Origin of the sequence: Nocardia panacis (assembly GCF_003598715.1) — a bacterium.
GTDB lineage: Bacteria > Actinomycetota > Actinomycetes > Mycobacteriales > Mycobacteriaceae > Nocardia > Nocardia panacis.
On record NZ_QZFU01000036.1, the window covers coordinates 230687 to 346029 of the forward strand.

General features: G+C 67.6%; 90 protein-coding genes and 1 pseudogene (2 of these 91 running past the window's edge). 39 read left to right on the forward strand and 52 right to left on the reverse strand.

What is annotated here, in order from left to right:
• Both D5S18_RS26670 and D5S18_RS26675 read right to left on the reverse strand, forming a co-directional pair.
• Nucleotides 1-287 carry the start of a dienelactone hydrolase family protein gene (locus tag D5S18_RS26670; RefSeq protein ID WP_120043839.1) on the reverse strand. Its footprint begins 475 nt before the window's first position, so the window shows 287 of its 762 coding nt (coding positions 1-287); the start codon lies at nucleotides 285-287; its stop codon lies beyond the left edge, outside the window.
• A 446-nt stretch (nucleotides 288-733) separates the two neighbouring features.
• Nucleotides 734-1300, reverse strand: a complete 567-nt coding sequence (locus D5S18_RS26675; RefSeq protein WP_120043840.1) for a TetR/AcrR family transcriptional regulator — start codon at nucleotides 1298-1300, stop codon at nucleotides 734-736.
• Between the two features lie 91 nt (nucleotides 1301-1391).
• On the opposite strand from D5S18_RS26675, the gene D5S18_RS26680 reads away from it, so the two are divergent.
• On the forward strand, nucleotides 1392-1850 hold the full coding sequence (locus D5S18_RS26680) for a nuclear transport factor 2 family protein (RefSeq protein WP_120044082.1): 459 nt from the start codon (nucleotides 1392-1394) through the stop codon (nucleotides 1848-1850).
• 258 nt (nucleotides 1851-2108) lie between these two features.
• On the opposite strand, the gene D5S18_RS36740 is transcribed toward D5S18_RS26680, so the two are convergent.
• The gene (locus D5S18_RS36740; protein ID WP_282434889.1) at nucleotides 2109-2549 is read right to left on the reverse strand and encodes an Lrp/AsnC family transcriptional regulator; all 441 of its coding nucleotides are present in this window, start codon (nucleotides 2547-2549) and stop codon (nucleotides 2109-2111) included.
• Between the two features lie 174 nt (nucleotides 2550-2723).
• Between D5S18_RS36740 and D5S18_RS26690 the strand changes: the two genes are divergently transcribed.
• Nucleotides 2724-3569, forward strand: coding sequence for an EamA family transporter (locus tag D5S18_RS26690; protein ID WP_239004019.1), 846 nt, complete (start codon nucleotides 2724-2726; stop codon nucleotides 3567-3569).
• A gap of 11 nt (nucleotides 3570-3580) precedes the next feature.
• Here the strand turns inward: D5S18_RS26690 and D5S18_RS26695 are convergent, their stop codons facing one another.
• On the reverse strand, nucleotides 3581-3793 hold the full coding sequence (locus D5S18_RS26695; protein WP_120043842.1) for a hypothetical protein: 213 nt from the start codon (nucleotides 3791-3793) through the stop codon (nucleotides 3581-3583).
• Between the two features lie 92 nt (nucleotides 3794-3885).
• Nucleotides 3886-4464: a TetR/AcrR family transcriptional regulator gene (locus D5S18_RS26700; protein WP_120043843.1), complete on the reverse strand. Its 579-nt coding sequence runs from the start codon at nucleotides 4462-4464 to the stop codon at nucleotides 3886-3888.
• Between the two features lie 61 nt (nucleotides 4465-4525).
• Between D5S18_RS26700 and D5S18_RS26705 the strand changes: the two genes are divergently transcribed.
• Nucleotides 4526-5023 carry an SRPBCC family protein gene (locus D5S18_RS26705; protein WP_120043844.1) on the forward strand — a complete coding sequence of 166 codons (498 nt, stop codon included), beginning with the start codon at nucleotides 4526-4528 and terminating at the stop codon, nucleotides 5021-5023.
• A gap of 41 nt (nucleotides 5024-5064) precedes the next feature.
• Here D5S18_RS26705 and D5S18_RS26710 read toward each other — a convergent pair whose 3' ends face one another.
• The 12 genes from D5S18_RS26710 to D5S18_RS26765 form a co-directional block, all read right to left on the reverse strand.
• Nucleotides 5065-5658, reverse strand: a complete 594-nt coding sequence (locus D5S18_RS26710; RefSeq protein WP_158607984.1) for a TetR/AcrR family transcriptional regulator — start codon at nucleotides 5656-5658, stop codon at nucleotides 5065-5067.
• A gap of 85 nt (nucleotides 5659-5743) precedes the next feature.
• Nucleotides 5744-7240 carry a class I adenylate-forming enzyme family protein gene (locus tag D5S18_RS26715; protein ID WP_158607985.1) on the reverse strand — a complete coding sequence of 499 codons (1497 nt, stop codon included), beginning with the start codon at nucleotides 7238-7240 and terminating at the stop codon, nucleotides 5744-5746.
• Between the two features lie 46 nt (nucleotides 7241-7286).
• Nucleotides 7287-8213 carry an NAD(P)H-dependent flavin oxidoreductase gene (locus D5S18_RS26720; RefSeq protein ID WP_120043847.1) on the reverse strand — a complete coding sequence of 309 codons (927 nt, stop codon included), beginning with the start codon at nucleotides 8211-8213 and terminating at the stop codon, nucleotides 7287-7289.
• Nucleotides 8210-9346, reverse strand: a complete 1137-nt coding sequence (locus D5S18_RS26725) for an NAD(P)/FAD-dependent oxidoreductase (RefSeq protein WP_120043848.1) — start codon at nucleotides 9344-9346, stop codon at nucleotides 8210-8212. The genes D5S18_RS26720 and D5S18_RS26725 overlap by 4 nt, the downstream gene beginning before the upstream one ends.
• Nucleotides 9343-10221, reverse strand: coding sequence for an SDR family NAD(P)-dependent oxidoreductase (locus D5S18_RS26730; RefSeq protein WP_203236925.1), 879 nt, complete (start codon nucleotides 10219-10221; stop codon nucleotides 9343-9345). Before D5S18_RS26730 ends, D5S18_RS26725 begins: the two co-directional genes overlap by 4 nt.
• A complete protein-coding gene (locus D5S18_RS26735) occupies nucleotides 10221-10742 on the reverse strand; it encodes a 3-phenylpropionate/cinnamic acid dioxygenase subunit beta (protein ID WP_120043849.1) in 522 nt (173 codons plus the stop codon). Before D5S18_RS26735 ends, D5S18_RS26730 begins: the two co-directional genes overlap by 1 nt.
• The gene (locus tag D5S18_RS26740; protein WP_120043850.1) at nucleotides 10739-12046 is read right to left on the reverse strand and encodes an aromatic ring-hydroxylating oxygenase subunit alpha; all 1308 of its coding nucleotides are present in this window, start codon (nucleotides 12044-12046) and stop codon (nucleotides 10739-10741) included. The genes D5S18_RS26735 and D5S18_RS26740 overlap by 4 nt, the downstream gene beginning before the upstream one ends.
• A complete protein-coding gene (locus tag D5S18_RS26745; protein ID WP_203236926.1) occupies nucleotides 12043-12393 on the reverse strand; it encodes a non-heme iron oxygenase ferredoxin subunit in 351 nt (116 codons plus the stop codon). Before D5S18_RS26745 ends, D5S18_RS26740 begins: the two co-directional genes overlap by 4 nt.
• Nucleotides 12390-13229 carry a DODA-type extradiol aromatic ring-opening family dioxygenase gene (locus D5S18_RS26750; RefSeq protein WP_120043851.1) on the reverse strand — a complete coding sequence of 280 codons (840 nt, stop codon included), beginning with the start codon at nucleotides 13227-13229 and terminating at the stop codon, nucleotides 12390-12392. The genes D5S18_RS26745 and D5S18_RS26750 overlap by 4 nt, the downstream gene beginning before the upstream one ends.
• Nucleotides 13222-13512: a hypothetical protein gene (locus tag D5S18_RS26755; RefSeq protein WP_120043852.1), complete on the reverse strand. Its 291-nt coding sequence runs from the start codon at nucleotides 13510-13512 to the stop codon at nucleotides 13222-13224. Before D5S18_RS26755 ends, D5S18_RS26750 begins: the two co-directional genes overlap by 8 nt.
• Nucleotides 13509-14351: an alpha/beta fold hydrolase gene (locus D5S18_RS26760; protein WP_120043853.1), complete on the reverse strand. Its 843-nt coding sequence runs from the start codon at nucleotides 14349-14351 to the stop codon at nucleotides 13509-13511. Before D5S18_RS26760 ends, D5S18_RS26755 begins: the two co-directional genes overlap by 4 nt.
• An 88-nt stretch (nucleotides 14352-14439) precedes the next feature.
• Complete coding sequence (locus D5S18_RS26765; protein ID WP_120043854.1) at nucleotides 14440-15195, reverse strand: IclR family transcriptional regulator; 756 nt, start codon at nucleotides 15193-15195, stop codon at nucleotides 14440-14442.
• A gap of 118 nt (nucleotides 15196-15313) precedes the next feature.
• On the opposite strand from D5S18_RS26765, the gene D5S18_RS26770 reads away from it, so the two are divergent.
• From D5S18_RS26770 to dmpG, 3 genes are read left to right on the forward strand one after another with little or no spacing between them, the layout of a single operon-like run.
• Nucleotides 15314-16123, forward strand: coding sequence for a 2-keto-4-pentenoate hydratase (locus D5S18_RS26770; RefSeq protein ID WP_239004020.1), 810 nt, complete (start codon nucleotides 15314-15316; stop codon nucleotides 16121-16123).
• Between the two features lie 14 nt (nucleotides 16124-16137).
• The gene (locus D5S18_RS26775; RefSeq protein ID WP_282434891.1) at nucleotides 16138-17127 is read left to right on the forward strand and encodes an acetaldehyde dehydrogenase (acetylating); all 990 of its coding nucleotides are present in this window, start codon (nucleotides 16138-16140) and stop codon (nucleotides 17125-17127) included.
• Nucleotides 17124-18146, forward strand: a complete 1023-nt coding sequence (gene dmpG, locus D5S18_RS26780; protein ID WP_120043856.1) for a 4-hydroxy-2-oxovalerate aldolase — start codon at nucleotides 17124-17126, stop codon at nucleotides 18144-18146. The genes D5S18_RS26775 and dmpG overlap by 4 nt, the downstream gene beginning before the upstream one ends.
• Nucleotides 18147-18150: 4 nt before the next feature.
• On the opposite strand, the gene D5S18_RS26785 is transcribed toward dmpG, so the two are convergent.
• The gene (locus D5S18_RS26785; protein ID WP_120043857.1) at nucleotides 18151-18711 is read right to left on the reverse strand and encodes a hemerythrin domain-containing protein; all 561 of its coding nucleotides are present in this window, start codon (nucleotides 18709-18711) and stop codon (nucleotides 18151-18153) included.
• 353 nt (nucleotides 18712-19064) lie between these two features.
• On the opposite strand from D5S18_RS26785, the gene D5S18_RS26790 reads away from it, so the two are divergent.
• The 4 genes from D5S18_RS26790 (at nucleotide 19065) to D5S18_RS26805 (ending at nucleotide 23213) form a co-directional block, all read left to right on the forward strand.
• Nucleotides 19065-20372: an APC family permease gene (locus tag D5S18_RS26790; protein ID WP_203236927.1), complete on the forward strand. Its 1308-nt coding sequence runs from the start codon at nucleotides 19065-19067 to the stop codon at nucleotides 20370-20372.
• Nucleotides 20369-21181: a molybdenum cofactor biosynthesis F family protein gene (locus tag D5S18_RS26795; protein ID WP_120043858.1), complete on the forward strand. Its 813-nt coding sequence runs from the start codon at nucleotides 20369-20371 to the stop codon at nucleotides 21179-21181. The genes D5S18_RS26790 and D5S18_RS26795 overlap by 4 nt, the downstream gene beginning before the upstream one ends.
• Nucleotides 21178-21942: an SDR family NAD(P)-dependent oxidoreductase gene (locus tag D5S18_RS26800; RefSeq protein WP_203236928.1), complete on the forward strand. Its 765-nt coding sequence runs from the start codon at nucleotides 21178-21180 to the stop codon at nucleotides 21940-21942. The genes D5S18_RS26795 and D5S18_RS26800 overlap by 4 nt, the downstream gene beginning before the upstream one ends.
• Nucleotides 21943-22037: 95 nt before the next feature.
• Nucleotides 22038-23213, forward strand: coding sequence for an erythromycin esterase family protein (locus D5S18_RS26805; protein ID WP_120043860.1), 1176 nt, complete (start codon nucleotides 22038-22040; stop codon nucleotides 23211-23213).
• Between the two features lie 21 nt (nucleotides 23214-23234).
• Here D5S18_RS26805 and D5S18_RS26810 read toward each other — a convergent pair whose 3' ends face one another.
• The 3 genes from D5S18_RS26810 to D5S18_RS26820 form a co-directional block, all read right to left on the reverse strand.
• Entirely contained in the window at nucleotides 23235-23657 is a 423-nt protein-coding gene (locus tag D5S18_RS26810) for a pyridoxamine 5'-phosphate oxidase family protein (protein ID WP_120043861.1), read from the reverse strand.
• Between the two features lie 107 nt (nucleotides 23658-23764).
• Nucleotides 23765-24334 carry a carboxymuconolactone decarboxylase family protein gene (locus tag D5S18_RS26815; RefSeq protein WP_120043862.1) on the reverse strand — a complete coding sequence of 190 codons (570 nt, stop codon included), beginning with the start codon at nucleotides 24332-24334 and terminating at the stop codon, nucleotides 23765-23767.
• A gap of 5 nt (nucleotides 24335-24339) precedes the next feature.
• The gene (locus tag D5S18_RS26820; protein WP_120043863.1) at nucleotides 24340-25287 is read right to left on the reverse strand and encodes an MBL fold metallo-hydrolase; all 948 of its coding nucleotides are present in this window, start codon (nucleotides 25285-25287) and stop codon (nucleotides 24340-24342) included.
• 104 nt (nucleotides 25288-25391) lie between these two features.
• On the opposite strand from D5S18_RS26820, the gene D5S18_RS26825 reads away from it, so the two are divergent.
• A complete protein-coding gene (locus D5S18_RS26825) occupies nucleotides 25392-26009 on the forward strand; it encodes a TetR/AcrR family transcriptional regulator (RefSeq protein WP_147404197.1) in 618 nt (205 codons plus the stop codon).
• A gap of 27 nt (nucleotides 26010-26036) precedes the next feature.
• Here the strand turns inward: D5S18_RS26825 and D5S18_RS26830 are convergent, their stop codons facing one another.
• Nucleotides 26037-26324, reverse strand: coding sequence for a carbohydrate-binding module family 14 protein (locus D5S18_RS26830; protein ID WP_158607986.1), 288 nt, complete (start codon nucleotides 26322-26324; stop codon nucleotides 26037-26039).
• Nucleotides 26325-26529: 205 nt separating this feature from the next.
• Between D5S18_RS26830 and D5S18_RS26835 the strand changes: the two genes are divergently transcribed.
• The 6 genes from D5S18_RS26835 (at nucleotide 26530) to D5S18_RS26860 (ending at nucleotide 32855) form a co-directional block, all read left to right on the forward strand.
• On the forward strand, nucleotides 26530-28140 hold the full coding sequence (locus D5S18_RS26835) for an FAD-dependent oxidoreductase (RefSeq protein ID WP_203236929.1): 1611 nt from the start codon (nucleotides 26530-26532) through the stop codon (nucleotides 28138-28140).
• 48 nt (nucleotides 28141-28188) lie between these two features.
• A complete protein-coding gene (locus tag D5S18_RS26840) occupies nucleotides 28189-29235 on the forward strand; it encodes an ABC transporter substrate-binding protein (protein ID WP_120043866.1) in 1047 nt (348 codons plus the stop codon).
• Between the two features lie 7 nt (nucleotides 29236-29242).
• The gene (locus D5S18_RS26845; RefSeq protein WP_120043867.1) at nucleotides 29243-30040 is read left to right on the forward strand and encodes an ABC transporter ATP-binding protein; all 798 of its coding nucleotides are present in this window, start codon (nucleotides 29243-29245) and stop codon (nucleotides 30038-30040) included.
• Nucleotides 30037-30810, forward strand: a complete 774-nt coding sequence (locus D5S18_RS26850; protein WP_120043868.1) for an ABC transporter permease — start codon at nucleotides 30037-30039, stop codon at nucleotides 30808-30810. Before D5S18_RS26845 ends, D5S18_RS26850 begins: the two co-directional genes overlap by 4 nt.
• Nucleotides 30807-31577: an ABC transporter permease gene (locus D5S18_RS26855; protein ID WP_120043869.1), complete on the forward strand. Its 771-nt coding sequence runs from the start codon at nucleotides 30807-30809 to the stop codon at nucleotides 31575-31577. Before D5S18_RS26850 ends, D5S18_RS26855 begins: the two co-directional genes overlap by 4 nt.
• Before the next feature lie 99 nt (nucleotides 31578-31676).
• Nucleotides 31677-32855: an alpha-hydroxy-acid oxidizing protein gene (locus D5S18_RS26860; RefSeq protein WP_120044088.1), complete on the forward strand. Its 1179-nt coding sequence runs from the start codon at nucleotides 31677-31679 to the stop codon at nucleotides 32853-32855.
• A gap of 7 nt (nucleotides 32856-32862) precedes the next feature.
• On the opposite strand, the gene budC is transcribed toward D5S18_RS26860, so the two are convergent.
• Both budC and D5S18_RS26870 read right to left on the reverse strand, forming a co-directional pair.
• Nucleotides 32863-33633 (reverse strand): meso-2,3-butanediol dehydrogenase, encoded by a 771-nt coding sequence (budC, locus tag D5S18_RS26865; protein WP_203236930.1) that lies wholly within the window; start codon nucleotides 33631-33633, stop codon nucleotides 32863-32865.
• 177 nt (nucleotides 33634-33810) lie between these two features.
• The gene (locus tag D5S18_RS26870) at nucleotides 33811-40683 is read right to left on the reverse strand and encodes a type I polyketide synthase (RefSeq protein WP_158607987.1); all 6873 of its coding nucleotides are present in this window, start codon (nucleotides 40681-40683) and stop codon (nucleotides 33811-33813) included.
• A gap of 213 nt (nucleotides 40684-40896) precedes the next feature.
• Here D5S18_RS26870 and D5S18_RS26875 point away from each other — a divergent pair, with 213 nt between their 5' ends.
• A complete protein-coding gene (locus D5S18_RS26875; RefSeq protein WP_120043872.1) occupies nucleotides 40897-41472 on the forward strand; it encodes a carboxymuconolactone decarboxylase family protein in 576 nt (191 codons plus the stop codon).
• A 331-nt stretch (nucleotides 41473-41803) separates the two neighbouring features.
• On the forward strand, nucleotides 41804-44059 hold the full coding sequence (locus tag D5S18_RS26880) for a serine/threonine-protein kinase (protein WP_239004021.1): 2256 nt from the start codon (nucleotides 41804-41806) through the stop codon (nucleotides 44057-44059).
• 5 nt (nucleotides 44060-44064) lie between these two features.
• On the opposite strand, the gene D5S18_RS26885 is transcribed toward D5S18_RS26880, so the two are convergent.
• The 4 genes from D5S18_RS26885 to D5S18_RS26895 form a co-directional block, all read right to left on the reverse strand.
• Nucleotides 44065-45351 (reverse strand): M20 metallopeptidase family protein, encoded by a 1287-nt coding sequence (locus D5S18_RS26885; RefSeq protein WP_120043873.1) that lies wholly within the window; start codon nucleotides 45349-45351, stop codon nucleotides 44065-44067.
• A gap of 38 nt (nucleotides 45352-45389) precedes the next feature.
• The gene (locus tag D5S18_RS26890; protein ID WP_120043874.1) at nucleotides 45390-47975 is read right to left on the reverse strand and encodes a class III lanthionine synthetase LanKC N-terminal domain-containing protein; all 2586 of its coding nucleotides are present in this window, start codon (nucleotides 47973-47975) and stop codon (nucleotides 45390-45392) included.
• Nucleotides 47976-48002: 27 nt separating this feature from the next.
• The gene (locus D5S18_RS35060) at nucleotides 48003-48179 is read right to left on the reverse strand and encodes a hypothetical protein (RefSeq protein ID WP_158607988.1); all 177 of its coding nucleotides are present in this window, start codon (nucleotides 48177-48179) and stop codon (nucleotides 48003-48005) included.
• Nucleotides 48180-48590: 411 nt separating this feature from the next.
• Nucleotides 48591-49442, reverse strand: coding sequence for a maleylpyruvate isomerase family mycothiol-dependent enzyme (locus tag D5S18_RS26895; protein ID WP_120043875.1), 852 nt, complete (start codon nucleotides 49440-49442; stop codon nucleotides 48591-48593).
• Nucleotides 49443-49572: 130 nt separating this feature from the next.
• Between D5S18_RS26895 and D5S18_RS26900 the strand changes: the two genes are divergently transcribed.
• The 10 genes from D5S18_RS26900 (at nucleotide 49573) to D5S18_RS26945 (ending at nucleotide 59632) form a co-directional block, all read left to right on the forward strand.
• Nucleotides 49573-50793: a carboxymuconolactone decarboxylase family protein gene (locus tag D5S18_RS26900; protein WP_158607989.1), complete on the forward strand. Its 1221-nt coding sequence runs from the start codon at nucleotides 49573-49575 to the stop codon at nucleotides 50791-50793.
• 169 nt (nucleotides 50794-50962) lie between these two features.
• A complete protein-coding gene (locus D5S18_RS26905) occupies nucleotides 50963-51478 on the forward strand; it encodes a cupin domain-containing protein (protein ID WP_120043877.1) in 516 nt (171 codons plus the stop codon).
• 52 nt (nucleotides 51479-51530) lie between these two features.
• Nucleotides 51531-52940 (forward strand): amidase, encoded by a 1410-nt coding sequence (locus D5S18_RS26910; protein ID WP_120043878.1) that lies wholly within the window; start codon nucleotides 51531-51533, stop codon nucleotides 52938-52940.
• Between the two features lie 213 nt (nucleotides 52941-53153).
• On the forward strand, nucleotides 53154-54095 hold the full coding sequence (locus D5S18_RS26915; protein ID WP_158607990.1) for an extracellular solute-binding protein: 942 nt from the start codon (nucleotides 53154-53156) through the stop codon (nucleotides 54093-54095).
• Entirely contained in the window at nucleotides 54092-54943 is an 852-nt protein-coding gene (locus D5S18_RS36195) for an ABC transporter permease (RefSeq protein ID WP_158607991.1), read from the forward strand. The genes D5S18_RS26915 and D5S18_RS36195 overlap by 4 nt, the downstream gene beginning before the upstream one ends.
• Nucleotides 54940-55725: an ABC transporter permease gene (locus D5S18_RS26925; protein WP_120043881.1), complete on the forward strand. Its 786-nt coding sequence runs from the start codon at nucleotides 54940-54942 to the stop codon at nucleotides 55723-55725. Before D5S18_RS36195 ends, D5S18_RS26925 begins: the two co-directional genes overlap by 4 nt.
• Complete coding sequence (locus D5S18_RS26930) at nucleotides 55722-56774, forward strand: ABC transporter ATP-binding protein (protein ID WP_120043882.1); 1053 nt, start codon at nucleotides 55722-55724, stop codon at nucleotides 56772-56774. The genes D5S18_RS26925 and D5S18_RS26930 overlap by 4 nt, the downstream gene beginning before the upstream one ends.
• On the forward strand, nucleotides 56771-57502 hold the full coding sequence (locus D5S18_RS26935) for a hotdog family protein (protein ID WP_120043883.1): 732 nt from the start codon (nucleotides 56771-56773) through the stop codon (nucleotides 57500-57502). The genes D5S18_RS26930 and D5S18_RS26935 overlap by 4 nt, the downstream gene beginning before the upstream one ends.
• A complete protein-coding gene (locus D5S18_RS26940; RefSeq protein WP_120043884.1) occupies nucleotides 57493-59028 on the forward strand; it encodes a class I adenylate-forming enzyme family protein in 1536 nt (511 codons plus the stop codon). The genes D5S18_RS26935 and D5S18_RS26940 overlap by 10 nt, the downstream gene beginning before the upstream one ends.
• Nucleotides 59021-59632, forward strand: coding sequence for a TetR/AcrR family transcriptional regulator (locus tag D5S18_RS26945; protein WP_158607992.1), 612 nt, complete (start codon nucleotides 59021-59023; stop codon nucleotides 59630-59632). The genes D5S18_RS26940 and D5S18_RS26945 overlap by 8 nt, the downstream gene beginning before the upstream one ends.
• A 22-nt stretch (nucleotides 59633-59654) precedes the next feature.
• Here D5S18_RS26945 and D5S18_RS26950 read toward each other — a convergent pair whose 3' ends face one another.
• The 4 genes from D5S18_RS26950 to D5S18_RS26965 all read right to left on the reverse strand — a co-directional run bounded on the left by D5S18_RS26950 (nucleotide 59655) and on the right by D5S18_RS26965 (nucleotide 63978).
• Entirely contained in the window at nucleotides 59655-60137 is a 483-nt protein-coding gene (locus D5S18_RS26950; protein WP_120043886.1) for an NADPH-dependent FMN reductase, read from the reverse strand.
• Nucleotides 60134-62641, reverse strand: coding sequence for an ATP-dependent Clp protease ATP-binding subunit (locus tag D5S18_RS26955; RefSeq protein WP_120044090.1), 2508 nt, complete (start codon nucleotides 62639-62641; stop codon nucleotides 60134-60136). Before D5S18_RS26955 ends, D5S18_RS26950 begins: the two co-directional genes overlap by 4 nt.
• A 201-nt stretch (nucleotides 62642-62842) precedes the next feature.
• On the reverse strand, nucleotides 62843-63253 hold the full coding sequence (locus D5S18_RS26960) for a hypothetical protein (protein WP_120043887.1): 411 nt from the start codon (nucleotides 63251-63253) through the stop codon (nucleotides 62843-62845).
• An 11-nt stretch (nucleotides 63254-63264) separates the two neighbouring features.
• On the reverse strand, nucleotides 63265-63978 hold the full coding sequence (locus D5S18_RS26965; protein WP_120043888.1) for a hypothetical protein: 714 nt from the start codon (nucleotides 63976-63978) through the stop codon (nucleotides 63265-63267).
• Between the two features lie 139 nt (nucleotides 63979-64117).
• Between D5S18_RS26965 and D5S18_RS26970 the strand changes: the two genes are divergently transcribed.
• The 3 genes from D5S18_RS26970 to D5S18_RS26980 all read left to right on the forward strand — a co-directional run bounded on the left by D5S18_RS26970 (nucleotide 64118) and on the right by D5S18_RS26980 (nucleotide 67785).
• On the forward strand, nucleotides 64118-64864 hold the full coding sequence (locus tag D5S18_RS26970; protein ID WP_239004022.1) for a Crp/Fnr family transcriptional regulator: 747 nt from the start codon (nucleotides 64118-64120) through the stop codon (nucleotides 64862-64864).
• 92 nt (nucleotides 64865-64956) lie between these two features.
• On the forward strand, nucleotides 64957-67548 hold the full coding sequence (locus tag D5S18_RS26975; RefSeq protein ID WP_120043889.1) for an ATP-binding protein: 2592 nt from the start codon (nucleotides 64957-64959) through the stop codon (nucleotides 67546-67548).
• An 18-nt stretch (nucleotides 67549-67566) separates the two neighbouring features.
• Nucleotides 67567-67785, forward strand: a complete 219-nt coding sequence (locus tag D5S18_RS26980) for a hypothetical protein (protein ID WP_120043890.1) — start codon at nucleotides 67567-67569, stop codon at nucleotides 67783-67785.
• Here the strand turns inward: D5S18_RS26980 and queD are convergent, their stop codons facing one another.
• The 13 genes from queD to D5S18_RS27045 form a co-directional block, all read right to left on the reverse strand.
• Nucleotides 67786-68139 (reverse strand): 6-carboxytetrahydropterin synthase QueD, encoded by a 354-nt coding sequence (gene queD, locus D5S18_RS26985; RefSeq protein ID WP_120043891.1) that lies wholly within the window; start codon nucleotides 68137-68139, stop codon nucleotides 67786-67788. It abuts the gene before it with no gap.
• The gene (queE, locus tag D5S18_RS26990; protein WP_120043892.1) at nucleotides 68139-68780 is read right to left on the reverse strand and encodes a 7-carboxy-7-deazaguanine synthase; all 642 of its coding nucleotides are present in this window, start codon (nucleotides 68778-68780) and stop codon (nucleotides 68139-68141) included. Before queE ends, queD begins: the two co-directional genes overlap by 1 nt.
• A complete protein-coding gene (gene queC / locus D5S18_RS26995) occupies nucleotides 68777-69472 on the reverse strand; it encodes a 7-cyano-7-deazaguanine synthase QueC (RefSeq protein WP_120043893.1) in 696 nt (231 codons plus the stop codon). Before queC ends, queE begins: the two co-directional genes overlap by 4 nt.
• A gap of 150 nt (nucleotides 69473-69622) precedes the next feature.
• The gene (locus tag D5S18_RS27000; protein ID WP_158607993.1) at nucleotides 69623-71071 is read right to left on the reverse strand and encodes an amidase; all 1449 of its coding nucleotides are present in this window, start codon (nucleotides 71069-71071) and stop codon (nucleotides 69623-69625) included.
• 13 nt (nucleotides 71072-71084) lie between these two features.
• Nucleotides 71085-71534 (reverse strand): hypothetical protein, encoded by a 450-nt coding sequence (locus tag D5S18_RS27005; protein WP_120043895.1) that lies wholly within the window; start codon nucleotides 71532-71534, stop codon nucleotides 71085-71087.
• Between the two features lie 20 nt (nucleotides 71535-71554).
• On the reverse strand, nucleotides 71555-73321 hold the full coding sequence (locus D5S18_RS27010; RefSeq protein ID WP_158607994.1) for a carbamoyltransferase family protein: 1767 nt from the start codon (nucleotides 73319-73321) through the stop codon (nucleotides 71555-71557).
• On the reverse strand, nucleotides 73290-74429 hold the full coding sequence (locus tag D5S18_RS27015) for an arginine deiminase family protein (RefSeq protein ID WP_120043897.1): 1140 nt from the start codon (nucleotides 74427-74429) through the stop codon (nucleotides 73290-73292). The genes D5S18_RS27010 and D5S18_RS27015 overlap by 32 nt, the downstream gene beginning before the upstream one ends.
• A 44-nt stretch (nucleotides 74430-74473) precedes the next feature.
• Nucleotides 74474-75478 (reverse strand): isopenicillin N synthase family dioxygenase, encoded by a 1005-nt coding sequence (locus tag D5S18_RS27020; protein ID WP_120043898.1) that lies wholly within the window; start codon nucleotides 75476-75478, stop codon nucleotides 74474-74476.
• A complete protein-coding gene (locus D5S18_RS27025; RefSeq protein ID WP_120043899.1) occupies nucleotides 75475-76488 on the reverse strand; it encodes a 2-oxoglutarate and iron-dependent oxygenase domain-containing protein in 1014 nt (337 codons plus the stop codon). Before D5S18_RS27025 ends, D5S18_RS27020 begins: the two co-directional genes overlap by 4 nt.
• Nucleotides 76489-76498: 10 nt before the next feature.
• On the reverse strand, nucleotides 76499-82576 hold the full coding sequence (locus D5S18_RS27030) for a type I polyketide synthase (RefSeq protein ID WP_120043900.1): 6078 nt from the start codon (nucleotides 82574-82576) through the stop codon (nucleotides 76499-76501).
• Complete coding sequence (locus tag D5S18_RS27035) at nucleotides 82573-88746, reverse strand: type I polyketide synthase (protein ID WP_239004023.1); 6174 nt, start codon at nucleotides 88744-88746, stop codon at nucleotides 82573-82575. Before D5S18_RS27035 ends, D5S18_RS27030 begins: the two co-directional genes overlap by 4 nt.
• Before the next feature lie 14 nt (nucleotides 88747-88760).
• On the reverse strand, nucleotides 88761-93197 hold the full coding sequence (locus D5S18_RS27040) for a type I polyketide synthase (RefSeq protein ID WP_120043902.1): 4437 nt from the start codon (nucleotides 93195-93197) through the stop codon (nucleotides 88761-88763).
• 6 nt (nucleotides 93198-93203) lie between these two features.
• Nucleotides 93204-100289 carry a type I polyketide synthase gene (locus D5S18_RS27045; protein ID WP_120043903.1) on the reverse strand — a complete coding sequence of 2362 codons (7086 nt, stop codon included), beginning with the start codon at nucleotides 100287-100289 and terminating at the stop codon, nucleotides 93204-93206.
• 650 nt (nucleotides 100290-100939) lie between these two features.
• Here D5S18_RS27045 and D5S18_RS27050 point away from each other — a divergent pair.
• The 6 genes from D5S18_RS27050 (at nucleotide 100940) to D5S18_RS27075 (ending at nucleotide 106454) form a co-directional block, all read left to right on the forward strand.
• Entirely contained in the window at nucleotides 100940-101809 is an 870-nt protein-coding gene (locus tag D5S18_RS27050; RefSeq protein ID WP_282434894.1) for a 3-hydroxyacyl-CoA dehydrogenase family protein, read from the forward strand.
• 16 nt (nucleotides 101810-101825) lie between these two features.
• Nucleotides 101826-102065 carry a phosphopantetheine-binding protein gene (locus tag D5S18_RS27055; RefSeq protein WP_120043904.1) on the forward strand — a complete coding sequence of 80 codons (240 nt, stop codon included), beginning with the start codon at nucleotides 101826-101828 and terminating at the stop codon, nucleotides 102063-102065.
• 9 nt (nucleotides 102066-102074) lie between these two features.
• Nucleotides 102075-103280 (forward strand): class-II aminoacyl-tRNA synthetase family protein, encoded by a 1206-nt coding sequence (locus tag D5S18_RS27060; protein ID WP_147404199.1) that lies wholly within the window; start codon nucleotides 102075-102077, stop codon nucleotides 103278-103280.
• A 6-nt stretch (nucleotides 103281-103286) separates the two neighbouring features.
• Nucleotides 103287-104420, forward strand: coding sequence for an acyl-CoA dehydrogenase family protein (locus tag D5S18_RS27065; RefSeq protein WP_120043906.1), 1134 nt, complete (start codon nucleotides 103287-103289; stop codon nucleotides 104418-104420).
• 104 nt (nucleotides 104421-104524) lie between these two features.
• Entirely contained in the window at nucleotides 104525-105559 is a 1035-nt protein-coding gene (locus D5S18_RS27070) for a tRNA-guanine transglycosylase (RefSeq protein WP_120043907.1), read from the forward strand.
• Nucleotides 105560-105731: 172 nt separating this feature from the next.
• Nucleotides 105732-106454, forward strand: a complete 723-nt coding sequence (locus D5S18_RS27075) for a class I SAM-dependent methyltransferase (RefSeq protein WP_120043908.1) — start codon at nucleotides 105732-105734, stop codon at nucleotides 106452-106454.
• A 28-nt stretch (nucleotides 106455-106482) separates the two neighbouring features.
• On the opposite strand, the gene D5S18_RS27080 is transcribed toward D5S18_RS27075, so the two are convergent.
• From D5S18_RS27080 to D5S18_RS27105, 6 genes are all read right to left on the reverse strand, one after another.
• Nucleotides 106483-108327, reverse strand: coding sequence for an ABC transporter ATP-binding protein (locus D5S18_RS27080; protein ID WP_203236931.1), 1845 nt, complete (start codon nucleotides 108325-108327; stop codon nucleotides 106483-106485).
• On the reverse strand, nucleotides 108324-110051 hold the full coding sequence (locus D5S18_RS27085) for an ABC transporter ATP-binding protein (RefSeq protein ID WP_203236932.1): 1728 nt from the start codon (nucleotides 110049-110051) through the stop codon (nucleotides 108324-108326). The genes D5S18_RS27080 and D5S18_RS27085 overlap by 4 nt, the downstream gene beginning before the upstream one ends.
• Before the next feature lie 85 nt (nucleotides 110052-110136).
• Nucleotides 110137-110532, reverse strand: coding sequence for an adenosylmethionine decarboxylase (gene speD / locus D5S18_RS27090; protein WP_120043909.1), 396 nt, complete (start codon nucleotides 110530-110532; stop codon nucleotides 110137-110139).
• Nucleotides 110533-111245: 713 nt separating this feature from the next.
• A complete protein-coding gene (locus D5S18_RS27095) occupies nucleotides 111246-111515 on the reverse strand; it encodes a hypothetical protein (RefSeq protein WP_120043910.1) in 270 nt (89 codons plus the stop codon).
• Between the two features lie 199 nt (nucleotides 111516-111714).
• The gene (locus tag D5S18_RS27100) at nucleotides 111715-112275 is read right to left on the reverse strand and encodes a VUT family protein (protein ID WP_203236933.1); all 561 of its coding nucleotides are present in this window, start codon (nucleotides 112273-112275) and stop codon (nucleotides 111715-111717) included.
• Nucleotides 112276-112400: 125 nt separating this feature from the next.
• The gene (locus D5S18_RS27105) at nucleotides 112401-113108 is read right to left on the reverse strand and encodes a DUF8020 domain-containing protein (RefSeq protein WP_120043911.1); all 708 of its coding nucleotides are present in this window, start codon (nucleotides 113106-113108) and stop codon (nucleotides 112401-112403) included.
• Nucleotides 113109-113438: 330 nt separating this feature from the next.
• Between D5S18_RS27105 and D5S18_RS27110 the strand changes: the two are divergent.
• A pseudogene (locus tag D5S18_RS27110) lies at nucleotides 113439-113874 on the forward strand (isochorismatase family protein); the annotation flags it as partial.
• 28 nt (nucleotides 113875-113902) lie between these two features.
• Here the strand turns inward: D5S18_RS27110 and D5S18_RS27115 are convergent.
• A protein-coding gene (locus D5S18_RS27115) for a DUF6519 domain-containing protein (protein ID WP_120043912.1) crosses the window boundary here: on the reverse strand, nucleotides 113903-115343 show its 3' portion. It continues 83 nt past the right edge of the window; the window shows 1441 of its 1524 coding nt (coding positions 84-1524); the start codon falls outside the window, past its right edge; it ends in the stop codon at nucleotides 113903-113905.

Below are 115343 nucleotides of genomic sequence, written 5' to 3' on the forward strand. Positions count from 1 at the left end.
GGAATGATCTGCTGGAAGATCTCGGGTCGCGCCGCCGGGTCGATGTAGTCCGGCAATTCGACCACCGGCGCCCGCCCGCTTCGGTAGAAGGCGTTCGGAAGCAGCACGGTATAGCCGTGGGCGGCAATACGATCGGCGAGTTTCTTCAGGCTCGGCCGCAGCCCGAAACCGTCCTGGACCACCAGGACGCCCGGATGGGCGGCGCCGTCGTCCGGGTGGGTGACATATGCGTCGGCCACGCCGTCGGGTGTTTGAATGTCGACCGAGATACCTTGCGTCGCAGTCATCTTTGAAGTCCTTCAGTCGTAGTTGCTGTCCTGTGATCAACACGACGAAGGCGGAGACCGTGCGCAATCGCAGGATCCTCGATCGAGAAGGGGACCGACACCGGCCCGCACGGCGCTCAGGAGAGCACCGGGTAACCAATCTGTGTGTGGCGCAAGGCCGACCCGGTAGTCATCGCCTCATACGCTAGCCCACCGGACCGGTTTGATGTCAACCCCGAGCTACCTGCTCGGCGTCGCCGACAAGGCTTTGTTCCTACGCCGCACTCTCGCGGCGATGGTCGCGCCGAGCAGTGATGCCAGGCCGGAGATCGAAAATCGCATTCGGCGGCGACGCGGGACCGGAATCCGGTCGCGTCGTTGCTGGAAACCGGCCCGGGCCAGGGGCTTTCGCTGTTGGCACGGCGGCATCCCGCCGTGCGGACAGGTCGAAGCAAGGTGGTCTCGCTTTAGGGTCGGCGTCTCGCGGCATCGAGCAGAGTCTTCGCCGCGTCTCGCGCATTTCGCGCGGCGTTCGGATCGCCGTTGATGGCCGCGGCGGTGATCGCGCCGTCGATGAGCAGTTGTAGCTGTGCGGTCAGTGTTCTCCGATCACCGAGGTTCGCTTCCTCGACCAGCGCCGCGAGGTATCGGGTGAGCTCGTGTCTGTGGTGCCGAACGGTGTCGGCCACGGCCGGTGCGTTGTCGCCGAATTCGCCGAAGGAGTTGATGAACGCGCACCCTCGGAAATCGGGTTCGGCGAACCAGCCCCCCAGCCAGTCGAATACCGCGAGCAGGCGATCCGGTGGGTCGCAGCGGGTGACCGACTCGACCAGCGCCGCGCGCCATCGGTCGTCGCGATGACGCAGATAGGCGACGACGAGTTCTTCTTTCGAGGGGAAGCACTGGTAGAGGCGTTTGAGTGAAACTCCTGAGCGGCTGCGGATCTCGTCCATGCCGACGGCCTGGATCCCCCGGCGATAGAACAGCTCCTCGGCGGCTACCAGTAGCCGGTCAGCGGCCTCCGTTCGATCCACTGCGCACCTCTCGACTAGCGCGGAAAACGATCGTTCTCTACGCTAGCAGTCGATGCGAGAACGCACGTTCTCCCCCGAGGAGGTTGCGAATATGTCGGCACGACCACCGTTTCCACCGTTCGACATGGACACCGCCGCGCAGAAGGTGCAGGCGGCCGAGGATGCCTGGAATACCCGCGATCCGGAGCGGGTCGCGCTCGCCTATACCGAGGATTCGGTGTGGCGCAACCGCGACCGGTTCGTCACCGGTCGCGCGGAGATCGTCGAATTCCTGCGGCAGAAGTGGGAGCGCGAATTCGAATACGCGTTGCGCAAGGAACTTTGGGGATTCCGGGGCAATCGCATGGCGGTGCGATTCCAGTACGAAAGCCATGACGCGACGGGTCAGTGGTGGCGCAGCTACGGCAACGAACTGTGGGAGTTCACGGCGGAAGGATTGATGTGCAGGCGCGAGGCGAGTATCAACGACATCGCGATCACCGCCGCGGACCGGCGCATCTTCGGGCCGCGATCGGCCGAGGATCGGGGTCTGCCCATCCCATTGCAATAGGTAGTCGGGGCGCGTTTCCGCGCGGCAGGTCGTCCCGGCAGACCCGGCGGCGGACCTGGAATCGGTCGCCGACCCTGGCAAGGTCGTCATCGCAGGTGTAGCTGAGGGTCAACTGCGGTGATCCGCCCCTGGCCGTGTTGTAAACCAGAGCGGAGGTCCTAACGCTAATCAACCCGAACCACCCGACCGCCGAAGGGCCGACGCTCCGGATCGAGCCGGCAGGCCGACCTTCGTGGGCACGGCTCGGCTGAGCGCGCGCTATCGCTTGTTCAGAAGGGAGATGGGCAGTGGCCGCCGCGGCACCGGCTCGGACACGACGATCGAGGTGGTTGTCTGCCCGAACATGAGGAACCCGTCGAGCACCTCCTCGAGCTGACCGATCGACGGCCCGTGCACCTTCAGTAGGAAGCAGTCCTCGCCGGTGATCCGGAAGCACTCGACCACCTGCGGCGTGTCCTGTGCCGCTGCCACGATCTTGGGGAGTTGGCCGGGTCCGGGCCGGATGCGCACGAACGCGGTCACAGGCATATCGAGGGCAGCCGGGTCGACCTCCATCCGGAAACCGGTGATCACGCCGAGTCGTTCCAGGCGCTGCACCCGCTCGGTGACCGCGGGCGCCGACATGCCGATACGGCGGGCGAGTTCGGACATGGACAGCCGCGGATCGTCGTGTAACTCGTTGAGCAGCCGCATGTTCACCTCGTCCAGCAGCCGCGATCGCTCAGTGAAGGATTCTTGACCATTTGGCCTTGATTTTCCAGACAACTCACGCCATCTTCCTGGATAGTGCCATTCCGGCTGTGGATATTTCCTTGGAAGATACCCTGCATGACAACACCGTCCGGGATCGCTGCGCAGCGAACGGCGCCGCGGGTGCCTGCACCGGCTTACTTCGGCATCAGCGCGATCTTCCACTACCTCGGGCCGGCTTTTGCCGTGCTGCTGTTCACCCACCTAGACGTACTCGGGGTGGCTTGGCTGCGGATCGCTAGCGCCGCGGTCGTGTTCGCGGTGTGGCGCAGGCCGTGGCGGCTGCTCCGGCGCCTCACACCGGAGCAGCGGCGGGTGCTGCTCGGGCTCGGTGTGGTGCTCGCGGCCATGAACATGATGTTCTACCTGGCTATCGCGCGGCTGCCGCTGGCGACCGTCGGGGCGATCGAGTTCCTCGGCACGATCGTGGTCGCCGCGGTCGGTATGCGCAACGTCCGCAACGTGATCGCCCTCGCACTCGCCGTGGGCGGGGTGGTCGCGTTGACCGATATCCGGCTCGCCGGTGAGCCGTTCGGGTTCGTCTTCGCATTCGTCAACTGCGCACTGTTCATGCTCTACGTGGTCCTGGGCCACCGCATCGCCAACAGCGGTGCCGGGTTGTCGGGAATCGATCAACTCGGTGCCGCGATGCTGATCGCCGCGGTGGTCGCGGCGCCGTTCTGCCTCACTGCCGCAGCCCCGGCCTTCACCAGCCCGGTGGCGCTGCCGGCCGGAGTAGGCGTGGGCATCTGCTCTTCGGTCATCCCCTATGTGACCGACCAACTTGCCATGGCCCGGCTACGCCGGAGCACCTTCGCGCTGATGCTGAGCATCCTGCCTGCGGTCGCCACGGTGATCGGGATCGTGGTGCTCACCCAGATCCCCACCATCGGGGAGTTGATCGGCATCGCGCTCATCGCCTGGGGTGTCTCGATCCACCAGGAACCACGGGAAGGCCAGGAGAAGTGAGGGACTACACCTCACCATCCGCGGCGAACACCTCGGTCCTCTCCTGACACACATGACCTCACCACGAAGGCCACACCCGCGCCGTCGAGCACCCGCTGTGGCAGGTAGGCGGCGGCATTCCAGCCGTCGAGTCTGCTGTGGCCCGCGACGGCGACCGACAGTTGGCCGACGCTGTCCTGCTCCTGCTGGTCATAAAGTCCCTGCGCGATGCATATCCAGTTCATCGGGCGGCATCCGATTCTCCGCACCGATCTGCGCGGCGACCTCCGCGTACACCCTGGTGCGACGTTCCTCGGGATCCAGCGAGTGCGGTGTACTAGCCGATCGCGTCGCGCACGATGCGGGCCACGGCCTCGGTGGTCCCGGCCGGGTCGGCTCCGGGGTTGCGGGCGTGGCGGCGCACCGCCGCGTACGGCAGCTCGATGATCAGCAGGGCCAGTCGCTCGCGGTCGGCGGGGTCGCGGTAGCCCAGCCGGTCGCCGAGTTCCCGGACCGCCTCGTCGAGTCGGGTCTGTTGCGCCGCGGCAACCTGTTTCGACTCGGCACTCCACTGCGCGGCACCGAAAGCCGCAGGCCCCGCGAGCAATACGGCCGCGTCGGTGGGATGGCGCGCGGACCAGTCCGTGACGTGGTGGGCGGCGCGGACGGCGGCCTGCCGCGGTGGGTCGACCCGCAGCGCGGCCAGGAATCCTTCCTGGAATCGCTCGACGGTGCGCAACCACAGACCCGCCAGCAGTGTGGACCGGTCCGGGAAGCGGTAGTAGACCGAACCGCTCGGCGCGCCCGCGGCGGCGGCGACGGCGCTCATGGTGACGGCGGCGGCCCCCTCGGCGGCGGCGAGGTCGGCGGCGGCGTCCAGCAGTGAGTCCGCGGTGTGCGCGGGTTTCCTTGACACGACCTAGAGAATAGCCTCTAATTACAATTAGAGAACAATCGCTAAATGAGAGGTCCTGGTCATGGTGCTCAATATCCACTCACGGGTGATCGCGGCCGACGTCGAGGCGGTCGGTCGACTGCTCGATACGCTGGCCACCGACGACGATCGGCTCTGGCCGGTCCGGAACTGGCCCGCCATGCGCTTCGATCGACCGCTCGCCGTCGGCGCCGACGGCGGCCACGGGTTGATCCGCTACACCTGCATCGCCTTCGACAGGGGACGCGAGGTCGTCTTCCGCTTCAACAGTCCCCGCGGCTTCGACGGCACCCACCGCTGGCTCGCGGAGAAAGTGGACGACCAGCACACCCGCCTGACCCACGAGATCCTCATGGACCCGCACGGCTGGGATCGACTCGCCTTCCCGCTGGCGTGGCGCTGGCTGCACGACGCCCTGATCGAGGATGGACTCGATCTCGCCGAGGCCGAACTGGTTCCGGGCACCCCGCCCCGCAGCAGGCACAGCGCCTACGTGCGGTTCCTGCGCGGCCTCGTGCACAGTGACAAGGTGCGCGAGTAATCACGATGCGGGCGGCGAGCAATCGCCGCCCGCGTGAAATATCAGGGCAATCCGATGAGTTTGCAGTACGCGTCGGCGACGGCCGCGGGGTCGAGCGAACCCTCCTGGTGATACCAGCGATGACTTTCGCTCACCATGTTCAGAATGGCGAAAGTCAGCACCGACGACGGCGCGTCCGGCAATTGGCCCCGCGCCTGAATCCTTTCCACCACGGCGCGCACCGCCGCGACGAATTCGCTCTCGTGCCGCTGCACCTCCTCGGCCACCACGGGCTCCAACCAGCGCTGCTCGCTGCGGTAGACGGCGAAGGTGAGGTTGTTGGCGATCACCGCGTAGGTGAATCGGGTGATGACGGCCCGCAACTGCGCCACCGGATCCGCGCTCGCCGCCAGACCGTCGCGCAGCGCCGTCGTCATATCCCGATCCACCTGTAAGGCGATCTCGCGCAACAGATCCGCCTTGGAACCCACGTAGTGGTAGATCGAGGGCTGGCTCAGATCGAGCTGCGCGGCGATCTCCCTGGTGGTGCCTTTGCTGTAGCCGCGGGAGGAGAACACCGCCGCCGCACCGTCCAGGATGCGTCGCCGTTTGTCCTCCCAGGCCGATTCCCCCTCGACCGGCGTCGACGCAGCCACGCGTTGGCCTCCCACAGTAGTTCCTCCGAAATTCGAACAAGCGTCAGCATAGCCGGAGATACGGCGGGCGGGCGGCACCGAGAGCTCACCCGTCGGTCGCCATCCGGCGCAGCGTCAGCCGATCCACCTTGTTGGCAGGCGTTTTCGGCAGTTGCGCCAGCACTCGGATTTCCCGTGGCTGCTTATAGTGCGCCAGGTTCTGCGTGCAGTAGTCGGCCAGCGCCGAGGAGTCCACCTCGGGTTCGGTGACGATGAAGGAGACCGGTCGCTCCCCGCGCCGGTCGTCGGGCACGCCGACCGTCGCGGCCTCGGTGATACCCGGGTATTTGCACAGGGTCTCGTCGATCTCGCGGGGATAGACATTGAATCCGCCGACGATGATCATGTCCTTTTTACGGTCGACGATGAACAGGTAGCCGTCCGCGTCGAGATAGCCGATATCACCGGTATTGAGCCAGCCGTCGACGAACGCGCCGTCGCCGGGTTCGGGATGGTGGTATCCGATGGTCATATGCGCCGCGCGCACCTGGATCTCACCGGATTCGCCCACCGCGGCGCGGCGCGCGTGCTCCTCCGGATCCACCACGCGGATCTCGACCCCGACGGCGGGCAGCCCCACCGAACCGGCACGGGTCGGCAGATCCCAGCGATTGCAGGCGATGGGCGCGAGTTCGGTCATGCCGTACGCCTCGCGGATCTCCACCCCGGTGCGCGCCAACCAGCGCTCGTGCAGCGCGGCGGAGAATCGGGATCCGCCACCCGGACAGACCCGCAGCGTGGACATGGCCGCGCGGGTGGTGTGCGGGCTCGACAGCAGCCCGGCGTAGATCTCGGCGGGACCACCGCCGAAGACCGTGACCCCGTGGTCGCGGATCGCGGCGGCCACGGCATCCGGTTTGAATCCCTGACTGAGCACTACCGTCGCCTGACCGAAGACCGGATTGAGGATGCCCATGAGCAGACCCCAGATATGGAAGGACGGCGCGACATTCAGCCACACCTCGCGGCCGGGCCGGGTCGGCCAGCTCGACTCCATACCCAGGACCGTGCCCATCAGCGTGCGGTGGGTGTGATCGACGCCCTTGGGCACGCCGGTGGTGCCGCCGGTGAACATCATGGTCGCGAGTCGGTCCGGCGCGGGCACTTGGTCCGCGCAGATGGTGAGGGTCTCATCGTGGCGCCAGGATTCGAGCGCGGACTCGCCCACCTGGATCACCTCGAGGCCGAGCGCCTCGGCCGCCTGCCCGGCGCCTGCGGACGAGGTGAGCACGACCGTGGCCTCGGACCGTTGCAGCAGCAGCCGTGACTCGCGGTCGGTGAACAGCGGATTGATCAGCGCGACCTGCGCACCCGCCAGCCACGCGGCGAAGATCGCCACCGACAGCTCCGGACCGTTCGGCATGACGACCGCGACCACGCGCCCCTCGATACCGGATCCGGCCAGTCGGCGCGCCAGACCCGCCGCCGACCGGCCCAGTTCCGCATAGGTCAGCGTTCGGTCACCGCAGATGATCGCGACCCGGTCCGGGACTTCGAGCATGCCCCGGCGCAGGTATTCGACCACGGTGGTCTCAGCGGCCATCACAAACCTCCATTGGATTGGATGTAGATCTTGTCGAACTCGTCGTTTATTCGGATGTGGACAGCGGTTGCGAAATCCGCAGGTCGGCCAGGGCGGCCTCGTATTCGGCGCTGAGGGCGGCGACGACCTCGGCGACCGATTCCGCGGCGCGCACCGCGCCGACGCCCTCGCCCGCCGACCACACATCGCGCCACGCCTTGGATTCGGCGATGGCACCGGAGAAGTCGATGCCGGTCGGCTGCCCGCTGTGGCGGCTGAGGCTGGCGGTGAGCCAGTTGGCCGGAACGCCCGTCACCGTATCGGAGGTGGTGATATCGGCGATCGTCGACTCGATCACCATCCGACGATGGCCCTCGGGAGCGCGGCTCTCCGCGGTCGCGAGCAGTCGCGTGCCGACATTGACCAGGTCCGCGCCCAGCACCCGCATGGCGAGGATACCCGCACCCGAGGACACCGCACCGCCCGCGATCAGCGGTCCGTCCCAGAATTCCCGAATCGCGGCGATCAGCGCGAAGGGACTGTATCGCCCGGTGTGCCCGCCCGCACCCGAGCAGACGGCCGAGAGTCCGTCGGCGCCCGCGGCAATGGCGCGGCGGGCCTGCTCCGGGGTGCTGATATCGGCGAAAACCAAACCGCCCCAGTCGTGTACTGCCGCGAGCGCGCGTCGCGGCGTCCCCAGCGCGGTGATCACCAGTGCGGGCGCGGCCGAACGCAGCAGGGCCAGTTCGGCGTCGAGTCGATCGTAGGTGCGGTGCACGATGAGGTTGACGCCCCACGCTCCCCCGTCGACATCGCGCGCGATGTCATCGATCATCGCGCCCAGATCGTCGATGGTGCGCGCGTTGGCGGCGGGAAAGGCGCCGATCACACCGGAACGGGCCGCGGCGGTGACCATTTCGGTGCCCGAGACCAGGAACATCGGGGCCGCCATGACCGGGATTCGCAGCGATCCCACCAATTCGGCGAAACTCATCGCGCCACACTCGCTTTCGTATCAATGGCAGTTCGGGCGCGGCGCACCAGATGCGCGGCATCGATGGCGAGCACGGCGGTGGGGCGGCCGTCGCGGGTCCAGGTCACCGCGCGGCCCGAGCGGGGATCCGGTTCGATCGCGCAGTGGTCGTCCGGGTCGTGGCGGCCGACGTAGTGCAGGCTGTGGCCGAGCTGATGCGACCAGAAGTACGGCAGCGGATCGTAGATCTCGTTGTCGCCGAGGATATTTCGAGCCGCCGCCTGGCCGGATTCGGCAGCGTGCTGCCAGTGTTCGAGATGGGTCTCGCCGCCGTAGCGCTTGGAACGCCAGGAGACCGCGTCGCCCACCGCGTAGACGCCGGGCAGGGTGGTGCGCAGATATTCGTCCGCGACGATGAATCCGCGCCGATCGACCTCGACCGCGTCGGTCAGCCACGAGGTCGCCGGGACGCCACCGATGGCGGCGATCACCAGGTCGGCGGCGCGCACGCTGGAATCGCTGAAAAGTACGCCGGCGGCGCTGGTTTCCATCGCCCGCACGCCCGTGACCAGCTCGATGCCGCACTCGTCGTACCAGCCGCGGATCTGCGCCAGCACCTCGTTCGGGATTCCCGGCATGGCCGGTCCGAATTCGGGACTGACCACGGTGACACAGCAGCCGAGGGCAGCGGCGGCCGTGGCGACCTCCGAGCCGATCAGTCCCGCGCCCGCGATCAGCACCGAACGATCCGGCCGCAATTCGGCACGCAACCGGATCGCGTCCTCGATATCGCGCAGCACCATGGCCTGCGGTGCGCCCGGCAGGTTCCGCGCGCGCAGGCCGGGTGCCAGCACGGCGGCGTCGAACGGGAAAGTCGCACTCGCGGTATGGATTTCACCCGCCCGGATCGCGACCGCCGCGGTTTCGGTATGCACCCGGATATCGAGGTCGGCCAGGTCCGGACCAAGCATCGGCTGAAACTTGCTGTCCAGCAATAGTTCTTTGGACAGCGGCGGCCGATCGTAGGGGTGGGCGGACTCCTGTGTGAGCAGCGTGACGGCCCCATGAAACCCTTGGGAACGCAAGGTCGCGGCCGCCGTATGGCCCGCGAGTCCGCCGCCGACGATGACCACGCGGTCCGGAGGTGCTGTCATCGCCTGTCTCCTTTTGGCCTGAACGGGGACGCTCCATGGTCACGCTTCGCTACCGCCTCCGCGCCTGACCCGTTCAGGCCGGCTCCTTGTGGCCGCCCGCGCACCTCGAGTCCGCCGTCGCTCGGGAAGATCGCACCGGTCACGAAGCCGGACTCCTCCCGACTGGCCAGCGAGACATACAGTCCGGCATGGTGTTCGGGCTCGCTGACGAAGCCCAGCGGGATGGCCCTGGCGATCCCGTCGAGCAGTCGCGATTCCTCGCGCAGCGCGCGTCCGCCGCCGAGGTCGCCGACACCGGTCAGTCCGGTGCGGGTGGCGCCCGGCGCGATCCCGTTGACCCGCACCTCCGGCGCGAATTCGTAGGCCAGTTGCCGAACCAGGCCCACCACCGCGTGTTTCGACGCGACGTACAGCGCGCCACCGCCACCCGCGTAGGACCCGCTCGAGGAACCGGTGAGGATGATCGACCCGCGACTGGCACGCAGCGCGGTGAGCGCCATCCGCACGCCGAGCAGATAGCCGAGCACATTGATGGTGAAGACCTGGTGGAAATGCTCCGGCAACTCGAGCACGTCCAGATCCGCCAGCTTGGCGCCGAAGTCGTAGACGCCGACATTGCCGACATAGATATCCAGCTGCCCGAAAGTCTCCAGGCACCGCTCGGTGGCCGTGAGATGGGCCTCGGGATCGCGCACATCGCCGACCACGGCCGCGACCCGATCCGGATGCGCCGACTCGACCGCCTGCGCGAGCTTCCGGTCACGTTCCAGCACAACGACTTTTGCGCCCTCGCGCACATACCGGTCCACCACGGCCCTGCCGATGCCGTCGCCGCCGCCGGTGACCAGGGCGATCAGCCCTTCCAGCCGCCCCATCAGAAGAAGGTGTTGATGTTCTTGGCGGGCAGGGTCGCGTGGCTCAGCACGACCTTTCGCGCCGCGATGCGCAACTCGCCGTCCACCCGGCGCAACCGGTCGACCCGCCGCCCGTACAGGACGGCCGAATCGGCGCTGCCCTGACCGCGATAGTTCACGAACACCGAGCGCACGGTCAATTCGCCTGGCACAGCGCAGGTCTCGATCTCGATATTGGAGATGACGTGCAGGTGCCTGGTCGCCGGATCCTCCGCCCATGCCGTCGGCGCGGTGAACCGGTCCACTCGGTGGCGCAGGTCCGCGACGGTGTCGTCGAAGTAGGCCATGCGCTCGGCGGCGTAGGTGCCGCTGCGATCGTGGCGGCCGCGGTTCTCGATGCCGGGCACCCAGTAGGTCCCATCCTCGGTGAACAGCGCCAACCATTCCGGATAGCGCTCCTCGTCGAGCAGCCGCGCCTCGCGTGCGAGGAAGGTCCGCACCTCGAAATATAGCTCCGCACCGGGTGTTTCCACTGTCGTCATCGCGCGGCCCTCGGATCCAGGAGTTCGGACCAGTCGGTCGAGGTCATCATCTTCGACCACTGGCGGTAGAACGCTCGCTGATTGGCGTCGTTGATCTGCCCGCGGTGTACATTGCCGGGCAATTCCGGATGCGCCACCCGACTTTCCAGTCCGAGTCCGTAGTGCAGCGGCTGCTGTCGGGTCACGAAGCCCCGATTGCTGTGGGTGGAGCCCTCCCAGTTCTCGCCGTCGTCCATCTCGAAGACACCGGAGGGCGAGAAGGTCAGCATCGCGCCCTTCTTCCATGCCTGTTTGACCTCTTCGGGGGCATTGCGGTTGACCAGGACCCAGGTCCGCAGCTCGGTCTTGTGCGGGCCGAGCGGCTGCCAGGTGCGGAAGGTGTTCTGCCCCGGCAGGAACGAGAAGTTGGGGAAGACATTGGCCGAGGCGACCGAACCCACCATCTTGGCGCGGGTCTCCCCCAGCCGCTGCGCGAAATTCCGCTCGTTCTCGCGCAGATAGCGAACAATGCCCTTGTCGCCGAGCGTGGCGGCATTGCCGACACCGTCGAGGTTGAATTCCCAGCAGTGCCCGTTGACATTGACGTGGTAGCTCTCATTGGCCGGATCACCCAGCGGGGCAACGGGTCCGCCGAGCATGGCCTCGGCCCCGGAGGCGTGCGTCCAGCCCGCGTGCAGCGCGTCGCCCGCGAAATTCTCGGCGGCGATCTTCCAATTGCAGCCGAGGATCGAGGAGATACAGCCGCCGAAGAATTCGGTGCCACCCGGATCGTTGTCGAGCATGACGTCCAGGTAATAGGTGAAATCGCCGAGGAATTCGGGGAGCGAGGGCGCGTCCGCGTCGAAAGTGGCGAACAGCAGACCCTTGTAGCTCTCGATCTGCGCCACCTTCTTCAGGCCGAGCCTGGATCGATCGAAGGTGGGTTCGCGGTCGTAGGAATCGGATTCGTGCATGCCGCGCAGCGATCCGTCCAACCCGAACGACCAACCGTGGTAGTTGCACACGAAGCCGCGCGCCACCCCGACCTCCGCCGAGCAGACGCGATTGCCGCGATGCGGGCAACTGTTCAGGAAGGCCGAGACCTTGCCGTCGCGACCGCGGACCACGATCACCTCGTCCTCGCCGATCCTGGTGGTGAGGAAGGATCCGGCCTTCGGGAGTTGACTGTCGTGTGCGAGGAATACCCAGGCCCTGGCGAAGATTCGTTCGAGTTCGAGCTGATAGATCTCCTCGGACCAGAAGATCTCGCGCGGCAGCCAACCCTCGTTCAGGAGTTGGGGGTCGAGGGATACCGAGTTACTCATTGTTCGTCACTTCCAATACTGCTTTTCCGGCGCACATACAATTGGCCGTCGGCAACCGAAACCGCATACGTGTCCAAGGCGCGTGTCGCCGGGAAGCACAGCGGTTTTCCGGTGCGGATATCGAATTCGGCCCAGTGCACCGGACAGACGATCGTGTGCCCCTCCAGTTCGCCCTCCGCCAGCGAGGCGGTGGCGTGGGTGCAGGTGTCGGCGGTGGCGAAATATTCGCCCTCGACGCGGTAGATCAGCAGCGGTGGCCAACCCTGCGGCGTCATCCGCACCATATCCCGGCCGTCGAGCGCGTCGACCGGTCCGAGATGGCAGGCCGCGGCGGTGTCGGCGGTCATGATCCGGTCCGCTCGGCGGGCACGAGTTCGGCGAAACCGAGTCCGGTGATCCATTCCGGAACAGGCTCGTAGGCAATGATATTGCCGGTGCACGGTCCCAGCGCGGTCATCGCGGCGAGGAAGTTCCTGATCTCCAGGCCGCCATTGCCGCCGTGTTCGAGGATGTACTCGTCGGTGAACGCGGCCAGGGTCTCGGTGTCGCCGCGCACCACGAGATCCAGGATCATGCGGTCGAATTCCTCATTGACCCGGCCCATTTCGTCGGTGCCGACCCAGTGGCTGATGCCGCCGCTGCCGATGATCACGACCCGCTCGTCCGAATCCCAGCTCTGGACGGCCGCTTTCAGGTTCTGCCCGATCTGCGCGGCGCGACGCAGCGGCAGCAGCGGTTCGACGCCGCAGGCCAGATAGATCGGGATGACCGCGAGATCGGCCTGCGCGCCGATCCGGAAGTACGGGATCGCGACCGAATGGTCGACGGTGAGCGTATCGGCGACCGCCCAGTCGATCCCGCTCCGATGTCCGTGCCGCACCAAATGCCGTGCCAGCGCCTTGTTGTCGGGCAGCGGCCGCCTGCGCATGCCGGGCAGCCGTTCCAGCGGTCCGTCGATATCCCCGCTGCCGATCAGCGCCTGCGGCAGGCAGCCGGGGCCGAACAGCATGTAGTGATCGGTGCCGATGATGATCAAGGTGGTGGCGTCCAACTCCGCGACCCGCCGCGCCACCTCGTCGTAGGCCCGCGCGATGCGCTCGCGGACCGCTTCGGCGGGCGCGTCCGGATCGGTGAGGACCATCGGATCGTGCGGCACCAGGAAGCCGCCTACCAGTTCAGCCATTGTCGCGATCCTTCCGAATCGAGAGTGTGCGGCCGCCGCGCAGTTCGGACAGATAGCCGGACATGGTGCGATCGCCGAAGGTCATCCACATCCCCCACAGCAGCATCGGATTGGCGCCGCGCTCCCGCAGCGCGGGCAGGTCCACCTCGCCCAGGTCCGCCCGCTCCTGCGGATCGAGTCGGTACCTGTCCAGGAATCCGGAACTGTCTGCGAGGAAGCTCTCGCGCGCCTGCTTGCCCGCGATGATGTCGTAGAGCGCCTTCTCCAGGCCGGATCGGCTCATTTCAACCTGCCCAGGAAGTCGCGGACCTCGGTGCGGAATTCGGCGGGACGCTCCAACTGCACCCAGTGGCCGCAATTACCGAATACCTTCAGATCGGCGTTCGGGATATTGCGCGCCGCACGGTATGCCAACTCGAGCGGGATCACGGTGTCCTCGCGGCCGTGCAGGATCAGTGTCGGCTGCTCGATGGTGCGCAGCGATTCCTCCGGGACGCCCTTGACCGGTGTGCCCGCAGGCCCCGGTTCGGGAATCAGTTTCCGGAAGGCCGCCTGCGCGCCGGGACGGGCGCTGGCCTCGTACCGCTGCCGAACCATCTCGTCGGTGACCAGGGCCGGATCGTGCGAGAAGATCTCCAGGATCCGCCGCATCTCGGCTTCGTCGGGTTCGTAGTGCCAGCCCGAGCGCAGGCCCTCGGTCATGGTGAAGGTCCCGACCGGGGTGCCGAGCAGGACGAGCCCGTCGACCCGCCCCGGATGCCGCAGCGTCGCGGCGAGCGCGAGTCCGCCGCCGAAGCTGTTGCCCAGCAGGGTGGCCGAGGGCAGTTCGAGCGCGTCGAGCAGTTCGATGAGCTGACGCACCCACAGTTTGATCCCGTAGGCCGTGCCCTCGGGTCCGAGGGATGCGCCGAAGCCCGCGATATCGGGCGCGATCACCTGGAAGTCCTCGGCCAGGTCGGGGATCACGTCCGACCAGTTGGCCTCGGCCGAGACGCCCGGCCCGGAGCCGTGCAGCAGCACGATCGGTCGGCCCGATCCGGCGGTGACGACCTTGGTCGGGATTCCACCCGCCTCGACGATGCGCGTTCGCGGAATGAGATGGTCGGCAACGCTCTGCGGCATGTCCGCGACCCCTTCCAGTCATTCGATTGATTGATTGATCGAACGATAGGACCGAGTATGGGCCGACGTCAAGAGGGGCTTTGTCGGGTCAGCGCGGACGGCGGGCCAGGATCGAGGCCACGCCCGCCGCGGCGGCACGGACCGGATTCACCTGATCGGCCGGACGGAACCGCGAGGTTGGACCGGTCACCGAGAGGGCGGCGACGGGGTGGCCCTCGGCACTCAGAATGGGGGCGGCGACGCAGGCGACGCCGACCGAGGACTCCTCGTACTCGTAGGCGACACCGTCCTCGAGCACCCGCGCCAACTGGGCGCGCAGCAGACCGGGTGCGACGATCGTGCGCGGCGTGCGCCGAACCAGGCGGCCCGACAGGATCCGCTCCACGGTCGCCGGATCGCTGTGCGCCAGCAGCGCTTTGCCGATCGCGGTGCAGTACAGCGGCATTCGACCGCCGACCCGCGACGGCGCGCTCACCTGACGGTGGCCGCCGATCTTGGACACGTAGACGACCTCATCGCCCTCGAGCACGCCGAGGTGCACCGTCTCCCTGGTTCGCGCGTACAGGTCCTGCAGGAACGGCACCGCCACCTCGAGCAGGGTGCGCTCCACGGCCGCGCGCAGACCCAACTCGAACAAGCCAAGCCCCAGTCGATAACCGGCGGGCGAGAGGCTGAGCAGCCGCGCCGCGACCAGGTCCTGACACATCCGGTGCACGGTGGCCTTGGGCAGTCCGGTGCGTCGCGCGAGCTCCGACAGCCCGACCGCGTGGTCCTGCACCGCGAACGCGTCCAGGATCAGCATGATCCGACCCAGCACCGAACGCGGGTCCAGGTTCGATTCCATCGCCCAAGCCTCATTTCTTGCGAGCGGTCCACTGACTGGACCGAATGTACTGCGCGCGCCCCTGCGACCGAGGTCAACTGGTCGCCGCCCGCACCGTACGACACGAGAGGAGGTCGCTGTGTCAGCAGTTGTCGACCCCGTCCAGGTGGACGCCGCCATAGTCGATAGCGCCGCCCGCCGCCTAGCCGAGGCGGCCGCCGAACGCCGCCCCTGCGCACCAGTGCGCGACCTGATCGACCCGCAGGACGTACACACCGCCTACCGAATCCAGGAGCGCTTCAACGCCTTCCGGGTTCGGGCAGGCATCGAGGTGGTGGGACGCAAGATCGGCGCGACCTCCGAGGCCGTCCAGCGGCAACTCGGAGTGGACCAGCCCGATTTCGGGGTGCTGTTCGCCGATATGGCCTACGGTCACGGTGACACCATCGCGACCGAACTGCTGCTCCAGCCCAAGGCGGAGGCCGAGATCGCCTTCATCCTCGCCGAGGATCTCGCCGAAGGCCCGCTCGACCCGGCCCGGTGCCGTCGGGCCGTCGCCGAGGCGGTCGCCGCGCTGGAGATCGTCGACAGTCGAATCACCAACTGGGACATCACCTTTGCCGACACCGTCGCCGACAATGCCTCCAGCGGCGTGTACGTCCTCGGCACGGAGCGCAAAACCCTCGACGAATTCGAACCCATCGAGGCGTCGATGAGCATGCTCATCGACGGCGCGGAGGTGTCCACCGGCACCGGGGCCGCCTGCCTGGGCGACCCGCTCAACGCGCTGTCCTGGTTGGCGCGGCAGGCGCGAACCTTCGGGAACCCGCTGCGCGCCGGACAGGTGATCCTCTCGGGCGCGCTGGGACCCATGCGACCCGTATCCCCCGGCGCGGTGGTCGAGGCGCGCATCCACGGACTCGGCCACGTGACGGCCACCTTCGAGTGAAAGGCAATAGCCCCATGAGCGAACGAAGAGAGCGAATCATGTCGCAGAGCGACAACACTATTCGCACCAAAGTCGCGATCATCGGATCCGGCAATATCGGCACCGACCTGATGATCAAGGTCCTGCGCTCCCCCCTGCTCGAGGCCGCGGCCATGGTCGGCATCGATCCGCAGTCCGACGGACTGGCCCGCGCCGCCGCCCTCGGCGTCCCGACGACACACGAGGGCGTCGAAGGGCTGGTGCGACTGCCCGGATTCGCCGACATCGAGATCATTTTCGACGCGACCTCGGCGAAAGCCCACGAGCACAACAACTCTCGACTCGCCCCCTTCGGCAAGCGGATGATCGACCTGACCCCGGCCGCGATCGGTCCCTTCGTCGTGCCCGCCGTCAACTTCGCCGATCATCTCGACGCCCCGAACGTGAACATGGTGACCTGCGGCGGTCAGGCCACCATTCCGATCGTCGCCGCCGTCTCGCGGGTGGTGCGGGTCGCCTACGCCGAGATCGTGGCCTCCATCTCCTCCCGCTCCGCCGGACCCGGCACCCGCGCCAATATCGACGAGTTCACCGAGACCACCTCGCACGCCATCCAGGTCGTCGGCGGGGCCGAACGCGGCAAGGCGGTGATCATCCTCAACCCGGCCGAACCGCCACTGATCATGCGCGACACCGTCTTCTGCCTCGTCGATGCCGCCAATCCCGGCAGCCACGACGAGATCCGCGCCTCGATCATGAAGATGGTCGACGATGTGGCGGCCTACGTGCCCGGCTACCGCCTCAAACAGGAAATCCAGATCGACCCGATTCCGGCCGATCAGCCCGCGCACACCCTGCTCGCCGACGGCGCGCGCATGCCAACGCACCGGGTCTCGGTCTTCCTGGAAGTGGAAGGCGCGGCCGACTACCTGCCCGCCTACGCGGGCAACCTCGACATCATGACCTCCGCGGCCCTTCAGGTCGCGCAGCGAATCGCGCAGTCGCAGAAGGAGAACGCCCGATGAGCCCCACCACCCTGTTCGTCCAGGACGTCACCCTGCGCGACGGTATGCACGCCCTCCGCCACCGCATCTCCCCCGAGAACGTGGGCCGGATCGTGGCCGCGCTCGACGCCGCGGGCGTGGACGCCATCGAGGTCGCGCACGGCGACGGACTCGCGGGCGGTTCGGTCAACTACGGTCCCGGCTCGCACAGCGACTGGGCCTGGCTCGAGGCCGCCGCCGCCAATGTGCGGCGGGCGCGCCTGACCACCCTGCTGCTGCCCGGCGTGGGTACTGTTGAGGATCTGCGCCGCGCCTACGATCTCGGCGTCCGGTCGGTGCGGGTGGCCACCCACTGCACCGAGGCCGATGTCTCGGCCCAGCACATCACCACCGCCCGCGAGATGGGCATGGATGTCGCGGGCTTCCTGATGATGAGCCACATGGCACCGGCCGACAAGTTGGCCGAACAGGCGAAATTGATGGAAAGCTATGGCGCGCACTGCGTCTACGTCACCGACTCCGGCGGCAGGCTCACCATGGACGGTGTTCGCGAGCGCATTCGCGCCTACCGCGACCTCCTCGACGCGGGCACCGAGATCGGCATCCACGCGCACGAGAATCTGTCCCTGTCGGTCGCCAACTCCGTCATCGCCGTCGAGAACGGGGCCTGGCGGGTGGACGCCTCCCTCGCCGGGCACGGCGCCGGTGCGGGCAATACGCCGATCGAGGCGTTCATCGCGGTCGCGAACCTGCTCGAATGGCAGCACGGCTGCGATGTCTTCGCCCTGCAGGACGCGGCCGACGACCTGGTGCGCCCCCTGCAGGACCGCCCCGTCCGCGTCGACCGCGAAACCCTGACCCTCGGCTACGCGGGCGTCTACTCCAGCTTCCTGCGGCACGCCGAGGCCGCGAGCGAACGCTACGGCGTCGACGCCCGCACCTTGCTCATGGAGGCGGGCCGCCGCAGACTCGTCGGCGGCCAGGAGGACATGATCGTCGATATCGCGCTCACCTTGGCCGCGCAGCGAAAGGCGAGCTGAGCTCTCACAGGTCCTGGGTGCGCAACCAATCCCGCAGTGCGTCGCGGGCCTTGTCGAACAGCGCCAGGGGCGGACCGGCGAACAGATTGGCCACCGCCGTCTCGCCCGCGTGCGGATGCGGGCGGGTCGGCATCACCGCCTCGACCCAGCGCATGGAGCCGGTCATCCGCTCGAGTTTGCTGGTGGAGATCTGGGTGCGCAGCACCGTGAACTCCCCGGCCTCCTCGCGCGCCATGTGCTCGCGCATCGACTCGGCGAAATCGGCCAGCTTGATATCGAACTCGGAATGGTCGACGCCGAGGTCGTAGAGTTCGGCGAGCGCCAACTTGGCCGCCTTCTCCTCGGCGATGCGCGGTTTCACATGGTCCTCGACGCCGAAGAGCCCGCGCCGGACCACCGGGTGCACCACGATCTCCTCGGCGCTCTCGTGCACCACCAGCAGGCGCACCAACTCCGCGAACAGCGTCCGCCTGTCCGCTGTCTCGTCCTGGGATTGCAGCCGATCGAGCAGGGTGCGGATCTGCTCGTGCTGCTCTGTCAGCAATTCGACTACGTCCCGGTGCATGGTCGACTCCTCGCTACTCGGGTTTGCCGGTGACGAACGCTGCCCTGACCCTAATACCCGCGACCCCCACAGGTCGCGGATTGAAAAGGGGTGTGCACTGATCGGCTACTGGAGCGGGGTCGAGAATCCGTAACTTCTGGGCCAACCCGGATACCGGGCGCGGTCTTGAAGGAGTCGACCATGAGCCGTAGCGACAGACCAGTGCGGGCGGATGCGCCGCCGAACGGTATTGCCTTGGCGCGCAATGCCCTTGGCGTTGCGGGCGTGGTATTCCTGGTGCTCGCGGCCGTGGCCCCGCTGACCGGGATGGTGGTGATCGCCGCGCTCGGGATCGCGGTCGGCAATGGCGGGGGATGGTCGCGGCCTTCGTCATCGCGACCGCCGTACTCCTGCTCTTCGCCGTCGGATACGGGCAGATGTCGCGCCTGCTCACCAACGCGGGCGGGTTCTACGCCTTCGTGGTCAAAGGGTTGGGGCCGACGCTCGGTCTGGTCGCCGGATTCCTCGCCCTGCTCGGCTACAACTGCTTCGTCGCGGGCGCGGTCGGCACCAGCGGGTTCTTCACCGCGAGCGTGCTCGGCGATGTCGTGGGCCTGCGCTGGAATTGGGGCATCTGGAGCGCGATCTCGGTGGTGCTCGTGTTCCTGTTCAGCAGGCGCGGGATCGCGGTGAGCGCCAAGGTGCTCGGCGCGTCGCTGATCCTCGAGGTGTCGATCCTGCTGGTGCTCGATTTCAGTGTGCTGTTCCGGCACGGCTTCTCGCTGTCGGTCTTCGATCCCGGCGTCGCCTTCACAGGCGGGATCGGGCTGGCGCTGCTGTTCGCCGCCAACGCCTTCATCGGATTCGAGGCGACCGCGCTGTTCGGTGAGGAGGCGAAGAATCCGCTGCGCACCGTGCCGCGCGCGACCTATACCGCGATCGGGTTCATCGGCGCGTTCGCCGCGTTCACCAGCTGGGCGGTGATCAGCGCGATCGGCGTCGAACAGGCCAAGGATGTCGCGCAGGCGCATTTGAGCACGGGCGATCTGGTATTCTCCATCTCGCGGGAGTACCTGGGCGACACGCTGACCAAAGTCATGCAGTTGCTGCTGGTGGTGAGCCTGTTCGCGGCGCTACTCGCCCTGCACAATTCCGCGACCCGCTACCTCTACGCGCTCGGTCGGGTCGGAGTGCTGCCCGCGATCCTGGGACGGACCCGCGGCAATGGCGCACCGCAGAACGCGGCCATCGCCCAGTTGAGTTTCGCCTCCGTGGTGGCCGCGATCTTCTGGCTGGCGCATCTGGATCCGGTCGCCCAGTTGACCGCGAGTATGACCGGTTTCGGCACCTTGGCGGTCCTGGCGCTGCAACTGCTCGCGGCGCTCGCGATCATCGCCCACTTCCGTCGGGCCGGGGACGCCCGCATCGTGCGGACCCTGGTCGCGCCCGGTATCGGCGCGCTGGGCCTGGCGAGCATCGTGGCCCTCGCCCTCGCGAATTTCCCCACGCTGGCTGGCTCCGATGATCCGGTGGTCGCCAGGCTGCCGTGGGTGCTGCCCGCCGTCGCGCTGGCCGCCCTCGGCTACGCCTTCCTGCTGCGCAAGCGACGACCGACGGTCTACGCCGCGCTGCGCACCGATCTCGAACGCAATCCGACCAACGAATTGGAGGAAACCGCATGACCACACTGTCCGATACCTCGACCTGGCTGCCACTGGATGGGTTGCAGCGCGGATTCGACGCCAATAAGGCCCAGCTTTCCTCGGCGCTCGCCGGTCGCACCGTCACCGTGGTCGACGAGCGCGGCACCCGCATTACCCACCGGTTCGCCGCGAACAATGTGCAATGGGACTATGTGCCCGCTGCGGGCGAAAGCCAAAACGGCACCGATGAATACGAAGCATTCGACGTGGCCGACGGGCTGATCTACGCCCAGTTCCACCACACCGACGAACCCGCCACCGCCGTGAGCCTCATGCTGGATCTCAGCAACGGGCACGCCCTGTCGATCGTGACCACCATCGCCGATCCGAAACCCGGACACACCAGGGTTCGACAGGAATTCGTGCCCTCCCGGATCGAGGGGATCGAGCCGACCGGACCGGCCCCCGCACCGACCACGGTGCTGATCGGCCGCCGCGCGCTGTGGGTCTACAGCGAAGACCACGCCTACGAGCACATCTACCTCAGCCAGCACTGGTACACCTGGCAGTGCCTGGCAGGTCCGGAACGCGGTCTCGCCGACACCGACGAGAACACCGTGTACGAACTTCGGCCGGGAATCTACGTCTTCACCTGGCGGGAGAAAGTGATCCCCTGCGCCGCCGTCACCGTCGCCGACCACCGCGATCAGCGGAATCTGCGCTCGCACGGCGCGCTGTTCGGTCTGGACGAGACCGGGAAGACGCCGACGCACTTCACCTTCGGCGCCGTCGGCCGACTGCTCAGCAATACCGCGCACCCGGCCGAACTCGATCCGGCGGGGTCATGATGGACCTGCGCCTGCGGGGCCGGACGGTACTGATCACCGGGGCGTCCTCCGGAATCGGCCGTGCCTGCGCCGAGGCCTTCGCGGCGGAGGGCGCTCGGCTCGGTCTGCTCGACCGCGACGTGCGCGGCGCGGAGTTGGCCGCTGAACTCAGCGAGATACACGGTGTGGCAGCGACTTTCGTGCACACCGACGTGACGAACGAGACCGAGGTCGCGGCGGCGGTGGCTACCGTCGCCGCCCCGGCGGGCCTCGACGCGGTGGTCGCCTGCGCGGGCGTCTCCGGCCCCTTCGGCAAGCCGCTGGCGCAGATCACTGTGCCCGAGTGGGACGCCGTCATGGCGGTCAATGTGCGCGGCCCATTTCTGCTCGTCAAACACGCACGGCGACATCTGATCTCGGCGAACTCCCCGACGGTGGTGCTGCTCGGATCGGACTCCGGATTCGTGGCCGCGCCAGGGATGCTGCCCTACAACGCATCCAAAGGCGCTGTGCTGCAACTGACTCGGGCGCTATCGGTCGAACTCGCCGAGTACGGCGTCCGCGTCAACTGCGTCTGCCCGTCGGTGGTCGACACGCCCATGGCCAGAAGGGATCTCGGCATCGAACCGGGCGGCTTCGCCGACGCGCCGTACCCGGTGCAGGATCCGGCTCAGGTCGCCTCCCACGTGCTGTACCTGACCTCGCCGGTATCGGCCGCCGTCAATGGCGTCGGTCTGGTCTCCGACTTCGGCTATCTCTGCCGATCGTCCTTTCCGGCTTGAGGGTTCTACCGGCTGGCACACGGTAATTGCCATGGAAGCTTCTACCGTTTGTTCAACGATAGCATCGAGGGCAGTTCCTACTCGAAGGAGTGCTCATGTCAACTGTCCCGGCATTGGGTGGGATCGGCCGTGAATTCGATGATTTCGCCCTGGACGAACTGCTGGCCACCGAGCCGACAGTGTTCGCGCTCGGTGAGCCGGTGCACGGTGTCACGGCATTTCCGTTGCTGCGCAATGACATCCTGCGGCATCTCGTGGGGCGCGGCTACCGGTCGATCATGCTGGAGATCGATCTGTTCGCCGCGTTCCGGGTCGACGACTATGTCAACGGGGCCGAATCCGATCCGGACGAGGTCATGGAGACCGGCTTCAGCCACGGATGGGGTGCGTTCCCGGCCAATCGCGCGCTGGTCGAATGGCTGCGCGCGCACAATGCGGGACGCCCGCCGCAGGACCGTGTGCGTTTCTACGGTTTCGACGCGCCGATCGAGATACCGGGTGTTCCGAGTCCGCGCCGCGCGCTGACCTCGGTCATCGAGTATCTACCTGCCGCGCTGCGGCCCGAATCGGCGCGCGCCGTCGCGGAACTGCTCGGCGAGGATGCGCAGTGGACGGACCCGGCGGCCGTTTTCGATCCGGCCGTCGCCCTCGGCGAGTCCGCACGCACCCACGCCCTGCGCACCATTGCCGACGATCTCGCGAGCGCCCTGCGCCGCGCCGCCCCCGACCTGGCGGCCGCCGACCCGACCGGCTACTTCGAGGCCGCCGCGCATGCGCGAACCGCCTTGGGCCTGTTGCGTTTTCACGCGACCATGGCGAATCGATCGGAGGATCGGGTCGACCAGCTGTTCAGTCTGCGCACCGAGATGATGGCCGACAACCTGCTCTCGATCCGCGCACGGGAACGGGGGCGCGGGCCGAGCCTGGTCTTCGCGCACAATCTTCATCTGCGCCGCCGGTCCGGTGCCGAAATAGGTTGGGGCAGTGCCGGATCGCTGGTCGCTAGGCATCTCGGCGACCACTATCTGTTCGTGGCCACCGATGCCGAACCCGACAGCGATCCGAACACCCTGCAGGGAATGTTGGCCGCGGCGACTACGCGCCGCGCGCTATTCCCCACCCGCGAACTTCTTGCCGCGCTCCCCACGTCGATCGGCGTCGACAAACCGATGGCGCGCGGCCATCTCCCGTTGAACCCCACCGAATTGGACCGCGCCGACGCGGTGATCTTCCTCGCCGATACCGACGGGAAGCAGCAGCAGTACTGGTAGCGGCCGGGGCCTGTGTCGACCCTAGGAGAAGTCGGCCGAGATCCAGCGATCGGGTCGAATCGTGAACAGTACGGACTCGACCCCATCCTTTCCGCGAGCGAATTCGCGCCCACCCTCCTCGCCGAGGTAGCGGATGGCGATGGCCTCGCGGACAGGTGCAGGCGTGGGCGTGGTCACCTCGATCACGGTGCCCTCGACAACCACGTACTGGTAGGGCCACTCCTCGCGCTGCACGACCACCGTCACCGAGCCCGCTTCGCGAATGAGCCGGACCTTGCGGGTCCCGGCCCCGGTGTTGATCAGAATATTCCCACCGGGGCTGTAGTCGTACCAGATCGGCACGCTCACCGGTGGCCTGCCCGCCTCGGCGGCCACGGACAACACCGCGACATGTTGCGCCGCAAGGAATTCCTGCCGCTCGACTTCATTGAACGCTCTCGGCATATCGCCGAACCCTCCTCTGTCGGTCAATAACTACCCGGGCCAACAGATGTGACGGCCGATACATTCCCGCATCAGCGGCCGGGACTCGAAATCGACCGGCGCCCAACCTAACTAGGGATCGGGACCCACGAGTCCAGTTGCACGCCGCAGGAATTCAGGATGTAGGCGACCATGGTGTAGGTGCCGATCAGGGTCAACAGTTCCAAGAGTTGTTCTTGGTTGTACGTGGTCGCGAGTTGGCGCCAGGTTTCCTCGGAGAGGATGCGGTCCGCGGACAATTCGTCCACCGCGCGCAGCAGGGCGGACTCGTGCGGGGTCCAGTCCGGTGCGTCCGGGCCGAGTGGGATGCGGTCGATATCCGCTGCGGTGAGGCCTGCTTGGGTGCCGATGAGAACGTGGTGCGCCCACTCGTATGCGGCGTGGGTGCGGTGGGCGACGCTCAGGACGACCAGTTCGCGGTCGCGGACGGGCAGTTTCCCGAGAACGAGGGCGCCGAACAGCGGGGCCAGCACCGTGAGCAGGGCAGGGTTGTTTCCGATCGTGGCGAGCGCGTTCGGCACCGGCATGGTGGCCAGATGCGCGCCGGGAAGCTCCGGGTCGACTTCCTGATCGAACAGCGGGGCCAGGATCGGACGGATCAGATCGGCGGGGGCAGGTGCGATGCGTGGAATGGTCATGGGGTTCACCGGGTTTCGTAGTGGCGGGTCAGTTCGTGCATGATCGGCATGAGTTCTCGTTCGTCGGGGGTGCCGTCGCCATTGAGTTCGCGATACACCGCACCGATATTCAGCAGCAGGCGACCGTTGTCGTCGAGGTCGGCGAAGCCGTCGAGGTCGAATTCGCGCGTGGCCTCGATGACGGTGCTGCCCCGCCCGTGCGCGGCGACGGCGTGGTCGCGCACCCGCGTCAAATAGTCGCGGAAGTGCGCGACCTCCGCCTTGCCGACCACCGGACCGTGGCCGGGGACAATGGTTTTCACGTCGAGGTCGAGGATGAGGTCACAGGCTTCGATCCACCGGTCGACCGGTCCGGAATGCACGACCGGATGGCCGCCGATGAACAGGATGTCCCCGGTGAACAGCACCCGCTGATCGGGTACGTGCACCAGGACGTCGCCCTCGGTGTGCGCCGGGCCGACCTCGATCAGGCGCACGGTGCGCGCGCCCACGCTCACCTCGAGTTCGCCGGCGAAGGCGATGGCGGGATAGGTCGGGGCGATGTCGCGAAAGTCGAAGTCCGCGAATAGTTTCGCGAGTTCGGCGAATCTCGGGTCCGCCTTGCCCGCCTCCAGGGCGGAGGTGAATCCCGCCGGACCCGCATGGCGCATCTCCCGCACCGCCGCGGCGGAGGCGATGATGGTGGACCCGGAGACGAGCTGATTGCCCCACCAGTGATCGCCGTCGCCGTGGGTATTGACCACCAGCCGGATATCGAGCGCGGGCAGCGCGCGCTCGATGGTCGCGAGCATCCGACGGGTCAGCTCGACGGTGAACAGGGTGTCCACGAGCAGGGCTTCCTCGCCGTCGCGGATCAATCCGGCGTTGCTCCAGCCCCAGGAGCCATTGGGTTGCAGGTAGGCGTAGGTCGAAGGTGCGATCTCGTGCAGACCGCCGATGTACTCAGCACACATGCAGTTCCTCTATTCGATTCTCCAGTACTGGACTACAGTACACAATTAGATTGAAGTACACTCACCTCGGAAAGGGCAACCCGGTGACCGGTAATGTTCGGCAGGTGAGCGCGACAACCACGCCGGATGGCCCGGCCGCCCCCGGCAGGCTCGAACGCCGCAAACAGCAGACCCGACAGCGCCTGATGACGGCCGCGCAGGAACTGTTCGTCCGGCGCGGCTACGAGGCCACCACCTACGACGAGATCGCCCAGCGCGCCGATGTCGCGCGCCAGACCGCGTTCAACCACTTCCCCCGCAAAGAGGACTTTCTGCGCGCGTGGACCGAGCAGCGGCGCGCGAACCTGCGAGACCTACTGTCCCAGAGCGCATTCCAACAGATCTCGGCACCCGACCAACTCACCGCCTACCTGCGTGTCCTGGCCGAATTCAATCGCACGGACCGTGAGGTCGGTTCCTTGCTGGCCAAGATATTCGCCTCCGGAGCAGGCTTCGCGCTCGCCGAGACCGCCCCCGACGCCTTCGCCGCGAGCATCCGGCACGGCATCCGCCACGGCGATTTCGCTCCCGATATCGATCCGGACCTGGTGGCCGAGGTCGTTTTCGACAGCTACCTGTGCACACTGGGCCGCTGGCTGCGCCAAGACCCGCCCTTCGACCTCGCCGACGCGCTGATCCGCAAGCTCGAAGTGATCCTCGACGGAATCCGGCCCGCCCGCTGAGCGATTCAGCGGGCGGGTCCGCGCCGATCACTCCCGACGTGCCACCCCGCCCGCGTTGGCAGGCCAGTCGCAGTAGCCGGCGTTGCGATTCCACACCAACCCCTGCGGACACGACTGCAGAGTCCCGACATTATTCTTGCACTGGATATATTTGGTTTGGTCCGCCGGATATCCGAAGTTCCCATCCGGTTTCGGGCAGGCATAGGCCGCGATCTCGCGCACTTCGGCACGAGCGGGTGACGCGGCGGCGAACAACATCCCGGAACCGGCAAGCAGTGCGGCGACGGGCAGAGCGAGGACACGCACGAATTCCACGATCGTCTCCTTCGATTGTTGGTGCAGCCTCCGCATCATCGCATGTGGCAGGTGATCCCGAGGTCGGCTCCGCGGAGTCGATTCGGATCGTTGTCGCACCGTTCGACCGGCGTTGATCCACCCCTGCGGATTCGTAATCGCCTGAATCGCAGGCTAATACGAGTTGTACAGTGGGAAGAGTCGCCGATTCAGGGAAGGTGTCATCGTGGGGGAACGCGTACTGGTGGTGGGCGCCGGACTGGCCGGGCTGGCGAGTGCGGCATTTCTGGCGCGGCGCGGAGTCGAGGTGCTGCTGGTCGAGCGGCGCTCGGGGACTTCGCTACTGCCCAGGGCGGTCGGCCAGAATCAGCGGACCATGGAATTGCTCGGCTTCGCCGGGATCGCCGACGATGTGCCCGGCGTGCGTCCCTCGCAGACCGCGTTCCCGGTCCGGGTCGCGGCCACCGCGACCGGCCCGACCCTCCGCGAGATCCTTCCCGAAGCCGTTGATCCGCGCGTGGATTCACTGTCCCCCGCTCTCATCGGAACCCTGGGACAGGAGAAGTTGGAGCCCGTGCTGCGCGCGCACGCCGAGAAGTACGGTGCGGAACTGTGTTTCGATACCGAACTGGTGTCCTTCGATCAGGACTCGGACGGCGTCACCGCCGTACTGCGTTGGGGAGCCGATACCACGACGGTTCGGGCCGCCTATCTCGTTGCCGCCGACGGCAATCGCAGCGGTATCCGCTCGGCGCTGGGCATCGACCGGCACGGCCCCGGCGGCCTGGCCCACAATGTGAGCATTATCTTCGACGCCGATTTGCGAGAGGCGCTCGCCGCGCATCCATTCGGGCTCACGGTGCTCCACAATGACTATGCCCCCGGCATTTTCATCACTCTCGACCATGCGATCGATCGCCACCTGCTGAGCGTCGGCTACGACCCCGCCGCCGGGCAGTCACTCGAGAGCTTCACTCCGGAACGCTGTGTCGAGCTGATTCGCCTGGTCACCGAATCCCCTGTGCTGCAACCGCGAATCCAGTTGATCCAACCGTGGGAGACCGCGGCCGCGGTTGCCGACCGCTTTCGCGACGGCCGGATCCTCCTCGCGGGTGACGCGGCGAAGGTCACCCCGCCCAGTGGAGGTCTCGGCGGCAATACCGCCATCGGCGACGCCTACGACCTGTCCTGGAAGCTCGCCGCGGTTCTGAAAACAACCGCGGGTCCTGGCCTGCTCGATACCTATGACGCCGAACGGCGTCCCATCGCCGACCGTGTCATTACCGAGGCGCTGCGCCTGCTGTCGGCGCGCACCCCGGCTCTCGCCGATCCGTCCGTTGTCGCCGAGGCGAGCACGACGGTCACCGAGGATTCCTCCGCCACCGACCGCAGGCGCCTGACGGAGCTGGTTCTCGGTTTTCGCTACCGCTCCTCGGCGATACTCGCCGCGGATCCCGCCGACAGCGAAGATCCCTACAACCCCACCGGCCGCCCCGGTTTCCGCGCACCCCACATCCGACTCCGGCGCGACGATGAGACCTTCTCCACCGTAGACCTTTTCGGCGATACCTTCGCACTGCTCACCGGTCCGGACGGCCACCTCTGGACCGATGCGGCAGCGCAGGCCGCCGAGCGTCTTCGGATCATGCTTCCCACTCATCCGATCGGCGATCAACTGACCGATATCGACGGCGACTTCCTCCGCCGATACGGCATCGGCCCCTCCGGTGCGACCCTGATCCGCCCCGACGGTGTCATCGCCTGGCGCAGCCCCGAGACACCCGAGCATCCCACCGATGTCCTGATCGAAGTTCTCACCGCGATTCTGGCGCGATAGTCGCGGATTCTGCCCCGTCCCGGAACTCCTTGGTGCACAAGGTATTAGGTGTCGCGCATTTCGGTGCCGGATCAGGCCCGCAATGAGATGCTGGTCGAGCGAGTGTCGCGACGAGTCGACCGGGGTGAGGTCATGAGGACGTTCTGGTTTCGGAGTCGAGCGCTGGCGGCCCTCGCCTTCGCCTGCGCACTGCTGCTCACCGCGTGCGGCGGCGCTACCGAGCAGAGCGGGCCGAAAACGCACCTCACCATCGGCGCGCTACCGATCCTGGACGACGCGCCCCTGTTCATCGCGGTGCAGGAGGGGTTCTTCAAACAGGAGGGCCTGACGGTGAGCACCAAGATCGTCGCCCAGAGCACCCAGGCGCTGCCCAGCCTGCTGCACGGTGATATCGATATCATCAGCGGCGGCAACTATGTCTCCTATTTTCAGGGAAACGCCCGCGGCGCCTTCGACGTTCAGGTTCTCGCCGCCGCCTCCACCTGCGCGTCCGACGCGTTCGGCGTTCTGACGCTGCCGGATTCGGGTGTGCGCACGCCTGCGGATCTGGCGGGCAAGAAGATCGCGGTCAATCTCGTCAACAATGTGCAGACCCTGCTCGGTGACACGCTCTTGAAATCGTCCGGGATCGATACCGGCGGCATCCACTACGTGCAGATCCCTTTCGCCGAGATGGATCGCGCGCTCAGCGCGCACCAGGTCGACGCGATCAGCGTGGTCGAGCCGTTCCTCAGCGGCGCGCAGCACAGCGGCGCGGTCCAGGTGATGTCCCTGTGCACCGGCCCCACCGAGAAATTCCCGCTCTCCGGGTATTTCGCGACGCGGGACTGGGTCGGCAAGAATCCGCTGGCCGCGCGGGCCTTCCAGCGCGCCATGGCCCGCGCCCAACAGGTGGCCACCGACAATCGTGCCGCCGTGGAGCGGATCATTCCCACCTACACCGCCATCGGCGCGCAGGACGCCCAGCGCATTCGGCTCGGCGGCTATCCGGTCGGCACCGACGCCGAGCAGTTGCAGCGCGTCGCGGATCTGATGAAGCAGGGCGGCATGCTCGACGCGCCCCTGGATGTGCGCCCCCTCATCTACCACCCGTAGGAGCCGCATGCTCGAGGTAAGCGAACTGACCCACGCCTACGGGGCGAAAGGCAAGTCCCATCAGGCACTCTCGGGCCTGAGCCTGACGGTGGCGCGCGGCGAGTTGGCGAGTGTGGTCGGGCCGTCCGGATGCGGGAAGTCGACGCTGCTGCGCTGCGTCTGCGGGCTGACGCGTCCCGATGGCGGGCGGATCACCGTGGACGGCACCCTCGTCACGCAGGTGCCCGAAGGGCTGGCGATCGTCTTCCAGGACTACAGCCGCTCCCTGTTTCCATGGCTCGACGTGCGGGATAATGTCGCACTTCCCTTGCGCCGCAGCGTGCATGGCCGCCGCAGCCGTCGGGAGGCGGCGCAGGCCGCGCTCGACGCGGTGGGGCTCGCGGAGGCGGCGCGGCGCTATCCCTGGCAGCTCTCGGGGGGTATGCAGCAGCGGGTCGCCATCGCGCGCGCCCTGGCCTACGAGCCGCGGCTGCTGCTGATGGATGAGCCCTTCGGCTCGGTGGACGCGCAGACCAGGGAGGATCTGGAGGATCTGCTGCTGCGGGTGCGCGCGGAGCGCGCGATCACCATCGTGCTGGTCACCCACGATATCGACGAGAGCGTCTACGTGGGCGATCGGGTGCTGGTGCTCAGTCGCGCACCGGGCCGGGTGATCGCGGACCTGCCCGTCGACCTGCCCCGCGAACGGGACCAGATCGGCACCCGAGAACTGCCCGAATTCGTTCGGCTGCGCGCCGAGGTGGGGCGTTTGATTCGCGGCCGCCCAGCCGAAATCGCCCGCACCGCGACGGATGAGCGCCGATGAGCATGGTGGGCCTGCGGCGCGGCGCGACCGGCGTGGTGGTGCTGCTCGTCCTCGCGGAAGTCCTCGCCCGCACCGGAACAGTGCACCTACCACCGGCATCGACCGTGCTGGACAGGGCGTTTCGACTGCTGGGCGACGCGGGATTCCGCGCCGATCTCGTCGCTACCGTAAGGGCCTGGGCCATCGGGACTTTCCTCGCGGTGCTGGTCGCGGTGCCCGTCGGGCTGGTCCTCGGCAGTCTGCCCGTGGTGCGGACGGCCACCCGCGCGATCGTGGAACTGCTGCGGCCGATTCCGTCGGTGGCGCTGATTCCGTTGGCCGGGTTGGTCATCGGGTCCGGATTGCCGATGACGGTCGCGCTGATCGTCTACGGCGCGGTCTGGCCGGTGCTGTTCAACACGATCTACGGACTCGACAGCGTGGATCCGCTGGCCAAGCAGACGCTGCGTTCCTTCGGATTCTCGCCCGCGAGCGTGCTGCTGCGGGTCTCGCTGCCCAGCGCGGCGCCGTTCATCGCCACCGGAATTCGACTCGCCTCATCGATCGCGATCATCCTCGCCGTCGGCACCGGCATTGTGGCGGGCCGAATGAACGGTTCCGGTCTGGGCGCGTTCATCGCCGACGCCGATTCCGGTGCGGGCAATACCGCGTTGGTCTTGGCCGCCACGCTGTGGGCGGGGATTCTCGGTGTGGTGCTCGATATCCTCGCCGTGGCGGCGGAGCGCCGAATCTTCCACTGGCACAGCGCCTATGCCGGAGCCGTCGAATGAGAGCGGCGCTGTGGCGGTGGGTGGTTCTGGTGGCCGGTCTCGGAGTGTGGCAGGTATGGGCGCTCGCGGCGCGCAGCCCGTTCTTCCCGCCGCCCGACCGGATCGCGGCGCGCATGTACCGAATGTGGTTCTCCGGACCGGTTTCCCACCTGTTCCTCACCTCCGGCGCGCTCGGCAATATCGTGCCGAGTCTGCTGCGGATCGGCCTCGGCTTCGGGTTGGCCGCCGTCGTCGGGATCGCGGCGGGCATCGCGGTGGGCCGCTCCCCCGTCGCGGCCGGGTATCTCGAGCCGATCCTGCGGTTCTGTCGGGCACTGCCGGTGGTGGCGCTGGTGCCCGTATTCCTGGTCCTGTTCCGCATCGGCACCCAAATGGAGGTGGCGGCCATCGCATTCGGCTCGGTGTGGCCGGTGCTGATCAACACCGCCGCCGGGGCCGCAGCGGTGGATCCGGTCCAGGTCCAGACCGCGCGGGTTTTTCGGCTCTCCCGGCGAGAACGGTTGACCGCGTTGGTCATTCCGGCCTCGCTGCCGAAGATCTTCGCCGGTCTGCGCATCGGGATGTCCATCGCGCTGATCATGATGGTGATCTCCGAACTCGTCGGCGCCACCGACGGGATCGGCTATCAGCTCAATGACGCGTCCACCTCGTTCGATCTGCCGAGTCTGTGGGCGGCGATCGCACTGCTCGGCATACTGGGTTATCTGCTCAACGGTCTGTTGCTGGTGCTCGAACGGCGATTGCTGGTTTGGGAAGCGTCCCGTTGATCAGGTGTACGACACGGGGCGGGCACCCGGTCGACGGTCAGGTAGGCGGCACCCTTCAGAATGGGGCACGACCCGGTGACCGAAAGGGCGATGATTCACATGGACGCGAAATCCCAGGGACAGTACGCGGATTACCAGAACGAGATCTACTTCGGTGGACTCCTCGGCGTGCAACCCACCCTGCCGATGGACTACGCCGAACTGGAAGCGCGGGCGAGGGCGGCATTGCCGCCCTCGGTGCTGTCCTACGTGGCGGGCGGCGCGGGCGAGGAGACCACCCAGCGGGCCAATGTGACGGCCTTCGAGCGCTGGGGGCTGATACCTCGGATGCTGGTCGGCGCCAAGCACCGCGATCTGTCCGTCGACCTGTTCGGACAGCGCCTGCCCTCGCCGCTGTTCATGGCTCCCGTCGGTGTGCTCGGCATCTGCGCGCAGGACGGTCACGGCGACCTGGCCACCGCCCGCGCCGCCGCCAAGAGCGGCGTTCCGATGATCGCCTCCACCCTCACCAACGACCCGATGGAACAGGTGGCCGCCGAATTCGGTGACACCCCCGGATTTTTCCAGCTCTACACCCCGACCGACCGCGCGCTGGCCGAAAGTCTGGTGCGGCGCGCCGAGGCCGCCGGATACAAAGGCATCGTCGTCACCCTCGACACCTGGATTCCGGGTTGGCGTCCCCGCGACCTCGCGACAAGCAACTTCCCGCAGTTGCGCGGCCACGCCCTGGCCAACTACACCTCCGATCCGGTCTTCCGCGCCCGTCTCGCCAAAACCCCGCAGGAGGATCCGCGCGCCGCCATCCTCGAATGGATCCAACTCTTCGGCAATCCCCTCACCTGGGACGACCTGCCCTGGCTGCGTTCGCTCACGGACCTGCCGCTGATCCTCAAAGGACTGTGCCACCCGGACGATGTCCGCCGCGCCAAAGACGGTGGCGTGGACGGCATCTACTGCTCCACCCACGGTGGCCGCCAAGCCAATGGCGGCCTGCCCGCCCTTGAAGCACTGCCCGGTGTGGTCGAGGCCGCAGGCGACCTCCCCGTTCTGTTCGACTCCGGCATCCGCTCCGGCGCCGACATCATCAAAGCGCTGGCGCTCGGCGCGACCGCTGTCGGCGTCGGCCGCCCCTACACCTACGGCCTGGCCATCGGCGGCACCGACGGCATCGTCCACGTCCTGCGTTCCCTGCTGGCCGAAACCGACCTCATCATGGCCGTGGACGGCTACCCGACCCTCGATTCCCTCCGCGTCCCCGGAGCGCTCCGACGGTTGTGACCAACGCTCAGAACATGCGGGGTTGCCCATTGGAGGCGGTGAGCCCACCGTCCACCGGAATGTGCACTCCGGTCAGGTAACCCGCGTCCGGACTCGCGAGAAATGCGATCACCGCCGCCACCTCCTCCGGTTCGGCGATGCGCCGCATGGGAATTCGCTGTGTGAACGCCGACACGGCGGGCTCGCTGTCGAGTATCGGCCCGGCGAGCGGGGTTCGGGTCAGACTCGGATGCACCGCGTTGACCCGAACCCCCTCGGCGGCATGATCGAGCGCCATCGCGTTGGTCAGATTGACCAACGCCCCTTTGGCGGCGTTGTAGGCGGCCAAACCCCAGTTGCCGCCCAACCCGGACAGCGACCCGACATTCACGATGCACCCGCCGACCTCCCGCAGCCACGGCAGCGCGGCGCGCGAGGCATGGAAGACGCCGTCGACATCGATGGCGAAGGTGCGCCGCCAATCCGCCGGGTCGATCTGCTCGACGGTGCCGCCCAGACCGATGGCCGCGTTGTTGACCAGCACATCGATCCGACCGAATTCTCCTGCCACCGCATCGATCAGCGCGGCGACCGAGGATTGATCGGCGACATCGGCGGTGCGCGCCACGATGGTGGCTCCGTCGGCCGCTTCGGCCGCGGTCTGCTTCAACTTGCCCTCGGTCCGTCCGACAACGACCACCGTCGCCCCCTCGCCCGCGAAGCGGTGCGCGGTGGCCGCGCCGATCCCGGAACCTCCCCCGGTGACCAGGACGACCTTGTTCGCGAATCGTCGACTCACGCCGACTCCTCTCACGCAGCTGTTTGTGCACCAACGACTTCGCCGGCGTCCGCGATCCTAGCCATCGAATGGGCTTCGCGCGGAACAGCTCTCGCTCAGCGGACCCTCGCGCTATTTCCCGGTCGCCGTCGGCCGCGACACCAGCGCTTTCACGAATCCGAGGCCGACGACCAGCGCCTACTGTGGTGCGCCTGCCGGCGATTCCGCCAGGGTGCGAGCGAGCTCGCGCAGACTCGGGGCGGTCAGCAGTTCGGAGATGGTCAGGTAGCGATCGTGGTCGCGGCGCAACCGATTACGAACATCGGCCGCCATGAGGGAGTCCAGGCCGAGACGGTCCATGGGTTGGCCCCGGTCCACCTCGTCCTCGGATATGCCCAGCACGGCGGCGATTTGGGTGGCGAGGTAGTCGGTGAGTTCGGCTGCGGATACGGTGCCTGCCGGTGTCGCTGGTGTGGCGGTGCCCGATTCGGTCGATGTCGAAGCGGGCGCGGCGGTGACGATAGGAATCGACGTGCCCGCCCTGGTCGACTCGGTCACCGGCTTCGTCTCCGTATCCGGCGCTGCCGTCGTCCCCACGGGCGTGGCAGGCGCCGGCGGCGAACTCGGCTGCGGCGCCGGACTGCTCGCGTCCGCGGCGGCGGCGAGGGTGCGCGCCAGCTCGCGCAGACTCGGGGCGGTCAGCAGTTCGGAGATGGTCAGATAGCGATCGTGGTCGCGGCGCAACCGATTACGAACATCGGCCGCCATGAGGGAATCCAGGCCGAGACGATCCACGGGTTGACTCGAATCCACCTCGTCCTCGGAAACCCCGAGGACACTGGCGATTTGGACGACGAGGTAGTCGGCCAGTTCATCCGGGGCGATGGCGGGCGCGGCGGGTTCGGGTGCGGGCGGCGCCGGCGGGCGAGCCTCGGCGGCGACCTGCTCCTGCTGCATGATCTCGCGCAGCAGGGGTGTGGCGGCGTCGGTGGGGTAGGCGGCGGCGAAGGCGGACCAATCGGCCGGAGCGAGGATGACGGTCGGACCCGGCGCGCGCAGCATCCGGTCGAACAGGGCCGGGGCGGCGGCGGAGCGGATGGCGAGCATGCCGGTGGGGCGCACGTCGCTGTCGCGCTGTTCGGAAAGTCTTGCGGCCAGACCTGTTTCGGTCCAGTAGCCCCAGATGACGGCGGTGGCGCTGCGGCCTCCGGCGCGCTCGTTGACGGCGAAGGCGTCGATGAAGGCATTGCCCGCCGTGTACCCGCCGAGCTGATAGCCGAGGCAGGTTCCGCTCAGCGACGCGGTGACGGAGGAGAACATGAGGAAGAAATCCAGCCGGTCGCCGCCGAATTGGCGGCTCAGCGCCCAACTGCCCGCGACCTTCGGCCGCAGCTCCCGATCGATATCGGCCGCGTCGAGATCGGCGACCGAGGCCGGATTCAGCACCGCCGCGGCATGAATGATGCCCGCGACGGCGGGCCTACCGCGCCGGGCCAGTCCGGCGCGCACGGCGGCGAGCGCGGCCTCGTCGGCGACATCGACCGCCGCGTACTCGACGATGGCGGCCGAACGCAGCCGCCGCAGGCAGGCGGCGCGGTCGTCGGAGCCGCGCTCCGGGTCGACCTCGCTGCGGCCGAGCACCATCAGGTGGCGCGCCCCGCGCTCGATCAACCATTCCGAGGCCAGTGCGCCGACACCGCTGAGCCCGCCCGTGACCAAGTAGGTGGCATCCGGGCGCAGCGCGGTCACGGCCGCGCCCGCGCGCGGCACCTCCAGCACGAGTTTGCCGGTGTGTCCGCCGTGTCGCATGAGCGCGAACGCGTCGGCGGCATCCTCGGGCGGGAAGACCCGATACGGCAGCGGGGTCAGCTTGCCCTGGGCGATGAGGTCGGTGACGGTGGACAGCAGCGCCCCGACCCTGGCGGGCAGATCGGCGGCCATCGCGATGAGTTGGACATGGTGGTAGCTGCGGCCGCGCGCGAGCAGGTTCATCGGCAGCGGACGTCCGCTGTCCACATCCATGATGGTGACGTCCACGAAGCGGCCGTGCGGATTGAGCAGGGCGAAATTGGCGTCGAGGGCGTCGCCCGCCAGGGTGTTGAGGATGACGTCGATGCCGCCGCGCCCATCGGTGCCCGGTGCGCGGAACCGATCGGCGAAGTCCAGGGTGCGCGAGTCGGCGACGTGTTCGATTCCCCACTGCCGCAACATGTTTCGCTTGGCCTCGCTACCGGCGGTCGCGTAGATGGTGGCGCCGATCCAGCGGGCGATGGCGATGGCGGCCATCCCGAGTCCGCCGGTGGCGGAATGGATCAGCACCCGCTCGCCCGCCCGCAGTTGACCCAGTTCGACCAGCGCGTAGTACGCGGTCGCGTAGGCGATGGGCAGCGCCGCCCCGGCGGCGGGCTCCATCCCGTGCGGCATGGGCACGGCCAGATTCTGATCGACGACCACGTGCGAACCCATCAGTCCCGGCGCCATCGCCAGCACCCGGTCGCCGACGGCGAACCGTTCCGCGCCGGGACCGAGCGCCGCGACGGTGCCCGCGCACTCCCAGCCCACTCGGGTGTCGGGGTCGAGTCCGGTGAGGGCGAGGATGTCGTGGAAGTTGATGCCGGTGTGGCTGACGGCGATCTCGATCTGCCCCTGAGCGGGCGCCTCGCGCGTACTCGCGGTCCACTCGAGGCGATCGATACCGTGATCGGTGCGCAGTCGAACGGCTCCGGACCTCGCGGCGGCGGGTTCCCCCGGCGCGGATTCGGGTTGCCGGATCAGTCGCGGCGCCAACCACTGCCCGCCGCGCAGCGCGAGCCGGTCCTCGGCCGCGGCCGAACGCAGTACGGCGGTGAGGTGATTCGCTTCGGCGGCGGGATCGTCGGAGTCCGGATCGAGGTCGACGAGCACCACCCGGCGCCCCTCCTCGCGACTGGCGACCGGGGCCATTCCCCACAGCGCGGCCTGCCACGGTGCGGGGCAGGTGTCCTCGGGTCGCGCCGCGCACGCACCGCGCGTCACCACGTAGAGCGCGGTGGCATCGCTATGTCGGGCGAGGTCGGCGAAGCGGGTGCACAGATCGGTGGCGATCCACTGGATCTCGCGGGCCGATGCGTCGGGGTCGGTGTGCGCGGACAGCGCGGCGAGCACCATGATCGCGCGCGGCGCCTGTGCGGGCATACTCGCCGGATCGGCCGTCTCCACGGCATATCCGGCGCTCAGCAGCCGCGCCGCCAACTGGTCGTCCAGTGCGGTCGCGCCACGCATCAGCAGGACCGTGCCACCGGCGCGGTCGGGTGCGGGCAGTTGGATCTCGCGCCACACCACCGTATGCGCGGCGAGGGCGCTATCGGGCGTCGGGGACGACTCGATATACGGCGAGGCGGCCGAGATCGTGACGCCGTCGGACGGCACGGTCCACACTGGACCGTGCTGCAGCAGTCCGCTCGTGGGTGCACCGGTCGGCATCGGTCCGAACGCGGCGGACATGGGCATGATCAATCCGGGGGCCAATCCTGACGTGGTCGCCCCCGCCTCCGAGCCGGGCATGGTCGAAACAGCTTGCCGCCCGGCCTCGCTCGCGAGGTCCTGATCCTGCGGTATCGGAACCGCGCGCACACCATCGAATTCGGCGAGCACGACACCGCGCGCGTCGAGCACGGTGATATCGGCCGCGAGCAGATCGGCATCGGCCTCGCGCTGCCTGATGTAGCACTCCAACCTTCCCTCGCCCGCCGGACGGTACAGCGCCAGCCGATCGATACCGGCCAACACCACACCGCGCTGCTCCGGCAGATCCATCGCCGGAATCAAAGCGGTCTGCAGGCAGGCGTCCAGCAGCGCCGGATGCCATCCGGCGTCCGCGCCCATGCCACGCACGAAAGCAATGGTTTCCGCTGTCCCGCGCCGGAATTCGGCGAGGCGTCGGAAGGCGCCGAACCATTCGTTGCCGCGGGCGGCGAGCGCGCGATAGAACTCCTCGCCCGCATGCCATTCGGTGCATCGGGCGCGCGCCTGCGCGTCCGCATCGGGTCCCGGCGCGGACGGCTGCCCGGAGACGACGGCGCGCGCGTAGCCGCGATCGTCGCCTTCGCGGCCGATACTCAATGCCCAGATCTGTCCATTGCCCGCCGCGGCCTTGGGTTCGGCGACGACCCGCAGGTGCGGTTCGCCCGCGATCGGCATCATGCGGTCGAAACGGATGTCGCGCAGCGAGAATCGTTCGGAGCCGATGATCTCGCGCGCCGCACCCAGCGCCGCGGCGATATATCCCGTGCCCGCCACGACCGACTCCCCGGCGACCCGGTGATCGGTGACGTAGTCCGCGGCGGGACCGAACGAGTGCCGGTACTCGCGCTGCTCGGCCACCGCTGCCTCCCGCGCGGGTGTCGTCGGATCCGGTTCGGGCCACGGACAATTCGGCGACTGATGCCAGTATCGTTTGCGTTGCCACGGATGGTGCGGCAGTTCCGTGCTCGCGGTGACATCGTCGTAGACCCGATCCCAGGCGATATCGCAGCCCGCCGCGTACAGCGCGCCCAGCGAGTCGAACAGCACCGCGCGCTCGGGCTTGCCGCGTCGCATCGAGGCCAGGGCGGTCACGGCCGCGCCGGCGGCGGCGGCCGTTTCCTCGATGGAGGTGGTCAACAACGGGTGCGGCGACATCTGGAGGAAGACGGTGCGTTCCGCCGTCATGAGCGCGGCCAGGGCCGGGCCGAGGCGCACCGGTTCGCGGACATTGTGCCACCAGTAGTCGGTATCGAGTTCGGCGCCGGTCAGCGGGGCCACTGTCACGGTCGAGAACATCGGCACGACAGCGGGTTTCGGCGTCGGCGCGGCCAGTCCGGCCAGGAACGACTCGCGGGCGGGCTCCACCAGCGGACTGTGCGCGGCGTAGTCGTTGCGGATGCGCAGGCAGTCGATGCCGCGCGCCACGCAGGCCCGCTCGAGCTTGTCCAGTTCGGCAGGCTCGCCGGAGACCACCACCGAACTCGGGCTGCTCTCCACGGCGATATAGGCGTCGATCCCGTTCTGCCGCAGGAATTCCGCCGTCTCCTCGGCCGAGAGCGGCAGCCGCGCCATCACGCCGGGCGGGCAGGATTTGGTGAGCAGTTCGGCGCGGCGGCAGATCAGCGCGCCCGCCTCGGCGATGCTCAGCGCGCCCGAGGCGCACGCCGCCGCGATCTCGCCCTGACTCTGCCCGAGCACGGTATCGGGTTCGACTCCCCAGGCGCGCCAGGTGCGCGAGAGCGCCACTGCCAGCGCCCACAGCGCGGGTTGCACCAATCCGGTGCGCTCGAGCCAGGTTTCGTCACCGCTCTCGATCGCCGATACCAGCGACCAGCCCAGGTGGGTCCGCAGCGGCTCGTCGCATTCGTCGAGCGCGGCGCGGAAGGGTTCGCACCAGGTGAGCAATTCCCTTCCGGCGCCTGCGGATTGCGCGCCCTGACCGGGAAAGACGAAGACCACCTTGGGTCGGATGTGCACCGCGCCCGCGCTCGCCCGCACCGCGCGGGTCGGCGCGCCGTCGAGGTAGGCGCTCAGGTCTTCCGACAGGCCCGACGCGGTGTCGGCGACGACGGCGGCCCGATGCTCCCAGTGCCTGCGCTTGGTCGCCGCGCCCGCGCAAAGCCGTCCGATATCGACACCCGGTTCGGTGAGCCGCAGCCGATACGCCTCGGTGAGTTCGCGCAGCGCGGCCTTGGACCGCGCCGAGATGGTCAGAATCTCGGCGCGGCCGGTCGGCGCGGCAGGCTCCTCGCGCGGCGGCGCGGTGCGCAGGACCAAATGCACGCCGGTGCCGGACGCGCCGAGCGAGTTGACACCCGCGAGCACCGGCTCGTCGGCGGCGGCCAAGGCGACGGTTTGGGGAACCAGCGCGATCGGCGCGGTGTCCCAGTCGATGCTCGGCGTCGGCCGGTGTTGGTGCAGACTGCGCGGCATCATCCGGTTCTCCAGGCACAGCACGCTTTTCACCAGTCCGACCACGCCCGCGGCGGCCTCGGCGTGCCCGAGGTTGGCCTTGACCGAGCTGACCAGACAGCGCTGCGCCGTCTCCGGCCTCGGGTCGAGCGCGCCCGTCAGCGCCGTCAATTCGGCGGTGTCGCCCGCGCGGGTTCCGGTGCCGTGCGCCTCGACGAAGCGGATCTCGGCGGGGTCGATGCCCGCATCGCGGAAGGCGCGCCGCATGGTGCGCTCCAGCGCGGTGGCGCTCGGCGCGAGAATGCCCTGCCCGGTGAAGCCGACATGCCCGCACGCGCCGCCGAGGATGACGGCCCGGATGCGATCCCCATCGGCCACGGCCTGCGGCAGCGGCTTCAACATCACCAGGCCAACAGCCTCGCCGCGGCCGTAGCCGTCGGCGGCCGCGTCACCGAATTTGCAGCGCCCGTCCGGAGAATGCGCGCCGCCCCCGGAGAAGGCCACCGTGTGATACGGCGAGAGCAGCACGTTGCTGCCGCCCGCCAGCGCCATTTCGCACTCGCCCGCCCGTAGGCTCTGCACGGCCAGATAGACGCTGAGCAGCGCCGAGGAGCAGGCCGCGTCCACCGTCAGCGCGGGGCCGGAGAAGTCGAAGGCGTAGGACAGTCGGCCCGACATGAAGCTGAGGGTGCCGCCGGTCTCGGTGTAGATGTCGACATCCTCGAGATCCCAGATCTGCCTGGTCCAGTAGTCGTTGTAGGCGCTGCCGATGAAGACGCCGATCGGCGCGGGACCCGTCGCGCGCGGAACCAGGCCCGCGTCCTCGAGGCATTCGTGGCCCACCTCGAGCAGCATCCGCAATTGCGGATCCATTCGGTGCGCCTCGCGGGCGGAGATGCCGAAGAACGGGGCGTCGAAGGCGGTCAGGTCGCCCAGGTAGCCGCCGCGGCTGGAGCGGATCCGGCCGGGGGTCTGCCCGTCGCCCTCCAACTGGTGCAGCCACTCGCGGTCCGGTGGCGCGTCGCCGACCGCGTCGCCGCCCGCGATCAGCAGATCCCACAGCGCCCCGGTGCTCGAGCGGTGTCCGAACCGGCCTGCCATCCCGATGATCGCTATGGCCCGAGAATCCTGATCCGCGGTCGGTGAAGTCTCCATTGCCATACCACCTGTAGGGGAGATCGTCGAATTTGATACAGGACATATGCCAGAATGAGCACCCGTGTCATTGCGATATCAGCCGAATCGACTCGCCGTGCGAAATTAATATACCGCCGACTCCGGGACCGGGCAGACTCGATTCCGAACGGAAACAAGAACCTGCCGACCCTTACTTCCGGATATTAATTTTCGCGACACGGGAGGCATCCGATGGCGAATGCGCGTTTCGGTCCGGCTCGATTCCGCGATCTCGGTCCGGTGAACTGGCTGCTGTGGCGATATCTGTCGCGTCGATTCGGTTGCGCGGATGTGCACGTATTCAGCACATTGGGGCGAACCGGCCGCCTCTTCCGGGGTTGGTTGCACTACTCGCTGTGCCTGATGCCATTCGGGCGACTTCCCCGCTACGAGGCCGAACTGGTCATCCTGCGCATCGCGCACCTGCGCGCGAGCGCCTACGAGATGGCGCAGCACAGCCGCATCGGCGCGGCCGTCGGTGTCACGCCCTCGGTGCTGGATCGCGTGCGGGCGGGACCGGATGCCGAGGGGTGGCCGGAGCGAATTCGCGCGCTGCTCACCGCAACCGACGAACTGGCGCGCACCCGTGACCTCTCCGACCAGACCTGGGAACGACTGGCACGATGGTATGACCAACGACTGCTCATCGAGATCGTGTTGCTCGTCAACCAGTACGAGGGGATGGCCGCGACGCTGGCCGCCCTGCGCGTCCCGCTCGATCTCTTCGACCGCCCACGCCGAGTCGGAGAATACCCGGCTACCCGATGAAATTCACCGGGGTGATCGCCGAGTCGACGGAGTAGATTTATCTATTGGCGGGAGGGCATCGCGACAGATACCCAGCCCCGGCGATGCCACCGAACACGACTACGAAAATGCGCCGCGACGTCGGTTCGGAAGCAGTCGATGTTCTCCCGAAATACGTACCGTCCGACGAGTGATCGCGGGTCGCCGATGCCCTGCCGAGAAGGAGAACAGTGAAGTGTGACAGTGGTGCGAGAAATCCGCGCACCGAAAAAGTATCTCGCCTAGCTCCCGCGACGACGACGCGGTGATATGGCATCGTCGCCACACTCCGGACCCACAGGCCGGAACGGTCGTGTTCGCACTGTCCGACCACGAGCGATCCGCCACGGCACGGGTCGACATGGGCGCGGCGCGGGAGCAGGGCGGCGGCGCGGCGGCCGTCACCGAATTCACCGATGCCTGGAATTCTGCAGGTGACCCACCCACGCTCTCGGAGTTCCTGCCCGACTCCCCCAGCCTGCGGCGCTCCGCGCTCATCGCACTGATCAAGGTCGATCTCGCGCAGCGGTGGGGACGCGGCATCCAACCCAAACGCCTGGCCGACTATGTGGCGGAACTGCCCGAACTCGCCTCCTTCCCGCTGCCGCCCGACCTCATCTACGAGGAATTCCGGCTGCGGCGGCGCGCGGGCAGCGAGGTGCGGGCCGCCGAGTACACCGCCGCGTATCCGCAACAGGCCGAACAGTTCTCGAAGCTGCTGGCCACCGGGGAGTACCACCCGACGCCGACGGAATCCGACGCGCCCGCGCGCCTGGACGACCTGGAGCCGGGTCAGACCGTCGACGACTTCGACCTCATGACCGGACTCGGCCGCGGCGCGTTCGCCCGCGTCTTCCTCGCCCGCCAACGCTCCATGCAACGCCTCGTCGCCGTCAAAATCTCCGCCGACAAAGGCACCGAACCCCAAACCCTCGCCCAACTCGACCACGACTACATCGTGCGCGTCTTCGACCAGCGCAGACTGCCACGCCAACTGCGACTGCTCTACATGGAATACCTGCCCGGCGGCACGTTGCACGACATACTCGTCAAAGTCCGCCACACCGATCCGACCGAGCGCCGCGGCGCCACCCTGCTCGACGCCATCGACTCGGTACTGGCCGAGAAGGGTGAGATCCGACCGAGCGAATCACCGATCCGCACCGAGATCGCCGCACTCACCTGGCCCGAAACCGTCGCCTGGCTCGGCCGCCGACTCGCCGTCGCTCTGGACTACGCCGGACACTGCGGCGTCCTACACCGCGACATCAAACCCGCCAACGTACTGCTCACCGCCGACGGAATCCCGAAACTCGCCGACTTCAACATCAGCTTCAGCGGCAACGTCACCGGCGACAGCCCCGTCGCCTACTTCGGCGGCTCGCTGGCCTACATGTCACCCGAACAACTCGCCGTCATCCACCCCGAACTCCCCACCACAGCCACCGACCTCGACACCCGCAGCGACCTCTACGCACTCGCCGTCGTCCTCTGGGAACTGCTCACCGGCGCCAAACCCTTCGGCGAGGACACCGTCGCGGGTAGCGACCGCGCCGCCCTGGACACCATGCTGAAAGCCCGCGGGGGCGGCGGGCAGGCGCTGCTCACGCGCGATCTCCCACCCGGCTGTCCGTCCGCATTGCGGCGCGCATTGGGGCGCGCGCTCGAGCCGGAGCCCGATCAACGCTGGTCCAGCGGCGCGGACTTCGCCCAGCAACTCGATGTCTGCCTCGACGAGCGCGCCCGCGATCTGGTCGACCCGCCCGCGCACAGTTGGCGACGCTGGACACGGCTGTTCATGCACCCCATCGGCATCCTCGCCATCGCGGTGCCCAACATCCTGGCGATCCTCTACTCCAACAACCACGTTCGGCGACTCATCATCGACAAGCTCGATACCCGGACCCAGCACCGCTTCACCGAATTGACAACGGGCACCTATCTCGGTCTGTTCGCCATCGGCTTCCTCGCCATCAACATCCTCGCCCTACCGATCTGGTCGGGCACGTATGGGATCTGGCGCGGAAAATCCTATAGCGCAGCCGAACTCGCCCGACACCGGGTCGGGTTGCTGCGCTTCACCCTGCGGTGCGAGCTGATCTGCCTGGCCCTGTGGATCCTCGGCGGCCTCATCGCCCCGAGTTTCCTGGTGCTCACCCACAGTCCGGTGCCCGCCCAGTACTACCTGCACTTCTTCCTCACCTTCCTGGTGTGCGGGGGGATCGCGCTGGCCTATCCGTACTTCCTGATCAGTTGCTACATCGTGCGCGCGCTCTATCCGATCTTCATCCCACTGGGCGGTCTCGACCGCGCCGACGACCGACGGCTCGATCAACTCGAGCGCAGCAGCACCGGATTCCTGGCCATCGCCGCGGCCATACCCCTGCTCGGTCTCGCCGTCACGACCCTGCTCCCGGTGGCGGACCTGCGTCAGATCCTGGTGCCCCTGCGCATACTCGGTATCGGCGGCGCGCTCGGGTTCCTGCTCTGCTACTGGCTGTATCGACTGCTGGAGCAGGATATCGCCGCGCTGCGGCGCGTGGTGCGCCGCTCGATAACGGCGCGGTAGCGGGGCTATTCCTCCGGAACGAGCACGCCCGTGAGATGGTCGTAGGCCACGTGGCAGTGCAGGCGCACACCCGTGACCAGCGTGTCGTCATCGGCGTAGAAGCGCGGATTGTGGTTCACGGCGATCCCGCGACCGCCCTCGATCGGGCGCGGTGTGCCGTCGTCGGCCAGTTCGGTGTCCTGGACGCCGAGGGTCACATAGATCCCGCCGTAGCGGTTGACGAATTCGGAGACATCGTCGTAGCCGAGCGTCGGGATGGTCTCCACCACCCCGTTCACGCCCGCCACCCGGCACAGCGACGGCAGGCTCGCATCGATCCAGGGCTTCGTGTTGTGCACGGCGGGCACGTCCTGCATATAGTCGACGGTCGCCGAACAGTTGTAGGCCTGCGAGCAGTGCGTGGCCAAGGTTTCCAACCTCTCGCGGATGTCGGCCATATCGGATTCGACGGCACACCGGATGGTGCCCCACAGGGTGGTGGTCCGGCCGATGATATTGAATCGGCCGACATCCTCGATATGTCCGATGGACACGGTGACCGGGCTGAAAGCATTCACCTGCCGGTACAGCTGACCGATTCCGGTCAGCACCGCACCGACGGCGGGCATCGTGTCGATTCCCATCCAGGGGGTGGAGCCGTGCACCTGCATACCGGTGATGACGATCTTGACCAGGCAGGACGCCCCGAACTGATTGCCGACCCGATAGCCGACGACACCCTTGGGGTAGGGCGTGACGTGGAAACCGAAGGCCATGGTCGGACGCGGATCGTCGCACGCGCCGGCCGCCAGCATCTCCCGAGCGCCGCCCCTCTCCGGCACCGGCGGCCCCTCCTCGGCCGGCTGGAAGACGAAAAGCACTGTGCCCGGCAGTGATTCGCGCACCCCGGCCAGTACGCTCGCCGCGCCGAGCAGCATCGCGGTATGACAGTCGTGACCGCACGCGTGCGAGACCGGGAACGGACCACCCGGATACGACTCGTCCACCACCTTCGAGGCGAACGGCGCGCCGCACTCGTCGACGACGGGCAGGGCGTCGATATCGGCACGCAGCGCGACCACCTGGTCCCCTGGCAGTCCGCCGCGCAACACACCGACCACGCCGTGGCCTGCGATACCGGTGCGCACCTCGTCCAACCCCAGCGACCGCAAATGATCGGCTATCAGTGCGGCGGTCTCGGATTCCCGGTTGGACAGCTCCGGATGCGCGTGCAGGTGGTGCCGCCAGTCAATGACCTGCGACTCGACGGCGGCCGCTGCGACGTCGATTCGCTCGTGCACGGTGTCGGACATCGGGGCTCCCCTCTGTCACGTAGTGCGTGTTGTCGGGATCAGCTCACTATGCCCGAGTTGCCACCTGTTCGCAGGAGATCCACTCGCGGGCCGCGTTCCAGGGGGATCGGACCGAGGGTTCCGGTGGTGTCGCCCGTGTGCAGCCGACGCAGGAAGGCGAGGACGCCCGCGTGCCCCGAGGACCAGGAGATATTCGACGTCTCGTCATGGGGATCGAGATCCTCGGCGATACCGCGCAGCAGCAGTTGTTCGGCCGCCGACCGGGCCGCCGCGCCGAAGCGGTCCGCGCCCGTCGCGGCGGCGAGGTCGATCATGAAGTCGCCGACGCCCGAGATACCGCAGCAGGCCCCGCAGTGCGACAGGTACGGGATCCACTCGGCGCAGGTATCGCCCGCTTCGATGGCGAGTTCCAGCGCCGCCGCGTCGGAGGTGGTCGCGGCGATGCGCAGCAGGGTCGCGCCGATTCCGGCGAGTCCGCGACACCACGACACACACAGCGGGACGGCGGTCACCTCGCCGGATCTCGTGATGAGCGAGCGTGTTTGGTCGTAGAGGGTGGCAATTCGGGCGCGGAGGGCGGGATGATCGGAGTCCGTGGTGCGCAGCAGGAAGGTGAGGACGCCCGCGTGACCGTGGGCGAGCCCGGTGCCGATATCCAGCCCTGCGGCGGCAGGCAGTTCCTGCACTTCATATCCGGTATCGGCATCCTCGTGGGCGAGTAGCAGTTCCGTGCAGCGGCGCACGACGGCGAGATGGCGGATACGCAGCGCCGGTTGCGCCTGCGCCAGCAGGAGGTGGCCGAGTCCGACACCGGCCGCGCCGGCAATGACATCGTCGCCGAATGGTTGCCAATCCTCTTCCGGGACAACCAGATCGGCGGGAAGGGTAGATACCTCCAGTCCCTTGGCACGCAGGTGGTGCAGCAGCAGTTCCACACCGGTCGAGCCGACGAACAGGCCGGGGCTCAGGCGCGCGCGGCGGGTGCCCGAGGCCGCGTGCTCGGCCAACCTTCGCACCGTGTCCGCGGTGCGCGGGAGATGGTGGCTCAATTCCCAGGCGATTCCGGCCGTGCCCCGGTAGAGGTTCAGATCGACCAGGCCATCGGCGGAGTCCAGCATCAGGTCCGCGCGGGTGCGCACCTGATCGACGAGCCGATCGATGACGGCACCCGGATCGGTGTGCCGCGGTCGATACCCAGCTGCCGTTGTCGCGGTGATCCCTTCGGGCGCACCGGAACTCAGCGCGTTCAATGCCGCCTTCGCGCGTTCCGGATCGGGATCGAGCAGCCCGGCGACGCAGCGGATCACGGGCGGTGGGGTGTCGCCGTAGATGCGCTCGATGGTGGCCAGGGCGCGCTGCCTGGTCGCCTCGGGATCCTCGCGCAGCACCACGGGGAGCGCGCTGGTCGCCGCGTAGAGCAGGGTCATGCCGAGGGCGTGCAGGTCACCCGCGACAGTGGCGGGCGCACCGGCCAATTGGGCTTGCGGCGAGTAGCCCGCCGTACCGCCGGGGAAGGCCACGCCGCCGTGATGGCACAGCCCGAAATCGATAATGGTCGGTTCGCTGTCCGGCTGCCGGATCACAATATTCTTCGGCGACAGGTCGGCGACAATGAAACCGCGCCCGTGGATGTCGCCGAGTATTCGCGCGAGTCGTCCGGCCAACCGATCCAGGGTGCGTTCCCCGGATTTTCCGGCCGGTCGATACCGACCGTTGCGCGAGACATCCTCGGCCAGATTGAATTTGCCATCGAAACTGGTGACGAGATATTCATCGGTCCCGTGGCGGAAATGGTCGATGAATCGTGGGATACCGGCGGTGCCGGAGAGTTGCTCCAGCACATACCGTTCATTGCGGACCCGAATCCGGGTGTCCTGACCGTCCGCCGATTCCGCGACATAGGCGCGGGCCTGCTTGACGATCACCTGCCCGCCTTCGCCGATATCCTCGGCGAAATACACATTGCCGCGCGGTGACTCCTTCAGGCCGTTCAGCGGGCGATAGCGCCCACCCAGAATCTCGACCGCGGCGGTGGTGATGGCACCCGCGTCGGTGAACGGATCGACCGCCCACGGTGGTTGCCGATAGTTCGCGACCGCGCGACCGTCGAATTCCTGACCGCCAGGGCCGATCATATTCATGGCCAATTGGCCGTTCGATGCCGCGACGACGCGCAGCCGGAACGGGCCGTAGCGGTAGTAGACCGGTGCATCCGCTGCGACCCGGCGATCCGACAGCACCCTGGGCGCGGCCACCCCACGCAGCAGGGCGGAAAGGCGTAGCCCCAGGTCCCGAACCTCATCCGGCCGGGGATAAATGGTCAGCGCCTTGCCGACGGAGGCCGAACTCAGCGGACCGTCGTCATTGAGCGCGCGCAGCACCCGCGGCGACCGCGCCATCTTGAAATTGCAGCCCGCCACCAGCAGGACGGGCAGCACGATATCGGTAATGCGCTCGTATTCCGTCGCCCGCGCCGAAATATGCAGTTTCCAACCGTGATCGGGCAGTGCCACATCAGGATTGTCGACATACAGCCAAATCGGCGAGGTGCGCGGGCGGCGACCGTACTCGATCGCCGCCCGCGTCACCGCGTGCTCGAAATCGGCGCGTTCAGAGTTCGACAATGAACACCGCCTCTTTCGGAGACAACGCTATTCCGCGACGTACGACCTGCCGGTATTGGGACAGCTGTAGGTGCCGTCCCAGCATTGGCAGGTACCCGCACAGGCCACCACATCGTGCAGCGGATCTGGCATATCGAAGACGATATCCGTTTCCACCGCCGTAGCGCCCGCCGCGCGCGGGGTCATTTCCATCAGGATTTCCATGACAACTCCTAACTCACCGAATCACACCCAACCACCCGACGCTGCCGAAAAAGACACGACAACCAGAACGCCGGGGACCTGCGATTCGGAATCTTCGGCGAACCGAAGCGATATCCCCCCACTAGGGGGTGACGTACAACACGTTACAACGCAATAACTTCCCCCGATTGAAACTATTCCCACCACCGGCAAATTACCCAACACGGTCTAGAGTGCCGGACTCGAGTTTCCACATGTCGATCACCTATCACCCCAGATCACCCCAATTGCCTGACACGACAACTGATTTCGCAAGATCCGGGTAACTCACCGGTACGCCCAAAAGTCGAGCGCCGACCAACCGCAGGCCCGGTGACCGACAGTCGAGGCACCCACGACCGGCAAAAGTGGCGGGGAGGCGGACCAGCCAGCTCAAGCCGGGAAGCGGACGGTGTGTAGGAAGGTAGGTAGCAGCCAGGGGTGCGGGCCGCCGATGACGACCTTGCCCGTACACACCGCGCGGGCTTTGCTGATCCGGCCGAACATCATCAGGTTGAAATCCGCCGGTTCGATGCGCAGGCGCACATCCACCGGCCCGCCCGGCTCGTCGATCGAGACGCGTCCCCCGTCGAGGACGAGTGTCACCGGGTTCGTGTATTCGGAGCGCACATCCACCGCGACGCGACGGGTGTTCGCCGGCCCCGGCTTGTAGAGCAACTGTCCCACCCCGTGCCGTGTCACACCCACCACGAACAGGTCCAGGAATTGGGCGGCGTACTCGTGCGACAGCGTCCATGGCGCGCGGGACGCGCGGGCGATATCGCGTCCGTGGATCTGTAGTTCATTGGTGAGGTGGGCGACCAAACCGGCCACGGGAACGTGGGATTCGCCGAGCCAGCGGATCGGCGAATCGGGGTCCAGCTCGTCGCCGAGGCGCAGTATATCGTCGATGTGGTCGCGTAGCCGATCGGTGAGCACGGTGATGTCGCGCTCCGAGAAACGCCGCATGGTTTGGGCATTCAGCACATCAACGGTATCCACGTCGGTGATCCGGATGCGGTCGCCGAGCACATTCCACGGGTAGGGCATGGGATCGGTCCGCAGCAGCGCCGCGTCCCACAGGGCGATCGAGGTGACATGGGCGACGGTGTCGGCGACCGTCCAGTGCCTGGTGGCCCGCAGGGTCGGCGGCACCGAGCGCACCAGCGCGATGAACCTAGCACCGATGTCGCGCAACGCATCCCGCACCGCTAGCCACTGCCCGGCGCTGATCACCTCGGCCATCAATCGATGGTAGCAACCGGGTGCGCGAATATGCTTCTTCTCGGTTGCGCAATCCCTTCGCACCCACCACCCCGCAAAGCACATGAACCATGCTGATACCGGTGCGCGGGGATCGCGCGGACAAGGAGGGATGGCGGCAATGAGCGGTGGTCGAGCAAAGGTGCTCGGACGATTGGGACTCACACAGGTGCGCTACGTCTCACCACTGGCCCCTGGTGCGGCGAAGGGCCGCGCCGCACAGGTCTACCGGCAGGTCGAGCGCGATTTCGGACTCCTGGCGCCCCCGATCGCGCTGCACTCCCCCGCCCCGGAGGTCATGGCCGCCTGCTGGCTCATGGTCCGCGAAACACTGCTGGCGACCGGGCGGGTCCCCCGCGAGCTCAAGGAGACCATCGCGACCGCCGTCTCATTGGCCAACGCGTGCCCATTCTGTGTGACGGTGCACAGCGGCACGTTGCACGGGTTGGGCCAGACCACGGACGCGGCGCTGCTCTACGCCGACCGAATCGAGGAGATTGCGGACCCTCGGCAGCGGACCATCGCGCGATGGGCCAAGGGCAGCAGCACCGAATCCGAGGCCCCACCACCGTATTCGGCCGAGGAGCGACCGGAGATGGTCGGCGCCACCGTGATGATGCACTACCTCAACCGCATGGTCACCATCTTCCTCGCAGACCTGCCACTGCCGCCCGGTGTACCGAAAGTCGCGCTGACTCCGGTCATGCGGGCACTGGGCGGCATCATCCGCGCGGCCGCCACCGATACCCACCCGCCGGGCCGCGCACTGGAGCTGCTGCCTGCCGCCACCCCACCGCACGATATCGACTGGGCCTTGCCCAATCCCGCTGTCGCCGTGCACGATCCCGCCCTCGCCAACCTGGATCCCAGCGCACACAACCCCGCAGGCTTCGCGCTTGATCCCGGTGCGGCCGGGCGCGATACCACTGCCGCTCCGCCCGATCCCGTCGTGCGCAATTCACGTCCCGATGGCGGCGGTGCCGCCCGTGCCAATCCTGCGGTGGCCGAAGCATTCACCCGCGCGTATGCCGCGATCGACGGGGTCGAGTCCGTATCCGCGCCGGTGCGCGAACTCGTGCTGACGGAACTGGCCCGCTGGCGCGGGGAGAATCGAGGGCTCGGTCGGGCGTGGGCGGATGAATTGGCGAATCGGCTTCCGGAAGGGCAGCGGTCCGCGGGGCGGCTGGCACTGCTCAGCGCGTTCGCCGCCTACCAGGTCGACCGGTCCGTCATCGACGCGTTCCGGACCGATCAACCCGGTGACGCCGCGCTGATCGAACTCACCGCGTGGGCTGGTCTGGCCGCCGCACGACGTATCAGCACCTGGCTGTGATCGGATGGACTCCCTTGTCCTGCAACGGGCTGTAACCGCCGGTTAGCCCGCGCGTTGCCGGGACGGCAACGAATCATGCCTGCCCGCCAGTGCCGGCGGTAGCGTGCGCCAGTGTGGCCCAGCGCACTGCGCGCGACCACCGTCAGTGCCACCGAAGGAGGACTCACCGATGACCGTCCACGACGAAATCCGCACGCAGACAGGCGCGGCCACGCCGCAGGCCACCGTGTCCGCGCCGGGCAGCGGCCTGCGCGTCGCGTCGGGAGGAATGGTCTACCGCTACCTGGCCACCGGCGCGGAGACCAACAACAAGTACTCGCTGTTCGAAGCCACGCTGCGGCCGGGCGAGGGCGCACCGTTCCACATCCACAGCCGGGAGGAGGAAGCCTTCCTCGTGCAGGAGGGCGAGGTGGTGTTCTTCACCGACACCCAGCGCATCCCGGCGAGCGCGGGCACCTTCCTCAATGCCTCGGTCGGGGTGGTGCGCGGCTTCCGCAATGACACCGACCGCCCGGCGCGCATGCTCATCCTGGTCGCGCCGTCCGGTCTGGAAAAGATGTTCATCGAGGACGGTGTGATCCTCACCGGCCCCGATGACGAAGCCCCCGCGGGCGGGGCGGACTGCCCGATCATCGCGGGTCAGTACGGCATCGAGGTAGTGCCCACCCCGCTGCCCTCGGCCTGAATCTCGGCGGGGCGGCAATGGAGCCGCCCCGGTGTCAGAAATCTGGAGATCCATGAGTACTTCACGCCTGCACGCGTTCACCGATGACGCGATGGGTGATCTCGACGCCACCGGTATCGCCGCCCGCATCGCCGCGGGTGAGGTCACCGCGCGCGAGGTGGTGGCCGCCGCCATCGCGCGCGCCGAGCGGGTCGGCCCGAGTCTGGGCGCGTTCGCCTGCACCGATTTCGAGCGCGCTCTCGCCGCCTGCGACAACCTGCCCTCGGGTCCGTTCACGGGTGTGCCGACGGCGATCAAGGACAACACGGGCGCCTGCGGGTTGCCCACTCAGTGCGGCACCGCCACCTTCGAAGCCGCGCCCGCCACGGTGGACGGCGAGTTCAGCAGGCAGTTGCTCGATGCGGGCATGGTCGCGCTCGGGAAGTCGCGGCTGCCGGAATTCGCCTTCAATATCACCACCGAGTTCACCGATAAGGAGCCCGCGCGCAATCCGTGGGATACCGGACGCTCCACGGGCGGCTCCTCCGGCGGCGCGGCGGCACTGGTGGCCGCCGGGATCGTGCCCATCGCGCACGCCACCGACGCGGGCGGTTCGATTCGCATTCCCGCCGCGGCCTGCGGACTCGTCGGACTCAAGCCGAGCAGGGGCCGCACCCTGGTCGATGCGGGCGACCGGATCATGCCGGTGAAAGTCGCGGTGCAGGGCGTACTTTCGCGCAGCGTGCGCGATACCGCGCGGGTCATGGCCGAGGCGGAGCGCCGCTACCGCAATCCGGCACTGCCACCGATCCGCGCGGTCGAGGGCGCGGGCCGCACCCGGCTGCGGATCGGCGTCGTCACCACCTCCCCGACCGGCTCCAGCTTCGACGCGCCGACCCGCGCCTCGATCGATGCGAGCATCGCCCTGCTGACAGGTTTGGGCCATCGGGTCGAGGAGACCACCCTCCCGGTCCCGGCGGACTACTGGGACACCTTCGGCAAGTATCTCGGACTGTTCACCTTCGCCTTCAAGCACAATGGCAGGCGAATGTTCGGTCCGGATTTCGACCATCGCAAGCTGGAGAACAACACTCGCGGCCTGGCGGATCTGTTCCGCCGCAACGCCGCGCGCACCCCGCAGATGCTGTACCGCCTGCGGCGCATCGGTCGCCAATACGTCGGGATGTTCACCCGCTATGACGTCCTGCTCTCGCCCGTGGTCGGACACATCACGCCGGAGCTCGGATATCATTCGCCCGCACAGGAATTCGAGTCCTGGTTCGAGCGGGTCGTGTCCTACGACTGCCTGGCCCCGCTGAACAACATCTCCGGGACCCCGGCCATCTCGCTGCCGCTGCACGCGGCCGATTCCGGGATTCCCTTGGGCGCGCTGTTCGCCGCCGCCCCCGGTGACGAGCGCACGCTGTTGGAACTCGCCTTCGAACTCGAAGAGGCGAGTCCCTGGCGCAGGATCACCGACTGAGCCGAGGCGGATCGAGCGGCGAGCGGCCCGACCGCCCGCCGCTCGACTGTGGCCTTGGCAACATATCGATCGATTGATATGCTCCCATCCATTCTCCGAAAGATTGGGTGGACAATGCATAGTCGAACCCCTAGAGCGGTCTGTGCCGCAATTCTCTCCACCGCTGCGCTCGTCGCGGGTTGCAGCTCGTCGATCACCGATTCGGGCGCCATAGTGGCGGCGAATTACGGTGGCAGCACCGGCGATTCACTGAAATCGATTCTGCAGAGCGCCTATCAGGCGCGCTCCGGGACCGCATTTCAACAGGTCGCCGTCGGCACCGGCTTCGCGGCCAAACTGGAGGCACAGTCCAAGGCGCGGCACGTGAGCTGGAGCGTCATCGAGGGGCTCAGCGGTTCGGATGCGGCACAGGCCGATCAGCTCGGCCTGCTCGAACACCTCTCGCCGGAGCTGCGCGGCCGACTCGAGGCGGTCTCGCTGCCCGGCGCGGTCACCGACTACGGTGTGGCCCTTGGCGATACGGGCTATGTCATCGCCTGTCGCGCACAGGTCAAATGCCCCGACGACCCGATCCAATTCTGGAATACCAAGGACTTCCCCGGCCGCCGCGCCGTCCCGAATGTCGCGCCGGTCATGCTGGCCTCGGCACTTATCGCCGACGGCGTCCGCCCCGATCAGGTGTATCCGATCGATGTCGGGCGCGCGCTGAACTCCATGGCGCGACTGCGTCCCGATGTGTGGACCACCAGCGGCGATCAGCAGATGCAGGTGGTGCGCGACGGCCAGGTGGATATGGCGATCATGTGGAACGGCCGAGCCAAGGCGGTGACCGAACAGGGCACGCCGCTGACACTGCGCTGGGGCGGCTCCGTCGTGAATCCGAATTATATGGTCGTCGTGAAAGGCGGCCCGAATTCCGTCGAGGCAATGAAATACCTGGAATTCTATGCGACCGATCCGCAATTGCAGGCGAAATTGGCCGCCGCACTCGGCTACGGAATGTCGCACCGGGAAAGTCTGGCATCGATGAAACCCGCCGACGCGGATGCGCTGCCCGCCGCCCATGCCGAGAGTCAACTGCGGCTGCGTCCGGAATGGTGGGCGCAGAACGCGGGCGCCGTCGGACCGCAGTGGGAGCGGCTGGTGGCCGGATGAGGGGGCGTGGATGGCGGGCGCAGAGTCCGGCCGCCCTGGGCCTCGGCTTGGCCACCCCCGCCCTGCTGCTGGTCGCCGCCCTCGTCATCATCCCGATCGGACTGCTGTTCGCGGGCGCGTTCGATGCCGACGGACGCCGAGTGCTGGCGGATCTGGTGACGGATTCGGTCGAGCGGGCGGCACTGGCCCGCACGCTGTGGGTGAGCCTCGCCGTGGCGGTGGTGGCGACGGGTCTGGGTTCGATCCTGGCCTGGGCGATGTGCGTGACCCGCTCGGCGCTGTGGCGGGCGCTGCTGTGGTTGGCGGTGCTTGCGCCGTTCTGGATGAGCGTGGTGGTGAAGAACTACGCCTTCGTCCTGCTGCTGCGCAGCAACGGTCCGGTCGCGACCATCCTGGAGCGTTTGGGCCTTTCGGAGACGAAAAACGGTCTGCTGTACACGAATTCGGCGGTAGTCCTCGCCATGGTCTACGCGATGCTGCCCTATGCGGTGCTGCCGATGTACGCGGCGCTGTCGGGGATCGATCGCACCCTGCTGCAGGCGGCGGAAGTCGCCGGGGCGAGCCGGGCGCGGGCGCTCGTCGACGTGGTGGCGCCACTGGCCGCGCGGTCGGCACTATCAACGGCCACTCTGGTTTTCGTCATCGGACTTGGCTTCTACATCACCCCGGTCATCCTCGGTGGACCCGGCAAGCCGTTCGTCGCCTCGCTGGTCGGCACGCACATCTTCGACCGCTACGACCTAGGGGGTGCACAGGCGCTCGCGTGCGCGCTGCTGGCGGTGGCGTTGCTCGCGGTGGGCGCGAGCCAATTCGCCGCCCGCTACCTGCCGAAAGGAGCGGGGGCATGAATCGGGTCGTCGGCTGGACCGGCCGAATCGTCGTCGGACTGCTCGTGGTCTTCCTGCTCGCGCCCATGGCGCTGGTCGCGGTGATGTCGTTCTCCTCCGACGCGTATCTGGCCTTCCCACCGGATCATTGGGGTTCGCGCCAATACTCGACACTGTTCGGATCGCGGGAATGGACCGCCGACGCGCTGCGCTCGGCCGGTATCGCCCTGGCGGCCACGGTGATTTCGGTGCTCGCCGCCGCGCTGCTGGTTCTCGGACTCGGCCGCACCGGACTGCGCGCCAAGAACGCCATCGTCGCCTTCTGCACGCTGCCGATGCTGGTGCCGGGGGTCGCGCTGGCCATGGCGCTGTACGGATTCCTGGCGAAAATCAATGTGCTGGACACCTTCGCGGGGGTGATCCTTTCCCACGCCGCGCTGTGCCTACCGTTCGCGCTGTTCGTGCTGTGGCCCGCCATGCAGGCCACCTCGCCCGATCTGGAACTGGCGGCCATGACCCTCGGCGCGCGCCGCGGGCGGGCCTGGTGGGACACCACCATTCGCGCGCTGGCTCGAACCCTGTTGGCCGCCACCATCATCGCCTTCGTCACCAGCTTCGACGAATCCACGCTCGTGGTCTTCGTCGGCGGACCCGCCACGATGACACTGCCGCTGGCCATCTTCAATTCGGTGAGCACCGGGGTCGATCCGGTCATCACCGCCATCGCCACCCTGCTCATCGTCGGCACCGCGGTGCTGATGAGCGCGGCGGAGGCACTCGGCGCGAAGGAGCGCACCCGATGACCGATCCGACACCCCGCCTACAACTGGACCGGGTGAGCAAGCGCTACGGCGCGGCCGTCGCGGTGGCCGAGGTCGACCTGTGGGTGGCCGAAGGCGAATTCGTCACCTTCCTCGGCCAGAGCGGTTCGGGCAAGACCACCACGCTCAAACTCATCGCGGGCTTCGAGACCTGCGACGAGGGCGCCATCCGACTCGCGGGTGCGGACGTCTCCGGAAAACCGCCGCGCGAACGCGATATCGGGATGGTGTTCCAGAATTACGCGCTGTTCCCGCATTTGAGCGTCGGCCGCAATGTCGCCTACGGACTGCGCAGGCGCGGGTGGTCCAAGCAGCGCGCGCAGGCCCGCGTCGCGCAGATGCTCGAACTCACCGAACTCGGCGCGCACGCCGACAAACTGCCCCGCCAACTCTCCGGCGGCCAGCAGCAGCGGGTGGCGCTGGCCCGCGCGCTCGCGCCGCAACCGCAACTGCTGCTGATGGACGAACCGCTCGGCGCGCTCGACCGGGCGCTGCGACTGGATCTGGAGGCCGAGATCCGGCGCGTACACCGCAGCACCGGCTGCACCGTCCTGTATGTGACCCACGATCGGGACGAGGCGCTGGCGCTCTCGGACCGCATCGCGGTCTTCCACGGCGGCCGCGTCGTCGGCGTCGACACCCCCGCGCGACTGTACGAGAGTCCGCCGACGGCCTATGTGGCGCGCCTGCTGACCGACGCGAATCTCGTTGCCCTGCCGCAGAATCGCCACCGCGACGGATACGCCGAATTCGCGCTCGCCGGACGGGACTGCCGGGTGCGCGCCGTCGATCCCGCCGGTGATCGGCTCGCGATTCCCCGGCGGGCCATCGGATTCGGCTCCGACGGAATCGCATTGCCCAGCAGCGTCACCGATCTGGCCTTCCTCGGCGAGATCGTGCGCGTCGACCTGCGTTCGGAGGCACTCGGCGCGGTGGTGGCGCACGTGCCGAGCGCGGCCGCCGCAGGCCTGCGGGTCGGCGACGAGGTCGTCGCGACCCTCGATATCGACAAATGCGCGGTGATCGCGTGAACGCCATCGACCATCGCACCATCACCGATCGCGACTTCCTGCTCGGCTCGGTGTGGGAGGGCACCGGCGAGGAATTGCACACCAACCGGTACGCCGCCGCGCGCGCCATGTACGGGCAGCGGGTGCTCTCCGGAATCAGCGGAATGCTCGTCGCCTTGCACACCCACGATCCGGCACTGCTGTGGACCCGCCAGGATGTCGAATGGTCCTTCGACGGACCGATCTTCGAGGGCGCGACGGTCCGCATCGAATCCGGTGCGGTCACCGGCGGCCGCTGCTTCCACCTCAGCCAGGACGATTCGCTGCGCGGACGGGGCCGCGTCGGTGTCGCCGGCGCGCCGGGACATCCGCCCGAGGACGGCCGAATCTCGCGCGGCCGCACCATGACCGGCGCGGATACCGGATTGCTTGCGCACTGGTTGCCGCCCGTCGACGCGCCGAGCCCCGGTTCGGTGCCGTGGCCGGTGCTGCTGCTCACCGCCTCCGGCCTGGTGGTGCGGGACAAGCTGCCCGGCGCTTTCGAACTGGTGTTGAATCGGTGGCTGCGCTGGACCCAACTGGCCGACGTGCGCGCGGACGACACGGTGCACTGCATCGTCGGCCTGCCCGCGGTGCGGCCCAGCCGGACCCGACCGGACCTCTCGGTCACCCGACTCGAGGTGCACATGATCGATTCGGTCTCGAATAAGCCTGTAGGCCACATTGATTGGGTGATGGTATGCCGCTAAACATCGAGAACCTGGCCGGACTGGCCCGCGACGCGGCGCAGGCGCACGGCGAGCGGATCGTACTCGAGACGGCCGCCGGGGAGCGGTTGAGTTTCCGCGCGCTCGCCGAACGCACGGCGGGTATCGCCGCGGGACTCGCCGAGTCGGGTATCGGCGCGGGCGATGTCATCGCCCTCGCCCTCGACGGCGGCAGCCCGCTGCTGCTGCACATCCTGGCCGCCGCCGACCTCGGCGCGGCGGCGCTGCCGATCAATCCGACCCTCACCGATGTCGAACTCGGCCATATCCTCGGCCTGGTGGATCCGGATCTGCTGGTGGTCAGCGCCGATTTCGCCCGCGCGCACGCCGGACTGCTGCACGACAAACCGGTGCGCCTGCTCGACCACCCGGTGGGGATCCCCGCGAATTCCCTTGGCGCTCGGCCGATGTCGGAACTGCGGGTGCGCTTCGGACTGACCTCCGGCTCGACCGGGGTCCCCAAGGCCGTCGCCAAGACCCAACGGCAGTGGCTGCTCGACGGACTCGCCATGGCCGCCGCGCTCGACCTGCGCCCCTGGGACCGGGTCCTCTCCAGCCAGCCCCTCTACTACGGCGACCCGTTCATGCTGCTGCTCGCCTGCCTCAGTGCCGGCGCGACCTGCGTCTACCTGGAACGGTTTCGCTCGCAGGATTTCTTCGAACAGGTTCGGGCGCATCGGATCACGAAATTCGTCACCATCGGTTCCATGCCCGCCATGCTGGTCAACACCCCGCCCTCGCCCGCCGATCGCGCGCACGGCGCCGAGGCCGCGTGGAGCGTGGGCGTGCCGCGCGGGCGGCACGCGGAACTGGAGCGGCGTTTCGGGATCGCGTGGCGCGAACTCTACGGACTCTCCGAGACCGGACTGGTACTGGCGCAAGGGATTCGGTCCGAGCGTGAGGTCGGGGCCGGTTGGCTCGGCGAACCGCCGCCCGGTGTGCGTCTGCGACTGGTCGACCCGGCGGGCGAGGTCGTCACCGGGGATGGCGAGGGACTGCTCGAAGTGCGCGGCCCTTCGGTGGTGCGCGAGTACCACAATCGACCCGAGGCCACGGCGGAGACGATTCGCGACGGCTGGTTCAATACCGGCGATGTGCTCGAGCGGCGCGGCGATCGATATCGTTACCTGCGTCGCAGGAAAGATATCGTGCGACGCTCCGGGGAGAACCTGTCCTGCCAGGAGATCGAGGCGGCGCTGCGCGACAGCGACCAGGTGATCGACGCCGCGGTGCTGCCGCGGCCCGACGAGATTCGCGGTGAGGAGGTGTGGGCGTTCGTGCAACCGGTGCACGCACCCGTCGACACCGCCGCCGCGCACGCACTCGCCGAGCGGATCGCCGAACAGGCCGCCCTGCGGCTCGGCCCGCGTAAGCTGCCCCGCTTCCTCACCTTCGTGGACGCCTTCGAACGCACCCCCTCGGAGCGAATCATCAAGCGCCACTTGGTCGAACAGGCCGAGCGGTGGCCCACTGTCGATCGCGGCGAAAGGAGATCACACCGTGGCTGAACTATCGCGCGACCGATCCACCAGGTCGGAGAACGAGGTCCAGACCTGGCTGCTCGACGCCGCCTGCGAACTTTTCGCCGACCGCGGCTACGCGGCCGTCGGCATCAGGGAGATCGCCAAGCGGGCAGGCGTCACCATCGGCTCGCTCTACCACTACGCCGACAGCAAAGAATCGCTGTTCGTCAAACTGGTCGAACGCAGTTACAGCCGTTTCATGCCCCGCATGCGCGAACAGGCCGCCGCACCCGGCACCCCCACCGAGCGCCTGCGCGGCCTCACCAGGGTCCACATCATGGGCGAGGTCGCCGAACGCGACCTGTGGCGGGTCTCCCGCGCCGAACTCAACCTCCTGTCCCCCACCCACCGCGCCCGCATGATCGCCCTGCGCGACGAATTCGAAGCCGTCTGGGCCGAGGTCATCGACTCCGGCCTGGCCACCGGCGAATTCACCGCCCCCGACAGCGCCGTCACCCGCCTGTGCGTCATCGAACTCTGCAACGGCGTGGGCAGTTGGTTCAACCCCGAAGGGCGGTTGACCCTCGACGAGGTCATCACCCAAATGGCCCACAACGCGCTACTGCTCCTGGGCGTCGATGAACCGTGACCGCCGCGCGGCGCTCGACCGATCACGCGGTGGTGGTGATGGCGGTAATGCTGTTGTGCAGGCGGTTCTCGGATTCGGTTGGGGTGGGGATGGTTTGGGTGGGGGTGATGATGGTCGCACCGGTCGGGCGCAACTGAGTGGCCAGGGTGTCGTTGAGGGCGGAGCCCGGACCCGCGGTGACGATGGCGACGGGTTTGCCGAAGAGGTCGGCGGGGGCCGGGTGCGAGAGCCAGCGGATGAGGGATTCGGTGGCGACGGGCAGGGTCTCGGATTCGGCGGCCAGCAGCAGCACGCCCGAGGATTCGCGGACAGCGCGGCGCAGTTCGTCGGCGATGAGGGGGCGGGCGTTGTCGGTGTCGAGTTCGGGGCGGTAGAGCGGCAGGGAGGACAGGCCGTAGAAGATGACGACATCCACGTAGTTGCGGATGGCGACATGCTGGGCTTCGGTGGCCAGGGCCGCCGAGATCGGATCGCGGTCGGCGCACAGAGCGAGCAGGTAGGTCATGACGCACCCTTCGTCGCGGCTGGTTCGGTTTCCTCGGTAGGGATTTCGAATGTCTCCTGCGCTCCGGTGGCGGCGGAGACGGCGCTGACGACGAGTCCACTGCCCTCGGCGTCCACGCGCAGGGTGTCGCCCTCGTTCAAATCGCCCGCGAGCACGAGGTTGGCCACCCGGTTCTCCAATTCCTTCTGCACGGTGCGCTTGAGCGGGCGCGCACCGAATTCGGGCTGATATCCATTGTCCGCCAACCAGTCCCGCGCCCGGTCCGATACATCGAGTGCGATGCCCTGGGCACGCAGGCGGCGGCGCGGACCGTCGAGCACCAGATCCACGATGCGGCGCAACTGCTCCCCGTCCAGTCGGTGGAAGACGATCTGCTCATCGATGCGGTTGAGGAATTCGGGACGGAAGTGCTCGCGCAGCCGCTGCTCGAGTTGCGGCACAATCGAATCCAGCTCGCCCGCAGGAGCTTTCAGGATCAGGTCGGAGCCGATATTGCTGGTCATGATGACGATGGTGTTCTTGAAGTCGACGGTGCGGCCCTTCGAATCGGTGACCCGCCCGTCGTCGAGCAATTGCAGCAGCACATTGAACACATCCGGGTGCGCCTTCTCCACCTCGTCGAACAGGATCACCGAATACGGTTGGCGGCGCACCTTATCGGTGAGCTGGGCGGCGTCGTCGTAGCCGACATATCCGGGCGGTGCGCCGACGAGCCTGGATACCGTGTGTTTCTCCTGGAATTCGCTCATATCGAAGCGGATCATCTTGTCCTCGTCGCCGAAGACGGCCGCCGCCAACGCTTTCGCCAGTTCCGTCTTGCCGACACCGGTGGGGCCGAGGAACAGGAACGACCCGATGGGCCGATTGGGATCCTGCATTCCCGCGCGGGCGCGGCGCACCGCCTCGGCGACGGCGACGACGGCCTCGTCCTGTCCGATCACCCGCCGGTGCAGCACATCCTCGAGGCCCAGCAGTCGCTGCCGCTCCTCGACGGTGAGTTCGGCAACCGGAATACCGGTCTGTTTGGAGACCACCTCGGCGATATCGTCCACGGTCACGGTGGGCGATTCCTCGCTCTCGATGTGATCCACCCGCTCCTCGGCCGCGGTAATCCGCGCTTTGAGCTCATCGGCGCGCGGATAGTCCTCGCCGGCGACGGCGGCGTCCTTCTCCCGCCGCAACCGCGCCAATTCCTCCTCGGCGTCGCGCAGATCGGGGCCGGGCATCCGGGTGCGCAACCGCACCCGCGCACCCGCCTGATCGACCATATCGATGGCCTTGTCGGGCATGAACCGGTCGGTAATGTAGCGGTCGGCGAGTTCGGCGGCGGCGATCAGGGCCTCGTCCAGGTAGCGGACCTGGTGGTGCTCCTCGTAGACATCGGCGAGGCCGCGCAGGATCTCGAGGGTGTCGGCGACCGAGGGTTCGGACACCATGACCGGCTGGAAGCGCCGCTCCAGCGCGGCGTCCTTCTCGATGTGCCTGCGGTATTCGTCCACGGTGGTCGCGCCGATGCAGTGCAATTCGCCGCGCGCCAGTGCGGGTTTGAGCAGATTGCCCGCATCCATCGAACCCTCACCGCCCGAACCCGCGCCGACGATGGTGTGCAACTCATCGATGAACAGGACCAGTTCGTCGGAGTGCTCGCGGACCTCGTCCAGGATCTTGGTCAACCGCTCCTCGAATTCGCCGCGATACTTGCTGCCCGCCACCAGCGAACCGACATCCAGCGCGATGACGCGACGATCGGCCAGGGTTTTGGGCACATCCCCATTGACGATGCGCTGGGCCAACCCCTCCACGATGGCCGTCTTGCCGACACCGGGATCGCCGATGAGCACCGGATTGTTCTTGCGCCGCCGGGACAGCACCTCGATGGTCTGCTCGATCTCCTCGGCCCGACCGACCACCGGATCGACCTTGCCCGCGCGGGCCTCCGCGGTCAGATCGCGGCCGTATTCGTCCAGGGTCGGGGTGTCGGTCGCCTTCTTGCGCCCCTCGACGGCAGGCAGCTTCGCACCCGAAAGCGACTGCGCGGCAACCGATTCCGGATTCGCGGCAATGCCGAGCAGAATATGTTCCGGTCCGATGTAGCTCGATCCGGCCTCGGCGGCGGCCGATTGCGCGTTGCGCAGCGCGAGCTTGGCGGCCGGACTCAGCACCACCCCGCCACCCGCCGTGGTGGCCGCGGCCTGCCCCATTCCCGCGGCGTCCTGCATCTGCGCGGCCACCTTGTCCGGATCCAGCTCGAGTTGCGCGACGATACTGCGCGAGGGCTCCACCTCGGTGGCCGCGTAGAGCAGATGTTCGGGCGTGATCTCGGCATTGCCCCAATCCTTGGCCGCCTCCCCCGCCCTGGCGACCAACTCCTTGGCGTGATCGCTGAGCAGCCGTCCGAGATCGATGCGCTGCACGGGGGGTCTGGCGGACATACCGGGACCGAAGAAACGGTTGACGATATCGTCGAAGGAACCGAAGGAACTGCCGGGCCACGCTGCGGTCATGACGGGCACCTCGTCGTCTCGGGTCATCTCACCGGGCGTGCCGACACCTCGGCCGCCGAGTCCATTTCCGCGATCCGCTGGCTACTCTACTGTGCCGTCGCAGATCAGGGGGCTGAAAACCCGCGCTTGGCGCAGCAATTGCTCCTGCCGGAATTCGTTCCAGCAAACCGATTCCAGCAGGCAACCCTTCAGCCAATGTAGCTAGCGGCGGCTTTCTCCGCGCTCCGGTCGCTCGAGGTGCGCGTACTGGTCACCGTCCTGGACGGCGAGGACGACACCGCGGTCGGCGGCCGAATTCGCCTGATCATGCACGGTGGTCACTCGACCGCCACCGAGGAATTCGGCGAGCGCCGCGCGGCAGGCGGGGCCGCGTCGTTGGCACTCGATCAGCTCCCTGGTCCACGGTCCGAGCAGTTCCCGCCGCACCCGGTCGGGGGCGGCGGCGCCCGCGACCCGAGCGGCGCCGTCATCGAGTCGGACGGCGAGTTCGGCGCGACGTTCGCGACGGAACAGGGCGAGCACCGCATTGCGGGTGCTCGGCCACAGATCGGTGGCCATCGCTTTGACCAGGGCGGTGGCCCCGGCCTCGGCGAGAGCGAGAAATTCGTCCATGACGCTGCCTCTCAGCGATCGGTGTGAATGGTCAGGTTGCCGTTCTGCACGGCCTGGACCGTGCCGCGATCGTGCGCGGTATTGATCTGAGTCGGGCGATCCGCCGCGGGCTGGGGATCGGCCGCCGGGTCGTCGACGGCGGGCACGATCGGGGATTGCGGCAGGTGCAGCCAGGCGTGGGCGGTGTAGTTCTTCTCGGTGAACGCGACCCGTCGGAATGCCTGCGGATCGATACCGGGATAGCCCTGCGGCACGGTCTCCTCGTAGAAGTGCTCGGACACCAACGCCGCCAGGCACACCCGCTCCGGCGCCGACGCGAGCGCGCGCCGCATCGGTTCGGCATCGAGCAGGCGGGCCAGCACCTCCAACGGCGCACCCGCGGGCGCACCGGCGAGGTGGATATCGCCCGCGTGCACCGCCACCCGCAGGCGGATCCGCGTCACCGGATCGGCGGCGCGATTGTGCTCGCGCAGTCGACGCGCGAGGTCGGCCAGCAGCGGGTGAATCAGCGCGAACTTCGCGACACCGGGCGGCGCGATGACCCGAATACCGTCGCCGAGGTCGGCGCGGTGGCATTCGGACCACTCGATTCCGCTGTAGCGCACCGACTCTCGCACCGCCTCGGCGAGCGCCGCGCGCATGCGCAGCAGCGGCACGGTGCCGCGACCCGAGGACCGCACGATATCGGTGGCCAGCAGCGCGCGGTACTCCATTCCAGCATTCACGATTGTCCTTTCGAAATACTTTGGCGGCGCGGCATTTTCGGCAGAGCCGACTACCGCCTACCAGCCGGCCGAGTTCAACTATGCGCGCCCCGCGCGGCGAACATCCCGTCACACGATGGAATTCGGGAAAATTTCCGACTTGTTCCCCGCGCGTGTCGCACCGGACGAGGCGCAGACTCGGACCATGCCCGACCGGGAGTTCCGGACCGAATGGTCCTGGCCGCCTACGAGTTTGCTGGGCCGACTGGCCCCACCCGCGCGCGAGCGCATGCTGCGCATGGGGACCGGTGTGCGCTACCCGGCCGAGCGGGTGCTCATGCGCGAATCGGAGACCACCACCTTCGTGCTGGTGCTGCTGGCGGGCGTGGTCAAGGCGACCGGACTGACCGGCGAGGGCAGAGACGCCCTGCTCGCGGTGCGCATGGGCGGGGATCTGGTCGGCGAATTCGCCGGGGTCGACGGTCGGCCCAGATCGGCTACGGTCACCGCGTGCGGTCCGGTGACGGCGCGCTCGGTCACCAGGGGAGAATTCCTGGACTGCCTGCGCCGCGAACCGGAGATCGCCCTGGCGGTGAACGCGGCCATCATCACCAAACTGCGCGACGCCAACGACCGGCGCGTCGACTTCGCGGGCTGCGACGTCGCGACCCGGCTGGCGCGGGTGCTGCACCAAATCGCCATGGCCTACGGCGAACCCAGCGGTGCGGGCGCGTTGATTCGCTGGCCGATCACCCAACCGGAGTTGGCGTCGCTGGCGGGCGCGGCCGAACCCACCGTGCATCGGGCGCTGCGCAGGCTGCGCGAGATCCGGGTGATCTCCACCGGATACCGCAGCGTCAAGGTCGAGGATCTAGCCCGGCTCGGCGCCATCGCCTATCCGCGGTAACGACCGGGCAAAACCCGTCGAAAGACGAAATCCGCGCGGACAACGGCAATTAGCGTCGCACCTGTCAGCACTATTTCTTTGGGGGAAATGGCATGAACGAAACGAATGACGCGGCGCCCGCGCCCGAACCCGACGAACCGAATGGTCGACGCGAGATCTTCATCGACGGCGACGCGACCGGAACAATTGTCGCGGGCGACCTCAACACCTTCATCTCCGCGCACGGCTCGTGGGTGAACGTACTACCCAAAAACGAACGCCCACAACCGGTCCGCCGCGCACGCATCGAACAGCTGCCCCGGCCGCAGCGCGAACCGCTCGGCCGGGCCGAACTGCTCGCCACGCTGGCAGAAGCCACCAGATTCGGCTATCCGGTCCAGTTGTACGGCCCACCCGGAATCGGCAAGAGCACCGTGTTGCGCTATGCGGCACTGACCCTCGAACCAGGCCCGGACGGCGTGGTCTTCCTGAACGCGGGCGGGCGCGATATCGGCGATCTGGCCCAGGAGATCTTCGAAGCCTGTTACGACGCACCGGGTTACGCGCCGACACAGGCCGCCTTACGCCGGTATATGACCGGGATTCAGGTCAAGGTGTACCTCGATGACGCCGACCTCACGCTCGAACAGCAGCGAAACCTGGCCGATCTCGCGCCCCACGCGAGTTTCGTCCTGGCCGGGGCGCAGCGCTCGCTGCTGGAGGATGTCACCGTGGTCGAGGTCGCGGGCCTCGAGCGCACCCCCGCACTGCAACTGCTCGGCCGCGACCTGCGCAAACCCTTGCCCGGCACCGAAATTCCCGCCGCCACCGAACTATGGCGGATCGCGTGCGGACATCCGCTGCTGCTGATGCGCGCCGCCGGGCAGATCGAACTCGACGCCTCCGGACGCCCCACCCTGCCCAAGCCGGGCCGGGTCGCCGATCTGCTACCGCCGCTGTTCGATCAACTCGACCCGACCGCCACCGCCGTACTGCATCTGCTCGCCACCCTCGGCGATGTCGGACTGGCCCCGGAACACATCGGCGCGCTCACCGATGCCGCCGACCCGGCGCGGCACTGCGCCCGGCTCACCGAACTCGGATTGGCGGTGCCCGCCGAGGACGGATACCGGTGCGCGCCGGATATCGTTGCCGCACTGCGACACCGACATCCCGAACCCTTCCCCGTCGACCGACTGTGCGCGCACTTCATCTCGTGGGCGCACCGTCCCGGCACCGAAGCGACCGCGCTCGCCCGATGCGACCGGGCGCTGGAACGCGTCAGCGAACTCGCCGAACTCGCGCGGCGACCCGAACTCGTCGTCCAATTGGCGCGCGCCACCGCCCACGCCATGCCCCGCGCGCTGCGGTTCGGCGCCTGGGGCCGACTGCTCGGGCGCGGTTGGCGCGCGGCCGAACTCGTCGGCGACCGCCGCGCCGCCGCGTATTTCATGCACGAGGAGGGCATCCGAAACCTGCTGCTGCGCCGCGTCGCCGCCGGGGCGCTGCTGGGCACGGTCGCCGCGACCTGGCACGAACTCGGTGAAATCAACGGGCAGCTCGCGGCTCAGCACGCCCAGCAGTACGCGGCGGGCGGGCAGCCATCCGATGTTCTCGCGGGCGCGCCCGCTCCCCAACCGGATCCCGCGACAATGCAGACCGCGACGGCGCACATGCAGGGGTTCGGTCCCGACCCGTCCGGCAGTGTCGGCCAAATAGGTTGGCACACAGCCGTTTCCGGTGGTGCGCAGCCAAACGGGGGCGATCCGTCGCTCGCCGGACATTCGAGTTCCGGTGCGCCGGACTCGAACCTGCTCGGCCACACCGATCCCGGCGCAACCGCTGTCCACACACCCGGCTCAGGCACAACTGGTCCATACTCACCCGGCGGCACTGGCACTGGCACCACAATTCCCGGCCCGCCCGGCGACAGCGGCGTCAGCACGAGCGGCCCATACACACCCGGCCACGGCGGCATCAGCACGACCGACCCGCACGCACCCGGCCACGGCGGCATCAGCACGACCGACCCGTACACACCCGGCGACGCCGGCACCTCCACCCTGTACTCGCCTGGTCACAGCGGCACCGGCGCGCCCACACCCAGTCACGGTGGCACAACTGCGCATTCAGTCTCCATCGCCCCACCCGGCGGACCTGCCGCGGGCACCGTCGGCACAACTTCGGTCGGCGCGGCGAAGACGGCCGGGGCAGCCGTCGCCACACTCGGGAAGATCGTGGCGGGGATCGTGGCCGCGGTCGCCGCATTCGCCGTGGTATCCCATATCGCCGCGGCGGTGCGCGATGAGTCCGCCGCGTCGGATGCGGCGCAGCCGACCGCGACTCACGCCGCGCCCACCTATCCGCCGCGTACCACGCCTGCTTCGGCGCCGACCGGCATTGTCGGCTCCTGGCACGGCAGCGCCGGAGGCTTCACCATCTCCGCCGCGGGAGCGGGTGCCTACATCCTCGAATTCCGCAGCGTCGACTGCGGCGGAACGACCCGCTACCGGATCACCGGAAATGACCGATCGGCAAGCGGTTTGGTCGATGCCGTCGATCCGCACTGCACCCGCAACGGTCAGGGCAGACTGACGGTATCGGTATCACCCGATGGCAACACCCTCACCAGGATCTACAGCGCCAATGGCACTCTCAGGAACTGCACGAACTGTGGAACCGCATTCTTCACCCGTGTCCACTGACCACGAGGGGAATCACCCATGGCCTCCGATCGCGACCGGAACTCCATCCATATCAACGGCAATGCGCAGGGTCCGGTCGTGGCGGGCGACCGCAATCACGTCGAGATCCATCATGCGGCCACCGACGAATCACCCGGCGACGCAGCCGATTCGACTCAGCGCAACACCGCGCACGAGTACGGCACGGTGTATGCCGTCCACGACGGCGACATGCATATCCATCAGCGGGACCGCTGATTACTCACCCCGATAGACACACCCGGAGGTGCAGGTCTCCCGAACCTGAATGGCCGACAGCGGCAGCGTCCCGGCCAGCCGCTCCCAGAGCCACCGGGCCAGATTCTCGCTGGTCGGATTCTCCAACCCCTCGATCTCATTCAGGTAGTGATGGTCGAGCCGCTCGTAGAGCGGGGCGACCGCGGATTTGATCTCCGCGAAATCCATGACCCACCCGGTCCGCTCGTCGACTTCGCCCCGCACGTGCACCTCCACCCGGAAGGAGTGTCCGTGCAGGCGGGCGCACTTGTGTCCCTCCGGGGTGTTCGGCAGCCGGTGGGCCGCCTCGAAGGTGAACTCACGGAAGATTTCCATCAACGGATTCCTAGATACTTGTGGGTCTGCGTGCTCAACCGCCACTGCGGATGTCGCAGGCAGTAGTCGACGGCGCGTCGGGTGTTCTCGACCACGTCCGGGCCGTCCATCGGCTGGAGCAGCAGTCGCGGGAAGTCGAGGTTCTCGAAACGTTCGGGTTCGGCGCCGACCTGCGGGTAGACCAGTTTCAACTCGTCACCGGAGGTGAGGTTCAACGGTGCGCCCGCCTTGGGACTCACGCAGATCCAATCCAGTCCCTCGGGGGCGGGTTTGGTGCCGTTGGTCTCCACCGCGATCTCGAATCCGGCGGCGTGCAGCGCCTCGACCGCCGGGGTGTCCAGTTGCAGCAGCGGCTCCCCGCCGGTGCAGACCACGAACCGCTGGGCGCGCGGGTGGGCCAGACCGTCCCAGGTCTTCGAGATGGCGGCGGCCAACTCCTCCGGCGTGCGGAACATGCCGCCGCCCGGACCGTCGGTGCCGACGAAATCGGTATCGCAGAAGGTGCACACCGCTCGCGCCCGACCGGCCTCGGTGCCGCTCCACAGGTTGCAGGCGGCGAATCGGCAGAATACGGCGGGGCGCCCGGCATGGGTGCCCTCACCCTGCAGGGTGTAGAAGATCTCCTTGACCTGATAGCTCATCGGGCCAGGGCCGGATCGGTCAAGCCCAGTTCGGTGAAGCCTTTGCCGCGCAGCAGGCACGAATCGCAGCCACCGCAGGCGCGACCCTCGGCGTCCGGGTCGTAGCAGCTGTGCGTCATGGCGTAGTCCACACCCAACTCGAGGCCGCGTTGAATGGTCTGCGCCTTGGACAGCGCGATGAGCGGGGCGTGGATACGCAGCCGCTGCTCACCTTCGACACCGGCCCTGGTGGCCAGATCGGCCATCCGCTCGAAGGATTCGAGGTATTCGGGGCGGCAGTCCGGATAGCCGCTGTAATCGACGGCGCTGACGCCGAGGAAGATATCGCTCGCGCCCAGCGTCTCGGCCCAGGCCAGCGCGAAGGACAGGAAGATCGTATTGCGCGCGGGCACGTAGGTGCTCGGAACCTGTTCGGCGTCGATCTCCTCGACGCTGTCGTGATGGGGCACCGCGATATCGGCGGTGAGCGCGGACCCGCCGAAGGCGCGCAGATCGATATCGACCACGACGTGCTCGGCCACCCCGAGGGCGGCCGCGACCCGCTTGGCGGCCTCGAGTTCCACCCGGTGCCGCTGACCGTATCGGAAGCTCATCGCATACGGGTCGAATCCCTGCTCGCGCGCGATCGCCAGCACCGTCGTGGAATCCAGACCACCGCTGAGCAACACGACCGCCTTGGGTCGCGTGTCCATCAACTACCTCCTGACCGGGGCGGATGGCCACCGAAACCGGGCATCCGCGTACTCGTGACCGCCGATCGCCGGGAAGCTCCGCAGGCGAACAGGTCCTTGGGTAAGATACCCGACCCGCTCGGGCGGCCCGGCAACCGGGCGGTCACCCGGTCAGGAGATCCGCACGTCGATGCTGGGACGCCGCTCCGGAACATCCAGCCAGGGTCTGTGCCGCTCCAGCGCGGCCCCGATCCGGAAGACGGTGATGTCGTCGAAGGGACGGCCCGCCACCTGGATACCGGTCGGCAATCCGCTGTCGGTGAATCCCGAGGGCAGGGCCAGCACCGGGCAGCGGCTGAAGATACTGAACAGGGCGGTCATCACACCGTCGTGGTCGTTGTAGCTCTTGCCGCGCACCGTGATGCTCTCCTCCCACGGCTGGTTCTCGGCGAGAACCTCGTGGAAGGCCAGCGTCGGCGTGATGAGGGCGTCGTAGCGCTGCAACAGCGGACCGAAGTGCTTGGCCCAGATCACGCCCGCCAGCTCGAGCGTCTCGCCGATCTCGCGCGGATCCACCGACTCGGCGCATTCGAAGTAGAAGCGGGTGTAGTCGTTGATCTCGTCCGGATGATCCCGGATCGCCGCGTCGAACATATCCATGTACACCAGGTCGGTGTAGCGGGAGCCGAGCCGGATGATCTGCTCGGCCCACGGCATCTCGACCTCCTCGACTCGCGCGCCCGCCGCGCGCAGCGCGTCGAGCGCCGCCAGCGTCTCCCGACGCACCTCGTCGGTCACGGGGAAGTAACCCAGATCGACGCAGTAGGCGATCCTCATGCCCCGAATATCGGGCAATTCGGCCGGAATCACCATCTGCTGGGGCACCGTGGTGTGATCCAGCGGATGCTGACCCGAGATGGTGTTCTGCACCAGCGCCGCGTCCCCCACGGTCCGGGTGATCGGGCCGATGTGGTTGAAGAAGTCGAAGCAGACCTCGGGATGCAGCGGATTCCGTCCGTAGGGCGCTTTGAAGGTAACCGCGCCACACATGGCGCTGGGCACCCGCAGCGATCCGAGGGCGTCGGTCCCCATCGCCACGGTGCTGGTGCCCGACACCACCGAGGCCGCGCTGCCCGCCGAGGATCCACCAGGAGAGTATTTGGGATTCCACGGATTTCGGGTGACACCGTGCACCTTGGTGTGGCAGGTCCAGGTCCAGCCCATCTCGGGCATCGCGGTGCGCGCGAAGACGACCGCACCCGCGGTGAGCAGGCGCTCCATACTCGGGTTGGTGTGGTCGTCGACATTGTCGGTCAGCCACGAGCACCCGTCGCTGCTGATCGTGCCCTCGACGGCGGACTCACCGTCGGATTTGGCCGCGACCGGTAGTCCGTCGAGCGGGCGGGACGGATCGCCGCCCGCCTGGTAGCGGGCCTCGGCCGCGCGGGCGGCGGCCATGGCGCTGTCGTAGTAGGTGGAGGCGAAGGCATTGACGATCGGTTCGACGCGTTCGGCGCGTGCGATCAGCGCGTCCAACAATTCGACCGGGGAAAGCTGCTTCTCGCGGAATAGTTCGAGCACTTCGACAGCGGGCTTGTAGCACAGTTCTACATCGCTCATGGTGTCATCCCAATTATCGCATCGAAATCGCCGGATCGCGGCCTGCGACATTCGCGAACGCGGCCGCGAGTATATTCATCCGAATCATATCCGCCGGATACGGCAATTCGAGGAAACCGCCGTTCATGGACAGCGTGTCGCCGAATCCGGAGGTGGACGAGATCGGCGGACTCGATCCCGCGCCGACGAATATCTCCGAATCCACCGGGAAATGACCGTCCACCTTTCGGCGAAAATCCCGGACCTTGTCCCGCAATTGTTCGTCGTCGGCCAGGAAAGAGTAGTCGAGATGCTGCGCTCCCGAAGTGAGCGGTGCGCGCAGCGGCGCGAGATGCTCATAGCTCACCCCGTGCGAGGTCTCCCAACCCGAGACGAACGGTCGATCCGAGGTCCGGGCGTCGAAATCAATCCGACGGTGCGCCGCCAACGCGCTTTCCTGATCGGCGGTGAGGGTCGATCCCATCAAAAGACATTCCTTCTGTACTACCCGGTGGAATCGTCGGGCGCCTTGCGCACCAGATACGGTCCGATCGCGAGATAGTCGATCTCGGTTTTGAGGAAGGTGTTCACCGCGTCCTGCGGGGAGCAGATGATCGGCTCCTGATCGTTGAACGAGGTGTTCAACACCATCGGGACTCCGGTCAGCGCCGCGAATTCGGCGATGATGCGGTGGAAGCGCGGATTCGTGTCGGACCGCACCGCCTGAATGCGGCAGGTGTTGTCCACGTGCAGGACCGCGCCCATCTGCGCGTACCGCTCCGGTCGCGCCGGATAGGCCATGAGCATGAAATCGCCCGCCGAGGTCGGCTTGGCCACCTCGAACCAGTCCGGCACCGCCTCGGCCAGGACGCTGGGCGCGAGCGGGCGGAAATACTCCCGGTGCTTGACCTTTCGGTTCAGCACATCGCGCATCTCCCGCCTGCGCGGGTCGGCGATGATGCTGCGATTGCCCAGCGCGCGCGGCCCCAACTCCATCCGACCCTGGAACAGGCCGATCACCATGCCCTCGGCCAGCAGTCGGGCGATATCCCGCTCGAAATCCGCGGCCCGCTCGAAAACGAGTTCCGGATGGGCCGACAGCTCGGTCTCGATCTCGTCCTCGGAATACGAGGGTCCCCAATAGGCGTGGCGCATCTGCGGGCCGCGCGAATTGCCCAGCACGGCATTCCACACGTGCAGCGCCGACCCCACGGACAGGCCGCCGTCGTGCGCGGCGGGCTGGACATAGAGTTCCTCGAACGGACCGTCCTCGAAGGCGACCTGGTTGGCGACGCAGTTCAGCGCGACACCGCCCGCCAGGCACAACCGCGTCGACCCGGTGACCGTGTGCAGATGCCGGGCCATATGCAGCACCAGTTCATTCGTCTTGACCTGCAGCGCCGCGGCGACATCGTGGTGCACGTCGAGCAGCGGGTCCTCCGGGCGTCGCGGCTCGAGTCCGAGCGCCTCGATCAATCCGGAGCAGTCGGCCGAGGGCGGGTAGTAGAGGATATCGGCGAATTTGAGCCGATCGGTCGCCATATCGAAACCGCCCGGATCGGTTGTCCAGGCCAATTGGTCGAAGGCGGCGGTATAGCGGGTGGGATCTCCGTAGGCGGCCAATCCCATCACCTTTGCCGCGTCGTACACCCCGAAGCCGAGGAAGACCGAGCACAACTCCCACAGATACCCGATGGAGGCCGGGTAGCGGATATCCGCGACATTCGTCAACTGATTGCCGCGCCCGTGATACATGCGGGTGGAGAAGGCGTCGTCGCCGAGCGCGTCCACCACCAGCGTCGCCGCGTCGGGAAAGTCCGAGGCGAAATAGGCCGAGGCCGCGTGGGCGGTGTGGTGGGGCACCCAGTGGAAGGGGCCGCCGAATCCCTCCTGCGCGAACTGTTGCGGAATATTGGGCAGGGTGTTCAGGAACAGCTCCTGCTTGTCCGGGTTGTTCCAGGGTGAGGGCAGCCCGGCCGCCCTGACCGCCGCGATCTCATCCGGATCGGCCGCGCAGGTCACGTGATCCAGGTCGGCGATGGTGATGCCCGCGCTGTCGAGACAGAACCGAATCGCGTTGGCGGGCAACTCATCCGGATTGTCGGCGCGGGCCTGCTTACCGTGTTTGACGCGGTTGAAGCGCTCCTCCTCCGCCGCGACGACGACCCGGCCGTCCTGGACCAGACAGGCGGAGGATTCGTGGTAGGCGGAATTGATGCCGAGTATGTACATGAGTTTCCTATCCCTCCGCCAGCGGCTGATAGTCGACATTCGGAAAGTAATCCTCGCGGTCGCCGGTGCGGCGCACGTCCCAGGTCGCGCAGTGCAGCGACCCGCCGTATTCGAAGACATTCCGGAACGGGATCGGGAACACCTCGAAGCCGAGCTTGTCCAGCATGTCGTGCAGCGGCTTCTCCCGCTCCTCCGCGATGACCTTGGTCGGCGAGATGCTGAGCACATTCATCGACAACCACTTCGAGGACTGGCAGTAAGTGGGCATCTCGTCGTTGCCGGTGGTGGGTTCGGGCGCCTCCACCAATTCCCAGTCATTGGTCAGGAACAGCTTCTCCTCGCCATCGCTGAGTGGACGGTCCGGATTGGTGAGCACCAGACCGGGACGCAGCGGCACGAAGGTGCAGTCGATATGCGAGGGGAAATAGTCCAGCGGGAAATGCAATGGATGCACCCGCAGTCCCTGCGGCTCCAAATGACGCTTGAGCCACTGAATCCCCTGCCGATTGGTGGTCATCGACTCCTGAACCATGATGTCCCGACCGAATCGACTCATATCGGCGGCATCGAAGATCACCTCGTCCTGGGTGATGCAGAATTCGAAGGAGTGCATTTCGGCGTGCCGCTTCTCCAGCGGCCAATCCCAGAAACCCTCCCGATACATCTCGTCGGTCATGGACGGTTTCGGCGCCGTGGTCCAACGCACGGCGGGATCGGCATTCCAGTACTCGTACACGAGCTTGCGGTAGGGCTCGTATTCGAAGAATCGGCCCCGGCGCGACATGGTGGCCTCGATGATCTCACTGCCGATGGTGATCATCACATCGCGCGGGCACACCCCGCAGTACTGGTTGTCCACCGAGAATTCCGGGGTTCGCACCGGTTTGCTGTAGTCGTGCGGCTCCGGCCGCCGCACCCGCACACCCTGCGATTCGAGCAGCGCGACCAGACCCGCCAGTTCCGCATTGGCGGCATCGATGGCCTCCTGCGGTTTGCGCCCGGTGGGGAACGCGGTCCCCGGCGCGGCATTGCGGATATGCGGGTGATTGCCCGGTTCGGTGGGTTCGTAGCAGGCGTCGTCGGCCGAGCCGACCACGATCTCCTCCAGCCGATCCCATTCATTCCACGAATTGACCTGTGCGGCCATTGGTTTAGCCTTTCTTCTGTTCGATCACTGCCCGGCGCACCGGCCTAGTCGTAGGCGGTGGCGAATCGACCGACCACATACGGTCCGAACTGACACGGTTCGTAGCGCGGCGGGTTCTCCGCATCACAGCAGATATCCAGCGGTGCGATGACCGCGCCGAAATTCGGCTCGTAGAAAAAGGGAATCGAATATCGATCGGCATTGCCGGGTATCTGCACCCGATGCCAGGTCGCGGGATATTTGTCGTTCGTCCACTGCTGCATCATCAGCCCGATATTCACCAGGAAGGTCCCCGGAATATGCGGTGCGGGCACCCACGCCTCGGCGGAGTTGAGCACCTCGAGCCCACCGACCGCGTCCTGCTGCAGGATGGCCAGGAATCCGTAGTCGACATGCGCGCCGAACCCATGGCCGACCTCGCCCGACACCGGTTCCGGGGCCGCCGCGCCCGGCGCGCGGGGCGGATAGTGCACCATGCGCAGGTCGCTCAACTCCACACCCGAATAGGGTTGAAAATAGTGCTCGTCCAGACCGAGGCTCAATGCCATGCCCGCGGCGATCCGACCGCCGAGCCGGTAGCGCTGATCCCAGGCCCGCATCATGGTGCGGCGGAATTCGGGCAGCGCCTCCGGCCACTGCCCCGGATCGTCCAGGGGATGGGAATCCAGGCGGCGATTCGCGTTCGCGGCCGCGATGGTCTCGGCATCCCGACCGGAAATCGGTTGCAGATCCAGGCATTCGTGCCAATCGGTCTTCCCGCCGGTGACCTCGCCGCCGAGCGGGACGAAACCGCGGAACTGATCGGTATTGCCGAGCCGCAACTTCATTTTCTCCACCGACGGCAGGGCGAAGAAACTCCGGGCCGCCTCGTACACCTCGGCCATCTCCGATTCGGCGATGCCGTGATTGGCGGCATAGAAGAATCCGACCTCGCGGCAGGCCCGGCCGATCTCGTCCACCGCGCGCGCCAAATCGGCCGCATTCGGATGCTCGACCACCAGGGGTCCGATATCGATGATCGGCACTTCCGTGAAGGAAGCTCCGCTCATTGCTGCACCCCCTCGTCCGCGCCAACGCGTTCCGGAAAGACCATATTCATCCTTTCCCACTCCAGCTGTCCCACCGGCGTGGTCGGCGATACTCTGCGCCCGTCGGCCAACCAGGAATTCGTCTCGGAAACCGTTAACCCTGCTGCGGCCATTCGCGGTGACGAGATCGGATCTATCGGCGTGAGCGGGCGGCGCAGATCCGGCAGGAAGAACGAGGCACAAGATAACCGCTCCGAGCGCAGCGCGGAATTATGCACGCGGTGCAGGCACGGCGGATAATAGCCGTTGGTCCACACCTCCATTAATTCCCCGGCGAAGATCGAGAACACGTTCTCCGGCGGATCGACGGGACGCCATTGGCCATTGCTATTGCGCACCTCGAGGCCGGGCGCGTTCTGCAATCCCACAGTGAGCAGAGCGCTGTCCGTGTGCTGGTGCAGTCGAGCGTCCCCGACGGCATAACCGCGCGGATCGCGGTAGTAGATCAGCCGCGAGTACAAGGACGGCTCGCCGCCGGTGACGCCGTCCGCACGATCCACCTCCTGATCCATCGAATGCAGCAGTGCCCGCAGCACCGCGACGGCGATACGTTCCACGGCTTTCGAATACGCGTCGATCATCGACCGGAAAGGCGCGGGATGTCCCTCGCTCGGCCACCGGTTGTCGCCGTACAGGTCGAACCATGCTCGGTGCTCGCCCGGCGGGGGCGCGAGAACCTTGCCGAATTCGTAGGACTCCTTCAAATCCGGAATGCCGCCCGTGTATTCCTTCCCCTGGCCGACATAGCCGCGATAATTCGGCGATCCATTGATATCGAGCGCCTGCTTCTCGGCGGCGGGCAATGCGAAGAACTCCCGCGTCCGCCGATACAGGTCGGGAAAGAAATCCGGTCCGAGTTCCCCGCGGGCATCCACGTGCACGATGGTGTGCGTGCGCAGCGCGGTGTGCAGCGTCTCCACCGCATCGGTGCGGCGGGCCTCCACATCGGCCAGACCGATGACTGGGATCATGAAAGTCCTTTCAGCGACTTGCGTCGGGCGCGGCGGGCAGTGCCGTTACCGGTTGCGCCGCGTCGCGCACCAACTCCTCGAGCACCGCGCGGAAGTGGGCGCACCAGGCGCGCACCGTGGGCGCGGAGAACAGATCGGTGCGGTAGTCGCAGTCGATGCGAACACCGCCGTCGACCTCGATACCGTCCATCCGGAACTCGACCAGCGCGAATTCGGCGGGCACCGGACGGAATTCGCCGGTCAGTCCGTCGAATTCCGGGACCGGGATGGCGCGGTCCAGGTTGAATACGGTGCGCAGCGGTTCCGGGAAGGGCCTTTCGCCGAATCCGGCGACTTCGCGGACTTTCGCGAAGGGCGCCTCTTGATGGGCGAAGGCGGCCAGGACCGACTCCCGGATCGTGGCCAGATAGTCGGCCAGTGACATCTCCGGTTGCCGCAGGCTGCGCACCGGCAGGAAATGGGCGCAGTAGCCGACGATCGATTCGCTGCCCCGGAAGGACCTGTTGGCCTGCGGGGTGCCGATGACAATATCGTCCGCATCGGTCAACTGGTGGATGGTCAGGCCGTAGGCGGCGAGCAGGCAGACGAACAGGGTGGCTTTCGAACCGCGACCCAAATCCCTTACGCGGTCGCAGAGTTCGGCGTCGAGGGTGAAGGTGTGGCGCGCGCCGCAGGTCTGCCCGGTCCGGTCGGCAGCCGTTGGCAGCCCGGTATTCGGGAAGTCGTCGGCGAAGCGGGACCGCCAGTAGTCCGCTGCCGTGGAAAGGTCGGCGGCCCGATCCTGTTGCCAGGCAAGGAAATCGCGATACTGCTTCGGCGCGGCGAGCGCGGCGGGGCGGCCGGTGCGCTCGGCCGTGTAGCAGGCGGCCAACTCCTCCAGGATCGTCGCCATGGACCAACCGTCGGCGCAGATATGGTGGGTGATCAGCGCCAGGCGATGCGACTCCGGTTCCAGACGCAGCGCCGATACCCGCAGCAGCGGCCCCTTCGCCAGATCGAACGGTTCGGCCAGGGCGGCCTGCCACCAGGCGGTGACCGCATCCTCATGGCTTCCGGTCGGATCGACCGCCTCCACCGGAACCTCCACCTCGGACAATTCCGGGCGGCCGTCCACGAACAGGGTGCGCAGCGCCTCATGCCTGCCCACCACCGTCCCGACGGCGCGGCGCAGTGCGGGCATATCCAGCGGCCCGCGCAGTTCGAGGTGTTCGGCGACCGTCCAGGCCGGTGCGTCCGACTGGTCCAGCGTCAACAGCGCGCGCTGCTCCACACCGAGGGCGAGTTCGCTACGGGCGGGCAGGAATCCGCCCGTCCGCATCGCGGCGATGGTGTCGGTCACCGCGTCGACGATCGCGTCCAGCGCCGCATCGGTATGCGCGGTGGACAGGAAGCAGGTGCGCCCCTCCCAGATGTAGATGCCGCGCGCGATCAGATGCAGATGGAAGACCTCGATCTCCAGCGGCTGATAGGCGTAGCTGGCATTGCCCTTCCAGGCGAAGCGGAAGACCGAGGCGAAGTGCAGCACCCGAATGGGCACCTCCTGCGCGTCGAACAGCGCATTGAGCCGTTCGACCAGCCCCGAGGTGCGGGCGCTCAACTCCTCCTGCAGCGCCGGACCCGCGGCGCGCAGGTGCCGCAGTACGGCCCTGGTGGACGCCATGGTCAGCGGATGCATCTCGAAGGTGCTGCCGATATAGGTCTTCGGGCTGTCCGGATCGGGACCGGGACCATCCACCCAATCGCCGCCGTCGACCTGCGCCAGATACTCCTTGCGGCCCGCGACCACCCCGACCGCCATCCCACCGCCGACGGTCTTGCCATAGGCGGCCAAATCGGCTCGGACACCGAAGTATTCCTGCGCCCCGCCCGGACCCACCCGGAACCCGGTGATCACCTCGTCGAAGATCAGCGGCAGATCCAGACGCGTCGTCAGCTCGCGCAGGCGGTGCAGGAATCGCGCGGGTTGCAGGGTCGGATTGCGACTCTGCACCGGCTCCACCAGTACACCCGCCAACTCGTGCGCGTGCGCCTCGATCGCCGCGAGCGCCGCGTCCGAACCGTAGGTCAGGATAAGCGGATCGGCCGCCGCGCCGGGTGAGATACCCGGCGCCATCGGCAGCGAGTTCTCCGGGCTGCCGAGTACATCCGGCACCGCCAGCACTCGATCGTCCTGTCCGTGATACGAACCGGAGAACATGACGAATCGCGATCTGCCGGTGGCCGCCTGCGCCATGCGCAGCGCGCCGCGCACGGCATCGGTCCCGGTCACCGTGAAGAACACGCGTTCCATCCCGGTCAACTCGCACACCAGGTCGGCGACCTCGTCCGCGAGGGCCGAGATCGGCCCGGTCTGCAAGGCCAATTCCAGTTGCGCCGCGACCGCTTCGGTCACGAACGGCGGATTGTGACCGCATAGCAGGACCCCGACGCCCATGGCGATATCCACGTACTTGTTGCCGTCCACATCCCAGAAGTAGGCGCCGTCGGCCCGTTCCCCGATGATCGGATAGCACACCGACCGCGTCTCGGGTCGCACCGATCGCATTCGCGTATCGGCACGGCGAGCCCGGTGCGTCACCACCCGATTGTGTGAACCGGCGGTGCGCTCGCGATAGTGGGTGAGCAGCGCGTCGAGGTGTTCTCGCTGCTGATCGGTCAGTTGGCGTGCCGGTGTAGGAGCCGCCTGTGCGGTTGTGTTCCGCTGCGGAACAGGGCTTTTCGTGTTGATCGGCGGCGTCGTCGTCGGTGCGTTCGCCCCACCGTGCCCGGCGAGCAAATCCAATTGCCGAGCCATGAGGTCCATCTGCGCGGCGAACAGTGCCCGCAGATCGCCTGCCTCGGCAAGTGAGTTGGCGGCAGCGGGAGTCGATGGCACGCCGGTCACCGCTGCGGAAACACCCGCTCCCGCGGCAGATCCAGCAACCAACCGACCATCGGCGATCGGTGCGGGTTGTCCCACAGGCCGCATCGCAGAGCGGGAGACGGCCGTACCATTTCCATCGACCGGCACCGAGCCGGCGGCCTGTGCCTGTGCGAAATTCTGCGTCGTCACTTGTTCCGATCCCGGAACTTCGTCGGGCAGCGATTGATCGAGGTGCGCCGCCACGGCCTGCGGAGTATCCAGGTCGTCGAAGAGGCGGGCCAGCGTGAGAGTGACACCGTACCGGTCGATCATGTCCTGGATGACGCGCATGAGGGTCAGCGAGTCCGCGCCCAGATCGATGAAAGTGGCGGTCGCGGAGATGGATTCGGGTGCGAGTTCCAGCGCCGCACCGAGCTGTTCGCGCAGGGTCTGCAGGATCGAGGCGTGGCGGGCGGCGGGTTCGGTGCGGGTGATGGTCGGGTGCACGGCCGTACCTTCCTTCCGGGTGAACCAGTGGTGGGTGCGTTGGAACGGATAGGTCGGGGCGGGGACGCGCCGCCTCGGGTAGTCGCGATCGAAACCGGCCCAGTCGATCTCGACGCCCGCCGCATAGAGTTCGCCGACACTGTGCAGCAACTGTTTCCAGTCGTCGCGGCCCTCCCACAGCGAGGACAGCCAGCGCACCGGCGGCCCGGACCAACTCTGGCGGCCGAGGAGCTGCAATACCGGTTGCGACCCGAGTTCCAGCACCGCGGCACACCCCTGCTCGGCGAGCACCGCCATCCCCTGGGCGAACCGCACCGGCTCGCGCATATGGCTGCGCCAGTAGCCCGCGTCGACAGCGTCCACCGCCGCACCGGTGACATTCGAGATCATCCGAATCCGAGGCGCCGCGAACGCGATTCGCCCCGCCGCCGCCTCGAATTCATCGAGCACCGGTTCGATCATCGGCGAATGCGGTGCGTGTGGCACCTTCACCGCGAGCGCGTCGATCCCGGCCGCGCGCAACTCGGCCAGCACCTCGGCCACCGCGTCCGCGACTCCGGCGATCAGGGTCTCGCGCGGCCCGTTGATGCCTGCCACACTCACTTCGGGCCTGCGGTCCAGTATCTCGGCGATCTGCTCGACCGGCGCGAGCACCGCCGCCGTGGCCCCGCCGGAGGTCGCGTCCTCGATCAGCCGCGCGCGGCGCGCGATCAGCCGCAGCCCGTCCTCGAGTCCGAAACATCCTGCGACACAGGCCGCCGCGTACTCCCCCGTGCTGTGGCCGAGCACCACATGCGGCCGCACACCCCAGGAACCCCACAGCTGCGCCAGTGCGTATTCCAGCGCGAAGATAGCGGGCTGGGCGTAGGCGGTCCGCTCGATCAACTCCGCGTGCGCGCCGCCGGGATCCGGGTACAGCACCTCGAGCAGCGGCACCTGCAGCACATCCCGCAATATCTCGTCGCAGGTCAGCAGCGTCCGCCGGAATCCGGGCTGAGTCTCGAACAGCAGTCGCCCCATCCCCGCATGCTGTGACCCCTGCCCGGTGAACAGGAACGCGACCTTCGGTTCCTCGGTGGCCTCCCCCACCGCCACCCGCGCCCGCTGCCCCGCCGCGAAGGCCGAAAGCTGCTCCGCCGCCTCACTTCCGGACGCCGCGTGCACGGCGAGCCGATGGCTGTGGGCCGACCGCGCCACCCCGGCCGTGAAACACACGTCGGCGAAGGGCGCCGCATCGCCGCGTACCACGGCCGCATACCGAGCCGCCAGGTCCCGCAACGCCTCCGACGAACGAGCCGACAACCGCAGCACGTGCCGGGGGCGATCCTCCGTACGCACCGGGGCGGACACCGAATCACCCTCGGGCACCGCGGAATCCGTCGCGGCCGTGAGCACGATATGCGCATTGGTCCCGCTGAACCCGAACGCGCTCACACCGATCGCGCCGTCGGGCAGTTCGCGCGATTCGGTCGGCACCTCGATGGGCAAATCCCCCCACGGGATCTGCGGATTGGGCCGACTCAGATTGCGGTGCGGCGGGATGCGACGGTGGCGCAACATCAGGATCGCTTTGAGCAGGCCCGCCATGCCCGCCGCGGCTTCCAGGTGACCGATATTGGTCTTGGCGGAGCCGACGAGCAGGGGGCCGGACTCGCCCCGATCGGCGAAAACAGTGCCGAGCGCACCGATTTCGATGGTGTCGCCGAGCGGGGTTCCGGTGCCGTGCGCCTCGATGTAGGCGACTTCGGCGGGCGCGAGGCCCGCTTGGGTGAGCGCCTGCCGGATGACATCGCGCTGGGCGAGCCCATTGGGGGCGGTCAGTCCGTTCGTCCTGCCGTCCTGGTTCAGCGCGGTGCCCCGGATGACGGCGTGCACCGGATCGCCGTCCGCGCGCGCGTCGGCGAGGCGTTTGAGCACCACCATGCCCGCGCCCTCGCCGCGTGCGTATCCGTCGGCGGCGGCGTCGAAGGTCTTGCAGCGCCCGTCGGCGGCCAGCGCGGAACCGTCGCAGAAGGCGACGAAGGTCTCCGGGGACAGCATCAGGCTCGCACCGCCCGCCAGCGCGAGCGTGGATTCGCCCGCACGCAGGCCGGCCACCGCCAGGTGCACCGCGACCAGCGCCGACGAACAGGCGGTATCGAGGGTCAGGTTGGGACCGCGCAGGCCGAGGCAGTAGGCGAGGCGTCCGCCCGCGACACTGAGCGCGTTGCCGGTGGCGTCGTACATCTGTACCGGGTCACCGCTCTCGTCCCGCATGCGCCGCAGGTATTCCGCCTCGGAGACGCCGACGAAGACCCCGGTGCGGCTACCGCTCATGGCGCGCGGGTCGCGGCCGGAGTCTTCCAGCGCCTCCCAGGCGAGTTCGAGCAGCAACCGCTGCTGGGGGTCCATCCGTTTGGCCTCGCGCGGCGCGATCCCGAAGAAGGCGGCGTCGAAGCCCGCGATATCGTCGAGGAACCCGCCGCGGCGGCAGTACATTCTGCCCGGTGTATTGCGCTGCGGGTCATAGTATTCCGCGACAGGCCAGCGGTCGGCCGGGATATCGCCGATACCCTCGCCGCCCGCGTCGAGCAACCGCCAGTAGGCGTCCGGATCGGGTGCGGCCGGGAAGCGGCAGGCCATGCCGATGACGGCGATGGGCTGGTCGCGGTCCTGTTCGAGTTCGCGCACCCGACCGCGCAGGGTGCGGATGGCGGTGAGCGCCTTGTGCAGACGGGCGGCGTCGGCGGTGTCGGTCACGGGGTCGCCTCCTCGTCGGCGCTGAGCAGGTCCAGTTCCTGGTCGACGAGCAGGCGGACATCGTCGAGCGCCAGGTCCGGGTCGGGCGGTTCGAGCCGGGTGCGCAGGTGCCCGCGTAGGGCGTCGACGGTCGGGTAGTCGAAGGCCACGGTGGTGGCCAGGGCGATATCGAGGTCGTGTTGCAGGCGGTTGCGCAGTTCGACCACCATCAGCGAGTCCATGCCGAGATCCTGGAAGGCCGCGTGCGGATCGATCCGGTAGCCGGGCGGCAGGTCGAGCAGGTCGGTGAGGAGTTCGCGGAAGTAGTTGTCCAGCAGGTCTATTCGATCCTCCGGAGCCGCCGAGGCCAATTGGCCTGCCAACCCGACCGGTGCCGCTACCACCTGTTGCGGTGTGCGCCGGGTCGGTACGACCGCCAACTGTCGGCCGGTGCCGACCAGTGCCATCAGGGCATCGATCCCCTGTTGCGGGGGAATCATGTCCGAACCGGCGCGAACCAGCCGCTCCTCCAGTCCGGCCGCCATACCGACCTCGGCCCACGGACCCCAGTTGATCGCCAAACCGGGCAGCCCCTCGGCCCGGCGTCGCGCCATCAATCCGTCCAGGAAGGCGTTGGCCGCGCCGTAGCCGCCCTGCCCGCCCTCCTCCAGCAGTGCGGCGATGGAGGAGAAGGCGACGAAGAAGTCCAGCGGGATCGCGCGGGTGGCCCGGTCGAGCAGCGCGCCGCCGATTACCTTCGGCCCCAACACCTCTCGAATTCGCTCTACCGACTGCCCTACCAGTACGCCGTCGTTCAACACGCCTGCGGCATGGATCACCCCGCGCAGCGCGCCGCCGCATTCCCGCACGGCGCGCGCCACGTCGGCCTCGGAACGCACATCCCCTGTCACCACCGAGACCGCGACGCGGCGGTCGCCATGCGACGCAGGGAGGGCCTCTAGGGCGGAAATCACCGCCGCCGCTGCCTGCGAGGGTTCGGACCGCGACATGAGCACGATCCGTCCGGCACCGAGTTCGGCCAGCCGACGCGCCACCAGCAGACCGATCCCACCCAAACCGCCTGTCACCAGGTAACTTCCATCGCCGCGCACCGCGGCGGGACGATCGAAGGCCAAAACAACCTTGCCGATGTGCTTGGCCCGCTGCATGAACCCGTAGGCCCTGGCCGCCTCGCTACTCGAGAACACCGTCATGGGCAACGGTCGCAGCGATCCGGCGGCGAAACCCGCGCCCAATTCGGTCAGCAGACCCGCAATCAGATCCGGATCGGCTTCGCCGTCATCGCCGAGGTCGAAGGCGAAATAGCCGATATCCGGCCGTATTTCGCGCATCCGCGCCTCGGACCAGATGCCGAGCTTGCCCAACTCCACGAAGCGCCCCCCGGCGGCCACCACCGAGACACCCGCCTCGATGAATTCGCCGGTCAGACTGTTCAGCACCACGTCGACACCGCGCCCCGAGGTGGCCGCGAGCAGATCCTGCGCGAAAGACGCACTACGCGAATCGAATACCGTCTCGACCCCGAGCGCGCGCACCGCATCGCGCTTGCCCGCGCCCGCGGTGGCGTAGATCCGCGCGCCGATCCGCTGGGCGATCTGCACGGCCGCTTGACCGACACCGCCTGCGGCCGCGTGAATCAAAACGCTCTCCCCCGACCGCAATCCGGCCAGCCTGGTCAGGGCGTACTGGGCGGTGAGGAAGGCGAGTGGCACCGTGGCCGCCTCGGCGAAATTCAGCCCCGCCGGAATCGGTGCGACCGAACCCGCGGGCGCGGTGACATAGTCGGCGAAACCGCCCTCGACCATGGCCATGACCCGATCGCCGACGGACAGTCCGGACACCGCCTCGCCCACAGCCGTCACCTCGCCCGCGCATTCGAAGCCGAGCGGGATATCGCGGGCGGGCCGTTCGGTCCCGTAGTGCTCGCGCATCATGCCGAGCGAGAGCAGCACATCACGGAAGTTCAGCCCTGCGGCCCGCACCGCGATTTCCACCTCGGCGGCGGCGGGTTCGACACGCGGCCCGGCCTCGACGATCAGGTTGTCCGGCGAACCATAGTCGCTGAGTGCCAAGCGCTGGGGATCCGACGCGGGCGCGTCGACCGATTCGGAGACCGGCGTGTAGCGGACACCGTCGCGCACGGCGCTGTAGCGGTGGTCGGTCGCGAAGGCCGTCGCGAGATCCGCTTCGGGGTCGATATCGACCGCGAGGCATCGCAATTCGGGGTACTCGGCCGCGATGACGCGCACCATTCCCCACAGCGCGGTCTGCGCCGGATCGGGCCGATCGGTCGCAAGCACCTGCTGCCCGAGCCTGGTGCGAATATGCAGCCGAGGGGGTGTGGGCCGATCTGTCAGCAGCTGAGCGAGCGTGAACAGCCCTGTCACCAGATGCGTTGCGTGTGCGGCGAATTCGGACTCGGAATCCGCCGCGAACAGCACCCGATCGATGGTCTCCGGTAGCGCGATCCCGGCCGAATCCGCGAGTTCCCCCGGCTCGGTGACGAAGACGGTGTCCGCGCCGAGCGCTCGGGCGAGCCGGTCGTGTTCCGCCGCGGCGCACACCACCAGCCAATTCCCGGTCGGTGTCGGCTCGGCACCCTCGGCAGCCGCCACCCAGCGCACCCGCGTCAACCATTCGGCCCAGGCCGGTTTCGCCGTCGATGCCGCGATTCGATCCTCGAATCCCGCGATCTCGACGAGCACCTCGCCCTGGTCGTCGAGCAGGTCGATATCCCATCGCCCATCGACCCGTCGGGCATGCGCCCAGCGCGCCCGCGCCTCGATCGCGGGCGTCATGCCCAGTCTGCGCACCGAAAATGGCAGGCGGGCACCGTCTTCCACGACTCCGTCGGCGAAGGCGACCGCCTCGGTCAGTTGGAATAGCCCGTCGAGCAGACCGGGGTGAATCGGGCCGTCCAACTCGATTCCGGACGGCGCGCTCACCAGTGCCAATGCCTCGTCCGCGCCGACCCAGATCCGATCCAGCCACCGGAAGGCCGCACCCAACTCGATCCGCCGCTCGAACAGTCGCGCATACAGGGCATCGCGCTCGATTTCGGTGGTCATCCTGCGCCGCAGTTCGGCGATATCCACCACCCGAGGACCGACTTCCCCATCGCTGACCGACCCGGTCGCGAAGACCTCGGATTCCGCGCCCAGCACCTGGAACTCGTTTCCGCGCACGGTGGACAGTTCGACCTGCACGGTCCGCGCACCTTCGTCGGGCACCACGAGCGGACGCGGAAATACGATGTCACCGAGGACTATCCGATCCGGTGCACCGACGGCACTGGCCACCATCGCCAGATGATGCGCGGCGGGCGCGACGAAGGCGCCATCGACCACGTGCGCGCGCAACAGCGGCAGCGTCCGCAAACTCATCTCGGTCTGGAAGACCGTCAATTGCCTGGCCGCCAACCGAATCTCGGAATCGAGCAGCGGTCGCACCCGTGCGACCCGCCTCGGCATGCCCTCGGGCGGTGCGAACCAATGCCGCTCGCGCTGAAAGGGATAGCCGGGTATCCGAACCCGCCGACCGCCCTCGATCCCTTCCCACGCCATATCGACCCCATTGACGTGCAGTGCCGCGACGGCCGCCGCCATCTCCTCGGTGTCGCGCTGCGGCCGCAGGCTCGGCACCCACACGGTGTCGGCGAGTTCGTCCTGCGTCAAACACTGCTGCCCCAATCCGACCAATACCGGCTTGGGGCCGATCTCGAGGAAGACGCGGCCGCCCGCACCGTAGGCCGCCCGCACCGCGTCGGCGAAGCGCACCGGCGAAAGCGCGTGTCGCACCCAGTAATCCGGATCGGCGAGCAGTTCCGGCTCCGCCAGCTCGCCGGTCAGTTCGGACACCACGGCGAGGCGGCCACGCGAGAATCGCACCTGCTTCGCCGCGGCGCGCAGCGGTTGCGCCACCGGCTCCATGAGCGGCGAGTGGAAGGCATGCGACACCGTCAGCGGGCGAGAACGCACACCGGCCGCCGTCAATTCCGCTACCACCGCGTCCACCGCGGCGGCCGCACCGGATACCACCACCTCATCCGGCGTATTGACCGCGGCGATCGAAACCTGTTCCCGCCCGGCGAGAAGGTCGGCGACCGTCTTCTCCGGCGCCCGCACCGAGACCATGGCCCCGCCAGGGGGCAATTCCTGCATCAACCGCCCACGCCGGGCAATGAACAGCAGCGCGTCTTCGAGCGGACACACCCCGGCGACACAGGCCGCCACCAGCCCGCCCACACTGTGCCCGAGCACGATATCGGGCCGAACTCCCCATGATCCCCACAGTTCGACCAGCGCGAACTCGAGCGCGAACAGGGCGGGCTGGGTGTATCCGGTGACATCCAAATCCACTGGTGCATCGCCGTTTTCGACCAGGCCGAGGATATCGATCAGCGGCCGATCCGAATGCCGGTCCAGCACCGCGGCGCACCGCTCGAGCGCGGTCCGGAAGACCGGTTCGGTCCGATACAGTTCCCGGCCCATCCCCCGGTACTGCGAACCCTGTCCGGTGCACAGGAATACGACCTTCGGTCGCGCCCGATGCGTCGGCGCCTGCCCGGCTACTCCATGCCCGTCCCTCAGTCGCTCGGCGAGCTCCGCCTTGGAACGACCGAAGACGGCCCGCCGATACTCGAAATGGTCCCGGCGGGCCGCGGCGGTGAAGCAGATATCCGATAGCGCGGCGTCGGTCTCCCTCAGAAAAGTCGCCATCCGCGCGACGGCGTCCGCGAGCGCGGTCTCGGTCCGCCCCGACAGCGTCAACACGTGCCGCGCCCGCTCGACCGGCGCGGGCACCGCGACGGTTTCCGCTTCGGCCAGCACGATATGGGCATTGCTGCCGCTCATCCCGAAGGAGCTGACCCCGGCCACCTTCGACCCCGACCACGGCGTCGGCCGTGTGGGCACGACGAAAGGCGCCGCCTCCCAGTCGATATACGGATTGGGCCGGGTGAAGTGCACATTCGGTGGGATCACGCCGTGCCGCAGCGCCAGCACCGCCTTGATCACGCCCGCCACCCCGGCCGCGCCCTCGGTATGTCCGATATTGCTCTTGACCGCGCCGAGCACCAGCGGACGTTTGCCGAAAACCGTTGCCAGCGCACTGACCTCGATCGGATCGCCGAGTTCGGTGCCGGTCCCGTGCGCCTCGACGAATCCGACCTGCTCGGGCGCGATCCGGGCGTTGGCCAGTGCGGCGCGAATCAATTCGACCTGCGCCCGTTCGCTCGGGACGGTGAATCCGCTCGCGGGTCCGTCGTGATTGACGGCCGAACCCTTGATCACGGCCAGCACTCGATCCCCGTCGCGCCGCGCCCGCGAGAGCCGCTTGAGCACCAGCACACCGCAGCCCTCGCTGCGTCCGAAGCCATCGGCGGCGGCGTCGAAGGTCTTGCAGCGGCCGTCCGGGGCCAGCGCCTTGGTCCGGGCGAGGGAGAACGAGGTGGTGGGCGCCAGTCGCAGATGCACCCCACCCGCCAGCGCCATCCCGCATTCGTTGAGCCGCAACGCGTTCACCGCCTGATGAATGGCCAGCAGCGAACTCGAGCAGCCCGTGTCCATGGCGACATTCGGCCCGCGCAGGCCGAGCACATGCGACAACCGGCCCGCCGCGAAACAGAATCCGGTGCCGGTGGCGTCGTAGTGGTCGAGCCGGTCGCCGTGCGCCTGCTCGATCAGCCGCGCGTAGTCGTTCTCGGCGATGCCCACGTACACGCCGGTCGCGCTGCCGCGCAGCGCGCCGACCGGATATCCCGCATCCTCGAGCGCCTCCCACGCGACCTCGAGCAACAGTCGCTGCTGCGGATCCATCCGCGCGGCCTCCTTCGGCGAAATGCCGAAGAACAGCGGATCGAAGCGGTCGACCCCGTCCACGAAGCCGCCGTAGCGGGTGTACAGCTTGCCGGGCGCGTCCGGGTCCGGATCGTAGATCGCGTCGATATCCCAGCGATCCGAAGGCACTTCGGTGATGGCATCGACCCCGTCGCGCAGCAACTCCCAGTATTCGTCGATGCCATCGGCGCCGGGAAAACGGCACGACATGCCGACAATCGCGATGTCCTCGTGCGTTTCGGCCAGCTCACCCTCGAGCTTCTCGATCACCGCCAGCGACCGGCGCAGCGATTCGAGCAGGTCGGCCTCCGGCCCGGTGGGTGTATTCGACACGTTCCCCGCGCCTTTCATGAGTTCTGGTGCTGACGGAACTTCGCGGCGGCCCGCGCGATCAACTCGGCGGCGGAGGCGCCCGCGGGTTCGGGCGGCGCCGGATGGTCGGGTGATAGCGCGGGCTCGGCCGCGGCCACCCGCTCGTCGATGCCGAGTTCGGCGGCCAGATGCGCCACCATCTCCTCGAGGGTCGGATAGCTGAAGGCCGCGATGGCCGCCAGCGGCACCTCGAAGGCCACCGAGAGCCGTTCGCTGAACTCCACCGCGAGCAGCGAATCCATACCGAGGCTCGCGAAACCCTGCCGAGGGCCGATCGGGGTGCGGGAGCGCAACACGTCGCGCAGGATCCGACCGACCTGCTCATCGAGGAATTCGCGCTGGTCCGCCGCCGCGGCCAACTCCCGAAGCAAGGTGGGCGCGACTACCGCCACCTGCTGCGGACCGGCGAGATCGGTGAGATAGCCCGCGGGAACCAACCCGATGAGCGAGCGCGCCAGCTTCCCCCAGTCGGCGGGAATCACCCCGATCGCCGCCTCGGATGCCGGACCGGTGGCCAACCGCATCGCCAGTTCGCCGCCATCCCGCGGCGCGATCGTGCGCAGCCCGATCGCCTCGTACTGCGCGGATTCCCCTGCGGCCATCCCGATTTCGGCCCAGGGACCCCAATTGATCGCCAAACCCGGCAGATCCTGCGCGCGCCGCAGTGCCATCAGACCGTCCAGAAAGGCATTGGCCGCACCGTATCCGCCCGACCCGTAGGTGGGCAGGAGCGAGGCGAGCGAGGAGTAGGCCACGAAGAAGTCGAGCGAGGATCCCCGAGTCGCCCGATCCAACAGCCACGCACCCCGCACCTTCGGACCGAGCACACCCGCGATTCGAGTGGGCGACTGGTCCTCGAGCGGGCCGTCGTCCAGCACGCCCGCCGCATGCACCACACCGCGCAGCGGCAGGGTGTCCGTGCAGGTTCGCACCATGCGGCGCACATCGGCCTCGACCCGCACATCCCCCGCCACCACCTGGACGAGTGTTCCGAGACCACGGATCTCCGCGATGGCCTCGGCCGCGACGGCGCCGCTCCTGGACGCCAGGACCACACATCCCGCGCCCAATTCCGCCAGTCGCCGCGCGACGACCAGTCCGAGACCGCCCGAACCGCCCGTCACCAAATAGCTTCCGTCCGACCGCACCGAGGAGCCGGGCATACTCGCGGAAGGCTCTGTCCCTGTGGTCAATACGGGCGCATACCGAACTCCCGCGCGCACGGCCCCCTGCCAATTCGCGAGATCGAGCAACCGGGCATCCGGATCGGCGGGATCGGCGCCGAAATCGACAGCCGTCACCGCCAATTCGGGATATTCGGCGGCGATCGTCCGCACCAGACCCCACAGCGCCGTATGCGCCGGATCGGGACGATCGTCAGGCACGATGACGTGTGCACCTCGCGTCACCACCGAAAGTCGTACCGGGGTGGTCGACTTCGCCAACACCGCGACAAGCTCCAGCAGGCGACCGGTCAACCGCTCGACCCGGTCGGGCAGCTCCGCCGCGCCGGTATCGGCCAGGAAAACCACCCGCCGCGCGGACAACCGCGCCACTTCTCCCGGCCCACCGACAATGCTGACATCGGCATCGACCGCCAACGCCAACCGCTCGGCGAAATCATCGTCCCCGCAGACGATCACCCACCCGGATTCGGTGGACACCGCCGCGGGCTCCGCATCGACCGGCGCCCACCGCGTCCGCACCAACCACCCGTCCGAGGACGCCGAGTCCGCCGCGAACCAATGCCGTTCCCGCTGAAAGGGATAGCTCGGGATCGCCACGAACTCCCGACCCCGCCGATAGTCGCCGTCGAAGGCCGACCAGTCCACGGGCACACCCCGCACATGCAGCGCCGCCAGACTGCCGAGCAGTTCCGCCCACTCCCGATCCGGTCGAAGACTGGGCAGGCGAACCACATCATCGGGAAGAATGCCGCGCCCCAATCCCAAAAGCACCGGCCGCGGCCCGATTTCGACGAAAGCCCGCGCGCCCGCCGCATAGGCGGCGCCGAGCCCATCGGCGAACAGCACGGGAGCCATCGCGTGCCGCACCCAATACTCGGGATCGCACACCTGCGCCCCGGCCAGTTCTCCGGTCACATTGGAAATCAAGGGAATTCGCGGCATCGCGTAGGTGATACGCCCGGCCGCCTCCGCCAGTGGCGTGGCGATCGACGACATGAGCGGTGAGTGAAAGGCGTGCGACACCCGCAACTCCCGGCCCGTCAGCCCCACCCGCACCAGTTCCGCCACGGCCGCTTCGACCTGCCGACGGTCTCCGGAGATCACCACCTCCTGCGGCCCATTGATCGCCGCCACCGCGACCAGCGGATAGTCCCGGACAACCTGCCGCACCACCTCGGGCGCGCCGCGCAGCGACACCATGACCCCGCCCGCAGGCAAGCCCTGCATCAGCCGCCCGCGCTCGGCGACCAGCCGCAACCCGTCCTCCAGCGAGAACACCCCCGCGACACAGGCCGCGACGAGTTCGCCGACGCTGTGCCCGAGTAGCACCGACGGCTCGACACCCCAGGACCGCCACAGCTCGGCCAACGCGTACTCGAGCGCGAACAGCGCGGGCTGCGTACGGCCCGTCGAATCCAGCTCGCCGGATTCCGAATTCAGCAGTCCGACCAGGTCCCGTCCGAGCAGTGGATCCAGAATCTCGGCGCAGGCATCGATCGCGCGCCGGAACGTGGGTTGGGTCCGGTACAGCTCCCTACCCATCCCCGGATACTGCGCGCCCTGACCGGTGAACAGGAACGCCACCTCGGGTGCGACCGCCGCGGATTCGCCCCGCACCGCGTCCGGTCCGGCGAGCAGATCCGCCAATTCCCCGGCGGATTCGCCGACCACACACCGGCGATGCGTTAGATGGGAACGCCCACTGTTCGCGGTGAAGCACACCTGCGCGGGGTCGACGCCACCGCGCAGGAACTCCGCCATCCGCTCGGCCCCGCGCGCCAACGCCTCGGGCGTCGCCCCCGACAGCGCCAGCAAGTGCGCGGGTCTGTCATCCGACAGAACCGGCGCCGACCGAGCGGGAACCCCCTCGACAATCACGTGACAATTGGTCCCGCTGAACCCGAATGAGCTGACCCCCGCCACCCGCGGCCCTTCCGAAGACCACTCGCGCAGCTCGGTGGGCACCCGCACCGGCAGCCCATCCCAATCGATCAGCGGATTGGGGGTATCGAAATGCAGTGTGGGTGGGATCATTCCGTGCCGCACACACAGCACCGCCTTGATCACCCCCGCGATCCCGGCCGCCGACTCGAGGTGCCCGATATTCGCCTTCACCGAGCCCACCACCAACGGATGCGCACCGAACACCGCGCCGAGAGCGGCCATTTCGATCGGATCGCCCAGTGCGGTCCCGGTGCCGTGCGCCTCCACATAGCCGACCGACTCCGGCGCGACCCCGCCATCGGCCAGCGCCGCCCGGATGACCGCCTGCTGGGACGGCCCGTGCGGAACCGTCAACCCGCTGCGATGCCCGTCCTGATTGGTCGCGGTGCCGCGCACCACGGCGAGAACGCGATTGCCGTCGCGTTCGGCATCGGACAACCGCCGCAGCACGAGCACACCGCAGCCCTCGCCGCGCACATAGCCGTCGGCCGCCGCCGCGAACGGTTTACAGCGCCCATCCGGCGACATCATCCGCGCCTTGGACAGGCTGATGGTCTCGTGCGGGGTGATGATCCGATTCACCCCGCCCGCCAACGCGCTATCGCAGAGTCCCGCCCGCAGATTCTGCACGGCCAGGTGAATGGCGACCGCCGAGGACGAGCACGCCGTATCCACCGACAGCGCCGGCCCCGTCGCGCCCAGGAAATACGACAGTCGTCCACTCGCCGTGCTGGTGGTGGTGCCGGACCCGAAATAGCCGTCGAGCCGTTGCGCGCCCGCGCCCACCATCGCCTCGCGATAGTCCACATTGCTGATCCCGACGAAGACCCCGGTCTCGGCCGGGACCGCGCGCACCGGAATCGCCGCGTCCTCCAACGCCTCCCACGCCACCTCGAGCAGCAGTCGCTGCTGCGGATCGATACTGTCGGCCTCCTTGGCGGAGATACCGAACAGCGCCGCGTCGAATTCGGCCGGGCCGCCGACGAATCCGCCCGCCCGCGTCGACATCTTGCCGGGCGCGTCCGGGTCCGGGTCGTAGTAGGCGTCGATATCCCAGCGGTCGGGCGGCACCTCGGTAATGGCGTCGCCGCCCTCGGTGAGCAGCCGCCAGTACCCGGCCACATCGGGCGCGCCGGGAAAGCGGCACCCCATACCGACGATGGCGATCGGCTCGCGTCCCGCATCCGCACCGCGCGCCGCGGCCAGCTCCCTCTCCAGGGTTTCGATTCGGTGCAGCGCCTGCCGCAGCAGACGATCGTAGGAGTCGTTCCGGTTCGGCATACGGGTTCAGATCCCTAGTTTTTTGGCCAACTGCCTGGCCACGTCGTCGGTCGCATCGAACTCCGCGTCCGTCTCCGCCGCGCCGAGCAGGTCCCACAGGTGTTCGGTGAGGGAGGCGATGGTGGGGTAGTCGAAGACGACCATCTGCCCGAGCCTGCATCCCAGCGCGGTTTGCAACCGGTTGCGCAATTCGATGGCGGTGAGCGAATCCATGCCGAGGGCGAAGAATCCGGCATTGGGGTCCAGTCCGATATCGGACCCGATGCTGTCGGTGACCACCTGGCGCACCAGGCTTTCCAGCAGTGCTCGCCGCTTGCCGGGCGGCGCGTCGACCAGCCGGGTGCGCGGCGCGGCGGTGTGGGACGTCGGCTGGAAATCCGCCAGTAGCGGTGCGGGAGCGGACTGGTGTTCGAGGTATCGGGTCCACACGATCGGCAGCACCGCCACCGACCCGCTCGACGGCGGCGACTGAAGCAGGGCATCGAGTGCGCCGAGGCCGTCCGCGACGGGGATGACGCCCTCACCCAGCCGCTCGAGTTTGCCTTCCAGACCGAGCCGCGCGCTCATACCCTTCTCGGCCCACGAACCCCACTGGATCGCCAGTCCGGGCAGTCCGAGACCGCGCCGGTAGGAGGCCAAACCATCCAGGAACGCATTGGCCGCGGCGTAATTCGCCTGGCCCGGTGTGCCCAGCGCCGAGGACACCGAGGAGAACAGCACGAAGAAGTCCAGATCCTCGGTCAGCCGGTGCAGGTGCCACGCGCCGATCGCCTTGGCGGCCAAGACCTTCGCGAACCGCTCCGCCGACTGACCCGCCAGCACACCGTCATCCAGCACACCCGCTAGGTGCAACACACCGCGCAGCGGTGGCGACTCGGCGGAGATCGCGGCCAGACAGGCGGTGACAGCGGCGGCCGAGGCGATATCCACCGACTCGACGCGAACCCGCGCACCACCGTCGCGCAGTTCGGCTATCGCCGCTTCGGCCTCGGGGCCGGGCGCGCTCCGCCCGACCAGTACCAGATGCCGCGCGCCGCGCTCGACCAGCAGCCGCGCCGTCTCGAGCCCGAGTCCGCCGAGACCGCCGGTGATCAGATATGTCGCATCCGGCCGGACCGGGACCGCGCCTGCACTGGCAGTCGCCCGCGTGAGCCGGGCGACATGGCGAACCTCCCGCACGTAGCCAACCTGCTCCGCAGCACTGGACGCACCGAGTTCGGCGGCCAGCAACGCGGCATCGGCCGCGACCTCCAGTGCCGGATCGAGATCGATATGGGTGCAGCCGAGATCCACCTGCTCCTGCGCGATCACCCGCGCCAGCCCGCCGAGCGCCGCCTGCACCGGATCCGCTACCGTGCGCCCGGCGACCGCCGCGCCGCCGCGGGTGACCAAGCACAACCTGCCCGTGCCGCGCTCGATCAGCGCCTGCACCAAATGAAGCAGGCGCACCGATTCCGCGACGACCGCGTCAGGTGCGCCCGTACGTTCGGCAGGCCACAGCGCCACCACCAGATCCGTCTCGGCCGCGAGTAGATCCCGGTACTCCGCGACACTCGTCGCGGCAGGCGCCACGCGCGCCCCGACGATTCGTCCCAGCTCGCGCCCCAACTCGCCATCGGAAAGCACCAGACACCGACCTGGCCGCGCTTGCGCCGATACCGGCCGCGGCACCCACGAGGTCCGATACAGCCAGTCGCGCCAGGCGGCCTCCGACCTGCCGACCATGGTCTGCCGCTCGGCCCGCTTGAGCAGCACACCTGTCATCGCCAGGACGACGCGGCCGTCCGCGTCGAACAAATCGAGGGTGCCGCGCAGGGTTTCGGGATCTTCCTCCTCGGCCGGGGCCAGTCGCGCATGGCACCACGCCGGAGCGCCCGCACCCGAATGCGACCGCACCCGACCCACACCGACGGGCACGTAGGTGCGGCGGCCGTACTTCTCCGGGTAGGTCACCGTCAACGCCAGGAAGCAGGCCTCGATCAGAACCGGATGCACCACATAGGAATTCGCCTCCGCACGCAGCGCCTCGGGCAGTTCGAGCTCCGCCAGACAGGTGGCACCCTCCCGCCACAATCGACGCGTGGCGTGGAACAGCGGGCCGAGATCGATTTCGCGCTCGCGCTCGCCCTGGTAGATCTCCGCGACGGGAACCTCGGTGGTGAACCGACTCCGCAGCTCATCCAGCGGTTCGACGACATCCGACGCCGCGGCGTCCACGAGTCGGCCGGAGGCGTGCAGCGTCCACGGGCCGCGCGCGGGCTTGGAGAAGATCTGCAACGCGTGACCGCCGATATCCTCCGGCCGCAGGACGATCTGCGCGTTGCGCTCGTCGGATTCGCCGGTGAAGGTCATGGAGCGGTGGATGAAGAAATCCCGCAGCTCGACATCGACGGTGCCGAATGCCTCCCGGCTCGCCTCGAACGCCGCCTCCAGGTAGGCCACGCCCGGCATGACGATCGTCTGGAATACCCGATGGTCGCCCAGCCAACTCAGGCGGCCGGGACCGTGCGCGGCCTGCAGTCGAATCTCGTTGCTGTCGGCCAATTCCACGGGCCGACCGGCCAGCGGCCGACCCGGATCCGCTCCGGGCGCCGCCGCGCTCGGCGCCGCGATCCAGTGCCGCCCGCGCTGCCACGGATAGGTGGGCAGCGGCACCCGCCGCGCCGTCCCCGTCGGACCGACCGGACGCATCGCGACCCCGCCGAGATACAGCTCCCGCGTACTGCGCAGCAGGGTCTCGATCTCCCGATCCCGGCGCAGCGTCGGCAGGGCCATGATCGGAGCGTGCGAAAGCTCCTCCGAAATCTGATGCAGCAGGGTCGGTTTCGGCGCGACCTCGAGGAAGATATCGACCCCGAATCCGGCCAGTGTCGCCACGCCGTCGGCGAAACGCACCGGCCGCAGCACATGGTCGACCCAATAGTCGGCGGTGGCGATCGCCTCGGTGGCCAGTCGCCCGCTCAGATTCGACACCACCGGAATAGTCGGCGCGGCGAACTCCACCTTCTCGGCGATCCGCCCGAACTCGGCGACCATCGGACGCATCAGCGGGGAATGGAAGGCGTGCGAAACCGTCAACTCGCGATGGCCGATCCCCCGCCGGTCCAACTCCGCGCAGATCGCCGCGAGCGCGTCCGTCCGCCCCGAAAGCACCGTCGCCGCCGCACCATTGACGGCCGCGATGGCGACATGGTCGGCGTGGTCGGCGATGAGGTCGGCGGCCGCGGACTCCGCCAGCGCGATCGACACCATCCGCCCGATCCGCGGCAGCGCCTGCATGAGCCGCCCGCGCGCGGCGACCAGCGCGAGCGCGTCGGGCAGTGCGAACACTCCGGCCAGACAGGCGGCCACATATTCGCCGAGGCTGTGCCCCATGACCGCGTCCGGCCGCACCCCCCTGGACTCCCACAGCCGAGCCAGCGCGTACTCGACCGCGAAAAGCGCGGGCTGGGCGATGGCCGTGTCGTGGATGCGGTCGGCATCGTGGATGAGTTCCGGCAGCGGGCGCGGCAACTCCTCGCGCAGCAGTTCGGCACATTCGTCCAAGGCGGCACGGAAGATCGGCTCCTGCGCGTAGAGCGCCTGCCCCATCCCGGCGTACTGCGCGCCTTGGCCACCGAAGACGAAGGCGATGCGCCCCGCGCCCCGCGCGGGTGCGGGCTCGATCGGCTGCGCCACGAAGGATCTCAGCTCGCCGAGAATATCCTCGACGCTGCGGCCGTATACGGCGAAGCGGTGTTCGAAATGCCTGCGTCCGGCCGCCGCCGTGAAGCAGAGATCGGCGAGCCGGGGTGTGTCCGGCCCACCCAGCAGCTCGATATAGCGCCCGCAGAGTTCGCGCAGCGCCTCCGGGGTCCGCGCGCTCACCGCGAACAGCCCCTCGGCGGCATCCGTCGAATCCGGCTCCGCCCGGACCGATTCCGCCAGCACCACATGGCAATTCGTGCCGCCCATCCCGAATGAGCTGACCCCGGCCCGGCGCGACCCCGGCACGCCGGGCCAGCGCGCCACCCTCGCACCGATGTGGAATGGGCTCGCCGCGAAATCGATATGCGGATTGGGCCGCTGAAAGTGCAGGCTCGGCGGCAGCGTCCGATATTCCAGTGCGAGTGCGGTTTTGATCAATCCGGCGATACCGGCCGCCTCATCCAGGTGGCCGATATTGGTTTTCACCGAACCCATGGCGCACTTGCCATTCGGCAGCTCCGCGGACGCGCTTTCGCGGAATGCCCTGGCCAGCGCGGCCACCTCGATGGGATCGCCGAGCGCGGTCCCGGTGCCGTGCGCCTCCACATAGCCGATCTCGGCGGCATCGACGCCCGCGTCGGCCAGTGCGTCGGCGACCACCTCGGTCTGCCGGGCCACGCTGGGGGCGGTGAAGGCGGACTTGTCCGCGCCGTCGTTGTTGACGGCGGAGCCCTTGATGACGGCGATCACCCTGTCGCCGTCGGCCAGCGCGGTATCGAGCGGTTTGAGCAGCACCACGCCGCAGCCATTGCCGAACAGGGTGCCGTCGGCCTCGGCATCGAAAGCCCGGCAGTGACCGTCGGCCGAGCGGATCATGCCCTCCTCGAACAGGTATCCGCCCCGCTGCGGGACCACGATCGACACCCCACCCGCGAGCGCCATCGCGCATTCGCCCGAACGCAGGCTCCGCACGGCCAGATGCACCGCGACCAGCGAGGTGGAGCACGCGCTCTGCACGGCGATACTCGGGCCGCGCAGGTCCAGCTTGTAGGAGACCCTGGTGGGCAGGTAGTTCCGGTCGTTGCCCAGCTTCAGTTGGAACTGCAGCATATCGGCCTCGATGAGCGGGCCGCCCGAGGGAAATCCGAAGTGCGGGTTGAGATTATTGATCAGGTAGGTGCTGATCCCGCCGCCCGCGAACACCCCGACCGACCCGACCTGCGGACCCGGCGGATAGCCCGCGCGCTCGAACGCCTCCCACGCGCATTCCAGGAAGACCCGCTGCTGCGGGTCGACCAGCGCGGCCTCCTTGGCCGTCATCCCGAAGAAATCCGCGTCGAACAGTTCGATATCCGGCACCGTCGCGGCGGCCCGCACATAGTCGGGATGCTCGCGCAGGCCGGGCGTGACCTGTTCCAGTTCCGCGTCCGTGAGCGGCCGAATGGATTCGACGCCCTCGCGCAGATTGCGCCAGAAGGTCTCGATATCGTCCGCACCCGGAAAGCGGCCCGCCATTCCGATAATCGCGATATCGCCCGCGGGCGCGGTAGGGCGCGGGCCGCGGCGGGCGCGCGGCGTGGACACACTTGGTCCGTCGAGATAGCGGGCCATGGCCCGAATCGTCGGGTAGCGGAACAAATCCACGACGCCGATACCGCCCAATCGCTCGCTCAGCGCGCGCTGGATCGCCACCAGGTGCAGCGAGGTGCCCCCGATATCGAAAAAGCTGTCGTCCGTGCCGATTTCGTCCAACGACAGCACCTCGCGCCATACCTCGGCGAGTAGGCGTTCGGTGGCGGTGCCGGGCAGGGTGAGCGCACCGTCGAGCAGTCGGTCGAAGGCACCGGGCGGGACCAGGGCGCGCCGATCGGTCTTGCCGCTGGAGGTGCGCGGCATGGCGGCCAGCACCGCGTACGCCTCGGGCAGCATATGCGCGGGCAGGCGCAGCGAGAGGTGTCTGTGCAGTCGGGCCGCCGCACCGGCCTCGGTTCCGCGCAGCACCACATGCGCGACCAGCCGCTGCCGCCCCCGCACCTCGTGCGCGAGCACCGCCGCCTCGCGCACCTCGGCGAATTCGGTGAGCAGCGCCTCGATTTCGCCGGGTTCGATGCGCACGCCGCGGATCTTGACCTGGTCGTCGATTCGGCCGAGGTGTTCGAGGGTGCCGTCCGCGCCGAGCCGCGCCAGATCGCCCGTGAGATACATGGTGCCGGAGCCGAACGGGTCGGGCACGAAACGTTCGGCGGTGCGATCCGGGCGACGCAGATAGCCCGCCGCGACACCCGCGCCCGCGATGCACAGCTGGCCTGGTTCCCCTGCGGCGACGGGATTGAACTCCGCGTCGAGCAGGTGCACTCGGACGTTGTCGATCGGGCGACCGATCGGCGCGACGGGCGGCCAGGCGGCGGCATCGCCGCTGAGGGTGTGTGCCGTGGCGTCCTGGAATTCGGTGGCACCGTAGTGATTGTGCAGGCAGGCTCCGGTGCGGTTGAACAGCCGGACCATGGCCGCGGTGATGGTCAGCCGCTCACCCGTGGTGATGACCTCGCGCAGCGCCAATCCATCGGCCGCGACGTGATCGGCTGCGGCATCGGCGAATTGGGTCAGCGACGGCACCGGGAGGAACAGCCGCTCGACACCCGTCTCGGCGAGGAATTCGACCAGTGCGAAGGGGTCGCGCCGCATTCGGTCGTCGGCGAGGACGAGGGTGCCGCCACCGCACAGTGTCGAGAAGATCTCGTGGAAGGAGAAGTCGAAGCTGACCGCGCACACCTGGGCCGTGCGCCGCGCGCAACTCTCGGGGCGGGCGCGCTCGTGCCAGGTGAGCAGGTTGACCAGCGCGTGGTGCGTCATGGCGACGCCCTTCGGGCGGCCGGTGGAGCCCGAGGTGAAAATGGTGTACGCGGGCGCGCCGGGCTCGACCGACACCGGCTCGTATCGCTCGCCTGCGTCCGTGCGGCTCCACAGCTCGTCGGCGATCAGGACTTCGCCGACGGGCACATCGACAGAGCCGACGGGCACATCGACAGGACCGCCGGGCAGATCGACAAGACCGCCGGGCAGATCGACAGGTCGGTCCGCGATGCAGACGCGAATTCCCGCATCCGCCACCACGATTCGCCTGCGCTCGGCCGGATCCTCCGGATCGATCGGTACGTACTGGGCACCCGCTTTCAGCACCCCGAGCATGGCCGCGAACAGTTCTGGCGTGCGCTCCATCTGCAACGCCACCGCCGCGCCGGGCGCGACGCCTGCCGCGCGCACCCACACCGCGATCCGCTCGGCGAGCCGGTCGAGCTCGCGATAGGTCAGCGAGCGGCGGCCATCGGTGACGGCGACGAATTCGCCGCCGTCGCGCGCGCGACGCTCGAATAGGCCATGGACCGTGCCATCGGAGCAGCTCATGGCCGGACCACCGATAATCCGACGTGCATCATTCCACCCGGAGCGGGTTCGGATTTATTCATCGGACGCTTTTCCCTCCGCGCGTCCGGCACAGATGTACCGCATTTTGAGATCAACCCCTTACGGCGCAGCTTAAGACTTCAGCGCGGCTCAATCCCTAGGCACAGCGAGAATCGCCGAGTCCAGCCCGAAACATACCGACCCGCTCGCACGGAAATATCTGTTGATTGTCGAAGCGGGATCTTGAAGACGAATACGCCGCTGTTTATCCCCAATGCTTAATCGCTTCGGTCGCAAATCTATCACATCCATCTGGAAGCACGAAGTGTGACTAAGATCACATCCGTCGGATGGGACAATCCGCTCGCCCCGCTCAGTGCGATGCGGTAAGCGTTGAAGGGTTGAGTGGGCGGTTTGATCCCGAGCAGATCCCAGGGACCAAGTCTTCCGAATGTGAAATATTTCAGAATACGAACACCAGGCAGCACACCTACTCCCCTTGAATCCCGCAAGAACACAGACTTCAATGAAGCGGCCTGACCTGCGTACCGGGATTCTCTCATCCTATAAATCGCGGCGTGCGACCACACCGGGCGACAGCCTTTGTGTGGCACATTCGTGAATTCAGAAAAGGTAGAGAGGTAAGCGGCGTGACACAGATAGGCACCGTCGGCGTCATCGGCGCCGGAGTAATGGGGCGGGGCGTCACCATCGCCCTGCGCCAGGCGGGTTTCGAGGTCGTACTCGTCGACATTTCCGACGAGATATTGAAAACGGCATCGACACGCCTGAACGACGATGCGCGACTATATTCGATTCTGGCGCGCGACAATCCGATCACCGGCACCGAAATAGAGGCCGGAACGCAGTTCACCACCGATCTGACCGAGATCCGCCGCACCGATTTCGTGGTCGAGAATGCCACCGAGAAGTGGCTGGTCAAGCGACCGATCTACGAGCGGATGGCCGAGATCTGCGGCACCGAGACCATCATCGCGGTCAATACCTCCGCGATCCCCATCACCCGGCTCGGCGCGCTCACCGGCCACCCCGATCGGGTGCTCGGCATGCATTTCATGAATCCGGTCCCACTCAAACCGACGGTCGAGGTCATTCGTGGCTTTCACACCTCCGAGACCACCATCGACATATCGCGGGATTTTCTCGCCGCCATGGGCAAAAAGAGCATAGTGGTGAATGATTCCCCCGGATTCGTCACCAACCGGGTCATGATGCTCACCGTCAACGAGGCGGTCTATCTGCTCCAGGAGAATGTCGGCGCGGCCCGCGATATCGACCGACTCTTCGTGGAATGTTTCGGCCACACCATGGGTCCGCTGGAAACCGCCGACCTGATCGGCCTTGACACGGTACTGTTGTCGCTCGAAGTTCTGTACGAGGAATTCAAGGACAGCAAGTATCGCCCGTGTCCACTGCTCACCAAATTGGTCGACGCCGGACTCAACGGCCGCAAATCGGGCCGTGGCTTTTTCGATTACACCGTCACTAACCGCGGATAAACGCCGAGGGGCAGCAATGGACAGCAGGGATATCATTCGCCAGTTCATCCTGGACAATGTGGCGGTATCGGAGATCGGCGACGATGTCGACCTCTTCGACGCGGGCCTGGTGCGCTCGATGTTCGTCATGCAGCTGGTGGTGTTCGTCGAGCAGGAGTTCGGCATCGCCGTCACCGGCGCGGATCTGGACTTCGCGCATTTCCGGTCCGTCGAGCGCATCGACGACCTGGTCAAACGCAAAGTCACGACCGTCTAGGGATATGCCATGAGCCAGCACGCCATGAGAAGTCAGGCATCGACCGTGGACGTCCGCCTGGACCGCAGCCTACCGGCGGAGTTCACCCCCGAGCTCAAGAAGCGACTCTTCTTCATTTCCCATTCCATCGAGGATTTCGAACTGGTCGGTACCGACGGCGCCACCGAATCGGTGCGCCTCACCCTCGCGGGCGGCGACGCCGCCGCGATCGCCGCACAGATCAACCGGGTGGTCGCCGACGAGATCCTCACCCAGCGCGCGCTGCCGCCGCGAGTCGCCTGGCAGTCCCCGATCGCGCCGAGCGCCCTCGTGGATCCCTTTCCGCAACTCGTGGCCGCGGGTGCGGCATTCACCTCGGGCGAGGGTCAAATCGGCTTCGGCGAACCGCTGGTCTCCCTGTTCGACTATCTCGATCGCCGCCTGCGCGCCATCGCGCTCGGCCTCGACAACGCCGCCGAATACCGCTACCCCACCCTGCTGCCCACCGCGGTGCTGGAGCGCTTCCACTACTTCTCGTCGTTCCCGCAGTTCGCCATGTTCGTCACCCGACTGCACAACGACATCGACGTGTACCGCACCTTCACGGACCGCTACCGCGCCGAGAACCGGGTCCCCGACGAGCTTTTCGACTTCTGCGCCAATCGCGACTACTGCCTGCCGCCCACCATGTGCTATCACAGCTACCACCAGCACACCGGCCACACGCTCGACCGCGATACCGTCCTCACGGCTCGCGGCAAGTCCTTCCGCTTCGAATCGCGCTACCACGCGGGCCTGGAGCGCCTGTGGGACTTCACGATTCGCGAGATCGTCTTCCTCGGCTCACCCGAGCACGCCGCGCGCAGCCGCGACGCGGTGATGCGGCAGAGCTTCGCGCTCATGGAGGAATTGGGCCTGGCAGGCCGCTGCGAGGTGGCCAGCGACCACTTCTTCGGCAATGCCGAAGTGGCCGAACGCATTTTCTCCCAGCGCATGATGGAGCTGAAGTTCGAACTGCTGCTGCCGATCGCGCCGGGTCGGTTCATCGCGGCGGGATCGTTCAATCTGCACGGCCGATTCTTCGGCGAATCCTTCGACATCGACGGCCCGGACGGCGGTCCGGTGTCCAGTGGCTGCGTCGGATTCGGCCTGGAGCGCCTGGCCTACGCCTTCCTGTGCCAGCACGGGATCGACACCGCGACCTGGCCGGAATCCGTGCGCCGGGAGATTGGGTAAGCACCGATGCGACTCACCGACCGGCAGCGCGAGGATGTCGCCGCCTTCGCCGCCTTCACCGATGAACGGATCATCCCGGAGGCGAACCACTGGGACGCCGAGCAACACCTCTCCGACGAGATCGTGCTGGCGCTGGGCAAAGCCCGCTGGCTGGTGCCGACACTGCCGGTCGAGGCGGGCGGCACGGCACTGGATGTGCCCACCTACGGCCTGTTCAGCGCCGAAATGGGGCGCGGCTGCGGTTCGGTGCGCAATCTGGTCGCCGTTCAGGGCATGGTGGCCCATGCCATTCTGAAATGGGGTTCCCGCGCGCAGTCCGAGCGCTGGGTGCCGCGGATCGCGGCGGGCGAGGCGGTCGGCGCCTTCGCCCTGACCGAACCCGAGAATGGCAGCGATGCCCGCAATGGCCGCACCACCGCCGAGCGGATCGCGGGCGGCTACCGGCTCACCGGTCGCAAGAAATGGATGAGTTTCGGTCAGCGCGCGGCGGTCTTCCTGGTTTTCGCCCGCCTCGACGATGAGCCCGCGGTTTTCCTGGTCGAGCGGGAAACGCCGAATTTCACCGTCCGACCGATCGGCGGCCTGCTCGGGTTGCGGGCCTCCGAATTGGCCGAACTGGAGCTGAACGGCTGCGAGATCCCGGCGGAGAATCTGATCGCGCACGGCCGACTGGTTTTCGACCTGGTGGCCACCACCTCCCTGGATTACGGCCGCTACAGCACCGCGTGGGGCGCGGTCGGCTTGGCCACGGCCTGTCTGGACGCCAGCCTCGACTACGCCCGCACCCGCACCCAGTTCGAGGTCCCGCTGGCCGAGCACCAGCTCATTCGCGCTCTACTCACGGATATGGTCGCGGCTGTCGAGGCGGCGCGACTGCTGTGCGGGCAGGCGGGCGAGTTGCGCGCTGCGGGCCACCAGGACGCGGTGCGCCAAACGTTGATCGCCAAATACTTCGCCTCCCGCGCCGCCTACCAGGTCGCCGGTGACGCGGTCCAGGTGCACGGGGCCAATGGTGTGAGCTCGGACTACCCGGTGCAACGGCATCTGCGCGATGCCAAAATCCAGGAGATCATCGAGGGCACCAGCGAGATCCAGCGCTTGCAGATCGCCGAGGCCACCTTGCAACGCACTCGAGTCTGAGGTTGTGCCCCCGGCGCGCGTCGGGGGCATACCGCTTTTGCGTCGCTTCCGGCGGCCGGGTAGCATGGCCGGTCGTCCAAAAGCAGCCTAGAGGATTCGAGTCCGTGACTTCCAGGGAGTTCGTCACCAAGCGTGGGAGCAAGCATCGGCTTCCCATTTTTCTGCCGGTATTCCAGCCGCATCGGCAGAATAATGCACTGCTGAGCAAGAAAATTACCGGACCCACCATCGACGGCTGCATCGTCAATTCCTATTTCCTCTACAAGCAGCGCGATATTCGCAAACAACTGCTCGAGAGTGGCGACCTGCACAGCTATCTGGGATTCGAGGGGCTGGTCACTACGGATTCCGGGGCGTTCCAGGGTTTCACCCGGAGTCTGTACCTGGACAATCGCGATATCGTGCGCTTCCAGGACCGGATCGGCAGCGATGTCTTCGCGCCACTGGATCTGGTCACCCCGCCCGGCGACTCCCGCAACGTCGCCGAATCGAAGCTGGCGGCCACCGAGAAGCGGATCCGCCAGGCATTGCCGCTGGCCGAGCGCGGCATCCTGGCGGGCGTCCAACAGGGCGGGCGCTTCATGGAATTGCGGCGCCGCAGCGTGCGCACGCTGCGCGATCTCGGGGTGAGCTACCTGGCGCTCGGCAGCCTGGTGCCGTTCTTCAATCGCAATCACGATCTGCGTTTCGTGGCCGAGGTCGCCACCGACGCGCGCGACGTCATCGGACCCGATATCCCGATCCACCTCTACGGTTCGGGCGATCCGTGCGAGATCCCGTTCCTGGTGGCCGCCGGGGTGAATGTGTTCGACTCCGCCTCGTACGGCCATTTCGCCAGGGACGGCTGGTATATGACCCCGTTCGGCGCGCTGCGCGATCCCGGCCCCCTCGTCGCGGGCGAGTTCCGCTGCGACTGCCCGTCCTGCGTGGACAATCCGACGGAGTTCCCGACCGGCGACGAACTGACCCTGCACAACCTGTGGACCATCTGTGCCACCATGGACGAGATCAATCGGCGGCTGGATCTGGGCACCCTCCACGACTACCTCGAGGAAATAATGCAGGTGCACGACGTCTGGTTCCCCACCAGCGCGCTGCGCAGTTCCTGGCAGCAGGCGGGAGAGCCAAGCCATTACTGAGCAGCCCCCGGCCCTGCTGGGCGAGCTGGCGGATGATTTCGCCGCCGAGGTCGCGCGGCGCTATCAGATTCAGGCCGCCCAAGCGCGCGACATCATCGTCGCATCCTGGTCCCGCAACGCTCCCCTGCTCGCGGCCATCGCCGCGGCCGGAAATCTGGCGCAGATCAAACGCATGCGCGTGTACCGGGATTCGGCCACGACGCTCAAACGCGAGATCTACCACCAGTTGCGCCGCTACCGCCCGGCCGAATCCGAGGCGGACTCGGCCATGGCAGGCCTCACCGCCCTGAGCGCCGACTCCACCGCCGCGGAGCGGGCCGCGGCCATCCGGGCCATCACCACCAGCCATATCAGCACCGCCGAACGTCTCGACCACATCGACGAGTTCTTCGATGCGGTATTCGCCCGCACCGGCGCCGTCGACACCGTCATCGATGTGGGTTGCGGCGTATTGCCGCTGCTGTTCCCCCTCGATGACGCGCGCGGCGCCGCGGTGCGGCAGCTCTGGGCGGTCGATACCGACAAGGCGGCCATCGCCGCCGTGACCGCCTATGCCGAACTGCGCGGCGACGACCGCATCCGCCCGTTCCGCTGGGATCTGGCCGACGGTTGGGACGCGCTCACCACACAGGGCCTGACCCGCTGTGAGGTCGGGCTGCTGCTCAAGGTGGTGCCCGTGGTGGCGCGCCGCAATCCGTCGCTGCTCGAGGCGCTCGCCGACACCCCGGCCGACCGCCTGGTGGTGAGCGGTTCGCGCACCGCCATGGCCAAGAAGCAGAACATCGAGCGCCGCGAAACCGGTGTGCTGCGCCGGTTTTTCCGCGATTTCGGTTTCACCGAGGTGGACGAGTTCCAGACCGAGGACGAGGTGTGCTTCGTGGTGGAGCGGCGGTAGGCCCTGTCTCACGACAGGGCCTGGCCGCTCACACGATAGTGCTGCTCAACCACGCGCGGTGCAGTGCCGCGAAATGTCGACCACCGGCGATCAGTTCCTCCGGCGGTCCCTGCTCGACAATGCGCCCGTCCTCGATGACCAGCACCCTGTCGGCATTGAGCACCGTGGACAACCGGTGCGCGATGATGAGGGCGGTCCGGTCGAGCAGGACCGTGCGCAGCGCGCGCTGCACGACCCGCTCGGTGGACGGATCCATACTCGAGGTGGCCTCGTCCAGGATGAGCACGGCCGGGTCGGCGAGCAGCGCCCTGGTGAGCGCGATGAGCTGACGCTGCCCGGCCGACAGGCGCGCCCCACGCTTGTTGACCTCGCTGTCGAAGCGGTCCGGCAGTTCGGAAATGAATTCGTGCGCACCGATTGTCGCGGCGGCGCGCTCGATCTCCGCGCGCGTCGCCTCCGGTTTGCCGAGGGCGATATTGTCGGCGACCGATCCGGTGAACAGGAAGGGTTCCTGGGTGACCATGGCGACGGTGCGGCGCAGATCGGCGTCGGTGACCTCGCGCAGGTCGATCTCGTTGATGACCACCGCTCCGGCGACCGGATCGTAGAACCGGGCCAGCAGCTTCGCGATGGTGGATTTCCCCGAGCCCGTCGCGCCGACGAGTGCGACGGTCTCGCCGGGGGCGATGCGCAGGTTCAGGTCGTCGAGCACCAGGCCGGGACTGGTCTGGTAGCGGAAGGCGACATCGCGGAATTCGACCTCGGCCCGATTGGTGCGCAAGGGTTTCGGCGCGGCGGGTTGGGCCAGTTGCGGCCGCTCGGCCAGGACGCCCGCGATCTTGTCGAAGGCGGCCAGCGCGACCGCGTACGAATTGGCGAAGCGGGCCAGGTCGGTGACCGGGTCGTAGAACTTGCGCAGGTAGAGCACGAAGGCGGTGAGCACGCCCAGTGCCAGACCGCCGTGGATGATCTGCCAACCGCCGACCAGCAGCACCAGCGCGACACTGGCATTGCCGAGGAAGTTGACCAGCGCCGTGGAGGAGGCCATGGCATTGCCCGCGGCGATGGTCGCGTCCCGGTGCGCGGCATTGAGGGTTCGCATGGTGCGCTCGTTGGATTTCTCCATCCGATACGTCTGGACCACGCGAATCCCGTTGACCGTCTCCACGAAATGCGCGATCACCCGCGCGATCGCGCTCTGGGTGCGTTCGGAGTGGTAGTGGGCGCGCTTGCGGAACTGCCGGGTGATCCACAGTGCGGGCAGGAAGGCGATGACGATGATCGAGGTGAGCAGCGGATCCAACCAGAGCAGCACGATCGCGATGGCGAAGACCGAGAGGAAGGCGCGGAACAGTCCCTCGATACTTTCCTCGAGCAGGGTGCGCAGCGCCTCGATATCGCTGGTCAGCCGGGAGATGATCCGGCCGGAGGGATAGGACTCGTGGAAGGAGATGGACAACTGCTGCACGTGCCGGAAGATGCGGTGCCGCAGATCCAGCAGCACATCCTGACCGATCCGATTGGCCACCACCGTGAAGGCCCAGGTGAGTCCTGCGGTGGCGAGGCTGCTCAGCAGATACAGCGCGACATACCAGCGCATCGGGACGTAGTCGTGGCGGGCGGCGGCCGGAATTCCGCTATCGATGACGGCGGCGATCAGCAGTGGCCTGCTCATTTCCACCGCGACGTCGAGCAGGCCGAGCAGCAGCGTGGCCACCACTCCGAACCGGTAGGGGCGGAACAGATCTCGCATCAGCCGTCGCGACCGGCGCCGCAACGCCCGGTGCGCCTCGCGATTGACCTGCTCGGCCGCGTCGGCGACCCCGGACCACTGCGGTCCCTCGTCGCGAGCCTCGGACAGCGCGTCTGTCACGGCATCGTCCTTCCGGCCACCTCTACCTCGTGCGGGGCCATCAGCGCCCGGTAGCGCGGGCACTCGCGCAGCAGTTGCCGATGGGCGCCGACCGCGACGATGCGGCCCTCGTCCAGCAGGGCCACCCTGTCGGCCAGATACACGGTGTTGGGTCGGTGCGCGACGACGAGCGCGGTGGCGTCGCGCAGCACCCGCCGCAGCGCCGCCTCCACCTCCGCCTCGGTGTGCACGTCCAGGGCCGAGAGCGGGTTGTCCATCACCAGCAGCTTCGGGCGGCCGACCACCGCCCTGGCCAGCGCGATCCGCTGCCGCTGGCCTCCGGACAGCGCGAAACCCTGTTCACCGACCTGTGTTTCGAGTCCGAACGGTAGTGCGTCCACGAATTCCTCCGCATTGGCCACGCGCAGCGCCTCGCGCACCTGCGCGTCGGTGAGATGGTCGCGATCGAGGCGGACATTGCGGGCGATGGTTCCGGAGAACAGCACCGGATCCTCGAAGACCATGGCCACCTCGCCGCGCAGCGCGGCGAGGGGCAGCCGTCGAATATCCGTGCCGTCCAGCAGGATTCGGCCGCCGGTCAGATCGTGCAGTCGGGTGATCGCCCCCGCCAGCACGGATTTGCCCGATCCGGTCGCGCCGACCAGCGCCAGCGTCTCCCCCGGCCGGATCTCCAGATCGATACCCGCGAGCAGGTCCATCTGCGCACCCGGATGGCGAAAGTGCGCTCCTTCGAAGACCACACCGCCACGCACCGGCTCGGGCAGCGGTTCGGGTTGCCCTGGATCGGTAATGGTGACCTCGGCGTCGAGCAGCGCGAAATATCGTTTGGTGGCGGCGGCCGCCTCGTTGGCCTCGGCGATCAGGTAGCCGTTGGATTCCAGCGGCCATTGGAGAAAGGCCACGATGGCGATGGCGGCGACCAATTCGCCATTGCTCATGGTGCCGCGAGCCACCAGCGATCCGCCGATGACCAGCACCACGCCGAGGGCGAATTCCGGCAGTCCGACCACCGAGGCGACGAGCAGGCCGAGCACATGCGCCCGCTTCATCTCGGTTTTGCGCAGCAGTTCGGCGGTGTGGCGGAAGGCGGCGGTGGCCTGTTTGCTGCGGCCGAATGCCTTGAGCACCCGCACGCCGAGCACCGATTCCTCCACGTGGGTGGTTAGATCGCCGCGCTGATCCTGGGCGATTTCGCTGTGCTCCTGATATTTGGCCTCGAAAATCATGGCGTTGATGCCGACCGGCAGGATGATCACCGTGAAGATCAGCCCGAGCAGTGGCGACATCCAGAACAGAATCCCGAGTCCGGCGACTATCGAGAACGCATTCACCACCAGGTAGACCAGGGAATAGCGCAGAAATCGCGAGATGGCGTTCAGGTCGACCGTGGCGCGTGAGAGCAACTGCCCCGAGGGCCAGCCGTCGTGAAAGGCGGGTGAGAGCCGCTGAATATGCGCGTAGAGCGCCTCGCGCATGCGGACCTCGACCCGCGCGCTCGGCGCGATGACCAGTCGCTGTCTGGCCAGGAAGAAAACCGCCTCGAGTGCGCTGAGCCCCAGGACGATGCCGCACATGATGGCGAGTTCGCGCATATCGCCCTCGGCGACCGGTCCGTCGATGATCCGCTCGATGACGAGCGGAATCACCAGACCGCATGCCGTCGCCGCGACCGCGGCCAGCAGGGCGCGCCCTATCGGCGAGATCTCGACTCTCGCGTAGGGCATCAATCGCCGAAGGGTATTTATGGTGTCGCTTCTGCCGGTTTCCCTTCTCGGGAAACGCTTCAACCACTCCATCTTCATGCTCACATTAGTACGTCCTACCGCGCTGGATGACCGTCGATTCCATGCGCGGCGCGCGCAGCGCTTCGGCGAGCAGTTGCACCGCCAGTTGCGGACGGGCGCGTTTGCCGCAGGTGAACACGTCGATGAAGACCGATCCGAGCTCCGGATAGGTGTGGATGGAGGCGTGCGATTCCGACAGCACTGCCAGCACCGTGACGCCCTGGGGGCTGAAACGTCTGCTGACGATGTCCAATACGGTGGCACCGGCGTCGATCAGGGTTTGCTCGAGGGTTCGACACAGGAATTTCTCGTCGTCGAGGGGGCCGCGTTCGACCCCGTGCAGCTCGACGAGCACATGCTGCCCGGTGAACAGCCCGGTGACATCTACCTCGTCATCCACCGATTCCGGCGCATTGGACATGAATCGACCTCCCTACCGACCAAGAAATCTGAAACGAGAATCTTTCGAGAATGGGCATCGATCGACACGGATCGTGCCGGATGACCCGAATAATAACCGAGCGGTCGGTTCCATACTGACCGATTGCACCGCACGCTACGAGCGAATACCGGACTATTTCGACTGGGGAATTCGCCGATGAGATGAAAGTTCGCCGAAGATTCGGCTACTGTTTATGGACTCGCGGATAGACAGCATGGCCGAGATTGCCGCGTCCATCGATCGAGCACACCATTATTTCTATCTCCAGAAATCGGGATGTATCGTTCCGTACGGAAGATAGCAGTACGGTCACATGGATATCAAGGGTTGCGCAGCTCCGGCACCGCTGCTAGTCTGACAGAACTTCAGCCGCATTGGCGCGGCGTCACCATTTCGGCATTTCATCACAGCGTTTTCCTCCCCCGCCGCTGAAATCGCAGTCTTATAAGCATACGGCCTCGTCGAATTGGTCGAGAGCCTTATTTCGGATGCCCTATCCAAATTCCAATCCCGCTCCGATGCGGGTATTGATCGGTATTTCTCTCGGCCCATTCGGACGTGCTGAATCGCGGAGAATTTCGACCGATGTTCTCGGCGTGTCCACGGTCTGAGCAGCCCAACAGCTCAACCGGATACGCCTCGACGGCAGCTACCCGGATCCGGGTCGGCACCGCATGCGGGAGACGCTCCCACTACCCCGGCAGCACCGCCCGGTCGCGGCGATCGCGGCCGTCCACCTCGCGCACCGCATAGGTGGCCACGGTGACGGCCGCCCGCGCACAGCCGAGAATCTCATTGGCCGTGGAGGATTCGGGCTGACTGAGGAGTGCGACGCCGTCCATGGCGCAGCGCACCAGGTGGGTGGCGGCCAAGGCGAGCGGGTCGTCGGCGGGGACGGCCCTCAGCTTTTCGTAGACGGCGCGGAGCAAATCCTCGGCTTCGACATAGGAACCCCCTGACATATCCAGCTCTTTCCGTTCTGTGCCGACCGCGGCGTGGATCGCTGGGGATCACATTTCCCACACCCGCATTTCGGCCCCTGCCTCGGCTGTGTGCTTTCAGGTTGTTTCACTCGGAACCTGATTACGACATTACCTCAAAGCGCAAGGCGTGCACAGTTTTCGGGACTTCCGGTCCGCACGCGGGTATTGTCGGACCCGATCAGCGCCGCGCCGACCAGGCCCGGCGCGCTCCAATGATCAAGGCGGCCAGCGCCACGCCGTACACCTTGCCCAACACCTGCCCCGGCAGGAAGGCCAGGGAGCCGAAGGCGATATAGAGAAACAGGATCGAGTCGAGCAGCGCCCCGGCGATCCCGCCGAACAGCACGGCCCTGGTCCAACGCGGGGCAAGCCAGGTGAACACCACGAAGTCGGCCAGCTCGCTCACCGCGAACGCCACCGCCGAGGCCGTCGCCACCTCCGGCCCGGCCACGAAATAGGACAGCACCGCACCGACGGCCAAAGTCAGCAACGCGACCGGCTTCCCCCACAGATATTGCACCCCGTCGCGCAGCACCAGCGCCGGACCGACCAGGAAAACGCCCGCAGGCCCGGACAGTCCGAACCCGACCGGCACCACCCCGAACCGCTCGATCAACCAGTTCGCGGCGACCACCGCCCCGAGATAGGCCAAGACCACCAACCCCGCCGGCATTGGTCGGCGCGGCGCTGTCACATATCGACGGCGCGCGGTCTCGGTCATCTCATTCGAAGCTGCCACCACGGGATTCTCCCACGGGTGGCCGCGCACCTCGCGGATCGCTCATCTCGCCGCTGAATTCGAAGGAACCGGTGGCCGGTGCGCTCTGTGCGCACCGGCCACCTCGATATCGCTTGCGAGCCTGCTTACTTGGCAGGCGGGTTGAACGGCTGATTGATGGTGGTGAAGTACTGGACGGCAGCCATGATCGCGACCGGGGCCGTGATCAGGATCTGGCCCGCGACGGTGCCGAGGGCGCCCAAGGCCAGGACGCCGCCGACACAACCGACGGCGGCGGCCGGGATGAACGGGCCGAACATGCCGACGATGGTGGCCGAGGCGATGGTGGCGCCCGCGATGCCGCCGAGGACACAGCCGATCGCCGCGCCGCCGAGGCCGCCGACCAGGGTGCCGATGCTCGCACCGAGGGCGATGGTGCCGGTCATGCGGCTCCACGCGGCGTTCTCGCGGTCGTATTCGGACTTCCAGGGGGCCTTGTCCTCGAAGGGCAGGGCGACCGGCTGATAGCGCGCGTGCACCCGATCGAACTGCGGGGTGAGCGTGGCCGTGTCGCCCGCGATGTCGGCGGCGATCGGGAAGACGAAATCGTCCACCCGGAAACTCAATTCGCTACCCGCGACGGTGACGCCGTTGCGCGCCTTGATCTTGAACACTCCGTCTTCGACGACCATCGATCCGGCCTCGGTGCGGATGACGGTGTTGCGCTCGGTGGTGGTGGCGGCGTAGTCGACCGCGCCCGCATCCGCTTGCGGCGCGGCGCTGCTCGCACCCGCGGCGACTGTCAGCGCGGTGCCGACGGCGGTGGTCAGCAGGGCGATCTTGGTGAATCTCACGTACGAAGTACCTTCCCTCATCGCGGCGAATGCCGTCTGCCCCGGCGCGAAGCACGAATCGCGCTGCGGGACAAATTGATACGTACCCATCCGGTATACAGTCGGGCACACCGTCGGTGCGACGGAAAGTTGCAAACCGGACATCAGAACACAGTAGGGTAGGTAAGCCTAAGCTTCAATACCTACGTATACCTGCGCATTTGCCCGCGGGACCCTGACGAGCTGGGGAGAACCTTCCTCGGTGTAACCGAGATCACCTCATATGTCTGGTTCGGTTTTGCCGGTTCGGCAACGGTCGCGCTGATCATCTACCGGCTCGGCACGGCGGCGATGAATCCCGGCGATCAGCATCCCTCGCGCCGCGGCATCCTCGCCGACTTCTGGGGCACCGGCATGGGACACGGCGCCGATACCGAGGTGGTCGCCGAACTGCGTCCCGATCCGCGCGACATCCAGGTCACCAAGTGGCGCTACTCGGCCTTCCAGCGCACCGACCTGCGCGAACTGCTCGGCTACTACCGCCGCGACCACCTCGTGGTGACCGCGTCTACACCCATACGGCTGCATGCTCAGCGCCGCCGAGGCTTTCATGAGCGATGTGCGCCCGTTCCTGATCCTCGACGCCACCGCCGATTTCACCCGCGAGGACCACCTGATGGCCCTGACTTACACGGCGCGCCGCTGCGGCGCGGTCCTACCCACCGCCGCCCTGCTCGACCGCGAAACAGCCACGCACGACCGCGTATTCGCCGCCGATCACGCATAGGGCAGCGCCGCGAACCCGAGCTTGCCGATCACACATGGGGCAGCGGCACGAACTTGTGCCTGCGATCGTTGACCGCGCCCTTGGCATCGACGAAAGCCAATGCCGCGTAGTGGTAGTGCACTCCTTCGGCCGGTAGCGGGATCGGCCCCTGCTTGTCCTTGGGCCATTCCACATCGCCGGTCACCGTGCGGGCCGAGCACATCCAGTAGTTGCCGGGCCGGTAGGTGCCGGTGGTCGCATCGAGGGACTCGGGGGCGGCGGCGGTCTTGGGCTGAGGATCAGTGGTCACCAGGGTATTAACCTGCGGCGAGCGGAATATCACTTCCACACCGTCCTCCAGGGCGATCCACATCCCTTCGACAACGGGCAGCGCACCGTCGTCCGCGAGCGGCAAATCCAGGACCGTGCCGTCGTCGGGCGACTCGTAGCGCGTCGGCCCGTGCTGATCCCAGCGGCGCAGCAGCGGGTGCCGGTTCTGGTGCAGGCCGCATTCGCTGGGCGTATTGCCCGACAGGGTGACCGTCGAGCTGTCCGGGTCGATGGCGGTCACCTGCAACAGCGGGGGTTTGGCGACGACCTGCGTGAAATCCAGGCCGCGCTCATCGGCCACGCGCGAGGCGATGGCATCGTCGGTGATCTCCACCCAGTCGCCGATCTCCAAACCCAATTTGCCGTCGCGGCCGAGGGTGGCCAACCGCACCTGCTGTCCCTCGACGCCGAGAATCGGGAAGACCACCGAGGCGTTTTCCCGCGACCATTTGAAGGTGGCCCCGCGCAACCCCTTTCGCGCGGCGAGCCCGCGCGAACCCGGCTGCGGCCACGCCGGTCCGCCGCTGTGGATCTCGACCCGGTAGAGCTGATTCTCCGGACCGCGGAACGCGGCCTCGGGCGGCAGATGGCACGGGTCGGTCTCGACACCGACGGGGCGACGTGCCCTGAAGGCGAGCAGGCCGGGGCGCGGATTCAACCTGGCCAGCGCGTCCGGCACCGCCGTGTCGATCCTATCGCCGGGATCCTCGGTGACGGCGAGGGTGTCCAACTGCCAGATGACCTTGGCGCGGGTCGCGGTATCCGGTCCGGGATCGCCGAGGGCCACCTCGCGGATGTGCGGCCGCTGGACGGCGGTGATCAAACGCTCCCACACTCGCAGATAGGCGATATACGCGGTGCCCGTGGGAAGTTGGTCGGCGATACTGTCCGGGTCGAGGTAGCCGTCGGGTTGATTCCGGTACGAGGTCCAGGTGCTCTGCGCACCCGTCCGCCCGATGCCGTTCTCGACCAGCAGCCCGTCGACATACATCCGACCGGGACCGATCAGCAGGTCGTCGAGTTTGCCGTCGGAACCGTTGTGGGCGGCGATTTCGAAGCCCGCGTGGTCCTTCGGCGCGGCGGCGGGGCCGACCAGATCACCGACGACGGTGCGCAGATAGTGCAGCAGTATCTCGGCCTGCTCGTTGAAGTCCGCGTCC

Coding starts and splice junctions, on each gene's coding strand:
- D5S18_RS26680 (WP_120044082.1), top strand. CDS start 1,392: ATGTCGGCACGACCACCGTTTCCACCGTTCGACATGGACACCGCCGCG.
- D5S18_RS26695 (WP_120043842.1), bottom strand. CDS start 3,793: ATGAACTGGATATGCATCGCGCAGGGACTTTATGACCAGCAGGAGCAG.
- D5S18_RS26705 (WP_120043844.1), top strand. CDS start 4,526: ATGGTGCTCAATATCCACTCACGGGTGATCGCGGCCGACGTCGAGGCG.
- D5S18_RS26715 (WP_158607985.1), bottom strand. CDS start 7,240: ATGGCCGCTGAGACCACCGTGGTCGAATACCTGCGCCGGGGCATGCTC.
- D5S18_RS26720 (WP_120043847.1), bottom strand. CDS start 8,213: ATGAGTTTCGCCGAATTGGTGGGATCGCTGCGAATCCCGGTCATGGCG.
- D5S18_RS26725 (WP_120043848.1), bottom strand. CDS start 9,346: ATGACAGCACCTCCGGACCGCGTGGTCATCGTCGGCGGCGGACTCGCG.
- D5S18_RS26730 (WP_203236925.1), bottom strand. CDS start 10,221: ATGGGGCGGCTGGAAGGGCTGATCGCCCTGGTCACCGGCGGCGGCGAC.
- D5S18_RS26735 (WP_120043849.1), bottom strand. CDS start 10,742: ATGACGACAGTGGAAACACCCGGTGCGGAGCTATATTTCGAGGTGCGG.
- D5S18_RS26740 (WP_120043850.1), bottom strand. CDS start 12,046: ATGAGTAACTCGGTATCCCTCGACCCCCAACTCCTGAACGAGGGTTGG.
- D5S18_RS26745 (WP_203236926.1), bottom strand. CDS start 12,393: ATGACCGCCGACACCGCCGCGGCCTGCCATCTCGGACCGGTCGACGCG.
- D5S18_RS26750 (WP_120043851.1), bottom strand. CDS start 13,229: ATGGCTGAACTGGTAGGCGGCTTCCTGGTGCCGCACGATCCGATGGTC.
- D5S18_RS26755 (WP_120043852.1), bottom strand. CDS start 13,512: ATGAGCCGATCCGGCCTGGAGAAGGCGCTCTACGACATCATCGCGGGC.
- D5S18_RS26760 (WP_120043853.1), bottom strand. CDS start 14,351: ATGCCGCAGAGCGTTGCCGACCATCTCATTCCGCGAACGCGCATCGTC.
- D5S18_RS26765 (WP_120043854.1), bottom strand. CDS start 15,195: ATGGAATCGAACCTGGACCCGCGTTCGGTGCTGGGTCGGATCATGCTG.
- D5S18_RS26775 (WP_282434891.1), top strand. CDS start 16,138: ATGAGCGAACGAAGAGAGCGAATCATGTCGCAGAGCGACAACACTATT.
- dmpG (WP_120043856.1), top strand. CDS start 17,124: ATGAGCCCCACCACCCTGTTCGTCCAGGACGTCACCCTGCGCGACGGT.
- D5S18_RS26785 (WP_120043857.1), bottom strand. CDS start 18,711: ATGCACCGGGACGTAGTCGAATTGCTGACAGAGCAGCACGAGCAGATC.
- D5S18_RS26790 (WP_203236927.1), top strand. CDS start 19,065: ATGGTCGCGGCCTTCGTCATCGCGACCGCCGTACTCCTGCTCTTCGCC.
- D5S18_RS26795 (WP_120043858.1), top strand. CDS start 20,369: ATGACCACACTGTCCGATACCTCGACCTGGCTGCCACTGGATGGGTTG.
- D5S18_RS26800 (WP_203236928.1), top strand. CDS start 21,178: ATGATGGACCTGCGCCTGCGGGGCCGGACGGTACTGATCACCGGGGCG.
- D5S18_RS26805 (WP_120043860.1), top strand. CDS start 22,038: ATGTCAACTGTCCCGGCATTGGGTGGGATCGGCCGTGAATTCGATGAT.
- D5S18_RS26810 (WP_120043861.1), bottom strand. CDS start 23,657: ATGCCGAGAGCGTTCAATGAAGTCGAGCGGCAGGAATTCCTTGCGGCG.
- D5S18_RS26815 (WP_120043862.1), bottom strand. CDS start 24,334: ATGACCATTCCACGCATCGCACCTGCCCCCGCCGATCTGATCCGTCCG.
- D5S18_RS26820 (WP_120043863.1), bottom strand. CDS start 25,287: ATGTGTGCTGAGTACATCGGCGGTCTGCACGAGATCGCACCTTCGACC.
- D5S18_RS26845 (WP_120043867.1), top strand. CDS start 29,243: ATGCTCGAGGTAAGCGAACTGACCCACGCCTACGGGGCGAAAGGCAAG.
- D5S18_RS26850 (WP_120043868.1), top strand. CDS start 30,037: ATGAGCATGGTGGGCCTGCGGCGCGGCGCGACCGGCGTGGTGGTGCTG.
- D5S18_RS26855 (WP_120043869.1), top strand. CDS start 30,807: ATGAGAGCGGCGCTGTGGCGGTGGGTGGTTCTGGTGGCCGGTCTCGGA.
- D5S18_RS26860 (WP_120044088.1), top strand. CDS start 31,677: ATGGACGCGAAATCCCAGGGACAGTACGCGGATTACCAGAACGAGATC.
- D5S18_RS26870 (WP_158607987.1), bottom strand. CDS start 40,683: ATGGAGACTTCACCGACCGCGGATCAGGATTCTCGGGCCATAGCGATC.
- D5S18_RS26875 (WP_120043872.1), top strand. CDS start 40,897: ATGGCGAATGCGCGTTTCGGTCCGGCTCGATTCCGCGATCTCGGTCCG.
- D5S18_RS26885 (WP_120043873.1), bottom strand. CDS start 45,351: ATGTCCGACACCGTGCACGAGCGAATCGACGTCGCAGCGGCCGCCGTC.
- D5S18_RS35060 (WP_158607988.1), bottom strand. CDS start 48,179: ATGGAAATCCTGATGGAAATGACCCCGCGCGCGGCGGGCGCTACGGCG.
- D5S18_RS26895 (WP_120043875.1), bottom strand. CDS start 49,442: ATGGCCGAGGTGATCAGCGCCGGGCAGTGGCTAGCGGTGCGGGATGCG.
- D5S18_RS26900 (WP_158607989.1), top strand. CDS start 49,573: ATGGCGGCAATGAGCGGTGGTCGAGCAAAGGTGCTCGGACGATTGGGA.
- D5S18_RS26905 (WP_120043877.1), top strand. CDS start 50,963: ATGACCGTCCACGACGAAATCCGCACGCAGACAGGCGCGGCCACGCCG.
- D5S18_RS26910 (WP_120043878.1), top strand. CDS start 51,531: ATGAGTACTTCACGCCTGCACGCGTTCACCGATGACGCGATGGGTGAT.
- D5S18_RS36195 (WP_158607991.1), top strand. CDS start 54,092: ATGAGGGGGCGTGGATGGCGGGCGCAGAGTCCGGCCGCCCTGGGCCTC.
- D5S18_RS26925 (WP_120043881.1), top strand. CDS start 54,940: ATGAATCGGGTCGTCGGCTGGACCGGCCGAATCGTCGTCGGACTGCTC.
- D5S18_RS26930 (WP_120043882.1), top strand. CDS start 55,722: ATGACCGATCCGACACCCCGCCTACAACTGGACCGGGTGAGCAAGCGC.
- D5S18_RS26940 (WP_120043884.1), top strand. CDS start 57,493: ATGCCGCTAAACATCGAGAACCTGGCCGGACTGGCCCGCGACGCGGCG.
- D5S18_RS26950 (WP_120043886.1), bottom strand. CDS start 60,137: ATGACCTACCTGCTCGCTCTGTGCGCCGACCGCGATCCGATCTCGGCG.
- D5S18_RS26955 (WP_120044090.1), bottom strand. CDS start 62,641: ATGACCGCAGCGTGGCCCGGCAGTTCCTTCGGTTCCTTCGACGATATC.
- D5S18_RS26960 (WP_120043887.1), bottom strand. CDS start 63,253: ATGGACGAATTTCTCGCTCTCGCCGAGGCCGGGGCCACCGCCCTGGTC.
- D5S18_RS26975 (WP_120043889.1), top strand. CDS start 64,957: ATGAACGAAACGAATGACGCGGCGCCCGCGCCCGAACCCGACGAACCG.
- D5S18_RS26980 (WP_120043890.1), top strand. CDS start 67,567: ATGGCCTCCGATCGCGACCGGAACTCCATCCATATCAACGGCAATGCG.
- queD (WP_120043891.1), bottom strand. CDS start 68,139: ATGGAAATCTTCCGTGAGTTCACCTTCGAGGCGGCCCACCGGCTGCCG.
- queE (WP_120043892.1), bottom strand. CDS start 68,780: ATGAGCTATCAGGTCAAGGAGATCTTCTACACCCTGCAGGGTGAGGGC.
- queC (WP_120043893.1), bottom strand. CDS start 69,472: ATGGACACGCGACCCAAGGCGGTCGTGTTGCTCAGCGGTGGTCTGGAT.
- D5S18_RS27000 (WP_158607993.1), bottom strand. CDS start 71,071: ATGAGCGATGTAGAACTGTGCTACAAGCCCGCTGTCGAAGTGCTCGAA.
- D5S18_RS27005 (WP_120043895.1), bottom strand. CDS start 71,534: ATGGGATCGACCCTCACCGCCGATCAGGAAAGCGCGTTGGCGGCGCAC.
- D5S18_RS27010 (WP_158607994.1), bottom strand. CDS start 73,321: ATGTCGACTATCAGCCGCTGGCGGAGGGATAGGAAACTCATGTACATA.
- D5S18_RS27015 (WP_120043897.1), bottom strand. CDS start 74,429: ATGGCCGCACAGGTCAATTCGTGGAATGAATGGGATCGGCTGGAGGAG.
- D5S18_RS27020 (WP_120043898.1), bottom strand. CDS start 75,478: ATGAGCGGAGCTTCCTTCACGGAAGTGCCGATCATCGATATCGGACCC.
- D5S18_RS27025 (WP_120043899.1), bottom strand. CDS start 76,488: ATGATCCCAGTCATCGGTCTGGCCGATGTGGAGGCCCGCCGCACCGAT.
- D5S18_RS27040 (WP_120043902.1), bottom strand. CDS start 93,197: ATGCCGAACCGGAACGACTCCTACGATCGTCTGCTGCGGCAGGCGCTG.
- D5S18_RS27045 (WP_120043903.1), bottom strand. CDS start 100,289: ATGAGCTGCTCCGATGGCACGGTCCATGGCCTATTCGAGCGTCGCGCG.
- D5S18_RS27055 (WP_120043904.1), top strand. CDS start 101,826: ATGGACAGCAGGGATATCATTCGCCAGTTCATCCTGGACAATGTGGCG.
- D5S18_RS27060 (WP_147404199.1), top strand. CDS start 102,075: ATGAGCCAGCACGCCATGAGAAGTCAGGCATCGACCGTGGACGTCCGC.
- D5S18_RS27065 (WP_120043906.1), top strand. CDS start 103,287: ATGCGACTCACCGACCGGCAGCGCGAGGATGTCGCCGCCTTCGCCGCC.
- D5S18_RS27075 (WP_120043908.1), top strand. CDS start 105,732: ATGCGCGTGTACCGGGATTCGGCCACGACGCTCAAACGCGAGATCTAC.
- D5S18_RS27085 (WP_203236932.1), bottom strand. CDS start 110,051: ATGCCCTACGCGAGAGTCGAGATCTCGCCGATAGGGCGCGCCCTGCTG.
- speD (WP_120043909.1), bottom strand. CDS start 110,532: ATGTCCAATGCGCCGGAATCGGTGGATGACGAGGTAGATGTCACCGGG.
- D5S18_RS27095 (WP_120043910.1), bottom strand. CDS start 111,515: ATGTCAGGGGGTTCCTATGTCGAAGCCGAGGATTTGCTCCGCGCCGTC.